This window comes from Cupriavidus sp. 05N38, from assembly GCF_056397345.1.
The window spans coordinates 290,643-402,848 of sequence record NZ_JBFTNF010000002.1 but is presented as its reverse complement, the minus strand read 5'-3'; the positions used below and the strand labels follow the sequence as shown (position 1 = coordinate 402,848).

The window sequence follows — 112,206 nt, the reverse complement described above, 5'->3', positions numbered from 1 at the left end:
AGCGCAGATGAACGCCTTGCAAGATTCGTCGCCGGACCCCGAACCGCCAGCAAGCCCGCGGCGCACTACCAGAACGCCACGGCATGGGGCAACCTGCTGTTTCTTTCCGGCAAATCCGCCGCGCCTGTAGACAGCAAGGCGCCGCGCGGGAAGCTCGGGCGGGAATTCTCCGTCGAAGAGGGAAAGCACTTCGCACATCTCGCCGCGATCGAACTCTTGCTCGTCCTCAAGGACGAACTCGGATCGTTGGACAAGGTTGCGCAGGTGCTCGAACTGCAGGGATTCGTCAATGCCACCGAGGATTTCGAAGAGCATGCCCTGGTGCTCGATGGTGCCTCCGATACCCTCGTCGAAGTGCTCGGCGATGTCGGCATCCACGCGAGGTCCGTGCTCGGCGCCAGTTCGCTGCGCGGCAACAACCCCGTGATCCTGCGGGCAGTGGTGGGCGTGAGGCCCTGACGGCAGGCTTGCCGGTGAAGGCCTGGCGCAGGCCGCAGACCAAGCCGTTTGCAACGGGGATTCCCGCCGGGCGGCGGAGCCGCAGCCCGGCCACCCTGCCGCGAAGATGGTAGCAAGCAAGATCGAAAAGCTTCGTTGCCCGCGCTTCCACGCGGTTGCAATATCCAGGACTGCTCTGTCTCACGGGGCGCCTTGCCGGTGCTGCTCGTATCCTCCATGTCTATCAAGAAATCTCGCTTGCGCGCCGTCTGCATACTGTTTTCCCTCGCCCTGGGCGGCACCTTCGGCGCGCACGCATTGGCCCAGCCGGGCGGCGCGGATCCGGCGGTCCCGGCGGGAACGAAGCTGGTTGTAGCGGACCAGAACGAAGCCCTCCAGACGCTGCTGCGCAGCGCCGGCGAGCAGGCTAGGGTGGGCGCCAGCATCACCTATGCCAACTTCCTCGGTGGCCCCGCGATCCTGGAGGCCTTCCGCGCAGGCGCCCTCGACCTGGCAGTGGTTGGCAATACGCCGCCGATTCAGGCCCATGCCGCAGGCGAGACGCTGCCGGTTGTCGCAGCCAGGAAGAATTCGGCGCCGGACTACCAGTTCGCCGTGCGGCCAGGGTTGACGATCAACACGCTCAAGGAACTGAAAGGCAAGAAGATCGCCTATGCCGAAGGAACCGGCCGCCAGCCTTTCGTGCTGGCCGCGCTGAAGCTGGCGGGCCTGTCCCGGCGCGATGTCAGGCTGGTGCCGCTGCGCGCGGGCGAGTTCCCCACCGCGATCCACAGCGGGCAGGTCGATGTGGCGGCCCTGAATGAGCCGCACTTCAGCCGCTACCTGCGCGACTACGCGGACCAGAAGGCCAGCACGATACCCGCGGCCGAGCATGCCGCGCTGCCCACCGGCACGGCCTACCTGTATGCCAGCCCGAAGGCGCTCAAGGACCCGGCCAAGGCCGCCGCGATCCGCCAGTTCGTGAAGGGCTGGATCCGGGCCAGCGACTGGGCCGTCAAGCATCCGCAGCAATGGGTGCAGGCCTACTACGTGAAGAACCAGGGCCTGAAGCCGGAGGACGGATTCGCCATCGTCAGGTCGGAGGGGAAAGTCTACTATCCGCTGCTGTCGGCGCTGATCCCGTCACAGCAGCAACTGGTTGACCTGATACACGATGCCGGCGACATACCGAAGCGCCTGGACGCCCGCGAGGAGTTCGACCTTGGTTTCGATCCCGTGATCAAGGCTGCCGTCGATTCGCTGCCGCCGGCAGCCAACTAGGAGGACGGCATGAACCAGCAGGCTTCCACTGCAGGCAAGGGCGCTGGCGCCTGGCTACGCGCCGCGGCTTCGGGCCAGCGGCCTTCCGCGCGCGGCGCCGGACCCCGGCCGGCCTTGCTGCCGCGCAAGCTCGGTGCCTGGGGCTTGCTGTTCGGGCCGGCGGTCGTGCTGCTTGCCTGGGAGCTGGCCTCGCGGCTCGGATATCTTCCGCCCAAGCTGCTGGCTGCGCCGTCGAGCGCCGTCGTCACCGGCCTGGACCTGGCGCTCGACGGGACCCTCGGCCCGCATCTGTGGGCCTCGGCCCAGCGCGCCTACATCGGTTTGTTCTGGGGCGTGCTGATTGGGGTCACGCTCGCGCTTGCGGCTGGCCTGAGCCGTTGGGGAGAGGCGTCGATCGACAGCCTGGTGCAGATCAAGCGTGCGATTCCCACGCTTGCGTTGATTCCGCTGGCGATCCTGTGGCTGGGCAACGGCGAGTCGATGAAGATCGTCCTGATCGCCACCAGCGTGCTGGTGCCGGTCTATATCAATACCCATGCCGGGCTGCGCAGCATCGACATGCGCTACGTCGAACTGGCACAGAGCCTGGGGCTGTCGCGGGCCGAGTTCGTCCGCCGGGTGGCGCTACCCGGGGCGCTGCCCGGCTTCTTCACCGGTCTGCGGCTCGCGGTGACAACTTGCTGGACGGCGCTGGTGGTGCTGGAGCAGATCAATACCACGGAGGGCATCGGCTATCTGATGAACCGCGCCCGTGACTACGGCCAGACCGATGTCATCGTCGTCGGCCTGTGCATCTACGCCCTGCTGGGGCTGGGCTCGGATGCCCTGGTGCGTGCCTGCGAGCGCAAGGCGCTGTCCTATCGGAAGGTGATCGGGTCATGAGCGTCGCCATCGAAGCGCGCGCCCTCAGCCGGCGCTTCGGCCAGCGCACGGTGCTGGACAACCTCTCCTTTAGCATCGCCCCCGGCGAGTTCGTCGCGCTGATAGGCAAGAGCGGTTCCGGCAAGAGCACCTTGCTCAGGGCCTTGGCGGAACTCGATGCCGACGCGGGCCGCAGTGGGGAGCTCTCCGTGCCGCAGAGCCGATCGGTGCTGTTCCAGGATTCGCGTCTGTTGCCGTGGGAGAGCGTGCTCGGCAACGTGAAGCTTGGCCTGCACCAGGCAGATGCGGAGGCCAGCGCGAAGGCGGCGCTTGCCATGGTCGGGCTGGCCGGCCGCGAGCAGGCCTGGCCCAATGCGCTCTCCGGTGGCGAGCAGCAACGGGTTGCGCTGGCGCGATCCCTGGTGCGCCGGCCGGCCCTTCTGCTGGCCGACGAGCCCTTTGGCGCCCTCGATGCGCTGACCCGTCTCAGGATGCAGGGCCTGCTGCACGATGTGGTCCGCAAGCACCGGCCAGCGGTCTTGCTGGTCACGCATGACGTGGAGGAGGCGTTGGTGCTGGCCGACCGCGTCATGGTCATGGATGCGGGGCGCATTGTGCTCGACCGGCCAGTCGGGCTGTCCCACCCGCGCAGAAGGAGCGGAGCGGGCTTTGATCAGCTACGCGACCAGTTGCTTTCCGCCCTCGGCATGGACACCTGCGTGTAGGCGCCTCGTTCCACCTCCCCGATCCATCGACCCCTTGACCCCATGGCGAAGAAGCAACTCCACCTGAATCTGTTCGTCCACGGCCGCGGCCACCACGAGGCGGGCTGGCGCCATGCGCGCGCCACGCGCCTGCCGCTGACCGATATCGGCTACTACGAGGCGCTCGCCCGCACGGCGGAGGCAGGCTGCTTCGACTCCGTGTTCCTTGCCGATGCGCTGGCACTGGGGGAGGGCATCCGGCACGTCGCCGGCGCCGGGCTGGAGCCGATCACCGCGGTAGCGGCGCTGGCACGGGCCACCAGCCGGATCGGCTTTATCGCCACTGCCTCCACCACTTACTCAGAGCCTTTCAACCTGGCTCGCCAGTTCGCTTCGCTCGACCACATCACGAACGGCCGCGTGGGCTGGAATATCGTAACGTCGTGGGTCCAGGGCGCCAACCAGAACTTCGGGCTGGACCAGCAGCCGCCGCATGCGGAGCGTTACGCGCGTGCCCACGACTTCCTGGAGGCGGCCACCAAGCTATGGGACAGCTGGGCCGACGATGCCATTGTCGATGATGCGCAAACGGGGCGCTTTGCCGACCCCGGCCGTATCAGGCCGATCGGGCATGCCGGCGCGTTCTACAAGGTGGCCGGCCCGCTCAATATCCCCCGGGGGCCGCAAGGTCGCCCCGTGCTCGTCCAGGCAGGCTCGTCCCCCGCGGGGAAGGCGTTTGCGGCACGCTATGCGGAGGCGGTCTTCACCGCGCATCTGGACAAGGAAACCGCCGTGGCCTTCTACGACGAGCTGAAAGCCGGGGCCGAGAAGAGCGGCAGGCGCGCCGACCAGATCGTGGTCCTGCCCGGCATCAGTCCGGTGATCGGTTCGAGCGATGAAGAGGCGCAGCGCAACTGGCGCGAGCTCAATGCGCTGACCGATCCCGAGGTCGGCCGTGCCAGGTTGTCCAACCGTTTCGGCGGGTTCGACTTCTCGCACCTGGATCTCGACACGCCGCTGTCGCCCGATGATTTTCCCGATCCCGCCACGGTGCAGGCGGCACAGAGCCGGGCCGTGGTGATCACCGGCCTGGTCTCCCGCGAGCGCCCGACGCTGCGCGAACTGCTGCACAAGCTTGCCGGCGCGCGCGGGCACTTCGCCCTGGCAGGCTCTCCCGAGCGCATCGCCGACACTATCGAGGATTGGTTTGTCAGTGGCGCCGCCGACGGCTTCAACGTGATGCCGCCGGTGCTGCCCGCACACCTCGACGATTTCGTCGAGCACGTGGTGCCGCTGCTGCAGCGCAAGGGCCTGTTCCGCCGTGACTACGAGACCCATACGCTGCGGGCGCACTACGGGCTGGATCGCCCGTGAGTACGCCGGCGCGCCGTGTCCTGGCAGCGGGGGGGCGGAAGGCGCCGGAAGCCGCCAGGCCGCCAAGCCGCTAGCCGTCAGCCGTTAGCCGCTAACGCACCGAGAGTCCTCACCGGAGAACAACCATGAGCCACCCCCTGCACGAGCGCCTGCAGCCCTATCCCACCGAGAAACTTGTGGCGCTGGCGGCGCAGACGCCGTTGCGCACCAAGCTGGAGCCCATCAGTTTCAGCTGGGGCGAGCCGCAACATCCCACGCCGCGCTTTATCGTGGAGGCGCTTGGCGAGCACGCCGCGGGCATTGGCCAGTATCCAAAAGTGGCCGGCAGCGATGCGCTGCGCGAAGCCATTGCCGCGTGGATCGCACGCCGACACGGCGTGACCGACCTGGACGCGGCACGCGAGATCGTGCCGGTCAATGGCTCCAAGGATGCGTTGTTCAGCGTGGCGCAGGTGGTGCTGCGGGCCAATCTTCCACTACAGGGTACGCCAGTGGTGCTGGTCAGCAACCCCGGCTACCAGGTCTATGAAGGTGCCGCGCTGCTGGCCGGGGCGGAGCCGTATTACCTGGACATCGACCCCGCGCGCGGGCTGGCCGCAGCCTTCGACGCGGTGCCGCCCGACATCTGGCCGCGCGTGCGGCTGGCCTACCTGTGCTCGCCCGACAACCCGTCGGGGCGCGTGTACTCGCTGTCCGATTGGGCGCATGTCCTGGAACTGGCCGAGCGCCACGGCTTCCATATCGTGGCGGACGAGTGCTACTCGGAGCTCTACTTCGACGAGGATGCGCCGCCGCTGGGCGTGCTGGCCGCCGCACGCGCGCTGGGCCGCGACCGCCAGCGCATCCTGGCCGTGGCCAGCCTTTCCAAGCGTTCCAACGCGCCCGGCCTGCGCTCCGGGTTTGTCGCCGGCGACGCGGAGGTGCTGGCGCGGCTGCGCCAGTACCGCAGCTATTCCGGCGGGGTACTGAGTCCGGCCGTGCAGGGCGCCAGCATCGCGGCTTGGCAGGACGAGGCGCATGTGGTGGAGAACCGGCGCCTGTACCGCGAGAAATTTGCCTTCGCCATCCCGCGCCTGCAGCAGGTGGCGAGCCTGCACACGCCGCAGGCGGGCTTCTTTGTCTGGCTGGACATCCGTGCCAGCGGGCTGGATGACGTGGCGTTCACGCGCGAATTGCTGGCCGAACAGAACCTTGCCGTGGTCCCAGGCACCTACCTGGCGCGCACGGTGCGCGGCCATAACCCTGGCGCGGGCCACATCCGCATTGCGTTGGTGGCCAGCCCGGAGGAATGCGCGCAGGGCGTGGAACGGCTGATCCGCTTTGTCCGCGCGCTGCAGCCGGCGACCGTGGCGGCCTAGTCTGCTCCGGCATCAACCCTGCGCCAGCCGCGCTTCGGCAGCGTGGCTTGATCGGACCAGGCCAAGCGCCTGCGTACCTCTGCGCCGCTCCCGCGTCAAGGAACGACTCCAACTTATCTACTGCGGAATGCTTCCTTTTGCCGGGCTGTGCGCTCGTGTGAGACTTGGCCCTCGCTTATCTGCAGGCCTTTGCCATGTCCAACATTGCCGTTCGCCTCGCGACAACCATCATCCTGGCGGTCGCCGCCACATCCTCCCATGCACAGGCTGGCCCGGCGTATCCGTCAAAGCCGATCAGCTATATCGTGCCCTATGCACCCGGCGGTACCAACGATAATGTGGCGCGCATCATCAGCAAACGGCTCGCGGAGAAGACCGGGCAGAGCGTGCTGGTCGAGTACAAGCCGGGCGCCGGCGGCACCCTGGGTGCGGGCTATGTTGCCCATGCGCCAGCCGACGGCTACACGTTGCTCAACACGTCGATCGGCAATCTCGCGATTGCGCCGCAACTGGTCAAGACGACCTTCGACCCGTTTGCGGATTTCGTTCCGGTGGCATACATCGGCAACTCACGCGCGACGGTGGCAGTCAATCCAGGCGTGCCTGCCCGGAGCCTGAAGGAACTCATCGCTTATGCCAAGGCCAATCCTGGCAAGCTGACCTACGCCACCTCGGGCAATGGTACCCCTGGGCATATCGCCGGCGAGTTGCTCAAATCGCTCGCAGGCATCGACATGCGCCATGTGCCGTACAAAGGCAGCGCGCCCGCCGTGGCGGATGTGATCGCCGGCCATGTGGACGTAGTGTTCGATCCCCTCAGTACGGCATCCATCAAGGCAGGAAAGCTGCGTGCGCTTGCCTTCTTCGGTAGCGAGACCTCGCCCGAACTGCCAGGGGTGCCGTCGATTGCGCAGGCCGGAATCACCGGCTGGGAGAATGCGTTGGGAGGGTCGTTCTTCGTCTCCGCACCGAAGGACACGCCTGCGAGCGTACTCGCGGCGTTGCGGGGATTGCTCACCGAAATCCTGCGGGAGCCCGCGACTATCCAGGCGCTCGCCCGTGTCGAGGTGGAGGCCCGCTCGCTCACACCGGAGCAGACCAAGGCAGCGATACGCTCGGTCCATGACCTGTCGCATCGCATCATACAAAGCAGCGGTACCCAGCTCTAGCTCCAGGCGCCTTTGGCGCCAGTGCCACACCAATTTGAAGTCTCTGACATGCCCATCACTTCGCCAAAGCCGATCAAACTAGGCCTGTTTCTCCTGGCCGCCGGTCATCACGCCGCCGGCTGGCGTCATCCCGACGCCGAGTCAGGTACGGAGAACATCGATCTGATTATCCGGACCGCCCAGGCAGCAGAGCGAGCCCGGTTCGACATGGTGTTCTTTGGCGACCGCTTGCTGACCACGCCCGAGTCGCACCCGTCGATGATCACGCGGCCGGAGCCGCTGACACTGCTTGCCGCATTGGCGATGGTGACGCGTCACATCGGGCTGGCGGCAACGGCATCCACGACCTATAGCGAGCCATTCAACCTCGCGCGCATGTTTGCCACAGTGGACAAGATATCCAAGGGGCGGGCCGCATGGAATATCGTGACGACCTTCGCCGATGGCTCGGTGAACTTCAGCAGGGAACGGCATCCCGACCATGCCGAGCGGTATGCGATCGCCGACGAGTTCGTCGAGGTGGTAAAGGGATTGTGGCGCTCGTGGGAGCCTGATCCTTATGTGCGCGACAAGCAGGCCGGCGTCTATGTCGACACGGGCAAGATGCACGCGCTGAATCACCGCGGCAGGTTCTTCGAGGTAGCAGGTCCGCTAAACGTGACGCCGAGCCCGCAGGGACATCCGGTGCTGATCCAGGCGGGATCTTCCGGGCCAGGCCAGGCACTCGCCGCTCGCCATGCAGAGGTTGTCTTCACGGCGCAACAGGACCTGGCGGCGGCCCGGCAGTTCTATCGGGAGATAAAGGAGCAGGTGGCGAAACAGGGGCGCGATCCGGCGCACTGCCTGGTGATGCCCGGGTTGATGCCCATTGTCGGACGTACCGAGCAAGATGCTTATGAGAAGCTTGCGGTATTGCAGAATGGCACCGATCAATCCAACGCGACCGCCTTGCTATCGGAGCAACTGGGCCACGATATTTCAGGCTACCCGCTCGATGGACCTTTGCCCGAGCTGCCATCCACCGAATCCATCCAGAGCCGCAGTCAGCTGCTGAAGAAGCTTGCGCGCGACCGTAACCTGACGCTACGGCAGCTCTATCACGTGGTTGCCAGTGCCCGAGGCCACCAGGTCGTCGTGGGCACCGCGGCGCAGATCGCGGAACATATCACCACTTGGGTGGACGAAGGCGCCGCCGATGGGTTCAACATCATGCCCGCGTATTTTCCTGGCGGCCTGGACGACTTTGCCAATGAGGTAATTCCGCTGCTGCAGGCGCAAGGGCGGGCCCGTACCGAATATCAAGGTGGAACCCTGCGGGAGAACCTCGGCTTGCCGCTGCCCTATTGACCGGATGCGCTGCAAACCTCGCCCTTCAGGGAGGGTCGGCGTTGCATGCCACGCTTCTTTGGCCCGGACAGCAACCAGTCGGATATCGTGTCTGCATTGGCGTGCATGGCTTCGGCGCACGGCGGTGCGAGGAGTCGGGCGAACTTGAAACGGTAGGCGTTTGGTGCGGGAATGGAACGATTCTTTTCGCCGAAGCTTATGCGGCGGGCCGGCGAGGGCAGCCGCGCCTGCGCCGCACGCATGGCGGGCACGGGCTCGAGGGGGGCGCCCGGCGCCTGTGCTAGCATGCGCGCTCAGGCATTGACGACCTGCCCGGCCCGGCCGATGTCGGGCACAGCCGCCATCAGCTGTCGCGTATAGGGGTGGGCGGGTGCGGAGAGCACTTCGTCGGCCGCGCCACACTCGACCAGCCGCCCTTGCCGCATCACGCCGACCTGATCGCACATCTGGCGAATCACGGCCAGGTTGTGGCTGATCAGCAGATAGGTCAGCCCGAACTCATCCTGCAGATCGCGCATCAGGTTCAACACCTGGGCTTGCACCGATACATCGAGCGAGGAGGTCGGCTCATCGCAAATCAGAAAGCCCGGCCGGCTGACCAGCGCCCGGGCGATGGCAATCCGTTGCCGCTGCCCGCCGGAGAACTGGTGCGGATAGCGACGTCCATCGTCGGGCGACATCCGTACCAGCCGCAGGGCCTGTGCCACGCGCTCGTCGCGCTCGTCGGCATCCTGGGTAAGGCTCTTTACCTCCAGCGGCTCGGCAATGATCCGGTCGATGCGCCAGCGCGGGTTCAGGCTGGCATACGGGTCCTGGAAAATCATCTGGAAACGACCCGTCAGCGCGATCTCCTTTTCGCGATCCGTGCCACGTTCGATGCCGTCCAGCACGATGGTGCCGGCATCGGGTTGCACGAGGCCGGCAATCATTCGCGCGACCGTCGATTTGCCCGAGCCGGATTCGCCCACCAGGCCGAAGGTCGAGCCACGCGGGATCTCGAAGCCGATCTCGCGCACCGCATGCAGAACGCGGCGCGGCTCGCGTGCCAGGGTGCGCAGCAGCCACCCGGGGGAAAGGTCGTAGGATCGCGACAGCCCCTGGACCGATAGCAGCGGCGCGGCCGCCGGACTGGCGATTGGCGGCATGTCGGAGGGGACCGGTGCCGGCACGTCGGCCACGCCCGCTGCCTGCACCGGGAGCCGCTTCAGCCGCTGGTGCACCGAGGGAATCGCCGCCATCAGCGCCTGCGTATAGGGCGCCTGCGGGCGGGCAAGGATCTCCCGCACCGGACCGGTTTCGAGCACGCGGCCCCGGTACATCACCATTACCCGGTCCGCAGCCTCCGCAATCACACCCATGTCGTGGGTGATCAGCATGGCCGCCGTATTGCGCTCGCGGCATACGCGCCGGAGCATGCCGATCACCTGGTCTTGCACCACCACGTCCAGCGCCGTGGTGGGCTCGTCGGCGATCAGCAGTTCGGGCTCGCCACTCAGCGCCAGGGCAATCGCCACCCGCTGCCGCATGCCGCCGGACAGCCGGTGCGGATACTGGTTGAAGCGGGCGGCGGGGTCCGGTATTTCCACGTCGGCCAGCAGCGCCAGCGCGCGCTGGCGCGCCTGCGCCGCATTCAGCGGCAGATGGGTGCGGATGGTCTCGGTGAGGTGGCGGCCGATCGTGTAGACCGGATTCAGGCTGGTCAGCGGATCCTGGAACACCATCGCTATGTGCTTGCCGCGCAGCCGGCGCATATCCTCGCCGCGCAGCGTGTCGATGCGCTCGCCATGCAGTTCGACCTGGCCTGCCGCCAGCCGGCCGGGTGCTTCGATCAGGCCGGCAACGGCATTGCCGGTCATCGACTTGCCGGCGCCGGACTCGCCGACCACGCCGAGGATTTCTCCGGGCGCGATGTCGAAGGACACGCCGTCAAGCACGCGTACGGTGCCGCGATGGGTGTCGAATTCCACCGAGAGATCGCGAACGCGCAGCAGGGGCGGCCCGGGTTGGGTGGAGGACAGGGGGGTCACCATGCGGGTCATTGCAGTTTCGGGTTGAGTGCGTCGCGAAGCCAATCCCCCACCAGATTGACCGAGAGCGCCAGCGCCAGCAGCACCAGCGCGGGGAAAAACAGGATCCACCACTCTCCGGAGAACAGGAAGCCCTGGCCTACGCGGATCAGCGTGCCGAGAGACGGCTGCGTCGGCGGCAGGCCCACGCCGAGGTAGGACAGCGTGGATTCCGCTACCACGGCCAGTGCAAAGCTGATGGTGCCGATCACCAGTACGGGGGCCAGCAGGTTGGGCAGGATGTGGCGCAACAGGATGCTGCCGCGCGAGCGCCCGCAGACGCGCGCCGCGAGCACGTAGTCCTTGTGCTTCTCCAGCATGACGGCGCCTCGCAGCGTGCGCGCGTATTGCACCCATTCCGAGAGGCCGATGGCCACGATGATCACGTACAAAGCCATCTCGTCGCGGTAGCCGGCCGGAAGAATCCCGCGTGCGATGCCGAAGATCAGCAGCGCCACCAGCAGCACCGGAAACGTCAGCTGCACGTCGGCCAGGCGCATCACCAAGGCATCGAACCAGCCGCCGGCATAGCCGGCCACCAAGCCGAGCACGATCCCGATGACCAGCGACAGCGCCACCGCCGCCGCGCCGACCAGCAGCGACATGCGCAGCCCGTAGAGCAGCGCGGAAAAGATGTCGCGGCCCTGGTCGTCGGTGCCCAGCGGATAGAACGCACCCGAGGCGCCCTGCTGCCAGGGCGGGGTGAAGGCATCGAGCAATTCCAGCGCGGCCGGATCGAACGGATCCTGGCGTGCAAGCCACGGTGCCAGCAGCGCGGCCAGTACCAACAGTGCCAGCAGGGTCACGGCCAGTTGCACGAGGCGCGAGCGCGCGAACGATCGCAGCACCGGGGAATCGGCGTTCCGCCAGCGTCGGCGCGGGGTGGGGGACAGCGTTGAGGTGGAGCGGTTTCTCATCATGTCACGCCCGCCGCAAGCGAGGGTCGACCAACAGGTAGATCAGGTCGACCGTCAGGTTGATGAACACGTAGAGCAACGCGACAGACAGCAGGTAGGCAGCGATCACGGGCACATCCACCGCCTGGATCGACGAGATGAACAGCAGCCCCACGCCCGGCCACTGGAACACCGTTTCGGTGACGATGGCGAAGGCGATCAGCGAACCGACCTGCAGGCCGGTGATGGTGACGACCGGGATCAGCGTATTGCGCAGCGCATGGCCATAGCGGATGCGCCGCTCGGGGAGGCCGCGGGCGCGGGCAAAGCGCACGTAATCCGTGCGCAGCGCCTCCATCATCTCCGCACGCACCAGCCGCATGATCAGCGTCAGCTTGAACAAGCCGAGCGTGGCCACCGGCAGCACCAGCGATGCCCATCCCGAGCGGGTCAGCAGCCCCGTGCTCCAGCCGCCTACGGCTACGGTGTCGCCGCGCCCGAACGCGGGCAGCCAGCGCAGTTCCACCGCGAACAGGTAGATCAGCAGGATGCCGATGAGGAACGTGGGCAGCGATACGCCGACCAGCGAGACCGTCATCCAGGCCCGGCTGAGCCAGCTGTCCCGGTGGATCGCCGTATGCACGCCCAATGCCACACCGCCCAGCACGGCCACGAACGCGGCCACCAGCGCCAGCTCCAGCGTGGCGGGCGCACGTTCCAGGATGACGTCCGCCACCGGCTGCTTGACCCGGTAGGAGATGCCCAGGTCGCCGCGCAGCACATGGCCGAGGTATCGCGCGTACTGGACCGGTACCGGGCGGTCGAAGCCCAGCTCGGCGATCAGCGCCTGCCGGTCTTCCAGCGAGGCATCCTCACCGAGCAGGCTGACAGTGGGATCGCCGATGTGGCGAAACACCAGGAACGCGATGAACGATACGGCCAGCAGCACCAGCAACGATTGCCCGAGCCTGCGCAGAAGGTGGACTAGCATCGGCGTGGACCGGTAAAGGTAGCGGCCTTCATCTGGCGAGCTTGAACAGCTTGAAGTAGGGCGTGTTCGACGGGTTCACCGGGATATCGAGCTTGCGCACCATGGCATAGGTCTGGATCTGGTCGTGCAGCGGCAGGTAGATCAATTCCTTCTGCACCGTGGTCCAGATGCTCTTGATGGTGGCGTCGCGCGTTTTCCGGTCGCCTTCCGCCGCCAGGGACACGATCTTGCTGTCCAGGTCCGGATCGCTGAACCGCGTGGCATTGGTGGCGCCGCGCGCGTTCTTGCCGCGCGTGTGCACCAGGTAGTCGAAGATGTAGGCCGCGTCATAGGTGGGAACGCCCCAGCCATACAGGTAGAAATCGGTGTCCAGGTTGTTGATCGCGGCACTCTGGATGGCCAGCGGGCGCGACACCACATTGGTCTTCACGCCGATGCGGCCCAGGAAGCCGGCCGTGGCCTGGCAGATCGCCTCGTCGTTCAGGTAGCGGTCGTTGGTGCAGTGGAGCGTGATGGAGAACCCGTTCGGGTAGCCCGCCTCCGCCAGCAGCGCCTTGGCGCGCGCCAGGTCTGGCTTGCCCACGACGTCGAAGGCCTTGTCATAGCCGTGGACGAACGGCGGGGAAATGATGTTGGTCGGCACGGACAGGCCGCGCATGACCGCGGTCTTGATGGCGTTGCGGTCGATGGCGAGCTGGAACGCCTCGCGCACGCGGCGATCCGCCAGCGGGTTGCGGTCCTTGACGTCCGAGTACTTCAGGGGCGCGCTGCCGACGTTCATGCCCAGGAAAATCACGCGGTTTTCTGCCGCCTGGTTGACGCGCAGCTTGGGGTCCGCACGCAGGCGCACGGTGTCCTGGATGGGCAGGTCCTGCACGAAATCGACCTCGCCAGACAGCAATGCGGCCACGCGCGTGGCGGGCGACTTGATCGGCAGGTAGACCAGTTCGTCGATCTCCAGCGGGAACTGGCCGCGGCCCCAGTATTGCGGGAACAGCTTGAGCACGGTGCGCACATCCTGCTCGCGCGAAACCAGCGTGTAGGGGCCCGTGCCATTGACGTGGCGCGTGGCGTAGGTCTCGTCCTTGGCGGAAGCCACCTGCGGTTGTTCCACGTTATGCGCCTTGGCCCATGCGGCGCTGAGGATCTGGATGTTGGTCAGGTTGTCCGGCAACAGCGGGTTGGGGCCGGCGGTCCTGATGCGGATCACGAAGGGCGAGACCTTGGTGACCTCGGTAACGGACACCAGCAGCGACTTCATGTCGGACGTTGCGGACTTGGCGCGCAGGAGCGAGAACACGGCGTCGTCGGCGGTGAACACGCTGCCGTCATGGAACTTCACGCCTTTGCGCAACTGGAATTCCCAAACCGTGGGGTCTTCGGTGCGCTGCCATGAGGTGGCGAGCGTGGGCAGCAGCTTGCCGTCCGCGGTACGGATGATGAGCGGCTCGTAGACCTGATGCAGCAGGTTGTGATTGGGGCCGTTGTTCAGTGCGTGCGGGTCCAGCGTGGAGGCGTCGACGGAGCGTGCCCAACGCACCGTCTCGGCGTGAAGCGCGGGCGCCGCAAGCAGCGTCATGGCAATGCCCGAGGCCAGCAGGGTGGCCAGGGTGACTCGTTTGATCATCGTTTCTCTTCCGTTGTTTATTGTTGTGTTGTGCTGGCGCGCGGGCCTCGCCCCGGCGCGGCGCTCAGGCCGGGGGAAAGCGCGTTGCCAGCAGCGAGAACAGCGCCCGCAATCCCTGCGCTTCGCCGCCGCGCGGACGGCCTGGCCGTTCTTCCTGGTTCCAGGCAAACAGATCTAGGTGTACCCAGGGCGTGCCGTTCGGCACGAAGGCCTCCAGGAACAACGCTGCCGTCAGCGCTCCCGCGAGCGGCGCGGCGCCAGCATTGGCGGTGTCGGCAAAGGTGGACTTCAACATGCCGCGATACGGCTGCCAGAGCGGCAGGCGCCACAGCGGATCCGCCTGCTTGCCGGCTGCGGCCAGCAGTTCCGCGGCAAGCCCGTCGTCGTTACTGAACAGGGCCGGCAGGTCGGGGCCCAGTGCCACCCGGGCGGCGCCGGTCAGCGTGGCGAGGTCGATGGCCAGCGCGGCAGGCTTGTTCCTGTCATGCCGCAACGCATGGTGCAAGGCATCGGCGAGCACCAGGCGGCCTTCGGCGTCGGTGTTCTCGATTTCCACCGTGCTGCCATTGCCGGCCCGCAGGATGTCGCCGGGGCGCAGTGCGCCGGCGCCCACGGCGTTCTCCACCGCCGGCACCACCAGCGTCAGCCGCACCGGCAGCCTGGCCTGCATCACCAGGCGCGCGAGGGCAATGGCATGGGCTGCACCGCCCATGTCCTTCTTCATCCAGCGCATGCCTTGCGCGGGCTTGATGTCCAGGCCGCCCGAATCGAAGCAGACACCCTTGCCGACCAGAACCACGCGCGGCGCGGCAGGGTCGCCCCAGTGCAGCGCGCTCACGCGCGGTGCCTGTTCAGGCGCCGCGGCGCGCCCCACGGCGTGCACCAGCGGAAAGCCGGCGTCCGGAAGCTCGTCACCCACCCATTCCGCGTAGTCCGCATCGTGTTCCAGGGCCAGGGCGCGCACCACGGCCGCCAGTTCGGCCGGGCCGAGCTGGTTGGCTGGCGCATTGACCAGGTTGCGAACCACGCGCACGGCTTCGGCCAGCGGCAGCAGCGCGTCCTGTGCACCTCGTGGCAGCACCAATTGCGCGCCATCGGCCTGCTGTACCGGCTGTTTGTCCCACCCGGGCAGCGCGCCGATGGCCCAGCCCAGCGCTGCCAGCGTGAAGTCGGTGCTGTTCTCTTCGTTCGCGAGGGCATAGCGGCCGGCAGGAAGCTGCCGTGGCAGCGCGGCCAGTTGCCATAGCGGCTGCCCGGCATCGATGCCGACGATGGCGCCGGCCAGGTCGCCGTTCGCATCAGGCAACAGCAGCGTGGTGCCTGGCTCGGCGCCGAAGCGTGTGGCGCGGGCCCAGCGGGCCTGGGCAGGCGGCAGGGAATCGAGCAGTGGTTCGATCTGTTCCGATGTGCACGCGTATAGCGGCAGGGCACCGGCGGCGTCTTCGACAAAAGGGGAAGCGGGCATATCGGATTGGGGCACGCTGGTGCAGTCGGGCACGGCTTGGCGAGATGCCGGAGCCTGCGCAACGATGCATTGGTAGCGGCCGGGAGCGACGAAAAGAGATCTGCTAGGCTACCGCGCCGGCCATGCGCCGCCAACGAAGCTAAACGTGCATCCATATACGCTTCTGCACGTTCGGCGGGATGGCACGGATCGTCGATGCCGATACATAAAGCCGCCCCCATGTATAAAAACCAGTGCAGGGAGGGGCGCTGCCGACATGGGTCCTGGAGCGAAGAGATCGAGGCGCCGACCGTCTGCCGATCCGTAGCCAAGATCTCGCGTCACCCTGACTCCGGCACAGGGCCGCGTCGCCGGGGAGGGCGCGGACAACGCCGCCGTGGCACGGGGCTCCGTAACTCTCCCCGGCGACCGGAGCCCTGGGTCGGCGGGGGACGGCGTCATGGCAATCGCAAACTAAGGCAGATGCTTGCCCGGCAAGGTCGGCTTCACGTAACGCGCGTGCGTTTCGGGCATTCCGGCATCGCGTGCGCGCCTGGCCTTTGCCGATGGCTTCTCCGGCGGATTGCGCCGCGTAAGCCGGCTCTCCGCGCGCGCGTCAAACGCGCCGATATGTACCTGCTCGCCCATGCCCCCTGCCACCTGCTGGGCGGTCGCATTGCTCCCGCCGCTCAATAGCGCCAAAACAGACGCCAGTAGACCCAGTGCCCGGATCTTGCCCATCGATTCTCTCCTCGTGACGCGTCGGCCCCAGCGGCCGCCTGCGCCCGAGAGCATATTGCCAGCACGCGTACGAGGTTGTAATCGTTTGTGAGCACGGGCGGGGACCACGGCGGGCGGCTTTCGACTGCGGCTTCAGCCGGCCGATGCAACACAGCCTGCCTGCAATCCACCCGTGTCCGCTATCGCCGCCGGTAGGTTCCGGGCGTGCTCCGCGTCCATACCTTGAACGCACGATTGAACGCCGTGGCGTCCGCGAAGCCGAGCTGCACGGCAAGCTGGGATACCGGTGTGACAGTGGTGATCAACCGCTCAATGGCGCGCAGGGCCTCTTCGTCGCGCCGCACGGGCGCCTGCAGCGCAGTGGCGTCGAACCATGCGGCGGTGCGCGGCTGGCCAAAGCGGATCGGCGCCGGAAACACCATGGGGTAGATGGCAGCGTAGGCTGGTTCCGGAAAGCTGAAATCGATGCGACGCAGCGGCAGCCGCGACGCGTTCAGCCAGGCCAGCATCTGCCAGAACACCCGGACGAGCATCTCATGCAGAAAGTTCTGCGCACCGATCGCCTTGCGCGCGAAGGACATGCCGAATCCGCAGAGCTCACCATCCTGCACGGCTTCCATGGTCACGTCATGCTGCAGCAGTGTGAACGTGTGCGCGGCACGCCGCAAGGCAACCTGCAAAGAGGGGCACCCCCAGCGTGCTCCGGCCAATCAGCAGGAAGCTGCCGCGCCGGACGGGCAGTGACAGGAAGCCTATGCATTCATCGCCGAGTTTCTCGATCAGCAGCGCGAAGGCCGCAGCGTAGCTGCCTACCGGTATGCGTGGCGCCCCTCCATAATGGAGGGATGCCCGGTGAAGGCGGCTTGCGCACCATACGACGTGGCGCGACGGTCCGACCCGGGACGGTTGCCCGCTTTTTTCCACGTTGGAGCCGCTGCGGCGGTCGCCGGCAAGGTCGGCCCGCCATGCGTTGCACGCCGCCCCGCTCTTGATAAAAGGTACTGCCATGACTGCTCGCCTGCGCGCTTGGATTCCAGTGCTGTCGCTCGCGCTTGCCGCGAATGCATCCGTGGGGGCCGAGCCCGCCACGGATGCGCTCAGCGACACCGAGATCAGCGATGCCTACATCTATCTGCTGGGCCGCCTGCTGGTGACGCGTCAGCAGCAACTCGACTTCCGGGAGGGCTTCCAATGGAACCAGTTCATGCACCGGAAGCCCGGCGCGGTGGACTGGCCCAATCCCAATCTCGACGTGGCCTATTCCGAAGCGTGGCTTGCCGTCGACGACGCGAGCTGCACGGTGGTCGGTGTGCCGCCGGTGAAGAATCGCTACTACACGGTGCAGATCCTGAACGGCTGGGGCGAGACGCTGGCCAATATCAATGAGCGGCTGTTTCCGGCGCGCCCGGCCGGGGATTTCGCAGTGTGCCTGAGGGGCGCGAAGGCGCCGGTTCCGCCCGGCGCGATCCGGATCGATCTGCCGGTCAAGTCCGCGCGCGTGCTGGCGCGCGTGGCGCTGGGCAACGACCCCGATGCCGCGATCGCGCTGCAACGGCAGTTCACGCTGACGCAGACCGGCAAGCCCGCCGTGCCGGCGATTCCTGCCACGCTGATGTTCGAACCGGAGAAACTGCCCGGTGTGGAGGCGTTCGATGCGGCGGCCCTGGCGCTGGACAGCGGCCCCGACTTGAACGCGGGGCTGGAGCCGATGCAGGCGCTCACGCGCCGCGTAGCGGCGGCAGCCGCCGACCCGTCGTCGCGTGCCCGGATCGATCAGGTGATACGGACGCAGGCGCTGCCGGCGTTTGGAAAGGCCGGTACGATCATCGGTCACGGCTCGGTGCATAACGGGTGGGCACGCCCGGGCGTCGTGGGGGAGTACGGCATCGACTACGTGACCCGCGCACTGGTGAACTACGGCGGCATCTGGGCGAATATCAAACCGGAGGTGCTGTACTACCGCGGCGGCAACGATGCCAGCGGCGCGGTTCTGAATGGCGACCACGTCTACACGCTGACCTTCCCCAAGGACGCCCTGCCGTCGCGCTTCGCGAAGTATTTCTGGTCCGTGATCGCGGTGGACAGCGCCCGCTTCCGCGTCTTGCCGAATCCGCAGCAGAAGTACCTGGTCAATGAGCAGTCCGGGCTGAGCTATGGCGCCGATGGCTCGCTGACGCTGTTCTTCGCCGCGGAGAAGCCGGCCAATGCGCCGGCAGGCAACTGGCTGCCGACGCCGCGCGGCACGCAATACCGCCTGACCTTCCGCTACTACGGCCCGCTCGACGGTGTTGCCAACGGCACCTACTATCCGCCGGCGCTCGTCAAGGTCAAATAGCGCACGTGCGAAGCGCGCATCCCACACATCCAGACTGAACACGCGTAAGGACAACCGAGGCGCGTGAAGGGGGACATATGGAAAAGGGAATCGAGCTCGATGGCGCGCTGACCAGGAGGCTCGCGGGCTGGCGTGAGCCCGTTGCTTTCATCGCGATATCCCATGCCTGATTCGCTGTCGAAAATGGCCTGGCGACAAATCGTGTCAGATTTTTCTCTATTTCTCCCGGCAACTCTCTTTTGGACACCGCATCGCTATAGTCGGGCCTGGTGAGCGCTTTGGCGGCGCCAACGACAAGGCAGGAGGAAGAGATGGATGTCACGCCGATTGGTTCACGAGCTGCAACGTCGCGGATAGCACAGCAAGGACGGGCACGACACGAAGCCATCCGCCACCGGGGTATTGCGGAGCTGTTGCTAGGTGTCGTGATGGAATCAACATGCGGTGCAGCGAGCCCGCTCATGCTGACCGTGCATGTCGGCGGGCCATTGCTTGATGGCCGGTTCGACCTCGATGCACGCCTGGTGCATGCGGATGCCCGGCAGCAGCGCTGGCTGGCCGAGCTCAGGCAGGCGGGGATGCTTGTGGGTCGCGCGCACGTTGTGCTGGAGGGCGAGCTACCTTCATCGAGCTATGTGCCATGGCGTAGCGGGATCGGGCCCGCCGCGATAAGGAGTGGCGATGACATTGCGCTGTGCTTGCGGGTAGCGCGACTGGGTGACAGGGATTCACAGTTGCGTGCCGACGGAGAAGCCTTGATTCCACTATGGTCCACCATCCGCTATTTCGGCGACATGGGACAGCCTGCACGGGAGCGGGGATCTCTGACTGTATCGCCAATGTGCGAGCGCCGGCTTGGCGCGCTTGCCCAGTACGAATTCGAAGTGTTCGAGGCCGGGACGCGGGTCGCTACGCTAACCGCCGTCTACGGCCACGAGCATGCCTAGACGCGAGAATCGGTCGGCGCGACCTGCGGTCCTGGCCGCAGCCATTGGTCTTGCCCGGCGCGGGGGGCTTCATGGCTTTTCCATCAGCGATCTCGGTGAAGCGCTCGGGGTGTCCAAGAGTTGCGTCTACCGGCATTTCGAGTCCCGCAACGACATCGTGGCGCAAGCTGTGTTGGCCTATGGGGGGGCGCTTGCAAGCCACGCGACCAGCGCTGCCGCCCGGGCGCCCGCAGGGGTGCGTCGACTGTTAAGCATGCTGGACGTCTGGCTTGGCGAATACGTGCTGCGGGGTGGCTGTCTTATCCTGCGTGCGGGGAGCGAATGCACCAATCGGGCCGAGGACGAAGTCAGCCGCAGCACTGCGCGGGCGGTGACCACGTGGCGTGGTTTGCTTGTGTCGCAACTGAAGGATGCCAGGCGGATTGGCGAGATCGCTCCGGAAGTCGACCCTCAGCGCGTCGTGTTCGAGATCTTCAGTTTTGCCCTGGGTATCCAGCATGACCACCTGTTCCTTGGTGATCCGGTGGCATTCCGGCATGCGGTGCTCAGCAGCATGCTTGGCCGTCATGGCATCCGGATGCCCGGCGAAGCGACATTGCGCATGACCGGTCCGCGTGCCATTGTGCTCAGCTGACCCGCCGGGCTGCCTTGGCGACGGCGGTTCTGCTCATTCCCGCTCGCGCAACGCCAGCAGTTCGCGCTTGGCCGCGGCCAGCACCGCGTCGGATCGCTTCTCGTCGGCCATCACGCGGGACACCACCAGGGCGCCGATCAGCGCGCTGACCGCGAACATTGCCTTGTCGGGATCTTCACCGCCCAGTGCTTCGTCCATCCGGCCGATAAACCGTTCGATGTGGGCCGACATGGCCTCGCGCGCCGGTTCGTCAGCCCGAGCCACATCGCCGGCGAGCGCGGCGATCGCGCAGCCGGTCGTGCGCGAGTCCCGGTGCGTGCGGCTCAGGTAGCTGCGTACCGTCGAGCCGAAGTCTGGCGCCGCCTTGGTGCTCTTCGCTTCGAATGCGGCTTTGCCATCATCCAGCGCGCGCTCCAGCGCTTGTGTCAGCAACGCCGAGCGCGACGCGAAGTGACCATAAAAGCCTCCGTGGGTCAGCTCGGCGCTGCGCATCAGTTTCCCGACGCTGACGGACTCCAGTCCGGCATTCCGGATCTGCTCTGCTGCCTGGCTCAGGATGCGCTCCCTGCTGCGCGCCTTATCCGCCTGGGAGTGGCCCATGATTCATATCCCCGGTTTGTTGTCTTGACATTCTGCATTGTGATGGTCATCCTCCAGAATGACAACCATCATGCAGATTGCGAGCCGCCGCCATGGCAGAATTCGACGCACTCAACGCGGACCTGGACGATTACGAGGTTCCCTTCAAGGGCATCGTCGAGCAGTCGGTCGCCGGCATCTACATCCTGCAGGACGGCCGCTTCCGCTATGTCAACGAGACCTTCGCGCGTATGTGCGGGCTGAGGCGCGAGCGACTGGTCGGCGCCAGGTTGCGCGACGTCGCCCATCCCTCGCAGCGCGTGGCACTGCTGAACCAGTACCAGCGGAGGATCAGGGGATACGCTGCCCCCGAGATGTTCGTCATTCGAAGGACATCGTCGCGAAACCCCGGCTGCTTCGAAATCCACGGCACGCGCGTGATGTTCCACGGGCGCCCGGCCATCGTCGGCGTCGGCATCGACATCACCGAGCGAGAGCGGCAGCGCGCCGAGCTGATCGAGGCCAGCGAGCGCCTGCAGGAACTGGTGGCCAGCGCCAACAGCGTGCGCGAGAACGAGCGCAACCGCGTCGCGCGAGAACTGCACGATGTCATCGGCGGCATGCTGACGGCGATCAAATTCGACCTGTCGCGGCTGTCGCGCGGCATCGAGGCGCTGGACCGCTCGCGCGCGCCGCGCGCAAGGCAGGGCGGGGCGGCGGCGCCAGCGCTAGCCTCGCTGGCGCTCACAGCGGCGCAGACCCTTCAGCTCACGCAGGAAACGATTGAAGCCGTGCGCACGATATCCGAAGGGCTGCGGCCTGGCGCCCTCGACCATCTCGGACTGTGCGACACCCTGTGCCTCGATCTCGGACGCTTTGACAGGCGCTACGGCATTGCCACCCGCTTGCTGACTTCCGGTGCGCCGCGCGCACTGGACCGCTCCCGTGAGATGGGCATCTACCGGATTTTCCAGGAAGCGCTGACCAATGTCGCGCGCCATTCCATGGCCACCGAAGTGACGGTCCGCCTCGACTGGGCGGCGGACCGGCTGGAACTGGAGATTTCGGACAACGGCCTCGGCTTCGACTCCGACCGCACCGCGTCCTGTGGGCATCTTGGCCTGCTGGGCATGCAGGAACGCGCGCGCGAGCTGGACGGCACGCTGGTGCTGGACACCGGCCCCCGCTCCGGCGCGCGCGTGCGGTTGAGCGTGCCGGTTCCGCCTTGCACTGACGAACAAACCAACGAACAAACCGACGAACAAACCAACGAACAAGCAAACGAATACGCCACCAACCCGGCGCATATCGACGGAGAGAGACATGATTCGCCTGCTGCTGATCGACGATCACACCATTTTCCGCCAGGGGCTCAAGCGGCTGCTGGCCGAGCACGATGAGTTTGACGTTGTCGCCGAAGCCGGCGACGCGTCCGAGGCACTTGGCCGCCTGCGCGAGCAGTCGTTCGACGTGGCGCTGCTCGACGTCAACCTGCCGGGGCGCAGCGGCCTGGAGATGCTGCCCTCGCTGCGCGCCGAGCGACCCGCGATGCCGGTGGTGGTGCTGAGCATGTACCCGGCCGAGCAGTACGCGCTGCGTGCCTTCCAGGCCGGGGCGTCGGGCTATGTCACCAAGGACATGGACGCGATGGAGCTGGTCGATTCGATCCGCAACGTGGCCAAGGGCAAGCGCTACATGACGCCCGCCGTGGCCAACTGCCTGCTCGACGGTTTTGGGCGTGTCGCCGACAGCGCGCCGCACCAGCAACTGTCGTCGCGCGAGTACGAGATCATGCTGCTGATCGTGCGCGGCATCCGGCTGACGGAGATCGGGCGTCAGATGTTCCTGAGCGTGAAGACCGTCAGCACCTATCGCTCGCGCGTCCTGAAGAAGCTCGGCGTTGCCAGCAACGCCGAGCTGGCGCGCTATGCCGTCGAGCATCGCCTGATCGACTGATTCCCGAAACCTCCACCACCTTCAGAAAACGCTGACAGCGCGCAGAGCCAGTTCCGACAGCGGGATTCGCGCCTGGCATCCACACTCTCCTTAACGACATGACTCCACCGGAGTCGGAACCGAAGGAGAGAAAGATGGCCACGGACGTGCTGCTGCACCTGGACGACGGCGTGCTGGTCGTGACGATCAGCCGGCCGGCGAAGAAGAACGCGATCACCGCGCAGATGTACCGCGCGCTGGCCGACGCCATCATCGAGGCCGATCGCCGCGATGACGTGCGTGCCGTGCTGCTCCAGGGCGAGGGCGGCAACTTCAGCAGCGGCAATGACATCGGCCTGTTCGTGAACGCACAGGCGTCCGAACACAAGGCGTCGCCCGCTGTCCCTTTCCTGCAGGCGGTCATCGCGCTGCGCAAGCCGATGGTGGCTTGCGTGTGCGGTCACGCGGTCGGCATCGGCGCCACCGTCCTGCTGCATTGCGACTACGTCGTCGCCTCCGACGATGCGCGCATCCGCTTCCCGTTTGTCGATCTCGGCCTGTGCCCGGAATTCGCCTCCACGCTGCTGCTCCAGCAGGTGGTGGGCCGCAACAAGGCCGCCGAATGGCTGCTGCTCGGCGCCACCATCCCCGCCGCCGAAGCGCATCGCGCGGGACTGGTCAATCGCGTCATGCCGCAGCAAGCGGCCGGCGAAGAGGCGCTGCTCGTCGCCAAATGCCTCGCCGCCAAGCCGCGCCAGGCCTTGATGGCGACGCGCGGCCTGGTGCGCGAGGCGACCGAGGCCCTGGTGCAGGACAGCCTCCGGCGGGAGACGGTCACCTTCGACACCCTGCGCCAGTCCCCGGAGGCGCAGGAAATCTTCCGGCGCTTCCTGCAGCGCACGCCGGCCCCGACGCCTGTCCGCGCCTGAGCGGGGCATCCGGACCATTTCCACTTCCAAAAGCCAGTGCCGGGCAAAGCCGCCCGTCAGCAAAGGACCTTCCATGAGCACCCAATACGAAGTCTTCGACGACATCGCGGTCATCACGATCGCCAATCCGCCGGTCAATGGCCTGGGCTACGCCGTGCGCGTGGGCATCATCGCAGGCATCGACCGCGCCGCGGCCGATACCAGCGTCAGGGCCATCGTGCTGACCGGCGCCGGCAAGGCCTTCTCCGGCGGCGCCGACATGCGCGAATTCAATGCGCCGAAGACTGGCGGCGAGCCGGGCCTGAACACGGTGCTGGCGGCGATCGAAAACAGCGCCAAGCCGGTAGTTGCCGCCGTGCACTCGGTGGCAATGGGCGGCGGCCTCGAACTGGCGCTTGCGTGCCACTACCGCGTGGCCGTGCCGAAGGCGCGCATCGCGCTGTCGGAGGTGACCATGGGATTGTTGCCTGGCGCCGGCGGCACGCAGCGGCTGCCGCGGCTGATCGGCCTGGAGGCGGCCACCAACATGATCGTGCACGGCACGTCGATCCCGTCCGAGGCGCTGGCCGACTCCGGGCTGTTCGACCGGTTTGCGCAAGGCGACGTGGTTGCTGCCGCGCTCGCTTTCGCGCGGGAGGTCTCCGCGCGTCCGGGGCCGCATCCGCGCGTGCGCGACCTCGCGGTCCGCCATCCCAATCCCGAGGGCTACCTGGCGGTGGCGCGTGCTGCCATTGCCGCCCGCTACAAGAACCTGCCGGCGCCGTTGCGCTGCCTCGACGCCATCGAGGCAAGCTTCACGCTGCCCTTCGACGAAGGCCTGGCGCTCGAACGCCGCTTCTTTCTCGAACTGATGAATGGCGCCGTGTCGAAGTCGCTGCGCCACGCCTTCTTCTCGGAACGCGCGGCGGCCAAGCTGGCGGACGTGCCGGACTCGGTGGCCGAGCGGACGATCGGCAAGGTGGCCGTCGTCGGCGCCGGGCTGATGGGTAGCGGCATCGCGATGAACTTCCTCGGCGCCGGCCTGCGGGTCGTGCTGCTGGATGTGTCGGAAGAGGCGGTGCAGAAGGGCGCCGCCACCATCCGCCGCAACTACGAGGCGAGCGTAAAGAAGGGCAAGCTGGCCGCGGAGGCCGTCGAAGCGCGCATGGCGCTGCTGCAGCCGACCGTCGACCTGGGCCGGGTCGGCGATTGCGACCTCGTGATCGAGGCGGTCTACGAAGACATGGACGTCAAGCTGCGCACCTTCCGCGCGCTCGATGAAGTGGCCCGCCCCGGCGCGATCCTGGCCACCAATACCTCGACGCTCGACGTCGACCGCATCGCCGCCGAAACCGCTCGCCCGCAGGACGTGGTGGGCCTGCACTTCTTCAGCCCCGCCAACGTGATGCGCCTGCTGGAAGTGGTGCGCGGCGCGCAGACCGCGCCTGATGTGCTGCAGACCGCGATGCGCCTGGCCCGCCGGATCGGCAAGGTGGCGGTGGTGTCCGGCGTGTGCGACGGCTTTATCGGCAACCGCATGCTGGCGAAATACACGCGGCGCGCCGGCGAGCTGCTGGAGCAGGGTGCGCTGCCCGAACAGGTCGACCGCGCCATCGAGGAATTCGGGCTCGCCATGGGGCCGTTCCGGATGGCCGACCTTGCCGGCAACGACATCGGCTGGGCTATCCGCAAGCGCCGCTATGCCGAAGCCCCGTCGCTGCCGCGCTTCGCGCTGGGCGACCAGCTGTGCGAGGCGGGCCATTTTGGCCAGAAGACCGGGGCAGGCTGGTACGACTACGAGGCCGGCCAGCGCAAGGCACTGCCGTCGGCGCGCACGCGCGCCATGCTGGAGGCGTACTGGCAGCAGCACGGCGTGACGCCGAAGCGCTTTAGCAACGAGGAGATCGTCGACCGGCTGATCTACGCGCTGGTGAATGAAGGTGCCGCGATCCTTGAGGAAGGCATCGCCGCGCGCGCATCCGATATCGACGCCGTCTACCTGCACGGCTATGGCTTCCCGGCCTGGCGCGGCGGCCCGATGTTCTACGCCGATACGGTCGGCGTGACCAATGTCCGCCGCACGCTGCGCGCGCTGTCTGCGCAAGACACGAGCTGGACGCCGGCCGCGCTGGTCGATCAGATCGCTGACGAAGGCGGCGCCTTCAACGCCTGAATTCCCCAACCCAACGGAAAACCATCATGAATGAGGCTGTCATCGTTTCGACCGCCCGCACCGGCCTGGCAAAGAGCTGGAAGGGCGCCTTCAACATGACCCATGGCGCCACGCTCGGCGCGCATGCGGTGCGCCATGCGGTGGCTCGCTCGGGCCTGGACCCGGCCGAGTTCGAGGACTGCGTGATCGGCGGGACCTTCGGCGAAGGCACCACCGGCGGCAATATCGCCCGCGCCATTGCCCTGCGAGCGGGCCTGCCGGTGACGACGGGCGGGGTCAGCGTCAACCGTTTCTGTTCGTCCGGCCTGCAGACCATTGCGATGGCCGCGCAGCGCGTGATCCTGGAAGGCGCGCCGGCCATCGTGGCGGGCGGCGTCGAATCGATCTCGTGCGTGCAGAACCAGGCCAACACGCACATGCGGCGCGATCCGTGGCTGGTCGAGCACAAGCCGGAGTTGTACTGGAACATGCTGCAGACCGCCGAGCAGGTCGCCAAGCGCTACGGCATCAGCAAGGAGGCGCAGGACGCCTACGGCGCGCGCAGCCAGCAGCGCGCCGCGGCGGCGCAGGCCGCCGGCAGGTTCGACCACGAGATCGTGCCGATGACGACCACCATGGGCGTGGTCGACGCAGGCGGCCGTGTCACCACCCGCGAAGTCACGATCTCGCACGATGAAGGCATCCGCGCCGATACCACGCTGGAGGCGGTGTCGCGCATCCGTCCCGCGCTGCCGGGTGGCGTCGTCACGGCGGGCAATGCGAGCCAGTTCTCCGACGGCGCGTCGGCCTGCGTGGTGATGAACGCAAGGCTGGCGCAGCAGCGGGGCATCGAGCCGCTGGGCCTGTTCCGCGGCTTCGCGGTCGCCGGCTGCGAGCCGGACGAGATGGGCATCGGTCCTGTCTTTGCCGTACCGCGCCTGCTGGAGCGCGCCGGCGTGAAACTGGAAGACATCGACCTGTGGGAGCTGAACGAGGCGTTCGCCTGCCAGGTGCTCTATTGCCGCGACAAGCTCGGCATTCCTGATGAGCGTCTCAATGTCAACGGCGGCGCGATCGCGGTCGGCCATCCCTATGGCGTCAGCGGTTCACGGCTGACGGGCCATGCGCTGATCGAGGGCAAGCGCCGCGGCGCGAAGTATGTCGTGGTGACCATGTGTATTGGCGGCGGGCAGGGTGCCGCCGGTTTGTTCGAAGTGCTCTGACGAAATCCATCCATCAACAAGGAGACGGCAATGACTGCTGTGGCAAATCTTTTCGACCTGAAGGGCCGCACCGCCCTCGTCACCGGCGGGTCCAGCGGCCTGGGCCTGCAGATCGCCGAGGCGCTCGGCACGCAGGGCGCGCGCGTGGTGATCTCGGCGCGCAAGGCGGATGCGCTGGAGTCTGCCCAGGCACACCTGGCCAGCCTGGGCGTGGACGCAAGCTGGATCGCCGCGGACAACGCCGCCGAGGACGATATCGAGCGCCTCGCCGTTGAGGCGATGGCACGCCTGGGCAAGGTCGACATCCTGGTCAACAACGCCGGCGCCACGTGGGGCGCGACCACCGCCGACCATCCGCTGGCCGCCTGGGACAAGGTCATGAACCTGAATGTGCGGGCGATCTTCCTGCTGACGCAGAAGATCGGCAAGCTGTCGATGATCCCGAACCGCTACGGCCGCGTGATCAACCTGGCCTCGATTGCCGGACTCAAGGGTAACGGCCCCAAGGGCCAGCCGACCATCGCCTACAACACCAGCAAGGGCGCCGTCGTCAATTTCACGCGCGCGCTCGCCGGCGAATGGGGCCCGCACGGCATCACCGTCAATGCGCTCGCACCGGGATTCTTCCCGTCGAAGATGACAAAGGGAACGATCGAGAAGCTCGGCGTCGAGAAGCTGTCGGAGCGCGCGCCCCTGCAGCGCATCGGTGATGACGACGACCTCAAGGGCGCAGCCCTGCTGTTTGCCAGCGACGCCGGCAAGCACATTACCGGCCAGATTCTCGCCGTCGACGGCGGCCTGACCGCCGTCTGAAGCTGTCCAGCCGCAATCCAATCCAACGCAAGCGAAGGAAACCATCATGAGCAACGCAGCAGCGACGCCCGAAGTCCGCATGACGATCGAGGACCATATCGCCATCATCTCGCTCGACAACGCCGGCAAGAAGAACGCCATCACCCCGGAACTGATGCAGCAGCTCTCGCAGCGGCTGACCGAGTTCGACAATGACGACAACCTGTGGGTGGCGGTGCTCGACCCGGCGGGCGAGCACACCACGGCCGGCCTCGACATGCCGAAGTTCTTCGGCCCGACCGCCACGGCCAAGCCGATTCCCGACGACCAGGTCGATCCCTTCGGCCTCAGGAAGCGCTGCCGCAAGCCGGTGATCTCGGTGGTCCACGGCATCACCTACACCATCGGCATCGAGCAGATGCTGGCTTCGGACATCGTGATCGCCGCCGATACGGCACGTTTCTGCCAGATGGAATCGAAGCGCGGCATCGCCCCGCTCGGTGGCGCGCACTACCGTTACCTCACGCGCACGGGCTGGGGCAATGCGATGTACCACCTGTTCCTCTGCGATGAATTCTCTGCCGAAGAGGCTTACCGCTGCGGTTTTGTCCAGGAAGTCCATCCGTACGGACGGCACCGCGAGCGCGCCATGGAAATCGCGCGGGCAATCAGCAAGGTCGCGCCGATCGGCCTGCGCGCGACCAAGGCGGCCGCGCTGACCTATATCGAACACGGCGAGCAGGCAGCCATCGCGGTCATCCCGCAGGTGCGCGAGGAGGTCTTCGCATCGGAAGACTTCAGGGAAGGGATCCAGTCCTTCGTCGAGCGTCGCGAGGCCCGCTTCACGGGGCGCTGAGAGGCGGCCGAATCTCCTTCACCACGGACACGGAAACCACCATGCAAACCTTCACGTCGATCGAAGCCCTGAAAGCGTTCCAGGGCAAGGAGGCCGGGCCAGGAAACTGGCACCAGGTCACGCAGCACGAGGTGAACCTGTTCGCCGAGGCCACCGGCGACCACCAGTGGATCCATGTCGATCCAGAGCGGGCCAGGCGTGAGTCGCCGTTTGGTGGCCCCGTTGCCCACGGATTGCTGACGCTGTCGTTGCTGCCGATGCTGATGGCGCAGGTGACGGGCTTCGAGGGCGTGCGGGCGCGGGTCAACTACGGCCTGAACCGCGTCCGCTTTACCGCGCCCGTGCCGGTCGGCGCGAAGGTGCGCGTCCGCGCGGTCCTGCAAGCGGTGGATGACGAAGGCGACGGTGGCGTGAAGGTGACGTGGAACGTCACGTTCGAGATGGAAGGATCGGCCAGGCCGGTCTGCATCGCGGAATCGCTGGCCAAGCTTTACTTCTAGGCAACTCCCGCACCGACGCGCCATGCCACCCGGCGCCGCGCGACGCATGCCGTCGCGCGGCGTGGCTTCCTTCGCCCTGGCGATGGCGGCCCCCCCAAGAAAGAAAAAGACTGGAGACAACAAGATGATCACTACTGCATGCGGCGGCGGCCGCGCGCGGATTGCGGCCGTGGCGCTGCTGATGCTCGGCGCGGCGCCCGCAGGCGGCGCGCTTGCGCAAGGCCGCACGCCCGCCTCGCTGATCGTTCCCTACCCGGCGGGCAGTTCGTTCGACATTGTCGCGCGGCGGATTCAGCCGGACCTCGGCACGCGCCTGGGCCGTACGGTGGTTGTCGAGAATTTCGGCGGTGCGTCAGGGTCGCTTGGCGCACAGCGCTTACTTAAGGCCGACAGCGAAACACTGACCATGGTCGTGGCGTCGCCGAACGAACTGACGCTGCCGCCGCTGGCGATGACGAGCGTGCGCTACAAGCCGGAAGACTTCCGCATGGTCGCGCTGCTGACGTCGGGCGTGCTGGCCGTGATGGCGAGGCCCAACTACCCGGCGAACAGCCTGGGAGAACTGGCCGGGAAGGCCCGCCTGCCCGGGGCGCAGCCGCTGTCGTTTGCCAGCACGGGCGTGGGTTCGATCTTTCACATGGTTGGCGTCGATTTCGGCAGGCGCCTCGGTATCCCGGTCAACCACGTGCCTTACAAGGGCGGTGCGCCAGCGGTGCAGGACGTGATGAGCGGGCAGGTGGACATCACCTTCATGCCGTTGATTCCTGCCTACATCCAGGCCGCCAAAGCGGGAAAGATCAAGGTGCTGGGCGTCCTGTCCGCGGACCGGCACGCCGCGCTGCCGGAGGTTCCGTCCGTCGACGACATCGCGGCATTGCGCGGCTTCCACTATTCGATGTGGACCGGGCTCTTCGTGTCCGCCAGGCTGCCACGGACCACCGCCGATGCCATCGGAAAGGCGGCCAACGACATCGTGGGCCAGGCGGCATTCCGCGATTGGGTGGCGGAGCGAGGCAATTTGCCAGGGACCGCGATGGATCTCGACCAGGCCGCCTCGTACTACCGCCAGGAGTCCGGCCGCTTCGCGCGCCTGGCACGCGACATCAACCTTGAACGCGAATGAGCACTGCAACGGAGTCATCCATGACCGCCCCCATGCCTGAGTACTGGACCGACGAGGTCCTGTTTAGCGAAGCCGACGTGGCCTGCTTCGAGCGCGTCCCGCTCGCCGAGCGCAAGCTGCCGGCCTCTACCTACGAGATGCTGATGGACGGCTGCGCCGTCGAGCCGTCGAAGGTCGCCATCCACTATTTCACCGACGGCGCGCGTCCTCTTGAGAGCGCGCGGCAGGTCACCTATGCCGAGCTGCGCGACAAGGTGCACCAGACGGCCAACCTGCTGGGCGACCTCGGCGTGGGCAAGGACGATGTCGTATCGGTGCTGTTGCCGGCCATCCCCGAATCGCAGTTCGTGCTGTGGGGCGCGCAGGCCGCCGGCATCGTCAACCCGGCCAACTGGATGCTGGAGCCCGACATCCTGGTGCAGATGTTCCGCTCGGCCGGGACCAAGGTACTGGTCGCCTACGGCGGCGAGGACAACGCCGAGATCTGGGCCAAGGCCGAGGCGGTTGCCCATGGCTTGCCGTCGCTGGCGGCGGTGATCCGCGTGGGCGGGACCGGGACTGCCCCGGCGGCGGTCGCAGGCATACCCGTGATCGACTTCGCCCTGGCCGTGGAGCGCTATCCCGCCGACCGGCTGCTGTCGGGGCGCGTCTTCTCGCCCGACGACACCGCCTCCCTCTTTCACACCGGCGGCACCACGGGCGCGCCCAAGCTGGCGCGCCACCTGCACCGCAACCAGGTGTTCTGGGTGTGGGCGTCGAAATACCTGACGGGGTTCGATTCGGCCGAGGTGCGGCTGGTCGGCGTGCCGATCTTTCACGTCGCCGGCGCCGTGGTCGGCTGCTTCGGCCCGCTGGCCAAGGGCGCGACCGTGATCCTGATGACCGCGGCGGGCTTCCGTCATCCGTCGGTGCTGCCCAATATCTGGCACATCGTCGAGGTCATGCGGGCCAACATGCTGACGCTGGTGCCGACGCTGGTCAACCAGGTGCTGTCGATCCCGCTCAACGGCGCGGACATCTCGACGCTCACCTACGTCGCCTCCTCGACGGCGCCGCTGTCGACGACTGTCGCGCAAGCCTTCTACCGGATGACCGGCCTGCGCATCCGTGAGAGCTGGGGCATGACCGAGACCACCGCGGTCACCTGCGTCACGCCGCCGGGCGAGCAGGTCAAGGTCGGCAGCTCGGGGGTGCGGCTGCCGTACCAGCAGGTGCGCATCGTGCAGCCGGACGGCGACGTGGCGCGCGACTGCGCGCCGGGCGAGTGCGGGCTGGTCATCGCGCGCGGGCCCTCGGTCTTTCCCGGCTACCTCGGGCAAGAGCAGGCGGCACGCTGGTTCGACGGCGACTGGCTCGACACCGGCGACCTGGGCTACCTCGACGCCGACGGCTGGCTGTGGATCACCGGCCGCGCCAAGGACCTGATCATTCGCGGCGGCCACAATATCGATCCGAAGATGGTCGAAGAAGTCCTGTTCGGCCATCCGGCGATCCAGGACGCCGCCGTGGTCGGTGCGCCGGACGCGCATGCCGGCGAGGTGCCGGTCGCCTACGTAGTGCTGAAGCCGCAGGCAAGCGCTTCGGCCCAGACCGTGCTGCAGTACGCCACCGAGCACATGCCCGAGCGTGCGGCGGTGCCCCGGCACTGCTTCGTGCTGCCGGAAATGCCGAAGACATCGGTCGGGAAGATCCAGAAGAACCTGCTGCGGGTCGACGCCATCGAGCGGATGTTCCGGGCCGCGCTCGACGGCATCGGCCGCGGTGCGGACGCCTCGGTGCAAGCTACCGACCGCGGCAGCCGCGGCTTCTTTGTCGAGATCCGCGTGCCGGCGCGCGAGGCGGACGATGCCGTGCTGGCCGACGCATTGCGTAGTTTCACCATCCCCTATGCGGTCCGAGCCGCCGAAGGAGCCTGACCATGAGCCGATCCATTGACCGAAGGACGGCGGGCAAGTGGCTGCTTGCCGGCGCCGCCACGGCCGCCGCGACGAGCCTGCCGCGCGCGCTGCTGGCCCAGTCGGCCTTTCCATCGAAGACGCTGCAGTTGGTGGTGCCGTATCCGGCCGGCGGCACCACCGATGTGGTGGCGCGCACGCTGGCGCATGGCATGTCGGGCCAGAAGACGCCCCCGGTGATCGTCGAGAACCGCCCCGGCGGCTCCAGCTCGATCGGCACCGGCTTCGTGGCGCGCGCGCAGGCGGACGGCCACACGCTGCTGGTGACGACGGGCAGCACCGTGACGTTGCTGCCGCACACGCAGGGACTGCCGTTCGACCCGCTGAAGGCGCTGATCCCGGTTGCGGAACTGGGCCGCACGCCGCTGTTCCTCTACGCCAATCCCGGCATCCCGGCGAAGGACCTGAAGGGGCTGGTCGCGTGGATGAAGGCCAATCCCGGGAAGATCACCTACGGCTCGTACGGGCAAGGCACGCAAGGGCATTTCGGCGGCGTGATCCTCGGCAAGTCCGCGGGGGTCGACATGCTGCACGTGCCGTTCCAGGGCGGCGCGCCGGCGATGCAGGCCCTGATCGGCGGCCATGTCCAACTCATGATCGACGCCTACCAGCCGGCAATGGAGCAGGTAAAGGCGGGCAAGGTGCTGGCCCTCGCGGTGTCCAGCCCCGAACGCAGCCCGTATGCGCCGGAGGTTCCGACCTTCCGCGAGCTGGGCCTGCCCCAGGTCGAGGCCATCAGCGGGTTCTTCGGCATGTTCGCGCCGGCGGGGACGAAGCCGGAGACGGTCACGGCGCTGAGCCGGCTCGTCTCCGGCATCACGGCTTCCGAGGCCTATCGCCAGAGTCTGGCGAAGCTGGGCGTGCTGCCGCCGCAAGCCCTGACCCCGGCGCAGATGGACCGGTCGGTCCAGCAGACCAACGCGGAGTGGGCGAAGTTTGTCCGGGATATCGGCTATCGCCGGGGCGACGCCTGAGCGCCGGCAATCGCCATCCATCGCCATCCATCGCCATCCATTGCATTCACGAACAAGGAATTGCTGTGTCCACAACATACAAAGCTCCCGTCGACGACTATGTCTTCCTGCTGCATGACGTGATCGCGCCGGTCGCGCCGCATGCACTGGGCGACCTCGCGCGCGACGATACACGCGAGGTGCTCGGGCAGGCCGCCCGCTTCTTCGAGGAAGTCTGGGCGCCGCTGGACGGCCCGGCCGACGAGCAGGGCTGCCGTTTCGAAAACGGCGCGGTACGGACGCCGGACGGCTATCCGGCCGGATACGCCGCGCTGTGCGAGGCGGGCTGGAACCGGGTGTCGGCGCCCGAGGCACTCGGCGGTGCCGGACTGCCGGAGACCATCGGACAGGCGGTGCGCGAGTTCTCCGCGTCGGCCTGTAATTCGCTGGGCCTCTATGCGGGCCTGACGGCCGGCGCGCATGCCACGATCCGCCGCACCGGCGAGCCCTGGATGCTGCAGCACGTCGTGCCTGCGATGGTCGAGGGACGCTGGGCGGGCACGATGTGCCTGACCGAGCCGCATTGCGGCACTGACCTGCGCCTGATGAAGACGCGCGCGGTGCCGCAGCCGGACGGCAGCTGGCGGCTGAGTGGCACCAAGATCTTTATCTCGGGCGGCGACCAGGACCTGACCGAGAATGTCATCCACCTGGTGCTGGCGAAGGTGCCGGACGAGAGCGGCCATATCCGTGACGACCTTTCGACGGTCCGGCTGTTCCTTGTTCCCAAGCGCGTGGTGGACCCCGACACCGGCACGCTGGGCGGCCCCAACGGCGTCGTCGTGGCCGGCATCGAACACAAGATGGGCCTGAAGGGCAGCGCCACCTGCACGATGTCGTTCGAGCACGCGCTGGCGTATCCGCTGCAGGAGTCGAGCCAGCCTGCGGGGACGCAGCGCAAGTCGTCCGCCGGCATGAGCGGCATGTTCGACATGATGAACTCGGCGCGCCTCGGCACCGGGCTGCAGGCATTGTCGTCGGCGACCCGCGCCTATGGCCATGCCGCCGACTACGCCCGCGAGCGGCTGGCCGGCCGGGCGGCCAAGGCCGAAGACCGCAGCGGCGGCGCCGCCGACCCGATCGTGGTCCATCCGGACGTGCGCCGGCTGCTGCTGAAGCAGGCAGCTTTCCTCGAATCCGCCCGCGCCCTGGGATTGCTCGTCAGGACGCTGCTCGACGAGCCGGACGAAGCGCTGCGCGGCAGCCGCAACGCGATCGGCAGCCTGCTGACGCCGGTGGTCAAGGCGTTCTTCAGTGACCGTTCCTTCGAGTCGGCCAACGACGCCATGCAACTGATGGGCGGGCACGGCTATATCCGCGACAACGGGGTCGAACAACTGGTGCGCGACTGCCGCATCTTCCAGCTCTACGAAGGCGCCAACGGCGTGCAGGCCCTGGACCTGGTGCTGCGCAAGCTGCCCGCCGGCGGTGGCCGCGCGCTCGCTGACTTCCTCGAACTGGTCGAGGGCACGGCGTCGGAAGCGGGGCAGCGCGAGCCGCTTCGCCCGCATGCCGATGCGCTGCGGCAAGCCGTGCAGGACATCCGCGCCTGCGCCACTTGGTTCGCTGACCCGGCGCGCGACCCGTACGACGCCGGCGCGTCCTCCAGCGATTTCCTCACGATGATGGGCATCGTCGCCTGCGCCTGGACGTGGCTGCGGATAGCGGATGTGGCGCTCGGCCTCATGCCCGCGGCGGCAAACAAGCCATTCCTCACGCGCAAGCTGGAACTCGCCCGCTACTGGTTCGCGCGCGAACTGCCGCTGGTTCCGGCCTTGCGGCAGCGCGTGGAAACCGGCGCGGCCTGCCTGATGGCGTTGCCGGCCGACCAGTTCTGACCAGCATTCGCTCTCACCCATTCATTCAAAGGAGATTCGCCAATGAAAACGCAGATCACCGAATTGTTCGGCATCGCGCATCCGATCATCCAGGGCGGCATGCACTACGTCGGGTTCGCGGAGCTGGCTGCCGCGGTGTCCAATGCGGGCGGGCTGGGCATCATCACCGCGCTGACGCAGCCGAGTCCGCAGGCCCTGGCGCAAGAGATCCGGCGTTGCCGGGAACTGACCGACAAGCCGTTCGGCGTCAACCTGACCTTCCTGCCCGCGCGCAATCCGCCCGATTACCCCGGCTACGTGCGCGCGATCATCGATGGCGGCGTCAAGGTCGTCGAGACCGCCGGCAACAACCCGCAGAAATGGCTGCCGATGCTGCACGAAGCCGGGATCAAGGTGATCCACAAATGCACGTCGGTGCGGCATGCATTGAAGGCCGAGAGCATCGGCTGCGACGCGGTCAGCGTGGACGGCTTTGAATGTGGCGGCCATCCCGGCGAGGACGACGTTCCCAACTTCATCCTGCTGCCCCGCGCCGCGGACGAGCTCAAGGTGCCGTTCGTTGCCTCGGGCGGCATGGCCGATGGCCGCTCGCTGGTGGCGGCGCTGGCAATGGGTGCCGGCGGCATCAATATGGGCACGCGCTTCGTCGCAACCCACGAGGCGCCGGTACACCAGAAAGTGAAGCAGGCCATCGTCGCGGCGACCGAACTCGATACGCGGCTCGTGATGCGGCCGCTGCGCAATACCGAGCGCGTGCTGAACAACGCCGGGGTCGAGCGCCTGCTGGAGAAGGAAAGGCGGCTCGGGGCCGACATCGCCTTCTCGGACATCGCCGAGGAGGTGGGTGGCGTCTATCCGCGTGTCATGAAAGACGGCGACCTCGACGCGGGCGCCTGGTCGTGCGGCATGGTCGCCGGCTTGATTCATGACATACCCACGGTCGGAGAACTGATCGACCGAATCATGCGCCAGGCGGAAGACATCGTTGCAAAGCGACTGCAGGGGATGCTGTCGCTTGCATGAATACTGAACATACCAGCAGGGGGAAAGGCAATGCGTGGAATTGTTGCGAAGATCAAAGTCCAGGAAGGCCGGGAGGCCGAGTTCGAAGCGCTGGCGGCCGACCTGGTCGCCGCATCGCGCGGTGAAGCAGGCTGCCTGTCATATGAGCTGTGGCGCTCGGATGAAGACCGCGTCTATGTCTTTATCGAGCGCTATGCCGACGAGGCTGCGGCCCAGGCCCACGTCAAGGCCGATCACTATCGCCGCATCGGTCGGCAGATGGGCGCGTTCATGGATGGTGCGCCGACTGTGTTCAGGCTCGCGGCGGTGGAATCCGGTGCCGGCACATCCTGACGGCGGCGCACCACGCCTCTGACGAGATGGCCTCGTTGCGCGCATGGCAGGGTCGAGGTCTCCAGGCGACCTCATGTGATGTGACGGGTCCGGGGTCAGGCGCTGACGGCAGCGGGGGAATGCGCGATGGGCTCTTGTGAGCGCGGTCCGCCATCGGCCATCCGTCCCGCGCCGAGGATCAGGTCGCGCGAGATCGCCTCGGTGCGCGTCACACCGCACAGTTGCATCGTTCGCATGTACTCGTCCTGCAGGATCGCCAATGCGCGGTGCGCACCCTCCTCGCCCGCCGCGGCCACGCCGTAGAGCGTGGCGCGGCCCACGAGCACGGCTTGCGCACCAAGCGCGCGCGCCTTGAGGACGTCGCTGCCGCGCCTGACGCCACCGTCCAGCAGCACCGGCACGCGGCCCTTCAGTGCCTGGACCACCGGAGGCAATGCATCGATCGATGCCTGCACGCCGTCTAGCTGGCGCCCGCCATGATTGGACACGACGATCGCATCGGCGCCCAGCGCCGCCGCGCGCAATGCATCGTCGGGACGAAGAATGCCTTTGACGATCAGCTTGCGCGGCCAGCGGTCCCGCAGCGCGGCCAGCGCATCCCAGTCGAATGCGGGATCGTAGTTTCGGCCGACCGACGATGCCACGGCGCTGGCGCTCCGGGCTTCCGCCTCCAGGCCCTGCAGGTTTTCCATCACGGGCATGCCGTGGGTCAGCAGACGCATTGCCCAGCGTGGGCGCGTCGCGAAGTCCAGGAGGTTTCGCGGCGTGAAACGGAACGGCACGCGGAAGTCGTTGCGGAAGTCCCGCTCGCGCTTGCCGCCCACGGGCAGGTCCACCGTAATGACCAGCGCCTCGTAGCCGGCCGCATGGGCGCGGTCCATCCAGGCATGCAGGAACGGCTTGTTGCGCAGGATGTAGGCCTGGAACCAGAGCCGTCCCGGCGCCGCGTCGGCAATCCGTTCGATCGAGGCCGTGGCAGTGCTCGACAAGGTATATGGCACACCGGCCGCCGCGGCCGCACGGGCGATGGCCACGTCGCCGCCGTGCCGGCCAAAGCCGACCGCACCCGTAGGTGCGATGGCCAGTGGCATCGCCGCCGGGGCGCCCAGCACCGTGGCGCCGGTGTCGACCGAAGACACGTCGACCAGCGTGTGCGGGGCCAGGCGAATGCGCCGGAACGCGGCCACGTTGTCATCGAGGGTGATTTCGTCTTCGGCGCCGCCATCGAAGAAATCGAAGATGGCGCGCGGCAGATACCTGCGCGCCGCCGCCCGCAGGTCCGCAATCGAATGGGCGTTCATCGTGGTGCTCACTCTGCCTTGATGCCGGCCGACTGGATCACGCGCTGCCACCTCTGCTGGTCCTGTTTCAGGAATGCGGCGAACTGGGCCGGCGTGTCGCCAACGGGGATCGCGCCAAGGCTGCGCAGGCGCTCCTTCACCGCGGGCTTGGCCAGCGCCTTGACCATCGCATCATGAAGCTTGTCGACGGCCTCCTTGGGCGTGCCGGCCGGCGCGAGCAGTCCCACCCACGGTGCCGTCTCCTCGAAGCCCGGAAAGCCGGATTCGGCCATCGTCGGCGCATCGGGGAACTCGGGCAGCCGCCTGGCGGTGCCGACAGCCAGTACGCGCAGGCGCTTCTGGTTCACGTATTCGGCAATGCCGATGATCGGGTAGAAGGTGAACGATACGCGACCGGCCATGACTTCGGTCAGCGCGGGACCATTGCCACGGAACGGTACATGGGTCATATGCACTTTCGCCGTCGTCCCCAGCAGTTCCGCGGCCAGGTGTCCCGAGCCGCCGTTTCCGGCCGAACCGAAACTCACGGCGCCGTCGCCGGACTTGGCTGCCTTGATCAGCTCGGGCAGCGTGTGATACGGGGAATTCGCCGCCGTGACGGCCACCAGCGGCAGCATCGCCGCGTTCGATACGGGCACGAAGTCCTTGAGCGGGTCGTAGCCGGCGCGCTCCTTCATCAGCAGCGCGTTGACGTTGTGCGATAGCGAGGCGAACAGCACCGTGTAGCCGTCGGCGTCGGCGGCCTTGACTTCCTTGGTGGCGATCAGCGAGTTGGCGCCGGTCTTGTTATCGACCAATACCGATGTCCCAAGCGTGGTGCTCATGTCCTGCGCCAGCACGCGCGCAATGACGTCGGTCGGGCCGCCGGCCGCGAAGCCCACGACCATGCGGATCGGCTTTGACGGATAGGTGGCGGTGGCTGCGGCGACTGCGGGCGCGGTGCCGAGCAGTGCGCCGGCTGCCACGAGCGTGGCGGCCATTCGTTGCCAGGCAGTGATGTGCGGGGGGCATTTCATGGTTGTCTCCTTGAGTGTCGTGCGGGCGGCGTCTGGTGCGCCGGCTTGCTGCTGTTCTGCTGTTGCTATTGCTGTTGCTGCGTCAGGCGATGCCGTGCTCCAGCACGCCCACGCCCGATACCGACAGGCGCAGCCTGTCGCCGGCGCGCAGGTAGCGCGGAGGATCTCGGAAGGCACCGCTGCCGGCCGGCGTGCCGGTGGCCACCACGTCGCCTGGCTCCAGCGTCATGAAGCGCGACAGGTAGGCAATCAGCGTGTTGACGGGAAACAGCATGTCGGCGGTATGGCCATGTTGCATGCGCTCGCCGTTGATCCAGGCTTCTACCGTGAGCGCCTGGGGATCGGGTACCTCGTCGCGTGTGACCAGCCACGGGCCCATCGGCGCGAAGCCGTCGTGGCTCTTGGCAAACGTGGTCTGCGGCGGCGACACATCGAACTGGAACTCGCGCGCGCTCATGTCGTTGAGCACGGTGTAGCCGGCGATGACCGACGGCGCCTCATGCGCCTCGATATGCCTTGCATGCACGCCGATGACGACGGCCAGCTCGGCTTCGAAATCGAGCTTGGTCACGTCTGGCGGGCACGGAATTGCCGTGCCCGGTGCCGCAACGCTCGAGGGCAGCTTGGCGATGATGCGCGGCTTCTCGAACGGCGCCACGCCCGTTTCCTTCGCGTGGTCGGCATAGTTGCGACCGATGGCGACGATCTTGCCGGGACGCGGAACCGGCGCCAGCAGCGTCACGGCATCCAGGGGAATCATCGCGGCGTGGCCGGCTTCGCGCATGGCTTGCACATGCAGGGCCAGCGCGGCCAGCGCCGGGGGACCGGCCTGCAGGAGCCGCAGCATGCCGCCGGCCGCCGGTTCGATGCCAGCGGCGGCGCAGCGTAGCGTGACGGCTTGCGTGACAGGCGTCTGCCTGACCCAGTCGGCCACCGGGAGCAGGCGGTCGTCCCCGGTCACGACGCCGATGCCAGGCCTGCCGTCTTGCAGGTATGTCGCGAGCTTCATGCCGTGGCCTCCGGGAAAAAGCGGTTCGCCATGACCTGGCAACGCTTGATCAGCCGGCGCTCGTCGGAGCGGTAGTCGGCCACGGCATTGTGGATCGTGCCCATGTTGTCCCACATCAGCACATCGCCGACGGTCCAGCGGTGGCGGTAGCGGTACTTGTCCTGCAACTGGTGCGCGAACAGGTAAGCCAGCATCTCGTCGCTTTGCTGCGGCGGCAGCTCATTGATACGTACCGAATAGCCCGGGTTGGCATAGAGCACCTTGCGCCCCGTGATCGGGTGGGTCAAGAACACCGGATGCGACACCGGTGGCTTCGCGGCGCGTTGCGCCTCGGTCAGCGGCGGGCGCTGGCTGCCTTTCTCGCGCCGCATCATTTCCCAGAACTTGTTGAAATCATGCAGCACGGTCATGCCATCGAGCCGCGTCTTGATGTCGGCCGGCAGATCGTCGTATGCGGCGTGCATGTTGCAGAACTCGGTGCAGCCGAGTGGCTCGCCATCGCGGTGCGGAATCTCGATGCCATAGAGGATGTTGCAGAACGCGATCATGCGGCTGTACGACATGTCGGTATGCCAGTCCTGTCCCGCATCGGCGAGCCCGATCGGCGTGTCGTCCTCGACAATGTTCGACAGGATCATGACCTCGGGGATGCCGGGTTCCTGGTACTTGCCGGCCACGTTGATCTCGAGCTTGCCGAAGCGGTCGCTGAAGGCCTTCAGGCTGGCGGCATCGAGCGACTGGTTCGGGAAGCTGACCACGCCGTAGCGTCCGAGCACCTGTTCGACCTGCGTCTGGCCGGCGTCGGTCAGCGGCAGGGACAGGTCCAGGCCTTCGATGCGGGCGCCGAAGCCGTCGGCGTTGGGCACGATATTCATGAGGTGTGTCTCCGTGTTGGGGCTGATGCGGGGGCTTGTGCGGGGGCCTGTGTGGCAAGACGCCTTACCAGGCGGCCATCAGGATCGAAAGAACGTCGTCGGGGCGTGCCACCGGACGCGGGTTGAAGGCCAGCCCGCGCTCGCCCATCACGTGATGCGCGACGGCGGGCAGGGCGTCGCGGGCGATGCCGAGGTCACGCAGGCGCGAGGGCACGCCGGTGTCTGCCTGCAGGGCCGTCAGGCAAGCCGGCAGGTCGATGCCGCCGAGCGCTTGCGCGGCGGCATCGGTTTCGGCCTGCGCTGCCGGCGCATTGAAGCGCACCGCGTGGGGCAGGATCACCGCATTCGCCGCGCCATGCGGCACGCCGAACGTGGCGCCGAGCACATGGCAGATTGCGTGATGGAGACAGCTTCGCGCACTGGCGAGCACCATGCCGGACATATGTGCGGCCAGCAGCAGTTCCGCGCGCGCCGCTTCGCTCTGCGCGTCGCGTGCCAGTTCTCGCATCGCGCTGCCGAAGCGGCGTGTGGCGTCGAGCGCCAGCACGGAAGCGATCGGTGAACGTGCCGTCGAGTAGAGACCTTCGATGCAATGGGCCAGCCCGTTCATCGCCGTGCTCAGCAGCAGCGCTGCCGGGATATCACGCGTAGCCGCCGGGTCGGCCAGCACGACGCGGCTGGCGATCTGCGCGTCCCAGAACAGCAGCTTGGTGCCGGCATCGGTGCGGATGCCGAAGGACGGTGTCACTTCGGCGCCCGAGGCGGTGACCGGTATCGAGACGATCGGCAGCTTCGGCGCCAGCAGCGCGGGCATGATCACCTGGCGCGGCGGTATGAAACGGCTGGCGTGCCGGGCCAGCTCGCCGCCCTCGGCCAGCAGCAGCGTCACTGCCTTGGCCGTGTCGCTGACGCTGCCGCCCCCGACGGCCACGACACCATCGATCTGTGCGCTGCGGGCGGCAACGGCAATACGGGTCGCCGTCTGAACCGACGAATGCGCCGGGATGTCGCTGACCGAAAGCGCGGCCCCATCCTGCAACAGATCCTGCACGGTGGCATACAGCGCCGATGTGGCGGTGCGCGGGCTGGTCAGCAACAGGGGCCGCTTTACGCCGAGGCGGTCAAGCTCTTCACGTAGCGCATGGACGGCGCCGGCGCGCAGCACCAGGCGCGTGCGCAGGGACTGATGGGCGAATTCGTGCGCGTTCATGGCGTCAGGCCGCCGCAACGAAGCGGAATTCGGGGGTGATGGTCAGCGCCACCAGCGTGGCATCGTCCGCGCCGAGCCGGATCGTGGCCTGCACCGCGTACAGCTGTGACGGGCCGTCGATCGTCACCAGGCCGTCCTGCGGATGGCCGTTGTCGAAGCGATAGACCGCCATGTACCCGCCCACCTCGGCGACGTGGTCGTCATGCTTGTGCACGAAAACGTTGCTCAGTACATGGCGGATGCGTTGCGTCGTCGAGCGGGTTTGCATCGCTTCGGCCATCGCCATGTGGCCGCGCAGCGCCACCCCTTGCCGGTGCCAGACGCCGTCCGGATCGAACAGGGCGAGCAGGCCGTCATAGTCCGACTGGTCGAGACAGTGGAAGAAACGGTGCAGCAGTTGCTGGCAAAGGGGCAGCAGGGCGTGGGAGGGCGCCATTGATTGTTTTCGCGTTGGAAGCAAGCGAAAGTGCCTGCATCTGTGCCAAGACTACCGACCCTGCTTGCGCCCGGGAAGCACATGGACGAGAATTTGTTGTTTCCGGACTGGAAACAACGAGGCAATATGGACCGGTTGCGCTGTATCGAGGTCTTTCTGGAAGTGGCCAGGGGCCGAAGTTTCTCGGCGGCCGCCGAGCGGCTGGGCATGTCCAAGGGGAATGTGACCAAGCATGTGGCCTGGCTGGAAACGTCGCTGGGCGCAAGGCTGCTGACGCGCACCACCAAGAGCGTGGCGCTGACCGATGCCGGACTGTCCCTGCTCGAAGCAGGGGCGGACCTGCTCGAGCGATACGACCAGGCACAGGCCGCGATCGAGGGATCGATCACATCGCCGCGCGGTGCCTTGCGGGTGGGGACGCCGCCTTCGTTCGGCGCGTTCCACCTGGTGCCACTGCTGACGGAGTTCTCGGTGCTGCACCCCGACGTGCAGGTGATCCTGCACCTGGACGATGGACGGGCCGACCTGGTCAAGGATGGACTCGACCTCTCCGTTCGCATCGCGCCATCGCTACGCGACACGAGCTATGTCGCGCAAAAGCTCGCCGTGGTGCCGCAGATCCTGGTGGCGTCGGACCGCTATCTCGCCGCGCGCGGCTATCCCGCCACGCCGCAGGACCTCCTCGCGCACGATTGCCTGGTGCATGCGCTGAAATCGCCGACCAATACCTGGGCGTTCAATGGGCCGGAGGGCAATACGTCAGTGCGCGTAACCGGCACGATCCGCGCGAACTTTGGCGAAGCGCTGCGGCATGCGGCCATCCTCGGGCACGGCATCGCCATGCACCCGACCTATATGGTCAACGACGACCTGCGCGAAGGGCGGCTGCGACATGTCATGCCGGCCTACCAGCCCACCGTGCTGGACATCTTCGCGGTGTTTCCAAGCCGCCAGCACATGCCGACCCGCGTGAGGGTGTTCATCGATTTCCTGAAGGCGCGCTTCAGCGATGTGTCGGGGTGGCGCTGAACCTGCGCGCCTGGGCGTGCCGCCGTCTTGAAGCAACCACGGTTCGCGAGGCCAGCACGCTTCAGGCGGCCGCGCCTGGCGGGGCATGGCCTGCCAGGAATCGGTCCAGTTGGCCAGCGAACGCCTTGCTATCCTGTTGGGCGTACGGTGCCGGACCGCCGGTATCGACACCCGAGCCGCGGAGCTGGTCCATCACCTCGCGCATGGTCAGGCGTTCCTGGATATTCTCACGGGTAAACCAGCTTCCGCGCGGGTCGAGCACATAGGCACCCTTGTCGAGGGCGGCGGCGGCAAGCGGTATATCCGCCGTAATCACGAGGTCACCATGGCCGGCCAGCTCGACGATGCGCTCATCGGCGGCGTCGATGCCCGCCGGCACTTGCAGTGCCTTGATAAAGCGCGAAGGCGGCGTGCGCAAATACCGGTTCGCCACCAGCGTGACGCACACTTCGACACGCTGCGCGGCCCGATACAGCATTTCCTTGACGACAAGCGGGCAGGCGTCGGCGTCAACCAGTACTTGCATCGCGGGATTCCAATTGAGGGAGGGAACGCTCATATTACTGCCTGCGCGCGTCATATCGAGGACGCCGACAAGATGGAGTTCCAATGGAACAGAACGGCGCAGCGCTCGCGGGCACGATAGACCTCGGTGACCTGACAGTCAATCGGCTGGGCTTCGGCGCAATGCGTCTGTGTGGCGATTCGGCCTGGGGAAGACCAAGGGATCGGGATCAGGCCCATCGAGTCCTGCGTCGAGCGATCGAGCTTGGCGTGAACTTCATTGACACTGCGGATAGCTACGGTCCGGAGGCCAATGAGTCATTGATCGCGCAGGCCTTGTATCCCTATCCTCCGGACCTGGTCATCGGTACGAAAGGTGGCTTGGTGCGACCGGCTCGTCGAACCTGGGTCCGGGACGGACGCCCCGACCATTTGCGGACTGCGGTTGACGGCAGCTTGCAGCGCTTGCGGCTGGAGCGCATCGATTTGTATCAGCTCCACGCCCCCGATCCGAACGTGCCATTTGCCGAGTCGGTAGGCGCCCTGGCCGATCTGCAGCGCACAGGAAAAATCCGCCATATCGGTATTTCGAACGTTACCGTCGCGCAGCTCAGTCTGGCACGCAGCATCACGCCCATCGTGTCGGTCCAGAACGCGTACAACCTGAGAGACCAGACCAGCGAGGACGTCCTCACCGCATGCGAGCGCCTCGGGATTGCCTTTCTGCCCTGGTATCCGCTGGGTGGCAAGCGAGGGCTACGGGCGCTCAAGGTGAAGCAGGTCGCCACGCGTCGCGGGCTCACGCACGCCGCATTGTCTATTGCGTGGCTGCTCGCCAAGTCACCCGTCATGCTGCCCATCCCCGGCACGCAATCCATCAGTCACCTTGAGGAAAATGTGAACGCAGCAGGCCTCAGGCTGGCGCCAGAAGACTGCGACGATTTGAGATGAAGTGGCGCTGAAGGTTGCGAGTGGTCGCGCGTGGCGTCATGCCGAAGGGGCCCGGGCTAACCTGCGCCCGTATGTGAGGCCCATATGTGCGGCCTAAGGGGGGCTGTAGTGGCCGAATCCTTGCGTGCCGCTACGTGGAGGCGCACGCTGGCGATGCGCGGATTGCCGGCGGCACGCCACACCTTCGCCCGGGCGCCAGGCCCGGCGACAATGTCCGGCAGCTGGCGCCGCGGCGAGTTTTCTACCGCGGCTTGTAAAGCCTGCCGGCGCTGCCGGGCCCCCGGCAGGGGGCAAGGGCTTGCCGCCCGCCCGCGATCCCATTGCCGCAGACCATGACGGGAGCCAGCCATGATAGCCACACTCCGACATACCCTGTGCCGCCTGCTCGGCGCCTGCAGCCTTTTCCTTGCCGCATGCGGCGGTGGCGGCGACGGTGCGGTGAGTGTCAGCGGCGGCGGAACCGGCACGCTCTCGGTCGTCATATCGGGGCTGCCGGCCGGGATTCCCGCCAATGTGACGGTCACCGGCCCCGGCGGCTACCGGCAGACGCTGGGCGTATCGACGACCCTGGCGAACCTGGTGGCGGGCACCTATACCGTGACCGCAGCCAACGTCCTGACGAGTTCCGCGTCGTACCGGCCACAATTGCCCGTCCAGACGATTGCGGTGGCGCCAGGCACCGCGCCGGTGGCCGGCGTGATCTACGGTCCGCCCGTGGATCTCCGGCTGGCCCTGAACGAAGTGGCAGGCGGCCTCCAGTCGCCGGTATTCCTGACGGCGCCGGGCGGCGACGCGCGGGTCTTCGTGGTCGAACGTCCCGGACGCATCCGTATCGTGCGCAACGGCGCGCTGTCCGCCACGCCATTCCTGGATATCGGCGCGCTGACCACCAACGATGGCGAGCGCGGCCTGCTTTCCATGGCATTCGATCCGGGCTATGCCACCAATGGGCGTTTCTATGTCTACTACACTGATCTGAACGGTGCCATCACCATCGCCCGCTACGGCGTCTCCGCCGGCAACCCGGACCTCGCCGATGCGGCCGGTACTGTGGTGCTGGCGATCCCGCACAGCGCTTTCAACAATCACAATGGCGGCCAGCTCGCGTTCGGGCCGGACGGCATGCTCTATATCGGCACCGGGGACGGTGGTGGGACGGGCGATCCATCGGGCAATGCCCAGAACCCGAATGTGCTGCTCGGCAAGATGCTGCGCATCGATGTCAGTGGCGCGGGCGGGCAGCCGTACACCATGCCGTCGACCAATCCGTTCGCCGGTGGGGCCGGCGGTCGCGGCGAGATCTGGGCGCTGGGGCTGCGCAACCCCTGGCGGTTCTCGTTCGATACGACGGGGCTGATCTATATCGCCGATGTGGGACAGGACCAGCGCGAAGAGATCGACGTGGCCCCTGCCTCCAGCGCCGGGCTGAACTACGGCTGGAATCGTACCGAGGGCGTCCTGTGCGAGGGAGCGAAGCCCTGCAACACGGCGGGCCTGACGCTGCCGGTGTCCGACTACGCGCACAGCGCCGGCGACTGTGCGATCGTCGGCGGCTATGTGTATCGCGGCAGCGCGATTCCGGAGTTGCAGGGACGCTATTTCTATTCCGACCTCTGCGCCGGCAAATTGCTCAGCCTCATGTACCGCGACGGCGCTGTGACCGAGCAAGTCGACTGGCAGGTCACGGCCGGCGGCAGCGTGCTCTCGTTCGGCCAGGATGCCGCGCAGGAGTTGTATGTGCTGGCCGATCCGGCCACCTCGGCCACCAGTGGCAAGGTGTATCGGGTCGAGCGGGCCGCGGCGACGCCGTGACCGCCGCGCCGCCGGTGTCGTCGCGACCAAAGCGAAGCGGACCACGCGCCGCCCCGCGCGCGCAAGGCGGCCCGGCGCCCGGCCGGCTCCCCGGGGCGCATCCGGCATTTCCTGCATTGCATAGTTCAGGCCACGATGAACCATCGTGATGCGCGCGGGTAGCACACTAGGCCAAAGCTGCCGTGACACCGGCGCTTGCCGCGCGACGCGTGCAAGCACGTCCGCGGCATGCGCCCGACGCCAACTTCGCTCCCTTGCCCCCATGCATCCATCCATGCCGTCCGATCCCCTCGCCGCCGTGACCGCTCCTGATCCCGCGGCCTACTATCGCGCCCTCGCCGCGCAGCGACCGTTCTATCGCGACGAAGCGCTCGGGCTGTGGGTCGCGGCTGGCGCGGCGGAGGTCGCGGCGGTGCTGGCGCATCCCGCCTGCCGTGTACGTCCGCCAGCGCAGCCGGTGCCGCCGGCGCTGGTGGGCAGCGCTGCCGGCGTGCTGTTCGGTGGCCTCGTGCGCATGAACGATGCCGCATGGCAGGCGCCGCTCAAGGATGTGCTGCGCAAGCATCTGGCTGGCCTGGATCCGGGCGGCATGCGCGCCCGCGTGGCGGCGCTCGCGCAGGCGCTGCCGTTCGATGCCGCGCAGGCAGGAGCCGCGGTCAACCACTGGATGTTCGCGCTGCCGGTGCTGGCGGTGGCCGATGCGCTGGGCATGGCGGTGGCCGGCGCGCCCGGCGAGGGCGCAGCGGTCGCCGGACAGGTGGCGGCCTTCGCGCGCGCGCTGTCGCCGCTGGCGACGCCGCAGGAGATTGCCGGCGGCAGCGATGCCGCGCAATCGCTGCAGGCCTGGATGCGCACGCAGTTGCCGGGCGCCGGTCGCCCGCTCGATGCGCTGGTGCGAGACGCGCAGGCCGCCGGCATTGCCCGGGATGTCATCGCGGCCAACGCCATCGGCCTGCTGATCCAGTCGTGCGAGGCCACTGCCGGGCTGGTCGGCAATATGCTGCTGTGGCTGGGACGCCGGCATGCCGGCGAGGCGGCGCAAGCCGCGGACCTGCGCGAGCTCGCCGCGCGCGTCTTGCGCGAAGATCCGCCGGTGCAGAACACGCGCCGCTTTCTCGCCGCCGATGCACGCCTGTGCGGCGCGGACCTCAAGGCCGGCGACGCCGTGCTGGTGGTGCTGGCCGCCGCATCGCTGGACGACAGCGTGGATGCGGGCTCGCCGCCCTGGACCTTCGGCCGCGGCCGCCACGCCTGCCCCGGCGACGCGCTCGCCACGGCGGTGGCGCAGGCCGTGGTGGAAGTGCTGCTGGCACGCGGCGCGCGCCCGGCGGCGCTGGCGCGCGCATCGCGCTACCGGCCTTCGCTCAACGCGCGCATTCCGCAATTCCTCTGACCCGGCCGCGCCGGGCCCGAACAACCCCCAAGCACACGCCACGCCATGATCGCAGTCATCTTCGAAGTCATACCGGCCGAAGGCCGGATGGACACCTACCTGAGCATCGCCGCGCAATTGCGCCCCACGCTGGAGGCCATCGACGGCTTCATTTCGGTGGAGCGCTTCCAGAGCCTGAGCGACCCCGGCAAGTTGCTGTCCTTGTCGTTCTTCCGCGACGAAGCCGCGGTCAAGGCCTGGCGCAATACCGAGGAGCACCGCCACGCGCAGTCGGCCGGGCGTGGCGGGGTGTTCGCGGGTTACCGCCTGCGCGTGGCGCAGGTGCTGCGCGACTACGGGCTCGACGAGCGCGACCAGGCGCCGGCGGACAGCCGCGCCGTGCATGCGCCCCTGCCGCGATGAGGCGCCCGGCTTGCATCGCGACCCGGCTCAGGACTGCGCCCAGCTCCGCAGGTTGTCGACGGTGGCCGTGACGCCGCCGCAGACCACCACCAGCACGTTCCTGAACGGCTCCAGTTCCGGCGCGCGCTCATAGGCCAGGGCCAGGCTGGCGCCGCACGCAGGTTCGACCAGGATGCGGTGGTCATCGAGAAAACGCTCGCACGCCGCGAGCGCCGAGCGGTCAGACACGACGGCACTGCGCACAGGATAGGCTTGCGTCAGCGAGAACGCCCGCTCGCAGACCTGCTTGGCGCCAAGCGAGGTGGCGATGCTGGTGATCGCTTCCAGCGTGACGCGCTTGCCGGCCTGCATCGATTGCGCCAGGGAGTCGGCGCCCCGGGTTTCCACCGCAATGACCGGCACGTCGCCCCACTGGTTGCGCTGCAGGCCTTCGATCACGCCGGACATGAGCCCGCCGCCGCCCACGGACAACACCACCGCGTCCGGCTTGAACGCCGTGCGCGCGATCTCGTCGACCAGGGTCGCGTGGCCGGCCCAGAGCAGGGGATCGTCGAAGGGGTGCAGGAATGCCTCCGTTTCGCCGATCATCGACAGCGCCAGCGTATTGGCCTCGTTCCAGCTGGCACCATGGACGATCACCTCGGCATTCTGCTGGCGGATCAGGTCCTTCGCGCGCGCCGTGGTGGATTCCGGAACCACCACCGTGACCGGGATCGAGAGGCAGCGCCCGGCGTAGGCAACGGCGATCCCGGCATTGCCGCCGGACGAGGAAATGAAGCGGCGCTTGCCGCGGCGCGCGTGTTCCTCGCAGGCGGCACCGATGCCGCGCAGCTTGAACGAGCCGGCAGGTTGCAAGGACTCGAGCTTGAGCCAGACGGAACGGCCCGCGGCCTGGCTCAAGGGAAAGGATTCGAGTAACGGGGTTTCGATATGCAGGGGCATCAGGAACGGTCCTGTGAAATCGGGGAATCGGGTCGGGTAGCGCCCGGCCCGGCTCGATATGGTATCGAAACGCGGCCGGCCACACACGAGATGCAGGTCAGATGCGGGTCACAGATGGGCCGTGGCCAGGCGCGCGGCGAGTCCGAGGAATACGATGCCGGCGAACCAGTTCAGCGCGCGTTGCGCGCGTGGCGAACGCAGCAGCAGGGCACCGAACATCGCCGAGAAGTAGGCGATCACCGAAAACACCAGCAGCGTGGCGACGATGAAGACCAGCCCCAGCAGCAGGATCTGCAGCGCGATGTGTCCATGGGCCGGCGCGACGAACTGCGGCAGGAACGCAAGGAAGAAGATGACCACCTTGGGGTTGGTGAGGTTCATCACCACCCCGCGCCGGTACATATGCCCGGCTCCCGTGCTGTCCGCGCCGCCGTCGGCCATGGCGCCGACCGGCGCGCGGAACGCTTGCCACGCGAGGTAAGCCAGGTACAGGGCGCCGACGATCTTCAGCGCCGCGAACGCGACCTCGGAAGCCGCGAACAGCGCGGCCAGGCCAAACGCCACCGCGGCGGTGTGCACCAGGAGCCCGGTGCACAGGCCAAGCACCACGACCATGCCCGCGCGCGGACCGCGCATCGCCGATTGCAGCAGCACGAAGACGTTATCCGGGCCGGGCGTGAGTCCAAGTATCACCGAGATGCCGAAGAACGGCAGCAGCGTTTCGATCGGGGGCATGTCTGGGACTCCTTTCGTTTCGTGTGTGAGGATTGCGCGTGAGCAACGCATATGTGGCCGGCATCAGCAAGCATGCGGCCGGGGCGTCGCGCCGGTGCCGAAGAACGACACGGGAATCGGACCACGGCTTTCGCGCATCATGAAGCTCCTCGAAACTGGCGGCGGCACTTGCGGGCTGGCGGGCCTTGGGTGCCGTCATCGATACGGGTACTGTAGGAGTCCGCACCCGCACCGCAAATGACCGCCGGTTTCATTAGCTTGCTCCATCGTCTCGATCGGAGGAGCACGCCGTGGCCGGGGCGCCCGGACGGGTGCGCATGCGGCCCGTGATGCACCCGTGCGCCTACTTCCCGGCGCCGCGCAGCAGCCTGCCTACCCGCGACAGGAGCCGGCTACCCACGGTGGTCGCCTCGGCGGCATGGCGCGCCGGCGTGGCGGGCGAGGCCTGCGCCTGTGTTTCCATGGCCTGCAGCGTCCAGCATGCGACCGCCGTGAATGCGCCCTGCTCGAGGGCGCGGCGGTCCGGGCGCGGTGTCTTCATTTCTGTTGCTCCTTGTTCGCCGCGGAAGCGGCCGGATAGTAATGGTGAAGCGCGTTCTCGAACGTCGCGCGGCTGAAGCCGCCCAGGTGCGTGCCCAGCAGATGCCCGCGCGCGTCATAGAAGAGCGTGGTCGGGTACCCGGTCACGCCCACGGCCTTGGCGACCTCGAGGTTGGCGTCGAACAGCAGGTTCCCGATCCGGACCTGGCTGTCCTCCAGGTAGCCCTGCACGAGCGGGCGCGGCTCGCCCTGGTTCACGAACACGATGTGCACCCAGGCATTGTCCGCCTGCGCCCTGGCCAGCACTGGCATCTCGGCACGGCATGGCGGGCACCAGGTCGCCCACAGGTTCACCACCATCGGCTTGCCGTCCGATCTTGCCAGCGGCTGGAACTGGCCCGCACTGTTGGCGAGCGAAACGGCGGGGACCATCTGCGGCGGGGCCGACAGGCTTGCCGCCGCGGTGGCGGCGCTCCAGGCGACCGTGCCCGCGGCCGCCGCGGCCAGCAGCGCCAGGCGCTGCGGCCTGCGCCGCAGGAGATACCAGGCGAGCATGCCCGCGCCGGCGAGTGCACCCGCGGGCAGGTCGAAGCCCAGGTCGCGGATGTCGAGCATGTCGGGAAGCTTGCCGCCATAGGCGGGCAGGTAGCGCATGACGAAGACCAGCCGCGCTGCCGCCAGCCCGACCAGCACGATGCGCAATATCGCGCCTTCGATGCTGTCCCGGTCCTTGGCGAGGCGGCGCCCGACCATCACTGCGGTGGCGACGCCAAGCGCCAGGATCAACGGTGCGACAGGGAGCACCAGGGGGCCGATCTTCATATTGCCTTCAAAGTCATGAGTGGAATGTCGGGTCGCCCGCCGCCTCGCGGCACACCGGTGCGGCAAGGCGCGCAGCGACACGCACGCAGTGTAGGGCGGCGGCAGTCGCGGGTGAACGCCCGCAAGGCTCACGAGTTTGCCCGATCGTCTCAGGTGCCGGTCGCCGGTGCCTGGCAAATGTGGACGACCCGCCGTGCGGGTGGCGCCGACATGGTCGGCGTGCGCGCAAAGGACCTGACAGGAACCGCTGGCGGGCCGCATACTACGGCGCATCTCCGCAACCCGTGGAAGAGAGGTCTCATGGCAGATCGCCGATGACACGCCGCCGGGCAAGCAGCGGCGCCACGCTCTGGAATACGCTGAGCAAGATCGCCACGCGCAATGTGCGGCGCGCGCAGCGCACCGTCACGCGCAGCGCCATCAAGTCGGCGGTCAGGCAGGGCGAAGCCATGAGCCAGGCCGCGCAGCGCGTGCTGAGCGGCGTCGCCTCGCCGGCGCCGGCGCCGGTCAGCCGCGGTGGCGGGCGCTGGGAGGAGGGCAGCGGGGGGCTGGGGCCGCTGGTGCAGCGCCGCTACCGCTTGTTCATCCCGTCCGGCGTGAGCGCGTCGCGGCCGGCACCCTTGCTGGTGTTGCTGCACGGCTGCGGCCAGGACTCGTCCAGCTTTGCCGCCTGCACGCGCGCCGCCGTGCTGGCGCGCAGCGCCCGCTGCGTGGTGCTGATGCCGGAGCAATCCTCCCACGCCAATGCGCAGCGCTGCTGGAACTGGTTCCGTTCGGCTGCGCGCGTGGCGGCGGAAGCCAGCCTGCTGATGGCCATCGTCGACCAGGTCTGCCAGCGGCGCCTGGTGCGCGCCGACCAGGTCTTCGCGCTGGGTTTGTCGGCGGGCGGCGCCATGGCGCAGACGCTGGGGTTGCGCTATCCGGACCGCTTCGCCGCGGTGGGCTCGCATTCCGGCGCGGTCGCGCTCAGCGCGGGCAATGCCGCGCAGGCGGCGCGGGTCATGCATGGCAAGGGCCATCCCGACATGCACGCCGCACGGTCGTCGCTGGCCGGCCGCCGCCCGCCACCCCTGCTGCTGCTGCACGGCGATGCCGATCACGTGGTGCATTTCGACAATGCGCTCGCGGCGGCCGCGCTATGGCAGCAACTGCTGCCGAAGGCGCCGGCGCTGGCCGCGCCGCGGCGCATCCAGCGCGGCCAGCGCCGGCCCTTCACCGTGTTCGCGTGGTCGGACGAGGGGCGGCCCTATCTCCGGCTGGTACGTATCGAGGGACTCGGGCACGCGTGGAGCGGCGGCGCGTCCGGCCAGGCCTTCAGCGATCCGTCCGGGCCCGACGCCTTGCGTATCGCCTGGCAGTTCTTCATGCAGTGCCTGGCGGCGCGGGGGCGGGTTCGTCCGGCTGCTGCCGGGCGAGCGGCGCTTGCATGACGACATCGCTTTCCGGGTAAGCCACGCAAGGCAGGATATAGCCCTCGTCGCGCTCGTCGAAGCTGACGCCGGGCCATTCGATGCGGTAGGCCACGTGTCCCGCGGAAAGCTGGCACAGGCAGGCGCGGCAGGTTCCGTTGCGGCAGGAACTGGGCAGCCGCAAGCCGGCCTGCAACGCGGACTGCAGCAGGGTTTGCGTGCCCGGCGCGGCGAACTCGTGGCCGAGCGGCTCCACGCGCGCCCGGAACACCGGTGCCTGCGTCATCGGCGGGCCTTCGCTCACGGCTGGTCCTCGCCGTGGCCGGCGTCGGGAAAGCGCGCGCGTCCGTGGGTGGCGTCGCGCAGCGCGACGCGCGCTGCGTCCACCTCGCTGGCCGGCAGGCGAATGGTGAGCCGGGCGGCGGCACCATGCTCGCCGTGCGCGAGCACGTGGCCGGCCTGTTCGATCCAGCGGCGCACGCGCGCCTCGTCGGCGTAGTCCACTTCCACCACCAGCGCGGCATAGGCAATGCGCTCGATGCGCTGCGCGTCCCTGAGCGCCACCGCGATGGCATCCGTATAGGCCCGCACCAGGCCGCCCGCCCCGAGCTTGATGCCGCCGTAGTAGCGCACCACGGCCGCCAGCACGCCTTCGAGTTCATGGTGGCGCAGGACCTCCAGGATGGGCCTGCCCGCGGTGCCGGACGGCTCGCCGTCATCGGACATTCCAGAATGTCCGCCGGCCAGCAGGGCCCAGCAGACATGGGTGGCGGTGGCATGCTCGGTGCGCAGGCGCTGCAGTTCGGCCATGGCCGCTTCGCGGTCGGCCACGGGGATGGCGTAGCCGATGAAGCGGCTCTTGCGGATTTCCAGTTCGGCCTGGAGGGGCGAGGCGAGGGTGTAGGTCGGCACGGATAAGGCCGCGCCATGCGGCGCGACGGCGGGCGGAAAGCTAAGGGACTGGGCTGCGGACTGCGAGCGTGCGTCAGTGTACCGCAGCGCGCGGGCCGGCCCTGTGCGCTGCCCGGTCGCGCCGCGGCAACGCGGGGCGGCGCCTGGATGTCTGCAAAGTAAGGCACTTTCAACATGCTGTCACAAATGGTTCATAGCATGCGACTCGGCCTGATCGCTGCGTGACGGTCCTCACCAATGCGCGGCATGGTGGCGCCACCGGCGCCGCCCATTCACTCACATAACAAACGGGAAAGAAGAATGCTCGACAAACCGGATGCTTCCCGCCGCAAGGCGCTCAAACTCCTGGCTGGCGCACCGATGTTGCCGCTGGGCATCGGCGCGACTGCCCTGCTGGTAGGTTGCGGCGGCGAGAGCGACGCAGTCGCCGCTCCGGCACCGGCACCCACGCCGGCCACGCCCGCGAGCTTCACCACCGCCGAGTTCACCGGCATGGCCGCGCCGAACCTGGCCAATCCGGCCGCGATGGCGACCACCACGGTCGGCTCAAGCCTGAAGGTGTCGTTCAGCGACGGCAGCAGCCAGGTCTACAAGCTGGCCTACCAGCCGTTCTTCATCACCGGAGACCAGGTGCCCGACGGCAACGGCGGCAAGATCCTGGCGGGCGGCTACTTCGACATCAACAACCAGCCGATCATCGACAAGTCGGTGGCCGGCAAGGAGCGCCAGTTCTTCTCCGACGCGCCCGACGGCACCTCGCTGCTGAAGATCGACGGCGCCAAGGTGGCGGGCGTAAAGGGCAACACGGTATTTGCCGTGGTCCAGTTCGAATACACCACGCGCAACCAGCTCGGCACCGATACCTACGGCCAACTGCCTTCGCCGATCGGCGTGCTGACGCTGGACCAGGACCCGGCCACCGGCAAGCTCACGCTGGTGAAGTACCACAACGTGGACACGTCGCCGGCCAACGGGCTGTGGATCACCTGCGGCGCCAGCCTGTCGCCGTGGAACACCCACCTTTCGAGCGAAGAGTACGAGCCGGATGCGTTCACCGCGGCCGCCAGCGCGCAGTTCCAGAAGTACAGCGAAAACCTGCTCGGCTACGCCGGCGCGCTGGCCAATCCGTACTTCTATGGCCACCTGCCCGAAGTCACGGTCAACCCGGACGGCACCGCCAGCATCAAGAAGCACTATTGCCTGGGCCGCATCTCGCACGAGCTGGTGCAGGTGATGCCGGACAACCGCACCGTGCTGATGGGCGACGACGCCACCAACAGCGGCCTGTTCATGTTCGTGGCGGACAAGGAGAAGGACCTCTCCGCCGGCACGTTGTACGTGGCCAAGGTAGGCACCGGCTTCTCCATCGATCCCGCCCAGCCGGGCGCCGACCTGACCTGGGTCAAGCTCGGCCATGCCACCAGCGCCGAAATCGAGGCCCTGGCCAAGTCGCACCGCCCGACGGACATCATGGACGTCAGCCTGACCGATCCGCTCCTGGCCGATCCGCTGAACACCGGCTACACCAAGATCTTCACGGGCGGCACCGCCAACTGGATCAAGATCAAGCCGGGCAAGGAAAAGGTCGCCGCGTTCCTGGAAACCCACCGCTATGCCTACCTGGCCGGCGGCAGCATGGGCTTTACCAAGATGGAAGGCACCACCGTCAACATCAAGGACAAGGTCGCCTACTCCGCGCTGCAGAACATCCAGGACTCGATGGTCAAGAACAACACGGCCAAGGGATGGAATGCGCAGAGCAATATCTCGGTCGATGTGGCGCTCAAGGCCGGCGGCGTGATGCAGCACAAGCTGGCCGGCGGCCAGAAGGACCTGGACGGCGCCGCGATCAACAGCGAATGGGTGCCGGTGCATACCCAGGCGCTGATCGTGGGCAAGGATATCGCCGCGGACGCGCTGGGCAATACGGCAGATCCGGAGACGATCGCCAACCCGGATAACCTGAAGTTCTCGGAAAAGCTGCGCACGCTGTTCATCGGCGAGGACAGCGGCCAGCACGTCAACAACTTCCTTTGGGCCTACAACGTAGACACCAAGAAGCTGAACCGCGTGCTGTCCACCCCGTCGGGTGCCGAGTCGACCGGCCTGCATGCGGTCGACGAGATCAACGGCTGGACCTATGTCATGAACAACTTCCAGCACGCCGGCGACTGGGGCGGCCTGCACGCCAAGGTGCAGGCCACGCTGGATCCGCTGGTGCGCGCCAACTACAAGGACCGCTTCGGCGCGGCCGTCGGTTACCTGACGGCAGACGCTACCAGCGTCAAGACCGCCAAGGCCTGAGCGCACTGACGCCGCGGCCGCCGGGCCGCGGCTTGCGGGTTGCCCGAAACGCCCCTGGCGAGAGATCGCCGGGGGCGTTTTGTCTTGTGCCGCGGCGCCTGCCTGCTACGCTTGCGGCAAACCGCCATGGGAAGCCCGCGCCCGGCCTTCCTGTGCGGACCCCGCAAAACAGGAGAAACAGCATGCCCAAGCAAGACGAGCCACTGCACGCACGCCGCATGGCGCCGGCCACCGACCGCAACCGCGACGCCATCCTGGATGTGCTGCGCCGCGTCCTGCCGTCCGGCGGCCTGGTGCTGGAGATCGCCAGCGGCACCGGCCAGCACGCCGCTTACTTCGCGGCTGCGCTGCCGGCGCTGACCTGGCAGCCGAGCGACCCGGAGCCGGCCGCGCGCGCCTCGATCGAGGGCTGGACCGCGCATGCCGGACTGGCCAACGTGTTGCCGCCGCTGGCACTGGACGTGCGCCGGCAGCCCTGGGGCATCGAAGCCGCGCAGGCGCTGGTCTGCATCAACATGGTCCATATCGCGCCGTGGGCGGCGGCCGAAGCGCTGTTCGCCGGCGCCGCGCGCCTGCTGCCGGCGGGCGGCGTGCTTTACCTCTATGGCCCCTATCGCCGCAATGGCGAACACACGGCCCCGAGCAATGCCGCCTTCGACGCGCAATTGCGCAGCGCGGACGCGCAATGGGGCGTGCGCGATATGGAAGATATAGTCGTGCTCGGGGAGGCGGCGGGCCTGCGCATGGACGATCCAATCCCGATGCCGGCGAACAATTTCAGCCTGGTATTTCGCAAATAAGGGATTGCCGGGAATGCGCTGCCGTGACCGCGGCTACGGCGAAAGGACTTCGCAAGCGGAAAAGGCGCGATAAGAAAGCCGGCAATGCCAGCGAAGACGCCGTGCGCCAATCAGGTGGCGGAAAGCGGAAGTCGGCGGGGAAAGCAGGGAGTAAGCGGCAGGGAGTAAACCGCGGGGAATTCAACTGAGGATTTCCGGCTGGCCGTGCAAGGCACCAGCCGGTTTGCACAAACGTGGTGCGGCGGAACGAAACGCGGCGCATGGCGCGGGACGCGGCACGGATACGCCGTGCGCATCACCGGGCCGCCTGCCGCGCCGGCCCTTGCGCGATTTACTTCGCTGCGACGGGTGCTGCTTCTGCTTCGGTCTTCACGGGAGCGGCCTTCTTGGGCGCTGCCGGCTTCTTTGCGACGGGCTTCTTTGCTGCCTTCGGCGCTGCTGCGGCCTTCGGTGCTGCTGCTGCCTTCGGTGCTGCGGCTGCCTTCGGCGCTGCCGGCTTCTTGGCGGCTGCCGGCTTGGCGGCGGCCTTCACCACCGGCTTCTTCGCTGCCGGCTTGGCCTTGGCCTTTGCCTTTTGCGCAGCCAGCTTTTCCTTGGCGGCTTGCTTCTCGGCCAGCACAGCGCTCTTGGCTGCTGCGGCGGCTTGCACGATTTCACGCTTGGCGGTTTCGATGGCCTTCTTCGAATCTGCGCGCAGCTTCAGCAGGGCCTTCTTGGCGGCTGCCAGTTCGCGGGCCAGGACGCTGGCTTTCTTCGCGGGCACAGCTGCCTTCTTTGCGGCGGCCGGCTTTGCCTTGGCTGCTGCGTTGGTCTTTACGATTTTCTTGGTGGTCACGGCCATGATTATTTACCCGTTAGTTTGTAGAGCGCGGAGTATAACCTTTCGCGCGACACGACTAGCACACGATCCATTAAGTGCGTGTGTTTTCTGTCGGAAAAGTGTGCGCGAATACAACATCTCTATCCGGCATTGGCGCATGGCGCGCGCTGCGAATATGGCCGACGTATTGGCTTTTTCGATGTTCCGCGTGTTTCAGCGGGTATTGATTTTTACCTGAATGCCGTCGGGCAGCACCGTGATCGCGCCGGGCTCGATGTCCTTGCCGGCAATGTGCAATTGTTCCGGCGTGAAGGTGTAAAGCGGGTAGTCGCGCAGCACTTGCTGCGCCACCACGGCGCCGATCGCGTTCAATTGTTCGCCGTATTGCGCCGGCATGCCGCTGACCTGGACGCGCTCGACGGCGGGATTGTCGAGCAGCACCGCGCGCCTGGCCGGATCGTAGCGCAGGCCGCTGCTGACCGACAAAGTGCCATTGATCGGCGGCGCGGGCAGCAGCGTGTTGCTGACCTGGGCGTCCATCTGCGTGCTCACGCGGTTGTTGGCATCGTCGAGCACCAGGCGCGGATTGGTCAGTTGCACGTCGACCACCTGGCCGTAGCGCAGCCGCGCGGGAAAGCGCTTGTCCACGGCGTCCTGCAGTTCCTGCCGCGAGAATGTGTAGTCGCCCGTCCAGACGTTGTAGCCGGCCCAGGCGCTGGCGCCGCCGAGCAGGGCGAGTGCGCCGCAGAGGGCGATGCGGCCGGCGGCGCGGGCGGCGCCGGTGGCGCGCATGGTTCGGATGGCGGTCGGCTTGGTCGGCATGCTGCGGTTTCTCCGGGTTTGGCCTGCGGCGCTGGCGCTCGCATCGGCCATCAGGCTCAGCTTTCAGACGCGGTGGCGGCGGCATCGTTCCACCGCGCGGCGCTCAATAGTGCGGCGGGATCTCGTGCTGCGATCCGTTGTCCGGCCCGCCGGGGCCGCTCGCGCGCATCTGCTGGTAGAGCGCCTGGAGCTGCTCCTGGAGCAGGTCGATCTGGCGCTGCTGGCGTGCCACGGCGAGGTTCAGCGTTTCGAGCAGGTCGTCCTGGAAGGCGACCTTGATCTCGAGTTCGGTCAGGCGGGATTCCATGGCGTGTTCTCCATTGTTCAGATTTCGTCGCGGGCTTGCGGCCGCGCATTGTAAGACAGCCCAGGCGGCGTTTCGCGCCGCTTGCCGGGCCGCGCGGCCCGGTGTAACGTTAGGCCTTCCGCCGGCCCGCACGGGTCGCATGCACTGATCCATCATGATTTCAGCCACGCACCACACGCTTGCCGTCGACGCCACCCTGGCGGGCGCTGAGCTGCCGTGCGCGGCTCTCGCCGCTTCTCCTCCGCCCGTCACCTCCCCGCCGCGCGCGCGGGCCGGCGTTGCACCGCCGCCCCCGTTCACGCCGGGCTGATCCGCAGCCCGTCTTTTTCCATCTTCGGCTTTTTTCCGGCGGCGTGCCACGGCGCGCGCATGTCTTCCTGCGCCCGCGCACGTGAGCCTGGCGCCGGCTGGCCGAAGTTTCAGGATGAACTCCGGATGCTTTCCGGCGTTTTCGTGACAGGTGAATTTCATGGCTTTGAACAAAACCGCGCTGGCCGCGCATGGCTCGACCGCGCTCTTCGTGCTGCTCTGGAGCAGCGGTGCAATCTTCGCGCGGCTCGGGCTCGAGTACGCAACCGCCTTTGCCCTGCTGGCCGCGCGCTTCGCGCTCGCGCTGCTGGTGCTGCTGGCGCTGGCCGCATGGCGGCGGCGCTGGCTGCCCGAGCCGGGCACGCGCATGCGCGTGATGGCCGCCGGCCTGCTGCTGACCGGCGCCTATTCGATCTGCTATCTGCTCGCGCTGGCGCGCGGCGTGACGCCAGGCGTGCTGGCCACCGTGCTGGGCGCGCAGCCGATCCTGACCCTGTTGCTGGTGGAGCGACGTTTTTCCCTGCGCCGGCTGGCCGGCCTGGCGGCGGCGCTGTGCGGGCTGGTGACGGTGGTGTCGGAAAGCATCGGGCAGGCGCGCCTCTCACCGCTGGGCATGGGCTTCGCGCTGGCGGCGCTGGCGTGCATGACGATCGGCGCGATCCTGCAGAAGTCCATCCGCCAGGCGCCGCTGGATGTGCTGCCGCTGCAATACGGCGCCGGTCTCGCGCTATGCCTGCTGTTCGTACCGTTCCAGCCGCTGGCGGTGACGCCGGCGGCGGGCTTCATCGTTTCGCTGGCGTGGCTTGCGCTGGTGATCTCGGTGGGCGCCACGCTGCTGCTGTACCGGCTGATCCAGGCTGGCAACCTGGTCAGCGTGACCAGCCTCTTCTACCTGGTGCCCGGCGTGACGGCATGGATGGACTACCTGTTCCTGGGCAACCGGCTCGCGGCGTCGAGCATCGCCGGCATGGCTGCCATCGTGATCGGACTGGTGCTGGTCTTCGGGCGGGCGGGCACGCGCTAGCTCCGCGGTGCGGCGCGCCGGGCCGGCGCGCCGGCACCGGTCAAGCGTGGGCCAGTGCCGCGGCTGCGTGCTGCGCCGGCAGCACCAGCTCGGGCACGCCCTGCAGCAGCGGCGCGGTGGTCGCGCCGGCCTCGAAGCGCGAGGGCGCTTCGCGGGCCAGGCGACGCAGGCGTTGCAGGCGGGCTTCGAGACCGGCATCGGGCTGGGTGTCCAGGCACAGCGTGGACGGGCAGGCCACGCCGAGCAGGTTCAGCGCCTGCTTGAAATTGGCCGGCGTCAGGCCATCGGCGGGATTCACCGCCACTGCGTGCGCGCGCAGGTGCGCGAACCGTTCGTCCTGCAGCGAAGCCGTGTCGCAGGTCAGGATGGCGAAGGCCTGCGGCGCCGGCCGGCTGGCGAAGTAGGCCGCGATGCGCGCGGCGTGGCCGCCAGGCACGTCGGGGGTCATGCCTTCGACCTGCAGGTCGAGCTGCTGCAGGATCGCCGCGGGCACGCCGCGGCGCCATGCCTCCGATACCACCACGCGGGCGCCGGCCAGGCCGAACAGGCGGCGCACGAAGCCAAGTGCGACCGGGTCGAAGAAGCGGACGTCGCGCAGGGTGCCAGTATCGGGAATCCCGCCCAGCCGGGCCTCGGAGCGGCCCGAATAAAGGACACCGGGGACGTCAAGCATGATGAGGCGTTCAGACATGATTTCCTGTTTTGGTTGCAGCGCCGTCGTTGGCACGTTTGAAGATTACGACGCAACCAAAAAAATCTGCAGTGCCGTATGCGGCCTAAGTTGCAACATATCTGTAACTTGAGATGCGACTTCGTAAATTTCATCCGTTCGCCCAGGCGAGTTGTTTCGCGGCGAAACAGATTTGGCCGGGGCGACGGGGAAAAAGGCGCCGCAAGATGGAGCGGGACGCCGGCCCGGACGACGCGGGCGGCGTCCCGCGCGCTCAGAGATTGATCAGCAGGTAGGCCACTGCGACAGCGCCGATGGCGCAAAGGGTCTTGCGATAGATCGATGACATGGGCTGTTTTTTCCTGGTTGCACGTCGTGACTGCACGTTGGACAAGGCGCGCGCGCGCCCGCTGGCAAAGTGCCGTGCGGGGAGGTCAGGACAGCGTGGGCGAATCCTGCATTCCCCGCACGGCGAGGAAAAGCACGGCGGCATGACCCTTGCTGTTGTCCGCGCACGCGAACGCCGGCGCGGCTTGCGCGGCAGGCCGGCAGGCAGCGCGATGGCGCGGGACGGTGGTGGCGACGGGCATGGGGCTTGGGATCGGGGCGGCGGCCGGGCAGCCACGATGGCTGGCGCCGGACCGGTCCTTATGCCATGGCGGGTGCGCAAAGTCCAGCCGGGCCGGTGCCTGCAGGGCGTCTCGCGCGCCTGGGTTGCCGGCTGGCTTGCCTAGAATGAACAGCGCCCTGCCACCTAACGGGAGATCCCATGCATCTCGAAGGTTCCTGTCATTGCGGCGCGGTCGGTTTCAGCCTGGAGTCCGACTCGCCCTATCCCTTCATGCATTGCCACTGCTCGATCTGCCGCAAGACGGCGGGCGGCGGAGGCTATGCCATCAACCTCGGCGGCGACGCCGCCACGCTGAAGGTCCGGGGCAGGAAGCATGTCGGGATCTATCACGCCGTGATGCGCGAGCCCGGCAAGCGCGCCCGCCGCTCCCGCGCGCAGCGGCATTTCTGCCTCAAGTGCGGCAGCGCGCTGTGGCTGTGGGATCCGGGGTGGCCGGAACTGGTGCACCCGCATGCGTCGGCCATCGATACGCCCCTGCCAAGGCCGCCGGAGGTGGTGGAAGCCGCGCTGGATTTCGCGGCGCCCTGGGTGGACGTACCCAGGGGGCGCGCCCACGTGCACTGCGGCACCTGGCCGTCGGAGTCGCTGGCCGAGTGGCACCGGCGCAAAGGCTTGCAGCGCTAGGGGTCCCGGTGTCCCGGTGCCCCGGCGGCGCGCGCCACCCTCAGCCGCGGACCAGCATGATGGCGGCGGTGGCGATCAGGCACAGCGAGAACAGCGCGCGCAGGCGCCGCTCGGGCATGCGGTGGGCGAGCGCCACGCCCCAGGAGATGGTCAGCATGCCGCCCAGCGAAAGCGGGATACCGCTGGCCCAGTCCACATGGCCGGCATTGGCATAGGCGGCCAGCGCCACCACGGCACCCGGCGTGACCAGGGCCAGCGCCAGTCCTTGCGCCGCCGCTTGCCGGAAGCCGAACAGGCCGACCAGCGCGGGTGCGGCCACCACGCCGCCGCCCACGCTGAAAAAGCCCGAGAACGCGCCGCCCACCGCGCCCAGCGCCGGAATCCAGCGTGGCGACAGGCGCGCCCGCTGCGCGGTGGCCGCGCGCCCGGGCTGCAGGCGCCAGAGGAAATACAGCGCCAGCGCGATCATGAAGCAGGCAAAGACGCGCCGCAGCAGCACCGCGTCCATGGCGGTGGCGAGCCGGGCCGAGGCATAGGTGGCAAGTACCGCCGACAGCCCGAGCACCGCCGCCGTGCGCAGTGCGATATCGGCGCGGCGGCGGTATTGCCAGAAGCCGATCATCACGTTGGGGGCGATCATCACCAGCGCGGTGCCTTGGGCGAGTTGCTGGTCCATGCCGTACAGCAGGCCCAGCGCCGGAATGGCGATCAGCCCGCCGCCGATGCCGAACAGCCCGCCCACCGCGCCCAGCACTCCGCCCAGGCCGAAAATGATCAGGGAGGACAGCAACAAATGGTCAGGCATGGAAGAAGGCGGAGAAAAGAGATGGGGCGCAAGGCTGGCAATGCGGGAACAAGGGCGGGAACAAGGCCGGGAACAAGGCCGGGAACAACCGCGGCAACAAGGGCGCGCGGCGCGCCTGGCCGGGGAAGCCGGCTGTCCCGGCCTAACGTGCCCGGGATAGCGTGTGCAGCGCAGCAGGCGAAGCGCCCGGATGCGGTGTGGCAACAGGTCGCGTGGCGTCCCTCGTCGCAAAAGCTGCCTGCCGTCACGGAAGTGCGTAATGATACGGGCGTTTGACCAGGGCCGCCGCGCCCGCGCAGTTTGTCGGGAAAGCGCCTTCTTCGTCAGGGTTTTCCCTTGAAACTGGACCGTTCGTACGTTTACACGGTTTTTTGTTGCATTTATGAAAGCCGTTTGTAATGCGTTTCGGTTTGAATGCGCACGGGACGTTGCGGCCGCTCCGGATGCGGCACGTACACTACGCGTTCCGTGGAGATACATGAAAGTTCGCCGTCCCGGTGCACCGAATAGTCGCCATGGTCGTTTACCGCACACTGAGTCGAACCGAGCCTGATTTATCGTGTCTTTTTCTTTTCCTCGTTTCTTGCTGGCCAGCCTGCTGAGTGCCGTCGCCGGTGCCGCCGTGGCCGGCACGAATGTGCCCCCGAGTGCACCGCTGCCGGCCGACGGCCCCTGCGTGGCGCCACTCGCGAAGGCGCCGCTCACCATCGCGCAAGTGCGCCTCGATACCGTGCGCTGCAACCGCGACATCATCGCCGCGCGCCGTGGCGAGGAGGCCAGCCAGGCCGATATCCAGATCGCCTCGCAACGGCCCAACCCGGTGCTGAGCCTGGGCGTGGCCAATATCAACCCGCACCAGGGCTTCAATTCCGGCGGCCCGCGCAACAAGACCGTGGATTCCACGCTGCGCGTGGACCAGGTGATCGAGACCGCCAACAAGGGCAACCTGCGCGTGGAAGGCGCGCGTGCTTCGAGCCGCGCCGCCGGCGAGGTGCTGCAGGCCGTCGTCACCCAGCAGTCGAGCGCCGCCGAGCAGGCGTTCTACGAGGCACTGGTCAGCCAGGAGCGCGTGGCGGTGCTCAACGAGACCCTGTCGCTCTACGGCCGCACCCAGCAGGCCAACGAGACGCGCCTGAAGGCCGGCGACGTGTCCCGCGCCGATGTGACCAAGCTGCAACTCGACGTGCTGCGCTCCCAGGCCGACCTGCGCGCCGCCATGGCCGACCACGCCAGCGACAAGGCCGCGCTGGCCCAGGCCATCGGTGTGCCCGGCACGCTGGTCGACAACCGCCTGGTGGCGGACTGGCCCGCGCTCGACGTGCCGGTGCCCGAGCCCGATGCCGATACCGTCCAGCGCCGTCCCGACGTGACCGCGGCCGAAGCCCGCCTGGCGGCCGCGGCCAGCGCGCGTGACCTGGCGCGCGCCGGGCGCGTGCCGGACGTCACGGTGGGCGCGCAGGCCGAGCATTATCCGGTTTCGGAAGCCAACCAGACCGGCAGCGGCAACAGCTTCGGTGTGTTCCTGTCGATCCCGCTGTTCGTGCGCCACAGCTTCGGCGGCGAGGCGCGCCGCGCCGAGGTGGACTATTACGCCGCGCTGGACGACCGCAACCGCGTGCTGCTCGAGGCGCAGAACGAACTGGAGCGCTCGCGCAACCAGCTTGAGGCCGCGCGCCTGTCGCTCAAGCAGATGGTCCAGAGCGTGGTGCCCGCCGCCGAAAGCGTGGCCGGCAGCGCCGAGTTCGCCTATGCCAAGGGTGCCACCAGCGTGCTGGACCTGCTCGACTCGCGCCGCGCGCTGCGCCAGACGCGCCTGGACGCAGTCAACGCGCAAGGCGATTACGCCAAATCCCTGTCGGCCTATCGTGCCGCCCTGCAGTCCTCATCCAATGCCCAGGCTCGTACCGATGTGCCGCGCCCCTAATCAAGTGTCCGCTCCGATGTCTGCTTTGATGTCCGCTTCGATGTCTCCGATGACTGCTACGCCTGCTTCGACTACCCCCGCGCGCCACGGCCTGCGCGCGCGCCTCGCGGCGCTTTCGCTGGTGACGCTGGCGCTGGCCGCCTGCGGCAAGCAGGAAGCCCCTGCGCCCAGCGACGAGCCCAAGGTCGCCGGCAACACCGTCGAATTCCCGGCCTCCGTGAAGGCCCTGCCGGGCATCGCCGGCGAAAGCGTCAAGCGCGGCGGCGAACGCATGCTGAGCCTGCCCGGCCGCCTGGTGTGGAACGAGGACCGCACCGTGCGCGTGTCGACGCCGTTCGCCGGCCGCGTGACCGAAGTGATGGCTCAGGCGGGCACCAGCGTGAAGGCGGGCCAGGCGCTGGCCATGCTGACCTCCACCGATTTCGGCGTGGCCCAGTCCGACGCGCGCAAGGCCGCCGTCGACGCCGCCTACGCCGGCAAGGCGCTGGCGCGCCAGCGCGAGCTGTACGACGCCGGCGTGGTAGCGCAGAAGGACCTCGAGCAGACCCAGGCCGACGCCGCGCGCGCCAGCGCCGACCTTGCCCGCACCCAGGCCACGCTGCGCCAGTACGGCTCGCCCGCGGCAGGCGGCGGCATGGCGCGCTTTGCCCTGCGCACGCCGATCGACGGCCTGCTGGTGGAGCGCAATATCAATGTCGGCATGGAGCTGCGTCCCGACCAGCCGCCCAGCGCGCCGCTGTTCCTGGTCACCGACCCGAGCGAGCTGTGGGCGCAGGTGGACGCGACCGAGGCCGATCTCGCGCTGTTCAAGCCCGGCGTGAGCGTGCGCCTGGTGTCCAGCGCTTATCCCGGCGAGACCTTCACCGGCAAGGTGATCAAGGTCGCCGACTACGTCGACCCCGCCGCGCGCAGCGTCAAGGTGCGCCTGACCGTGCCCAACCAGGACCGTCGCCTGAAGGCGGAAATGTTCGTGACCGCCAAGCTGCAAGCCGCTTCGTTCGAGGGCATCGGCGTGCCGTCCAAGGCAGTGTTCCTGGCCGACAACCGCAACTACGTGTTCGTGCGCACGGCGCAGAACCGCTTCGAGCGCCGCCAGATCAAGCTGGGCGTGACGCTGCCCGGTACCGCCGAGGTGGTGGACGGACTCAAGGAAGGCGATGTGGTGGTGACCGAGGGCAATCTTTACCTGCAGGACATCCTGCGCGACGCCACCGCGGTCAACGCGGCCCTGGGCGGCGCGGCCAGCAACGCCGGCGCGAAGCAGTAAGGAAGACCGCCACATGATTTCGCGTATCGTCCATTTCGCGCTGCACCAGAAGCTGTTCGTCTGGCTCGGCCTTGCCATCTTCATCGGGGGTGGCCTGGCGGCCTTCAAGAACCTGCCGATCGAAGCCTTCCCGGATGTCTCCGACATCCAGGTCAACGTCATCACGCTGTACCCGGGCCGCGCCGCCGAGGAAATCGAGCGCCAGGTCACCATCCCGATCGAGACCGCGCTGGCCGGCACGCCGAATTCCGTGCGGGTGTTTTCGCACACCCAGTTCGGCCTGTCCTTCCTGATGGTCACCTTCAATGACAAGGCCACCGACGTGGTGGCCCGCCAGCAGGTGATCGAGCGCCTGCGCGGCGTGGACCTGCCCGACGGCGTGCACCCGGAACTGGCGCCACTGTCCACCGCGATCGGCGAAATCTTCCGCTTTCGCCTGACCGGCAAGGGCTATAGCGCGCAGGAGCTGCGCACGCTGCAGGACTGGGTGGTGGAGAAGAACCTGCGCCAGGTGCCTGGCGTGGCGGACCTGGTCACCATCGGCGGCACCATCAAGCAGTACGAGGTGAACCCCAACCTGGCGAAGATGCGCGATTCCAAGATCTCGCTGTCGCAACTCTTCGCCGCCCTGCAGCGCGCCAACGCCAACGCCGGCGGCGGCGCCGTGGCGCACGGCCGCCAGCAGTACCTGCTGCGCTCGCTCGGCAGCTTCTATACCTCGGCCGACATCGCCAACGTGGTGGTGGCCGAGAACAACGGCACGCCGATCCTGGTCAAGGACATCGCCGAGGTGAGGATCGGCGCCGCGCCGCCCCAGGGCCTGATGGGCCAGGACGACGAGGACGACATCGTCTCGGGCATCGTGGTGATGCGCAAGGGCGAGAATCCCTCGCTGGTGCTGGAAGGGCTCAAGAAAAGGATCGACCTGCTGGACAGCACGATCCTGCCCAAGGGCGTGAAGATCGTGCCCTACTACGACCGCTCCACGCTGATCGACAAGACGCTGCACACCGTGTTCGGCAACCTGGTCGAGGGCGCGCTGCTGGTGATGGCCGTGCTCTACCTGTTCCTGGCCAATGTGCGCGCCGCGGCCATCGTGGCGCTGGTGATCCCGCTGGCGCTGCTGTCCACCTTCATCGGCCTGACCTGGGTGGGCATCCCCGCCAACCTGCTGTCGCTCGGCGCAATGGACTTCGGTATCATCGTCGACGGCGCGGTGATCGTGGTGGAGAACATCTTCAAGCGCCTCGGCGAGCTCAAGGAAGCGCAGATCAAGGACAGCCGCGCGCGCATGCACGCCATCCTGCAGGCCACTACCGAGGTGGGCCGCCCGACCGTGTTCTCGATGATCATCATCATCGCCGCGCACATCCCCATCTTCACGCTGCAGCGCCACGAGGGCAAGATCTTCGCGCCGATGGCCTACACCGTGACGGGCGCGCTGATCGGTTCGCTGATCATCTCGCTGACGCTGGTGCCGCTGCTGTGCCACCTGCTGCTGACCAAGAACATCGCGCACGACGACAACTTCGTGGTCCGCCACAGCAAGCGCATCTATGAACCGATGCTGGCCTGGGCGCTGGACCACAAGCGCACCGTGGTGGGCATCGCGCTGGGCCTGCTGGTGGCCACCGTCGGCGTGGGCAAATTCCTCGGCAGCGAGTTCCTTCCCGAGCTGGACGAAGGCTCGATGTGGGTCAGCTTCGACCTGCCGGCCTCGGTCTCGCTCGACGAGGCACGCGACCAGGCCCGCCGCCTGCGCACCGTGATCCGCAAGACGCCCGAGGTCAACACCACCATCTCCAAGGTGGGCCGCCCCGACGACGGCACCGATCCCAAGCTGATCAACACCGTCGAGATCCTGGTCGACCTGAAGAACGACAAGCAGTGGCGCGCCGGCTACGACAAGCGCAAGATCATCAACGAGATCAACGCCAACCTGCGCCAGCTGCCCGGCATCGAGCCCAACTTCTCGCAGCCGGTGCGCGACAACATCCTCGAGAGCATCTCCCAGATCAAGGGCCAGATCGTGATCAAGGTGCAGAGCGACAGCCTCGAGCACAACAAGCGCGTGGCCGACCAGATCCTCGCCAACGTGCAGTCGGTCAAGGGCGTGATGCGCGCCTTCATCGACCGCGACGGCGAACTGCCGCAGTACGTGCTGGACTTCGACCGTGCCCAGGCCGCCCGCTACGGCATCAACGTGGCCGACGTGCAGGACCTGATGGAGACCGCGCTGGCCGGCAAGGCCGCCACCGAACTGTGGGAAGGCGAGAAGCACTTCAGCGTGGCCGTGCGCCTGAAGCCGGGCGAGCGCGAGCTGCCCAACCTGCCGAACATCTTCATGCAGACCGCCGACGGCGCGCAGGTGCCGCTGTCGCAACTGGTGCACTTCCGCGCCGCTTCGGGCGCGATGAACATCAGCCGCGAGAACGGCCAGCGCACCACGTCGATCGGCATCTTCATCCACGACCGCGACATGGGCAGCGTGGTGAAGGACATGCAGGCGCTGGTGGCCAAGAACGTCAAGGCCGACGACGTCAAGATCAGCTGGTCCGGCGAGTTCGAGAATCAGGAACGCGCCATGGCACGCCTGTCGATCGTGGTGCCGCTGTCGGTGCTGGTGATCTTCCTGCTGCTGTTCAACGCCTTCAAGTCGTTCAAGAGCGCCACGCTGATCATCTCGAACATTCCGTTCGCGCTGATCGGCGGCGTGTTCGCGCTGTTCCTCACCGGCATTCCGCTGTCGGTGTCGGCGGCCATCGGCTTTATCGCGCTGTTCGGCCAGGCCGTGCTCAACGGCGTGGTGATGGTGACCTACTTCAACCAGCTGCGCGACGAGGGCATGCCGGTGCGACAGGCCGTGCTGACCGGTTCGATGGACCGCCTGCGCACGGTGCTGATGACCGCGCTGCTGGCCATGCTGGGCCTGTTCCCGATGGCCATCTCGCGCGCCATCGGCTCGGAGACCCAGCGGCCGCTGGCGATCGTCATCATCGGCGGCCTGATCACGGCCACCATGCTGACGCTGATCGTGCTGCCCACGCTGTACGAATGGATGGTCGGGCGCAGCTGGCCCGACGAAGAAAACGGCAACGCGGACAATAACCGCTTGCCGGATTCGACGCCGGCCTGAAAGATGCCCGCCACTTCTGGTGGCGGGCTCTCCTCACATCTCGATGTCCGGATCGCTCCGGAAATCCGTGAAAATTCCCGCGAACGTCCGTGAACGCCCGCGGAAATTCTATTCCGTGCCAGGCAGCCCTGCCTGGACGCGCTGGCTCAGGCGCTCGCCGCTGGCCAGCAGGACCGTGACTTCCACACCCGCCGCAAGGTCTTGGCAGGCCGGGCGGCTGGTGCCGGAGAGCGACAGGCTGACGCCGCGCGGGCACACGGAAACAGCGCTCGCCGCCCCATCGGTATCGACGGTGACGGCGCCATAGCCGGCCCGCATCGACAGGCCGGAAGCCTGGCGCCAGGTCCAGGCCGCGGGCGGCTGGCTTGCGGTGACATCGGTGCCGTCCGCGCGCAGCAGCGCGGCGGTGGCGGTGAGGCGCGGCGCGCCAGGCGTGAGCGGGGTGTCGTCGTAGCTGAGCTGCAGGCGCCAGGCGCCGTGCCGGACCTGCCCGGCCGCTCGTGCCGGCCGGGTCTCGACGGTGAGCGCTACCTCACCTTGCATGTCGCGCCAGCTCTCGCGCAAGGTGTGCGCGCAGGCATGGAACAGCGTGATGAGCGGATGACGGCCACGTCGTCGGCCAGCGACATGGCCCATGAGCGGCCCCGAGTGCAGCGGCATGATTTCCCCGTATCTTTTTTGCGCGACCACTCTACAAAGCGGCCCGCCGGGGCGCATCACCCATTCATGGGATAGACCCCGCTTTTTTGCGTCCCCGGAGCGTGCCGGTCAGCCCTGGCGCGGCGCCTGCGCCAGCTCGCCCACGCGCGCGATCACCTCGGCCAGCAGTGCCGAGCGGTCGTCGGCACGGTAACTCATCATCACCGGCGAGGTGAAGCCGGGGGCATTGATCGGCACATAGGCCACGTCGTCGCGATGCAGCCGCTGCACCGAGGCCGGCACCAGGCAGATGCCCAGCCCGGCAGCGACCAGGCCGATGGCGGTCTGCAGCTCGTTGGCTTCCTGCACCACGCGCAATTGCAGGCCGCGCGTGCGGAACAGCGCCAGCACATGGTCGGCGTAACTCGGCCGTGGCCGCGCGGGGTAGAGCACGAACGGATAGGTGGCGAGCTGGTCCGGCGTCATCGGCGCGCGGCCCAGCGCGGGGTGGCCGCCCGGCACCGCCACCATCAGCGGCTCGGCCATCACCACGCTGCGGGTGATGGCGGGATCATCCAGCACGATGCGGCCAAAGCCGATATCGATGCGCCCGGCCTTGAGCGCTTCTACCTGCTGCACCGTGGTGAGTTCGGACAGGCTCACTTCCAGCGACGTGTCGGAGCCGCGCACCTGGCGGATCAGCTCGGGCAGGAAGCCGTATAGCACCGACGGCACGAAGCCGATGCCGAACCAGTGTTTTTCGTTGCGGCCGATGCGCCGCGTGCCTTCCATGATCTCGTCGATGCGCTGGTTGAGCTGGAGCGACTGCTCCAGCAGGAAGCGGCCCGCTTCGGTCAGGCGCACCGTGCGCGAGGAGCGGTCCAGCAGCACCGTGCCGAGCTCATCCTCCAGCTGGCGGATCTGGCGCGACAGCGGCGGCTGGGCGATATGCAGGCGCTCGGCGGCGCGGGTGAAGTTGAGCTCGGCCGCGACGGCCTGGAAATAGCGCAGGTGGCGAAGCTCCATGGCCATGTCCTTTCATACTTTCAAGGTATTGATCGGGACATACTCGGTCTTGGACACCCGCAATGTCAAGCCACATACTGCATGGGAGCGTATTGCCGGCGCACCGCCAGCGATTTCATACCCCGGTAGACATAAAGGTAGTCACTCAGCATGAAAGCAACCGTCGCCTCCGTCGAAGCCATCCTGGTGGACCTGCCCACCATTCGCGCGCACCAGCTGGCCATGACCACCATGCAGCGCCAGACCCTGGTCATCGTGCGGCTGCGCTGCAGCGACGGCATCGAGGGGATCGGCGAAGCCACCACCATCGGCGGCCTGAGCTACGGCGACGAAAGTCCCGAAGGCATCAAGCTGACCATCGATACCTACCTGGCGCCCGCGCTTGCCGGCATCGACGCGTGCAATATCCACGCCGCCATGCAGCGCCTGGGCTCGGTGGCGCGCGGCAACCGCTTTGCCAAGTCGGCGCTGGAAAGCGCGCTGCTCGACGCCCAGGGCAAACGCCTGGGCCTGCCGCTGTCCGAACTGCTGGGCGGCGCCGTGCGTCCCAACCTGGCCTGCCTGTGGACCCTCGCCAGCGGCGATACCGGCCGCGACATCGAAGAGGCCGAGTCCCTGCTGGCGGCGCGCCGGCACAACACCTTCAAGCTCAAGATCGGCCGCCGTTCCGTGCGTGACGACGTGGCGCACGTCTCGGCCATCAAGCGCGCGCTGGGCGACCGCGCCCGCGTCACGGTGGACGTCAACCAGGCCTGGAACGAGGCCGACGCCGCCACCGGCATCGCCATGCTGGAAGCCGCCGGCATCGATCTGGTGGAGCAGCCGGTGCCGCGCGAGCAGCGCGGCGCGCTGGCCCGCCTGGCGGCCCGTTTCGTGGTGCCGGTGATGGCCGACGAAGCGGTGTGCGGACCCGAGGATGCCATGGAGCTGGCGCGCCTGGCCGCCGCCGACGTGTTCGCGCTGAAGATCTCCAAGTCGGGCGGCATCTTCGAGATGCTGCGCACCGCGGCGGTGGGCGATGCCGCCGGCATCGCGCTGTACGGCGGCACCATGCTCGAAGGCAGCGTGGGCACCATCGCCGCCGCGCATGGCTTCTGCACCTTGCCGCGCCTGGCCTGGGGCACCGAGTTGTTCGGCCCGCTGCTGCTCAAGGACGACGTGGTGACGGCACGCCCCGAATACCGCGACTTCGCGCTGCACCTGCCGGAGGGCCCGGGGCTGGGCCTGACGCTGGATGAAGACAAGCTGACGCACTACCGCCGCGCCTGATTGGCCGCGGCGATCGATTAACGCAAAGAACGCAACAAGGACGAGAACATGCTGTTCCTGGTGAGAATGGACGTAAAGCTGCCGGCCGACATGCCGGCGGCGCAGGCAGACGAGATCAAGGCGCGCGAGAAGGCGTATTCGCAGGACCTGCAGCGCCAGGGCAAGTGGCCGCATATCTGGCGCGTGGTGGGCGAGTACGCCAACTACAGCGTCTTCGATGCCGAGACCAACGACGAACTGCACGCCATGCTGTCCGGCCTGCCGCTGTTCTCGTACATGGAGATCCACGTCACGCCGCTGGCCAAGCATCCCTCGTCGATCAAGTAGCACGGCGGCGCCGCGCAACGCCTGGATGCCTGCATTGCCTGCGCGCCGCTTTCCATTCTGGCCCCCGATCCCGATTCCATAAATCCAAGAGGAGACTTTGATGCGCCTGCCATTCCTGCGCGCCTTTGCCATGGGCGCCGCCTGCGCACTGGCCACCCTGGCCGCGACGCCCGCGGCCCACGCCGGCACCTGGCCCGAGAAGCCGATCCGCTGGGTCGTGCCATTCCCCGCCGGCGGCGCCATGGACAATATCGCCCGCACGCTGGGCGAGGAAATGTCGGCCTCGCTCGGCCAGGCCATCGTGGTGGAAAACCGCCCCGGCGCGGGCGGCAATATCGGCGCCGAGATGGTGGCGCGCTCGCCCGCGGATGGCTACACGCTGATCATCGTGGCCAACGGCATGGCGGTGAATCCGGCTCTGTACGGCCGCCTGAACTATGACCCGGTGAAGGACTTCGCCCCGGTCTCGCTGCTGGCGGTGGTGCCCAATGTGCTGGTCACGAGCAAGGTCAAGAAGTTGCCGGCCACGGTGCCCGACCTGATCGCCGCGGCGCGCGCCAACCCGGACAAGTACACCTACGCGTCGGCCGGCAACGGCACCTCGATCCACCTGGCCGGCGAGCTCTTCACCTCGCTGGCCGAGGTCAAGATGCTGCACGTGCCGTACAAGGGCAGCGGCCCCGCCATGACCGACCTGCTCGGCGGCCAGGTCGACTACATGTTCGACAGCATCACCTCGGCCAAGCCGCATATCGATGCCGGCAAGCTCACGGCGATCGCGGTCACCACCAGCAAGCGCTCCAGCGCGCTGCCGAACGTGCCCACCATGGCCGAAGCCGGCGTCAAGGGATATGACCTGTCGCCGTGGTTCGCCGCCTTCGTGCCGGCCAGGACGCCGCCCGCCGTGGTCACGCGCCTGAACCAGGCCATGGTGGCCGCGCTGGCCAAGCCTTCGGTGCGCACCCGCCTGGCCGGCATCGGCGCCGAGCCGATCGGCAGCACGCCGGCGCAACTGGGCAAGCACCTGGCCGACGAGACCCAGAAGTGGGGCAAGCTGATCCGCGAGCGGGGAATCCACGCGGATTGAGGAAGTACAGGCCGGCCATCCGCCCGCTGTCCCCGTCCGGCGTCATTTCCCCGCCGAAAAGCGGAGATCGCCGTACCATGCGCGCGCGGTCGCGCCGGTGTTGTCGGTGTCGGTGAGCAGGCCGTAGGCGGTGAGCTTGCCGGGCGCTTCGTTGAAGGCGCGTTTGTAATCCTGCGCCACGTTGCGGCTCAGCGACAGCCATTTGCCTGCGCCGTCCGGGCTGCCCGACACCACGATCATCTTGACCCGCGAGGTATGCGGGTTGTCGATGATGGTGCCGGCCGGCGCGCTGTCGGACCAGACGTACATCAGCGTGGCATAGGGCAATTCCTCGCCGGCCAGCGTCTTGGCCAGCCGCATGGCGGTACGGTCGCCCAGCGAGAGTTTTCCCTTGTCGCCGTCGAACATGAAGACCAGCCGTGCCGGCGCGTCCTCCTGGGCGGCCACGCGGTTGTCGGCGTTGGCGATGGGCTGATCGATCTTCCAGCGCCAGCTCAGCTGGGGCGTGGCGACGAGGTCGATGTCGCCCTCATGCATCAGCGCCGAGGCCGAGGCGGTGGCGTCCGCCTGCAGCACGGTGGTGCGGCCGTCGGCCACCAGGCTGTAGCGGGTCGATGCCTTGCCTTGCGCAACCGGCAGGTTCTTCCAGCCCGCCGGCAGCGTACCGCCGGGCTGGCCCGCGGAGAATGCCACGCCAGGCTGCGCGGACTGTGCATGCGCCGGCGCGGCTGCCCACAGCGGGACGCTGCAGGCCAGCAGGCCCGCCAGTCGCTTGATCCAGGAAGGCCGCCTTGAAGCCCGATGCATGGTCATGTGTGGGTGATTGTCGGTCGTGGAGGGTAACTCCCATTGTAGGCAGGGGCCACCGCGTTTGCCCGCGCGGCGGCCTGGTGCGCTACGGCGCGGCCTGCGCGCCGGGGCTGCCGGCGGCCTGCGCCGCGGCGCCGAAGATCGCGCGGTAGTGGCGCATCCCTGCATCCAGGTGCCGGCCGAAGGCAAAGCCCCGCGCCACCATGTCGTCGAACTCTGCCCGTGCGATGCGCATGACGTAGCTGTGCCCGGTGGCGACCAGGCGGCAGTCGCCCGTGGCCTGGCGCGCGCTGAACCAGTTGCCCGGGTCGGCATGGCCGGCGGGATAGGCCTTGCCTGCGTGCTCGAGTTGCCAGCCCCCGTCGAGCAGGATCCAGACGTCGGCATTGTCCGCGCCGCCGGCCGCGCCGGTGCGCTCGCACTGTGCGATCACGGTGCCGGCTTGCGCCTCCCATTCGCGCGAATGGTCGATGGTCCAGCGCAACTGCTCGCTGTCCAGGCTGGTGAAGAACGGCGTCTTGCGCAGCAGGTACAGATAGGTCTTCGAGGCTTTCATGGGTTTGCCCTGGGTGAGAGCGGCATCGGCGTGCGCCGCGGGACCGGCTTCGCACGAGGCGAGCAGGGCCGGCAGCAGCAGGTTGAATGCGAGTCGGATCCATCGGTTCATGGCCCCTCCGGGGGTGTGCCGGCGGGCCATGCGCGGCCCGCCTGATGGTTGGCGCGCGGGGCTCAGCGCGAGATCCGGGCCTCGAGCAGGTCGCCCATGCCGATGCGTTGCGCGAAGCTGATCCGCACGCGTTCCGACACTTCCAGCACTTCGCGCGCGCCGTCGCCGACGAAATCGATCACCGAGCGCATCGGGCGCGTGCCGGCGGCCAGGCCCACGATGCGCACGATCTCGTCGGCCACGGCCTGGGGATCGGCGTCCTCGGGCGTGAGCGCGCCGAGGCGTTCGCCGATCTGGTCCATCACGCCGTCGTAGCGGCTGTAGGCGGCGGCCGTGGCGGCATCGGCCGGCTTGCCTGCGCTGGGGAAGTGCGCGGTGCCCCGGGTGAAGGCGCCCGGCACCACGATGGAAGTCTCGATGCCGAAGCGCGCCAGCTCGTAGGCCAGCGTCACCGCCAGCGAATCCATGGCCGCCTTGGCCGCGCCATAGGGGCCCATGAACGGCGGGAAACCGCCCTTGGTCGTGGTGCTGCTGATCCACAGCATCAGCCCGGCTTCCTGCCGGCGCAGGTAAGGCAGCACCGCGCGGTTCACGCGCTGCGCACCGAACAGGTTGGTGTCGAACACGCGCATCATTTCCTCGGGCGTGAACGCCTCGGTGGGACCGACTACCAGATGCCCGGCGTTCTGCATCACCACGTCGAGGCGGCCCTGCTCGCGCACGATGGCCGCGGCGGCGGCATCGGCCGATTCCTGCGACAGCACATCGAGTTCAAGCGGATGGAGCGCGAGCTTCCTGGACGTGGCGAGCGCGCGCAGTGCCTGGGCGTGCTCGCGGTTGCGGCCGTCCGTGTCGCGCATGGTGGCGTAGACGATATGCCCCGCTTCGGCCAGCGCCCGGGCGCTGAGCTTGCCGATGCCGGTGCCCGCACCGGTGACGAGGATGACTTGCCGGCTGGCGTTCTGCATGGTGGTTCTCCCTGGATATGGTGAGCGTCGGCGTGGTGGCCTGTCGTGGCGCGGCAGGGATCAGGCAATGCCGCCGTTGGCGCGCAGGATCTGGCCGTTCACCCAGCCGGCATCCGGGCCGGCGAGGAAGGCGACGACCGAGGCGATGTCTTCCGGCTGGCCGAGGCGTTGCAGCGGCGCCATCCCGGCGAAGGCCCGGATTTGCTCGTCGGTCTTGCCGTCGAGGAACAACGCGGTGGCGATCGGGCCGGGGGCGACGGCGTTCACGGTGATATTGCGGCCGCGCAGTTCCTTGGCGAACACGTGCGTGAACGCTTCCACCGCTGCCTTGGTGGCGTTGTAGACCGCATAGCCGGGCATGTTCAGCGCCAGCGTGGTGCTGGAGAAGTTGACGATGCGCCCGCCTTCGCCCATGCGGGCGGCGGCCTCGCGCAGGGTGTTGAAGGTGCCGCGCACATTGATGTCGAAGGTCTGGTCGTAGAGCGCGTCGCTGGTGTCGGCGAGCGGAACGGTCTTGAGCACGCCGGCGTTGTTGACCAGCACGTCGACCTTGCCCAGCTGCTGCTCGGTGATCTCGAACATGCGGCGCACCTCCCCGGCATCCGACACATCCGCCCGCACGGCGATGGCGGTGGCGCCCGCAGCCTTGAGTTCGGCCACGAGCGCTTCGGCCGGCGCCGCGCCGGAGGCGTAGTTGACGGCTACTGCGAAGCCGTCGCGGGCAAGCCGTCGCGCGATGGCGGCGCCGATGCCACGCGAGGCGCCGGTGACGATGGCGACCTTGCCGTTGGTGGTGGCGGTGGTCGCGGTGCTTGCAGTGGTGTTCATGATGCATTTCCTTGCAGTGGTGGGTTGGTGAAATGAATCATGGACTATTCCGGTCTGCAGATAATCGGCGTTAAATTGATATCATTGCTCCGTTTGCTTTAACAATGAGGCCGTATGGACCGCTTTCAGGAAATGCAGGCCTTCGTACGCATCGCCGAGCGCCAGAGCTTCACCCAGGCCGCGGAAGATCTGCGCATCCCGCGCGCCACCATCACCAACCTGATCAAGCGCATGGAACTGCGCCTGGGCGCGCGCCTGCTGGAGCGCACCACGCGCACGGTACGCCTCACGCACGACGGTGACGCCTACTACCGCCGCTGCGTGCGCCTGATAGCGGACCTGGAGGAAGCCGAAGGTTCGTTCCGCAACACGGCGCCGAAGGGGCTGCTGCGGGTCAACCTCCAGGGCACGCTGGCGCGGCACTTCGTGGTGCCGGCGCTGCCGGGCTTCCTGGCGCAGTTCCCGGACCTCGAGGTGCATATCGGCGAGGACGATCGCCTGGTCGACCTGGTGCGCGAAGGCGTGGACTGCGTGCTGCGCGCAGGCAACCTGCAGGACTCGTCGATGGTGGGCAGGCGCGTGGCGCTGCTCGAGCAGGTCACCGTGGCCAGCCCCGCCTACCTGGCCGGGCACGGCGAACCGCACCACCCGGAGGCGCTCGCGGCGCATCGCGCGGTCAATTACATTTCCAGCGGCACGGGCAAGGCGGTACCGCTGGAGTTCACCGTGGATGGCCGCGTGACGGCGGTGCAACTGGCGGCCACCGTTTCGGTCACCGGCGCCGATCTCTACACAGGTGCCTCGGTGGCCGGGCTCGGGCTGGTGCAGGTGCCGCGCTACCGCGTGGCCGAAGAACTGCGGCTGGGCCGCCTGCAGGTGGTGCTGGGTGCATTTCCGCCCCCGCCGATGCCGGTCTCGGTGCTGTATTCGCAGAACCGCCAGCTCTCCTCCCGCGTGCGCGTGTTCGTGCAATGGCTGCGGGAAGTGTTCGAGCGCGCCGGCGGCTGAGGCACCGCGCGCAAAGCGGCCTGAAGGGGCCCGCCGCGCCGCCCGGCGAGACATATACTTTTCCAGGCATCCGCGCGACACCGACCGGTGCATGCGCCGGCCCTGCCGGCAAGACCTCTGCCCTTACCCGCCGCAGTGAGGTGACGCGATGGACCGCATCGTGATTCGAGCGCTGGGCGCAGTCGCCGTGGCCGGCGCGCTCGCCGGCTGCATGCCGGCGGCACCGCCCGCGCCGGAAGGCGACTACAAGAGCCGCGCCCTGACGCGCAGCGAGAATGGCCTGCAGGTATCGGCGGCGGTGCTCTCCGATGCGGAGAGCGCGGAGGTGTATGGCGTTCCGCTGGCGCAAAAAGGCGTGCAGCCGGTCTGGGTCGAGGTACGCAACAGCGGTTCCCAGAGCTACTACTTGCTGTCGCCGGGCCTCGATCCGGCATTCTTCCCCGCCTCCGAGGCGGCCGAAGCGTTTGCCCCGGCCGACGCCCAGACCACGCGCGCCGACCTCGCCCGGCGCTTTGACCAGCTCGCCTTCCACAATCCGGTGGCGCCTGGCCAGTCCGTGACGGGGTTCGTGCTGACCAACGCCAGCGAGGGGGCACGGCTCGTGCAGCTTGACCTGGTCGCGAGCGGGCGCGCAACGACTTTCTCGATCCTTATGGTGGTACCGGGCTTTCGCGCCGACTACAAGGCCAGCGATGTCTTCCGGCGCCAGATCTATGCGCCGGACCAGATCGTGGACTACACGGACGACGACGCCTTTCGTGCCGCGCTCGAGGCCCTGCCTTGCTGCGCAGGCAACAAGGACGGCACGAAACTGGGCGATCCGCTGAACCTGGTGGTCGTGGGCGGTCTCGACGATGCCTTCCCGGCGTTGGTGCGCCGCGGCTGGCGCCCGACCGAGGCCAGGTGGGCGGGCGCGATCACGCGGATGGTGACTTCCGCGCTGTCCGGCGAGCGCTACCTCAATGCGCCGGTGAGCGACCTCTTCCTGTACGGGCGGGCCCAGGACCTGGCATTGCAGAAGGGCCGCGGCACCATTCACCAGCGCAATCACCTGCGGCTCTGGCTGAGTCCCATGCGCTACCACGGCAAGCCGGTGTGGGTGGGCCAGATCAGCCGCGATATCGGCAGCCGCCTCACCATCCACTCGCCCACGCTGACGACGCACAAGATCGACCCGGACGTCGACGAGGCGCGCACGGCGCTGACCGAAGACATGGCCTACTCGCAGAATCTCGCAAAGCTCGGCTTCGTGGGGGGCGTGGGTGCCGCCCCGCAAGACAAGCCGCGGGAAAACCTGACCACTGATCCTTACTACACCAACGGGTACCGTACCTTGCTGATATTCGATCGCAAGCCCACGTCGCTGTCCGATATCGAGTACTTCCCGTGGCGCGTGGGAGACACGTCCGCAACCGCAACCGCGAGCGGCGGCGCGCGGCCATGAGCGGGCCGGGGCGGTGGTATCGCACGGCGCGCATGGCGAGCCTCTTGCTCGGCCTGGCCGGCTGTGCCACCTGGCAGGCGCCGCAGGACGTGGACGATGCCCCGCTGCGCGCGCGCGCCGTCAGCGCCGACAGGCAGGACGTACGCGTGAGCGCGGCGGTGCTGGGCACCGACGACAGCAAGCGCATGTTCGGCGCCGACGTCAACAAGACCAATGTGCAGCCGATCTGGGTCGAAGTGCACAACGGTGGCCCGCAGGTGCTGTGGCTGCTGCGCTCGGGCACCGACCCGGATTACTTCTCGCCGCTCGAAGTGGCGTGGTCCATGCACTCGCCGCTCGGCGGGGCCACCAATGCACGCATCGACGCCCACTTCAACGGGCTCGGTTTCAAGAACCCGATTCCGCCGGGAGGGACCCGCTCGGGCATCGTCTTCACCAATCCGGACCGCGGCACCAAGCTCGTGAACATCGACCTGCTCGGGGCCAGGACGCTCGTGCCGTTCTCCCTGTTCCTCATCGTGCCGGACGACGCGGCCAGCCCGCGCTTCTCGCAGACCATGTTCCAATACCCGGCTGGCGGGGTCACGGACTACAGCGATCTCGCCGCGCTGCGCGGCGCGCTCGAGCGGCAGCCGTCCTGCGCCACGGATGCGAGCAGGAACACCCGGGGTGACCCGATCAATGTCGTGATCATCGGCGCGCTGGCCGACCTCGGCACGGCGGCGGTGCGGCGCAACTATCGGCGCGACCCGCGCGAAGCCGATTCCGCGCAGTACGTCTTCGGCCGCGCGCCGGACACGGTGCTGCGCAAGCAGGCGCAGGAGGGCGCGCCGGCAACGTGGATGCGCGTGTGGCTCGCGCCGGTCAGCTTCCAGGGCCAGCCGGTCTATCTCGTGCAGGTCGGTCGGCCGCTCGGCGGACGCTTCGCGCCCCCGGACCAGGCAAGCCTCGTCCTGCACCCGGACGTGGACGAAGCGCGCAACCTGCTGGTGCAGGACATGATCTACTCGGGCGGCCTCGACAAGCTGGGCTTCGTCGAGGGCGTGGGCCAGGCACCCAGGGCACAGCCCAGGGCGACGCTGGCCGGCGCCGCCTACCATACCGATGGCCTGCGGGCGGTGATGTTCTTCGCCACGCGCCCGCTGAGCCTCTCCGACGTGGAATTGCTGGACTGGGTGCCGTACCTGGAGCGGCGCGACGCCGCCGCTGCCGCCGGCGGGGAGAAGGGCAATGCGCACAAGTAACGCGGTCATCGCCGCCTGTCTCGCGCTTGGCGCATGCGCCGGCCAGCCGCTCACGCCCTACTCGGCGGATACGCCGCCGCTTGCGCTCGTGCCCGCGGCACAGGCCGGCGTGCGCGACGGGCGGGCCCGTTTTCGCGAGATCTACTGCGCGGTGCTGCAGGCGCGCGGCGCTGCCGTGCCCGATGCGCGGCCCTGCGACGACGCCCTGACCCGCGTGGGCGACGAGCCCGCCGGCACCGGCCGGCCCGTGGACCTGGGCCAGTCCAGGCGGGGCCTGGTCGCGCTGCTGGTGCCCGGCATCGGCTACCAGTGCTTCGCGCCGTGGCTCAAGACGCCCGGCACGGTCGCCACGCACGTGCAGCAGTTCGGCTATGACGCCAGGCTGCTCGAGGTCGACGCCCTGTCCGGCATCGAAACCAATGCGCGCGAGGTGCGCGATGCAATCATGGCCATGCCGCAGACCGAGGGCGCGCCGCGCCTGGTGCTGGTTGGCTACTCGAAAGGGGCGCCCGACATCCTCGAAGCGGTGGTCGCGTATCCGGAGATCCGCAGCCGGCTGGCGGCGGTGGTCAGCGTGGCCGGGGCGGTCGGCGGCTCGCCGCTGGCCAACGACGCCGAGCAATACCAGGCGGACCTGTTGCGCCATTTCCCGGGCGCGACCTGCCAGTCCGGCGACGGCGGCGCGGTGCAAAGCCTGCGGCCCGCCGTGCGCAAGGCCTGGCTGGCACGCAATCCGCTGCCACGCGAGCTGCACTACTACTCGCTGGTCACGTTCCCCCGGCCGGAGCGCATTTCGTCGATCCTGTCATCGAGCTACGACAAGCTCGCGCGGGTGGATCCGCGCAACGACAGCCAGGTCATCTTCTATGACCAGGTGGTGCCCGCGAGCACCTTGATGGGGTATGTGAATGCCGATCACTGGGCCATGGCGGTGCCGGTCGCCCGCACGCATCCCACGGTCGGCTCGCTGTTCGTCACCCAGAATGCCTACCCGCGCGAAGCCCTGGCGGAAGCGCTGCTGCGCTTCGTGGAGGAGGACCTCGCCACGCCCGCGCCGTGACTGCCGGGGCAATGCCGCAGGGACGGCGTCCCGCCGCAGCGGGGTGCGGCCTCGTGCGGAGCTAGTGCGCCTTCAGCTCGCAGACAGGGCACACCCGCACCAGCAGGGGCGGGTTTTCGATTTCGGCGAGCGCATCGCTATCGTCGGATGCCACGGCGCAGCGGCACTCGCGCGTGGCGGCCAGCGTCTTCACCTGGCCGCCTTCCGGCAGCACCGCGTAGCGCACGCCCAGCAGCATGCGTCGCTCCCAGTCGCCTTTCGGATCGAGCGACAGCAGCCACAGGCGGGTCTGCAGCGACCAGTGCCTGACGGTCTCGCTCTTGATCAGGAGCCGCCGCGCGGCTTCCGCCACGGTGATCTGGCGCGACGCCAGGCCAAAGAATGCCTCGGCCTTGTCGCCCAGCCGCAGGCGTCCCACCGGCGTGCCGGTCAGGCGGGTAAACGGCTGGCGGCAACCGGTGCACTGGAACTGGGGCAGGCCGCCCTCGTCCGTGCTGTGGAAGGCCGCGCGCTCGCCGCAGCGCGGGCAGCGCGGCGGACGGCGGCTCGCCGTGTGCAGGCGGCGCCAGGCGGACAGCAGGAAGGTGGCAAGGTCGGCGTCGCCGCCCGCACCCGTCGCGCGCGCGCCGATATGGATCAGCGTGGTCGCGCGGCGCGGCTCCTGGACAAGGGCATGCGCGCTGACGAGGTCGTGGCCTGTCGCCGTAGGTTGGGACGGGTGGAATCTGCTCATTACGTCGGCACGGGCGAACCGGCCCATGCTCCGGGAGCGGTGAAAGTGCGCAGATTCTATTTGGGATGGGGAGCGGTCGAAACTGTGATTGATCACAGTGGGCGGCCGCCCGGGAGCGGGTCCGTGCCGCCCGGTGTGACGCGCGCGTGGCTTGCGCGCACCTTACGGCTTGATGATCCCGGCCGAAGCCGCCTTCACCACCGCTTCGATGCGCGTGGCCACGCCCAGCTTCTGGCGGGCATTGTCGATGTGAAAGTCCACGGTGCGCTTGGACAAGCCCAGGATGCTGGCGATCTCCCCGGAGGTCTTGCCCCGCGCGGACCATACCAGCGTCTCCACCTCGCGCTCGCTCAACTGCACCGCGTGCAGCCCCGGGCGCGTGCGCGCCGCGCGGGCCAGCCTGGCATCGACGATGCTGGTGAGGATGTCGAAATCCACGGGTTTGGTCACGTAGTCGTCGGCGCCGAGCCTGCGGCCCTTGAGTTCGGCTTCGCGCTGGGCCAGCGCGGTGAGAAAGACAAACGGCATGTCGGCGAAGCGCGGGGCCAGCGAGACGATTTTCTCCAGCAGTTCGAAGCCGGTCATCACTGGCATACTCACGTCGCACAGGACCAGGTCCGGCGTATCGCGCAGGATGGCGGCAAATCCCTGTTCGCCGTCATGCGCGATGCTGACGGCAAAGCCGCGCTCGACCAGCTCCTCGGCAATCAGGGCGGCCGTTTCCGCATCGTCCTCGATGCAGAGTATCTTGCGGCTGGCGTCTGGCATGGCGATCCTTGATTGACTGGGGTGGACGCGCAGAGCGTAGCGAATTTCAGGATAAAAGTCTCATGAATCACTCGCTTCATCCGGCATCTGGCCGCCGCCGCGTGCGCCGCGGGCTCGGGCGGCGGCTTGCCCGGCTGCCCGATTCGGTGCCGATGCTCAGGCCGATACGCGTGCGGCTTTCGCTTGTCTTCGTGCTGTTCCTGCTGCTGGTGGTAGGCGTGGGGCTGTTCGGCATCAATCGCCTGAGCAGCTTCCACAGCGTATCGGCGCAGATCAGCGGGCGCTGGCTGCAGAGCAACCGCATCCTCGGCGACCTCAATAATTATATTTCCGACTACCGCGCGTTCGAGGGCGACGCGCTGATCGCCACCACGCGCGCCGACCTGCGCGCCGCGCAGGAGCAGATCGGCAAGCTCGACGACGTAATCAAGGAAGTGGAGGGGCGCTACGGCAAGATCGCGCACGACCCGGCCGAACGGGCGCTCTACGAGCAGTTCATCGCGCAGTGGTCGGCCTACCGCCAGCGCGTGGACGAGGTGGTGTCGCTGGCCCACCAGAAAGACACCACGCAGGCGGTGGCGCTGTACCGCGGCGAGTCGCGGCGCGCATTCGAGCGGGCCAACGGCACGCTCGGCGTGCTGACCGAGCGCAACGTGGCGGGCGCGGCCGATGCGACCGCGCGCGAGGCCGATGCCTATCAGGAGGCGCGGCGGCTGATCGCCGGCGCCATCCTGGTGTCCTGTTGCCTGGTGATCGCCGCGGTGGCCTACCTGGTCATGGCGGTATCCAACCCGATCGCGGCGCTGGTCGAGCGCATGCACCGCATCACCGACAACGATCCGCATGTGGACATACCGGGCGCCGGCCGCAAGGACGAGATCGGCGAGATCGCGCGCGCGGTGGTGCGCTTTCGCGACAACACGCTGGAGCTGGAGGGCAGCAAGGCCGCGCTGGCCGCGCAGACCACCATGCTGCAGGACACGCTGGAGAACGAGCGGCGCATGGCCATGCTCCAGCGCAATTTCGTCTCGATGGCCTCGCACGAATTCCGCACGCCGCTCAACGTCATCGACGGCCATGCCCAGCGTCTCATGCGCATGAAGGAAGCACCTTCGGCCGAGGTGCTGGCCGAGCGCTGCGGGCGCATCCGCGGCGCCGTGCGCCGCATGACCTCCCTCATCGACCATCTGCTCGACTCTTCGCAACTGCTGGACGGCGGGCGCCTGGCCACGCTGCGCAGCGTCGATTTTTCGCTGGGCCTGCTGGTGCATGAAGTCTGCGACATGCACCGCGAGAGCTCGCCGGCGGCGAGCATCGAGGAGATCGTCGACCCGGGCGTCAGCGAGGTAATCCATGGCGATGCCAGGCTGCTGTTCCAGGCCTTCAGCAACCTGATCGGCAATGCCATCAAGTACTCGCCCGCGGGCACGCCGGTCGTCGTGTATGTGCGAGGCGACGCCGATGCGCTCAGCGTGTCGGTGTCGGACCGCGGCATGGGCATCCCCGACAAGGACCGCGACCATATCTTCGAGCGCTTCGTGCGCGGCGGCAACGTGGCCGGCACGGCGGGCGCGGGGGTCGGGCTCTATCTGGTCAGGCTGGTGGTCGACCTGCACGGAGGCGAGGTCCGCGTGACCAGCGAGGAAGGGCGGGGCTCGTGTTTCCAGGTCCGGCTGCCGCGCGCGGCGGCACAGCCCTGAAGGGCGGGGCGCGCGAAGCCGCGCGAGACGCAAAAGCCGAAAGCTGAAGACTGAAAACTGAAGACGAAAAAAACCCGCCTGACGGCGGGCTGTTTTCTGTGGCGGAGCGGACGGGGCTCGAACCCGCGACCCCCGGCGTGACAGGCCGGTATTCTAACCAACTGAACTACCGCTCCACACTGGCTTGTGGAAACCGGCGAAACCGGTCTCCGACGCGCTTGTCGGGGCATGCCATGCCGGCATGCCTTCGAAACTGGCGTCCCCTAGGGGATTCGAACCCCTGTACTCACCGTGAAAGGGTGATGTCCTAGGCCTCTAGACGAAGGGGACATAAACCTGCTTGCAACACCTTGCTGTTTCATGTCGCGAGGGGCGCAATTGTAGCGCCCTTCATCGCCGCTGTGAAGTATTTATTTATCGGAATGCAGAAGAGCGGGTTTGCCGGCCACCTTGCGCCGCGATCGTGCGGCGGCGTCAGCGTCCGCCGCGGCGTTCGCGCATGGGCCCGTCCGCCTCGATTCCGCCCGACGCGGAAATCGGCCCGTCCACATTGAGCGGGCCGTTGACCAGCACATTGCCCTGCACCACCAGCGGGCCGTGCACGGTGAGCGGGCCATGGAAGACCCGCTGCGGGCGCGCGCCCGGCGGCAAGGCATAGACGGGCGGCCGCGTGGCGAACCACGCCGCGCTGAGCGGGCCATGCGCCAGCACGCCGCCATCGGCGGTGAGCGACCCGTGCACGGTGAGCGGGCCTTCCACCACCAGCGATCCGCCGACCGTCATCGGGCCGGATTCCACCGGCTGGGCCTGGGGCGGCGGCGCGAGCCACAGGGCCGCGGCGAAGCCCATGGCCACCCGCGTGGCGCGCAGTTGCCTGGCCTGCTGTTTCATGTGAACTCCTGCAAAAGCAATCGCAAGCATTCGCAAGCGTTCGCGAGCATTTGCTGCGGCGCTGCCGCCAGCGCTTTCAACTTAGCGCGCAGGCGGGCCGCAGGCAAGGCGCGCTGGTCTTTTGCGTGACGATCTGCCACCATTGCGCCCCTTCGTTTTCATGGCTTCACAAAGCGCCCCACGCAATGGCTTCGAGCAAAGCACACCATGCCACCGGATGGGCGGCGGGCCTGATCGCCGCCGCGGTCGTCGCCAAGTCCGGCGCCGGCGGCGCCTATCAACTGGGCGCCGCGCTGGCCTTCATGGCGGGCGTGGCCGGCGGCGGCGCGCCGGACTGGCTCGAGGTGGCGTGGTGGTCGAGGTCGCGCCGCCTGTGGATCACGCATCGCACGTGGACGCACTGGGGCATTGCCTGGATCGCGTTGCTGGTGTTCGCGCACCGCGCGCTCGGCAGCCACGTGCTGGCCGCGCCGGCATTCGGCTTTGCCTGCGGCGGGATCATGCATTTGCTCGCTGACTGGCCCAACCCGCTGGGCGTGCCCTGGATCTACGGGCGGCATTCGCTGAACTGGTGGAAGAGCGGACGCTGCGACCTGCTGGTGGTGGCGGCTTCGTGGGCCGGCGCGTTGTCGCTGTCGCGCCATGTGTGGTTCCATGGCACGCATGGCCTGGACCTGCTCCACTACCTGCGGGTCTGGCACCTGCGCGCCTGAGGCTTGTGGCGCAAGAAAAGGCGCAAGAAAGGGCCAAGAAAAGGCGCAAGAAAAAAAGAGGCGGCCACAAGGGGCCGCCGATCGGGAATACGAGGGAGGCAATTCCCTCCCGGAAGACTAACGGCCGCCAAAAGTGCCATATGCACCCCACCGAGGTGGGGTGACTTGTCCGGCATACGGGCCGATTTCAGGCCTCCAGGCAGATCACCGTCGCGTGCTGCGAACCCGCGCCGGCTTCGGCCGTGCGCTGGCGCTGCCGGCGCACGGCCAGGGTCATTTCGGCATGCGCCGTGTCGAGCCAGGCGGTGCGGTGGCGCACCGGGTCGCGCGGCGAAAGCGAGGCCGCGCTGACCTGCCGCAGGAAATACTTCACCATGCTGCCGGCGCGCGCTGGCACCGGCATCATGCCGAGCAACTGCCGCCGCTGCAGCAGGCCCTGGTCGACGGCATGCCCCAGCGCGGACCACGCCGTGCGCCCCAGCGCCACATACAGGACTTCGTGATCTGCCTGGCCGATCCGTCCGAGGAAGAGCGCCTCGAACACGCCGCGCAGCATCGGCACCGCCATCAGTTCTTCCAGGTCGCCATCGAAGGCCAGGCCACGCCGCGTGGTGGCGTAGGGCAGCAAGGCCAGCGGCTGCAGCTGCGCGAAGCCGTCGCCCCAAAGCGCCGCGGCGCCCGGCAGGCCGACCAGCTGCGCAATGCCGAAATGGTCCAGCATGCGTATCAGGTTGGGCCGTACCAGCCGACCGCCGAGCTCCACCTGTCGCTTGTTCTCGCGCTGGATGGTGCGTCCGGGCGCGTGCCTTTGCAGCAGGCGCTCGGTCAGCTCCGCGGCGAGCTGTACATGGGTATGTCCGGGCGTGGTGCTTACCAGCACCAGCCGTGCGTCCGCATGCGTGTGCTCGAACGGCACGTAGGTCATTGAATAAATGCGATCGCGATCAACCAGTACAGGCTTGTCGATCACGGACGCAGCCGCCCCGCGCCGGATGCGCGAGCAGTACTCTTCCAGATAGTTGGCCAAAATGTCCCCGCCTCACCACGATTTCTCTCTGTGCATCCGCCCTGTAGTCGGGCTGTTTCTGCATGGTAAGCCCCGCATCCGCGCCAGGCAAAGCCGGTAGTGGCGATTACTGCCTGTAGCCATGCAGGGTATGTGGGCCAGCGAACCAAGCGGGCTCATATTTGATGCCGAAGGCGCACAGATGCGCAGCGGCCCTCCGCGCAACGGCAGGGCGAGCCGCGCGGCGGCCCCGGGATCCGGCAAGGGGGGCGGGGACGGGGCGGCGGCGGCGGCGGGCTCAGATTTTCGTCGGGTCGCGGCCCGCGTGCGGGCATGCGGTCACGATGTCGTTTTCGAGGCGATGGCGCTGGCGGTGGTGTGGGCGCCAGAGTACCGCGCCGAAGCGGCCAGCAGCGCGATGGTGGCGACGAAGGCCGGCAGCGAGAGCAGCCCGAAGATCTTGCCGAAGCTCCATCCCATGCTCAGGATCTGCGCGCCCAGCAGCGCGCCGGCGATGCCGCCGAAGCGGCCGATGCCCAGCATCCACGCCACGCCGGTGGCGCGGCACTGGGTGGGATAGAAGCCCGCGGCCAGCGTCGGCATCGACGATTGCGCGCCGTTCATGCAGGTGCCCGCGGCAAACACCAGCAGGCTCAGCAGGAACAGGTCGCCGGCGCCGTGGCCCACCGCGTAGACCAGCGCGCCGGTCAGCGCATAGGTGCCCGCCACGATGCGCCACGGATGCCCGCGGTCCATCAGCCACCCCACCGCCAGCGTGCCGATACCGCCGCCGAGCGGGAACAGCGCGGTTACCAGCGCGGCCTTCTCGATGGGGAAGCCAGCATCCGAGATCAGCGTCGGCAGCCAGCTCGTCAGCAGGTAGAAGATCAGCAGGCCCATGAAGTAGGTGGTCCAGAGCAGCACCGTGCCGATGGCGAAGCGCGGCATCAGGATGGCCCGCAGCGACGAGGTCGCCGCCGCACCGTCGCCGGGCGCCTGCTCCTGGATGTGGAAGCGCTCGTCGCCGCGCAGTGCGCCGGGGCGGATGCGCGACAGCGCGGCGGCAATGCGCGCCGCGTCCGCCCGGCGCGCCACCATGAAGCGGACCGATTCCGGCAGGCACAGCATCAGCAGCACGGCCAGCATCAGCGGTGCGACGCCGCCCACCAGCAGCACCGAATGCCAGCCGTGATGCGGAATCAGCCAGGCCGCGATAAAGCCGCCCGCCGACGAGCCCAGCGTGAAGCCGCAGAACATGGCGTTGACCGCCAGCGAGCGGCGCCGCGCGGGCGCGTACTCCGACATCAGGGTGACCGCGTTGGGCATGGCCGCGCCGAGCCCGAGCCCGGTGAGAAAGCGCAGCGCGGTCAGTGCCTCGATGGAGCCCGCGAAGGCCGAGGCCGCGCTCCATGCGCCGAAGCACAGCACCGATCCCACCAGCACGCGCTTGCGGCCGAAGCGGTCGGCCAGCGGCCCCGCCACCAGCGCGCCCGCGGCCAGCCCGAACAGGGCCGCGCTCAGCACCGGTCCGAGATGGGCGCGCGCGATGCCCCACTCCTTGGCCAGCACCGGCGCGATAAAGCCGATCGCGGCCGTATCGAAGCCATCGGCCGCGACGATCAGGAAGCACAGCACCAGGATCATCCACTGGAAGCGCGAAAACGGCTGGCTGTCGATGAACTGCTGGACGTCGACGGATGCGCCGGGCCGGCGCGCGGAATCATGGGTTGCGGCCGGGCGGCCGCTGTCTGGGGGCGTCATGCTTTGTCTCCACGGGGGCCGCTCGTTGGCGGCGGATTCTGTGTATCTGTCTGCTGGCTGTGCGAAGGCGCGCGGCAGGCCCGCGCGGACCTCGCCCTGCCTTCGTCCTGCTTCGGTTTGCTTCGACTAGCTTCGATTTGCTTGGTCCAGCCTCTGGACTGCTGTCAGAACGGCAGGCCGACGTAGTTCTCGGCCAGCGACATGCAGGCCGCGCGCGAACCGGTCAGGTAGTCCAGTTCGGCCTGCTGGATGCGCACGGCGAAGTCGTCCGCGTCGGGGAAGCGGTGCAGCAGCGAGGTCATCCACCATGAGAAGCGCTCGGCCTTCCAGACGCGGCGCAGGCATTTCTGCGAGTACGCATCGAGCTCGCCGGCGTCGTCGTGCAGGTAGCGGGCGATCAGGCCGTCGGCCAGGCAGAGCACGTCGCTGGCGGCCAGGTTCAGGCCCTTGGCGCCGGTGGGCGGCACGATATGCGCGGCGTCGCCGGCCAGGAACAGGTTGCCGAAGCGCATCGGCTCGCACACGAAGCTGCGCAGCGGCGCGATGCTCTTCTCGATGCTGTCGCCGGTGACCAGGGCCTCGGCGGCGCTCGCGTCGAGGCGGCCGCGCAGCTCGTCCCAGAAGCGCTGGTCGGACCAGTCTTCGACGCGCTCGGCGGCGCCCACCTGCACGTAGTAGCGGCTGCGCGTGAGCGAGCGCATGCTGCACAGGGCAAAGCCGCGTTCATGGCTGGCGTAGATCAGCTCGTCTGCCACCGGCGGGGTATCGGTGAGGACGCCGAGCCAGCCGAACGGATAGACCCGCTCGAAGATGCGCCTGGAAGAATCGGGTACGCTGCGCCGCGTGACGCCGTGGAAGCCGTCGCAGCCGGCGATGAAATCGCAGCGCAGTTCGTGCAGCTGGCCGTCCTTGCGGTAGCGCACCACGGGCGTGGCCGTATCGAAGTCGTGCACGCTCACGTCTTCGGCGTCGTAGATGGTGCGCGCGCCGCAGGCTTCGCGCGAAGCCATCAGGTCGCGCGTCACTTCGGTCTGGCCGTACACGGTGACGGAGCGCCCGATCAGCTCGTGGAAGTCGATCCGGTGGCGCTGCCCGCCGAAGGACAGTTCGATGCCGTGGTGGACCAGGCCGTCATGATGCAGGCGCCCGGCCACGCCCGCGCGTTCCAGCGCATCGGCGGTCACGCTCTCGAGGATGCCGGCGCGGATGCGGCCGAGGATGTAGTCGGGGCTGCGCTGTTCGACGATGACAGCTTCGATACCGGCCTTGGCCAGCAATTGCCCGAGCAGCAGGCCCGCAGGGCCCGCGCCGATGATGGCGACTTGTGTGCGCATCGTGTTGTCTCCTGTGCGGGGGGCTGGTTGTTGTTGGGCACAACGATAGCGGCGCCGCGACGCACAGGGAATAGACAGAACGAACCATTAAAAGGACAAAACGAACATCGTGCTCCGGTGGCATTTTTGCGTTATTGCCCGGGAAAACCCTAGGGTAAGGCTGAAAAACGCAGTCATAACAAGGGGATATAAGGCCGCTCTCGGTGCCATCCAGTCGCGTGCAGGCCGGGTCCTGGCTGTCTGCGGCCTTCAGTTTTCATACATGCACGAGGGCGCATACATGCACAAGGGCGGCGCCCCTTAGCGCGCAATGCGTTGTTCCTTGCGGCAGGCCTTGCACACATGCTCCAGGCCATCGCGGCGCCGCGCGTCGCGCGAAAAGAACTCGCCGTCGGCGGGCCAGTATTCGTCGCAGTTGCGGCAAAGCTTGAGGGGGCCGATATCGGACATCAGCAACTCGCCCGCGGCACGGGCGGCGTGCGCGGCGTGGCTTGCATGGGCAGCGGCGGGGGGGCGCCGGAGGGCGGCGGTGCGATCGTACATGTTCTCTCCTTGCCTGGCGCAAACGGGCCGGCGGTGGTCAGGTACGGAGGGGATCTCCGGGGACGATCCCGGGAGACGATCCCGGGCGGTCCACGCGTATCGGCTGAAATACGCGGTTACGAAATGGCGGGCGGAAATGGCGGGCGGAAACGGTGTAATGGTGCTGGCAGGGCGCGCGCGGTGGCATGCGCGGCAGGCTTGCGTCACGAATTCATCGCGCCAACAGCCCGGAGAACGCCATCACCAGCCATCCCGCCGCGGCGCAGGTCCCAAGCCAGCCCAGCAGGACCAGCACGATGGTGGACCACTTCATTGCAGTTGCCGTCGCCGCGCTGCAAAGGCCGTGCGCGGCGCGGCGGGACCGATGCGGCAGCGGGCGCACGCCGGCGCGCGGTGCCACGCGGGCGGCTTCGAACGGGTGTGGTTCATGCGGACTTTCCTTCTGACAGGCAAGGCAGCGCTTGCACAACGGTGCAGCTTAGCCATGGTGCGGCGCGGGCGTGTGTCCGGGTTGTAAGGAAATGTGCACGAGCCGATGCGAAGCGGAGGCTCCCCGGCGCGTTCGCGCCGCCTTTTCTATAATGTGACCCGTTCCTGCTTCCAGCCGGCCGTGCGGCGCGTGACGAGGTCTCATCCCCGCCGCGGCCCGGTCGCATTCCAACCGCACACCAATCGCCCTCGGGCCCCGGTCACGCCATGACTATCCTCCTGCTCAACACTTCCTTCGCGCGCACTCTCGATGCGCTGGTCGAACGCTTCGCGGCCACGCCGGGCGCGCGCGTGCAGGCCTGGGTGTTCGAGGACGCCCCCGCGCGTCTCGAGGCCGTGCGGCAACTTGCCGCCGCCGGCGTGGTGGCGGAGATCCGCAGCGCGTACAAGCCGCTGCTGCATTTCTTTCTCGACGAACAGGACCTGGACGCACTGGCGGGCGCCGCGCGCACGGTGACGGTGCGGCTGCCCGCGGCCGCCACGCCGAAGGACGCGCAGCGCTTGCGTCTCGAAGCCTATCCGCTGGCCGGCCTGCTGCCCGAAGACAAGCTGCGCCTGGTCGATGGCGATGACGAAGGACACTATGTGGTCGAATCCGGCGGCGGGCGGCACCGCGTGTTCGTGCCGCGCGCGACCTCGGGCGCGCCGTGCGGATGGCTGCGCGTGTGGCGGGGCGACGAGCTGGTCGAGGACACGCCGCTGGCGACGGAATACGAGCTCGCATTCGCCGCGGCCATGGATGCGATCCGCGCGCACGGCTGGCGCGCGCAGGCGCCGTACTTCGACGTGCTGCACGTCGCCATCGCCACCGGCGGCATCGAACGCCGCCTGGCATACCAGGACGAATGCATCAGCACGCGCGAGGCGCTGCATGAGGATCTCTATTTCTCGGTGCTGGAGTATTTCCAGGACTGCGCCGGCCTGCCGCGTGGCGACCGTACCCTGCAGCCGGGCCAGATCGTCCCCGATGTGCACGCGGGCGAGGGCGCCACGCGCGTGCGCGTGGAAGTGCTGCCGCACCAGCTGCCCCTGCCCGGGCCTGGCCGCAAGCCGATGTCCGCCGAAGCGCTGGCCGCGCTCGCCCGCCCGCTCGCACCGGACGAGGTTGCCGTCGAGATGCATGCGCTGGGCGGCCATCGCTTCAGCGTGGAATCCGCGCAGGGGCGCGCGGTCCACGGCACGCATATCGAAGGTACGCTGCCCGGGCTGGTGATCTCCGGGGGCCAGCACGCCAACGAGAGCTCCGGCGTGGTCGGCGCGCTGCGCGCGGCGCATGTGCTCAGGCGGCGCGAGCAGGCGAACTTCGCCGTGATCGGGCTGGAGAACCCGGATGGCGCGGCCCTGCATATGCAATTGCGCGAGGACAATCCGCGCCATATGTCGCACGCCGCCCGCTACACCGCGCTGGGCGACGACCTCGAGGCGCGCACGGCGGAGCCGTTCGGCGAGAAGGCGGTCCGGCTGGAGGCGGCCGAGCGCACCGGCGCCGGGCTGCACATGAGCCTGCACGGCTATCCTGCCCACGAGTGGACGCGCCCGCTGACCGGCTACGTCCCTCCGGGGTTCGAAACCTGGACCATTCCCAAGGGATTCTTCCTGATCCTGCGCCACCATGGCGGATGCGAGGACAAGGCGCTGGCGTTCATGCAGGCGCTCACCGCGCAGCTGGCGACGTCGCCCGAGCTGGCCGCGTTCAACGCGCGGCAGCTCGCCACCTGGGCCGCGCACGCGGGCGCGGTGCCGTTCCCGGTGCTCAACGGCATTCCCTGCATGATCGTCGAGGACCATCGCTCCACGGTGCCGTTCATGCTGGTCACGGAGTTCCCGGACCAGACCGTCTACGACGACGCCTTCCGCCTGGCTCACACCACGCAGATGCACGCAGTGCTGGCGGCGGCCGAACTCTACTGGGCGGGAGCGCTGGCTTGAGTGAGGGGGCCTGCCGGCGCAAGCCTTCAGTGGATCGTGCGCGTCACCTTGGCATGCATGGCCTTGGCCGCCGCGCTGTCGTCGGGGGTGGCGTCTTCGTCCTGCTCGATCATCGTGGCAGCGAGGCTGAGTGCGGCCTGCATCTCCTCGTGCGACAGCCCCGATGACAAGGCCAGCCGTACCGCAAGGGACGCCAGGCGGGCAACGTCATAACTAGGTATGGTCATTTCTGCTCCTTGTGCCGGCGGCGGCACCGGCCTGCACTGGCAAGCCGGCGTTGCCGCCTGTATTGGATCGTCGGCGAATCAGTCAGGCCGATGAAGTGGCAGCGCATGCCTGCGCGCGGCTGCCGGTCCGTCTTAGTATGGTTCACCGGGCGCGATGCCGCCGGCGGAAGATTCCGCTCAGGCCGGCAGAAATCCCTCTACCGTCAGGTAGCGCTCGCCGGTGTCGTAGTTGAAGCCAAGCACGGTGGCACCGGCCGGCAACCCGGGCAGCTTTTGTGCGATGGCGGCCAGGGTGGCGCCGGAGGAGATGCCCACCAGCATGCCCTCCTCGCGCGCGGCGCGGCGCGCCATCTCGCGTGCCGGCTCGGCGTCCACCTGGATCACGCCATCGAGCAGCGCGGTATCGAGATTGCGCGGGATAAAGCCGGCGCCGATGCCCTGGATCGGGTGCGGGGCGGGCGCGCCGCCGGAAATGACCGGCGAAGCCACCGGTTCAACCGCATATACCTTCAGTTGGGGCCACTTTTGCTTGAGCACGCGCGCGCAGCCGGTGATGTGGCCGCCCGTGCCCACGCCGGTGATGAGCGCGTCGATGCCCTGCGGGAAATCCGCCAGGATCTCCTGCGCGGTGGTCCTGGCGTGGACCTCGATATTGGCGGGATTCTCGAACTGCTGCGGCATCCACGCGCCCGGCGTGGCTGCCACCAGCTCCTCGGCGCGGGCGATCGAGCCCTTCATGCCTTTTTCGCGCGGGGTCAGCTCGAAGGTGGCGCCGTAGGCCAGCATCAGCCGGCGGCGTTCCACCGACATGCTGTCGGGCATCACCAGCACCAGCTTGTAGCCCTTGACCGCGGCGACCATGGCCAGGCCGATGCCGGTGTTGCCCGAGGTCGGCTCGACGATGGTGCCGCCGGGCTTGAGCAGGCCCGCCTGTTCGGCCGCCTCGACCATGGACAGCGCGATACGGTCCTTGATCGACCCGCCCGGATTGGCGCGCTCGGACTTGATCCAGACCTGATGCGTATCGCCGAACAGCCGCTGGACGCGGATATGCGGTGTGTTGCCAATCGTCTGCAGGATGTTGTCAGCCTTCATTCGGGATCTCCTTGGATGGTTTCGATACGGACCGCGGGCGGGTCCGTACGCGCATGCAGGGAAGGATTCTAGCCGGCGGACCGGCAGTCTTGCGATTTCCGCAAGTGCCGGTGGCCACGCATGGCAAGGCTCAATGACAGGCTTCGGCGCGCCGGCAGGCGCAGTTCGGGCCCGCAGCCCGATGGAGGGGCTTCCAGCGACGACGCGCTCAGCACGCGGCCCCGGCCGCGCCGCTTGGCCTCGTACAAGGCGCGGTCGGCGCAGCCGAACAGGCAGTCCCACGCCGCCGCGCCGCCGCCCTGGCCGTCGTGGATCTGGGCGATGCCGATGCTGGCGCTGGCGAAGCCCCCGATTTCCGGCGGCAGGGCAATGGCGCGGATGCCGCGCAGGATGCGGTTGGCCAGCAGCACGGCGTCGGCTTCGGTGGTATGCGGGCACAGCACGCAGAATTCCTCGCCACCGTAGCGGCCGGCCAGGTCGGTGGCGCGAGGGGTCTCGGCCAGGACCCTGGCGATCTGCTGGAGGACCAAGTCGCCGGCGCGGTGGCCGCTGCTGTCGTTGATGCGCTTGAAGCGGTCGATGTCGATCACCAGGCAGCTCAGCGGATGGCCGTGGCGGGCGTATTCGGCCGACAGCACCATGGCCGCGGCGTCGATGGCGCCGCGGTTGAGCAGGCCGGTAAGGGCGTCGAGCCGGGATTGTTTCTCCTGTGCCGCCAGCATGCCTTCCATGGTCATCAGGGTGAAGGCGGCCAGACCCGCGAGGATGGCCACGAACGCGGGCAACAGGCGCAGCAGCAGCAATGCCTCGGCGTTCGGGTCCGCCACCGGGCTGCCCGGCGCGGCCGCCGCATAGAGGCCGCAGCACTGCGCCACCACTTGCAGGCCGCTGGCGGCCAGGACCAGCGGGCGGCTGCGGCGGGTCGGCGCCTGCGGCCGCTGCAGCAGCCAGGCTAGCGTGCAGGCCGCGGCGACGGCCGCGGCGATGTAGCCGGCGACTTCGGCCTGGCGGCTGCCCGCGCCCAGCGCGGCAGCGGCCAGCACCGCCAGCGTGGCGGCCGCCCCGGCCGTCAGCGACCCCGGCGCGGCCGGCGTGCGGCCATCGGTCAGGGTGATGCCGCGCTGGATCAGCAACTGGGCTACCAGCCCCAGCGCCGGCGCCACCAGCAGGAACCACGCGGGCCCGCTGCGCGCGTCGATCACCAGCAGGCCAGCGGCGCAAGCCAGTACCAGTCCTGCGCCCCAGGCGCGGCCCGCCGCGCTGCGGCGCAGGGCCAGCATCAGGGCCGAGAGAATGCATTGCATGGCGGTGAACAGGACCAGCAGTGCCATCACGGCAGTGCTCTCATCTGACAGCATGCGTTCCCCATGGGGTGCGGCGCGTCGGCGACGCGCCGTTGTTTGCCTTCGAAGGTAGCCATGCGCATGCGCGCGGCCCGTCTGCGCCACGAGCTGGCTTTCGACATTTCCGAATGCGGCGCGCGGCCGGAGCGTGGTCCGGTGCGAGGTGGCCGCCGAGCAGATGTCTTCTTGTTTGGGAAAATTCTACACAGCGGCAGCCTGCAAAAACCGCGTCGTCGCCCGGCGTGACAATTGTTGACATTAGGTTTGAAACGAGTGACCTACCATTCGCTTCGCTGTCGTGCCGGCCAAGGCAGCACTGCGCGTTCCGGCGCGCAGCCCGTTTCTGTTGTTTATGCGGCTACCCGGCGATTTGCCTGAACCACGCCGTGCTATGGTCGTCAGTGCGCAAAACAATAAAAATGCAGAAAACGGTGATCCGGCATTTTGCATTTCCGTATCGGAAGACTGCCGCGCGGGGTCGGACGGACAGCAAGCCCGTTCGCCTGCGTGCTCAGGGTCATCAACGCATTGCAGCCGCGGAGCGCGGGTTTGCCTGGCGTCCTTCCGTGCCGGCGGCTTTCGCAGGACCGGGCATGCTGCCCGGGTGCGACAGGAGATTGCATGCGTCATTGCGTCATTACGTCATTACGCATCTCCCTAGTCCTAAATACTTATAGGCATGACCATCCACATGCTTCAGAATCTGCCGATTTAGTGCTTAAATAAGCACATAAAAATGAACCGCAGGGGACTGCCCGGGACTCGGGCAGCGCGGGTGCAACGGAACATTCACGCCTGGAACGCATCGCTTGCCGGGCACCGCAAGGACGGTGCCGCAAGTCAGACAGGCGGGTTCTTCCGGGAGGGGCATAAGAATGAAGAACAACAGGGGTCAGTAGGTGAAATTGTTGCGATTGGACGGCCTCATGCGTCGCATGGCCGGCTTGTGCGGCGCGAGTGCGGGCACGACGATGACGTGGGCCTGGCTTGCTGCGTTGCTGACCGTATTCACAGCCTGGCTTGGCCCGGCGCAGGCGCAGGTGGCCGGACAGGTGGCCGGACAAGCGGGCGGACAAGCGGCCGCACGAGCGGTTGCAGTCCCCGGCGCGCGCGCGCCCAATATCGCCTTCCATTACGGCAGCAAGCCGCCGGTGGATGCCCTGCAGGCCTTCGATATCGCGGTGGTCGAGCCCGACAGCGGTTTCGACCCGCGCCGCGCCGCTACCCCCGGTACCGATTGGTTCGCCTACGTCAGCGTGGGCGAGGTCGAGCCGTCGCGCTCCTACCTCAAGGACCTTCCCAAGGCCTGGCTGACCGGCAACAACGATGCCTGGGGCGCCCGCGTGGTGGACCAGGCCGCGCCGGGCTGGCCCCCGTTCTACGTGGACAAGGTCATTGCGCCGCTGTGGGAGCGCGGTTACCGCGGCTTCTTCCTCGACACGCTCGACTCCTACCAGCTGGTGGCCAAGACCGACGCGGCGCGCGCCAGCCAGGAAGCCGGCATGGTCGCCGTGATCCGCGCCATCAAGGCGCGCTACCCCGACGCCCGCCTGATCTTCAACCGCGGCTTCGAGATCCTGCCGCAGGTCCACCAGCTCGCCTACGCGGTCGCGTTCGAGTCGCTGTACCGCGGCTGGGACCAGGGCAACAAGCGCTACACCGAAGTGAGCGAAGCCGACCGCAACTGGCTGCTCGGCCAGGCCCGCATCATCCGCGAGCAATACCGCCTGCCGGTGATTTCCATCGACTACTGCCCGCCAGCCGACCGCAAGTGCGCGCGCGACACCGCCGCACGCATCCGCGCGCTGGACATCATTCCCTACGTGGCCGACCCGGGCTTGCAGGCCGTCGGCATCGGCGCCATCGAGGTCATGCCGCGCCGCGTGCTGGTGGTGCAGGACCGCGAGGCCGGCGTCTCGATCGACGACTCCGCCGGCGTGCGCTTCGTCGCGATGCCGCTGAACTACCTGGGCTATCGCGTGGACTTCGCCGAAGCCAGCCAGCCGTTGCCGGAGATCGGCCCGGACCGCTACGCCGGCGTCGTGGTCTGGATGGGCGGCAATGTGCGCGACCAGCCCGGCCGTTTCTCCGGCTGGATCCAGCGCATGGTCGGCCAGGGCATCCCCGTCGTGTTCCTGAACGATTTCGGCGCGCGCATCGGCGGCTCGCTGGCTTCGTCGCTGCAGCTCAATGCGGTCAAGGGCAAGGTCGGCAAGACCGCCGAGGTCGTATCGAAGGATCCCATGATGGGCTTCGAGATGCCGGTGGCGCCGGACCGCACCCAGGCCGCTGCCGTGCAGGTGGGCGACGGCCCGGGCTTTCGCTCGCTACTGCGCCTGCGTTCGGGCACGCTGACCTACGACGCCGCCGCCATCACGCCCTGGGGCGGCTACGTGCTCGGCCCCTACGCCGTGCGCCGCAGCGCCAACGACCAGAACCGCTGGGTCGTGCAGCCGCTGGATTTCTTGCGCGAGGCGCTGCGCCTGCCGGCCATGCCGGTGCCGGACGTCACCACCGAGAACGCTCGCCGCCTGCTGACCATCCACGTCGACGGCGACGGCTTTGCCTCGCGTGCCGAGATCCCCGGCGGCGGCTTCTCCGGCGAAGTGCTGTTCCGCGAGATCTGGGACCGCTATCGCCTGCCGATGACGATGTCCATCATCCAGGGCGAAGTCGCCAGCGACGGCATGTACCCCAAGCTGACCGCGCAGCTCGAGCCGATCGCGCGCAAGATCTTCGCGCAGCCGTACGTCGAGGTGGCCAGCCACACCTACTCGCACCCGTTCGAATGGGGCCGCACCGTGCCCGACGGCACCCACGCGCAGAACCCCACCGAGGGCGACGACGACTACCACCTCGCGATCCCCGGTTACCAGATGGACCTGCGGCGCGAGATCGGCGGCTCGATCGACTATATCAACCGCACGCTCGCGCCCGCCAGCAAGCCGGTCAGCATGCTGCTGTGGTCGGGCGACTGCCAGCCCCCGCCCGAGGCCATCAAGCTGGCCGACCAGGCTGGCGTGCTCAACATGAACGGCGGCGACACGCTGATCACGCGCAGCAACCCTAGCTGGACGGCGATCTCGCCGATCGGCGTGAACAAGGCCGACGGCACCTTCCAGGTCTTTGCGCCCAACCAGAACGAAAACGTCTACACCAACCTGTGGCACGGCCCGTTCTATGGCTTCGAGCGCGTGATCGAGACCTATGAGCTGACCGACCGGCCGTACCGCTTCAAGTCGGTCAACATCTACTATCACAGCTACTCGGGTACCAAGGCGGCTTCCCTCAAGGCGCTGCGCAAGGTCTACGACTACGCGCTGAACCAGCCGCTGATGCCGGTGCACGCCAGCGACTACGCGCGCAAGGTGATCGACTGGCAGGGCATGGCGGTGGCGCGCGAGATCGGCGCCGGCGGCGACGGCAGGCAGCCCGCCGCGTGGATCGTGCGCGGCGACGGCAACCTGCGCAATGTGCGCTGGACCGGCGCCGGCGTACCCGACGTGGCCGGCTCGCACAATGTGACCGGCACCTCGCCGGCGCCCGGCGGCGGCGTCTACGTGCACCTCGTCGACGGCGCTTCGCGCATCGTGATGCGCGACGACGCGGCCAGGATGCCGGCGGTGCCGGAGATCGTCGAGGCCAGCGGCTTCGTGCGCGGCTGGCGGCGCGGTGGCCAGGGCAGCGCGCAACAGATCCGTTTTGACTTCAGCGGCTACACCAGGCCATTTTTCCGCCTCGCCGGCGCAGACCGTTGCCGGGTTGCCATCGACGGCAAGGCGGTAGCGGGCGTGCGGGAGCGTGGCACGCTGCGTTTCGACACCACGCCCGTCTCCAATCCCGGCAATGCCAAGCAAAGCGTTGAAATCACCTGCGGCGCCTGAGCGCGAGCGGCTGCTGCCGCCTGCGTTCGTGCTGACCTTCACCGCCATGGTGGGGATCGGCCTGGCGCTGATGTTCCCGCGCGAGACCTTGCGCGAACGCCTGCTGGGCGAAGGCCGCGCGGTCGATGGCCTGAGCATGGCCTACCTGGAGGCCTGGTGGCGTGCCACGCCGGACGACAACGGCTTCATGGCGGTGCTGGCCGAGCAATACGCGCGCACCGGCCGGCTGGACGAGGCCGAACGCATGCTCAGTCACCTCGAAGCGCGCTACAACGCCGCGCGCCAGGGCCCTGTGCGCAATCCCGCCGACGCCGACCTGCCCGGCCAGATCCTGCGCACCCGCATCGAGATCACGCAGCAGCGCGCCTTTGCCGCGCCGCCGGACACGCCCGAGCGCAACCAGCACGTGGAGCACCTTGCCGGCCTGCTCGGCCAGGCCGCGCTGATGACATGGACGCGCGCCGACCTCGAAGACCTGGCGACCACCGCCCGCGCGATCAATGCGCTCAAGTCCGCCCAGGTGTTCTACCGCGCGCTGGCCAGGAGCGATCCCGCCCGCGCCGACCTGTGGAACGCGCAGGCCGCCTCGGCGGCGCTTGCCGGCGGCGACTACCAGCAGGCGGCCGAAGCGCTGTTCAGCGCGCAGGCGCGCGCCACCGATCCGGCCGAGCAGCGCAGGCTGTTCCTGGCCGGGCTGAAGACGCTGCAATCCGGCAACCTGCTGGACCAGGCGCTGGCCCAGGCCGAACAACGCGGCGGCAAGCTGCTCGACAACGCGGAAGTCCTGCGCTACCTGACCAGGCTGGCGCTGGCCGCCAACCGCCCCGAGCAGGCCGCGCGCTACGTCGAGCGGCTGCTGCGCCAGCCGCCGAGCGTGCAAGGCATGCCCGCGGGCGCCGCCGCGCAGCGGGCGGGGATTCGGGGCATCGCCGGCAGCCAGCCGTGGGCCGCGCAAGGCGTGGTATTCCTCGACGGACCGCGCGGGCTGGCGTTGCGCCGCGCCATGGGCGAAGCCGGCATGCCACGCCTGCGGCGCGTGGCCGATGTACAGGGCAGGCCGGCCGCCCCGGCCGCCGTCGCGGCGCCCGCCGCCGCAGACCCGGACACGGCCGACCGCGCCTTCAACGCGGACGACTACGAACTCGCCTTCCAGGTCTTCCTGGCGGCCGGCAAGCTGAACGACGCGCAGCGCGTGGCCGAGACCGCGGTCAAGCACCTGCCCGGCTCGGCGCGCTGGCGCGAGCGCCTGGCCCAGGTGGCCGAGTGGAACCGCCAGCCCACGGTCGCGCTCAAGAGCTGGCTCGAGTATGCGCAGGCCAGCAACGACGAGACCGCCTGGAAGGCGGTGCTGCGCTTGGCCCCGGCCCTGAACGACGACCGCGCCTATCTGGCCGCGCTGCGCCATCGAGCCGGCACCGGCGACCTCGCCACCGTGGACGAGGTGGTCGCTACCTACGAGCGGCTGGGCGAGCCGGAGGAAGGCATGGCCTTCCTGGAGAGCCTCAGCCGCGGCCCCAACGCGCGCCAGGTGACGGAGCGGCAGGCGGAGCTGGCCGAGCGCGCCGGCAAGGACGCCCGCGCCTTCGCGCTGTACACGTCCCTGCAGGAACGCTTCGGCCCGCGCCCGGGATACGCGCTCAAGCGGGCCAACCTGCTCTACGTGCGCGGCGCGCTGCGCCAGGCGCTGGAGGCGATGGTGCCGTCCATGCCCGCCGCCGGCCCCACCGACATCGACTTCTGGCGCACGCTCACGGAACTGGCGCGCCTGAACCAGCGCGAGGACCTGCTCGAGCAGGGCTACCGGCAACTGACGCTGGCCATGGCCGGGACACATGACGACCACTGCCTGAAGATGCCGCCCGGCGCCGGGCGCAACCACTGCCTGGAGGACGTGCGCGACAGCGAGGAATCGGATTTCTCCAACCTGATCGATTTCTACGACAGCTCGCCCATCGATGCCGGGCGCATCGCCGAAGCCGGCTGGCGCAAGGGCGGCAAGCTCGAGTCGCTCGAGCTTGCCATCAATTACTACACCCGCGCGCGCGCCTACGACCGCATCGCCAGCCTGCTGCAGGCCATGACGCCCGCGCAGCTCAGGCAGGCCGAGCAGGCCAGCCGCTTCCTCGCCATGCGCGCCGAATACCTGCGCGCGCGCGGCGAACGCGACCAGGCCCTGGCCGACCTGCGCCGCGCCGCCAGCCTGCCCGACGCCGGCAGCGAGACGCTGGCCGCGCTGATGTGGTCGCTGGTGGACCTGGGCCCGGATACCGAGGTGCGCGCCATGATGCTGCGCCTCAGGGGCGAGGCCGAAGACAACCCGGACCTGTGGGGCGCCTTCGCCGCCGGCAGCATGCGCTTCCATGACGGCCGCGGCGCGCTGCACTACCTGCGCAAGATGGCCAGCGGCAAGAGCGCCGACCCGCTCTGGCTGGGACTCGCCGCCGATGCCTGCGACGCCATCGGCCAGACCGACACCGGCTGGCGCCTGCGCCGGCAGGCCTGGATCGACCTGCACAGCGACAAGAGCCCGCAGGGCCGCCGCGCCTCCGACCCGCGCGCGCTCGGCCCCGCCTCCGAGGAAGCGGACGCGCAAGGCGGCCCGGCCCCGGCCGAGCTGCGGCGCCAGACCGTGGCGCTGGGCCAGATCTTCGCCTCGGGCGACGTCTCGCGGCGGCTGGTGATGGAGATGCTGGGCGCCGACCGCAGCGTGATGGCCGGCGCCCGCGCCGCCGACTGGACCGGCCCGGCCGCGCCGAAGTCGCGCCTGGGCGAGATCCCGGGCCTGCCGCCGCTGGAACTCAGGTTGCCGCAGGACATGGCGCAGCGCGAGGCGCGCCAGCAGGCGGTGGTCTCCGCCGCGGCCAGGGAAGTGGCGCTGGCGTGGGCGCTGTCGAACGAGTCCAACGCGCTCGCGCGTGCCTGGCTGGCCCGCCAGTACGCACGCCAGCTGCTGCGCCCGGCCTATGCCGAAGTCACGCTGGCGCTGGCCGGCGGCGACCTGGACGCGCTCGACCGCGTGCTGGAGCGCCAGGCCGGCCGGGTGCCGGTGGACAACCAGATCGAGGCCAACGTGCAGCTCGGCCGCCTCGGCGCCGCGCAGACCCAGGCCTTCGATGCGCAGGACATCGCCCGCGCCGACGACAAGCTGCAGGAAACCCTGCAGGACACGCTGCTGTTCAATGCGCAGGCCATCGAGCCGCGCGTGACCTACCAGCGCCAGAGCCCGCTCGCCTACTTCGACTACAGCCTGGCCGGCGGCGTGCGCCTGTGGGATGGCTATGACCTCAACCTGCGCGGCGTCTGGCGCAGCCAGCGCAGCGTCGACCAGGCCCAGCTCACCGGCGTGCCCGGCTCCGACCAGCGTGGCGAGCTCTCGCTGGGCTACCGCGATCTGCACAAGCGCTGGCGGCTCGCCGTGGGACGGCGCGACGGCCTCGACAGCATGACCACCGCGCGCTTCACCGGCGCGTGGCGCGAGGAAAACCGCGTGAGCTTTACCACCGTGGCCGGCCTGAACCAGAACGCGGACGAATCGGCCGCGCTGCGCGTCGGCGGCGCCAAGGACGTGCTGGGGCTGGGCGCAAGCTATAACTTCGGCCTGCGCGAGTTCGCCGGCGCGCGCGTCGAGTACAACCGCTTCCGCGGGCAGGATGGCTCGTCGCTGGGCAACGGCGTGGTGTACGACGTCGAGCTGGGCTACCGCATCCGCACCGCCTACCCGGACTACACCGTGCGGATGGTCGGCACCCATGCCAGCTACAACACGCGCGGCGGCACGCTGAGCGGCAAGCTGGCCACGCTGGTGCCCGCCGGCGACGCCGCCACGCCGGCGTTCTACATGCCCGGAGGCTTCACGCAGGCCGGCGTCACGGTCGGCTTCGGCACCGAGCTGCTCGACGACTACACGCACAAATGGCGGCCGTTCGCCGAGCTCGGGCTGCTGCACGACACCCGCGCGGGGCAGAACTTCCGCGCGCAGCTGGGCATCGCGGGCACGGTCTTCGGCAACGATCACCTGTCCATGTATGTGCAGCACGAAACCGCCGCGCGCAATGGCGGCACGCCGCTGACCGAAGTCGGCGTGCGCTACAGATGGCTGTTCTAGTCCGGGCGGGCACCACGCCGCGCCGGTTCACCGCATGCAATCGGGATTCAATCGTTTAGGGGAAAAGCGTCATGGAAACAACTAGCAAGAAGCAGCATCGCGTGGCACGCCTGCTGGGCTGGTGCGGCGCAATGGGCGCGGCCCTGTGCCTGGCCGGCTGCGCGGTGACCGATGTGGGCCGCGCACCTGCGCTGAGCGCCGGCGAAGCACTGGCGGTCCTGCCTATCGTCAACTACACCGAGACGCCGCAGGCCGGCCTGCGCGCCGAGGCCATCGCCGAGAGCCTGCTCAAGACCGGCGGCATCGCCAGCGTGCGCCGCTACCCGGCCAGCCTGAACCCGGAAACGCTGTTCGAGCCGGCCGAGCGCGAAGCGGTGGGCAAGGCACTGGAATGGGCGCGTACGCAGAAGGTGCGCTACGCCCTGACCGGCGCCGTGCAGGAATGGCGCTACAAGGTCGGCGTGGACGGCGAGCCGGCGGTGGGCATCTCGCTGCAACTGCTCGACGTGAGCACGGGCGAAGTGGTGTGGTCCGCCACCGGCAGCGACAGCGGCTGGAGCCGCGAATCGCTGTCCGGCACCGCGCAGAAGCTGCTGCGCCGCTTGCTGGCGCCGCTGCGCCAGGGTTGAGACGCGGGAGAGCGCGATCGTGGCCAATACAGCCGACAAGATACGGGAAGGACAGGGCATTGGCGCGGGCGGCCGTTATCTGCGGCTGATCGCGCCTGCCACGAGCGGACCGGTCGCGCTGGTCGAGCTGGTGGTGACGATGGTCCTGGCGCTGGGCGCGGGCTACCTGGTGCTGCCGGGCAACCCCCTGCTGCTGGGGCTCGGCTTTCCCTGGGCCTGGCTGCTGCCGTTGATCCTGGCGCTGCGCTATGGCACGCTCATCGGCGTGGGCAGCGTGCTGATGATGCTGGGTGGCTGGTTCTTCTTCCACCAGATGGGGGCGCAGCCGGGCGAGTTCCCGCGCCTGTTCTTCCTCGGCGGCCTGCTGACGGTGCTGGTGGCCGGGCAGTTCGGCGATGTCTGGGGCACGCGGCTGGCACGCGCACGCGCCCTCAACCGCTACCTGGAGGAGCGCCTGGCCGCGCTCACCAAGAACCACTACCTGCTGCGCGTGTCCCATGCGCGCCTGGAGAACGACCTGCTGGCCAAGCCGACCACGCTGCGCGACACGCTGTCGCAGATGCGCGCGGTATCGCTCGAGGACAGTGGCGGCGGTGGCGGCCTCCTGGTGGGCGCGCGCCCGATGCTGCAGGTGGTGGCGCAGGCCTGCCAGCTCGAGGCGGCCGCGCTCTACGCGGTGCGTGGCGATACGGTTGACGCCGAGGCATCGGCGCGGATCGGCCCGGACTTCGAGTTCGATCGCGACGACGTGCTGGTGCGCCATTGCCTGGAGACGCGGCAGCTCGCGCACCTCCAGAGCGGCGGCGTGGCGCGCCAGCCGGCCGATCACCCGCAGACCCGCTACGTGGCGGTGGCGCCGGTACTGTCCGGCGCCGACAAGCTGGTCGGCCTGCTGGTAGTCGAGCGCATGCCGTTCCTGTCGCTCAGCTACGAGAACCTGCAATTGCTCATGGTGCTGATGGGCTACTACGCCGATGGCGTCGAGCATGCGGTCTCCACGCGCGCCATCGCGGCGGCGATTCCCGGCTGCCCGTACGACTTCGCGCTGGACTACGCGCGCTTGTCGCGCCTGCGCCGCGACAGCGGCATCGAAAGCACGATCGTGGCGCTGGTGTTCGACCTGGACGAATCGCGCGATGCCTTGTTCGAACAGGTGATCCGCAGCCGCCGCGCGCTCGACGTGGCATGGCCGCTGAGCAGCGCGCACCAGCGCGCGCTGCTCACGCTGATGCCGCTGTCCGGCAGCGAGGCCGCCTCGGCCTACCTGGTGCGCATCGAGGACATGCTGCGCGCCCAGTTCGGCACCGATTTCGAGGCCGCGCGCATCGGCGTGCACACGCTGGCCGTGCCCGCCAGCGCGCCGGTCGAGCCACTGGTGCGGTTGCTGCACCGCTGCCAGGTGGATGTACAGCCGGCGCCGGTGCCGGTGCCGGTGGCACTGGGCGAGGCTGGCCGTGGGTAAGCTCGGCATCGGCGGCGTCGCCGCGCAAATCGCCGCCCTGGCGTTGCTGGCGCGCGCCGGCAACAGCACCGCGCTGCTGCTGACCTTCCTGGGCATGCAAGCCCTGTCCGCCGCGATGATCGCCATGGTGTTGTGGCGCCTGCTGCCGCGCCGCTTTCGCGTGCCGTTCGCATGGAGCTACGGCTACCTGTTCGCGTTCTGCCTGCTGGTGCCGCTGGCGGGTTCCGTCGTCTGCGTGGGCAGCCTGTTGATCGCGCGGCTGTTCCCCGGGCGCAACGAAGCGGGCGGCATCGGCCTGGTCGGGCTGCCGGTGTTCGTCACCCACCTGATCTCGCGCGTCACGCACGGCGGCGGCGCCCGCCTGCGCGCCCAGCTGGGCAACACGCGCGCACCGCTGCCCGAGCGCATGACCGCGCTGGTGGCCATGCAGTCGATGCCGGCGCGCACCTCCAGCCCGGTGCTGCGCGACCTGCTGGCCGACAGCGCCGACGACGTGCGCCTGCTGGCCTATGGCATGCTCGACGGCGCCGAGAAGCACCTCACGCAGCGGATCCTGGCCGAGCTGCCGCGTCTCGAAGACGCCGGCGACGACGCCGGGCGCGCCGAGATACACAAGCGCGTGGCCGACCTGTACTGGGAACTGATCTACCAGAACCTGGTGCAGGGCGACGTCTATCGCTACACCGCCGACCAGGTCGAGCGCCACGCCCGCGCCGCGCTGGAGGTGGACGGCAGCCAGGCGGGCCTGTGGTACATGCGCGGGCGCCTGGCGCTGACCCGCAACGAACCCGCGCAGGCGCGCGAGTGGCTGCAGCGCGCCGAGCGGCTGGGCTTCTCGCGCGAGCGCACGCTGCCGCTGCTGGCCGAAGCCGCCTACCTCGAACGCGACTATGCCGCGGTGCGCGCCCTCCTGCTGTCGTTCGACAGCCCATCGCCGCTGCCCCTGGTGCGGCCCATGCTGCGTTACTGGCAATCATGAGCGATACCCCTTTGCCCCGCGCCGACTCGGCCGACGTCTGCCTGCTGCTCGAAGGCACTTTCCCGTATGTCAGCGGCGGGGTGTCGAGCTGGGTCAACCAGATGATCCGGGCCTTCCCGGAAATCCGCTTCGCCATCGTCTTCATCGGCAGCCGCCGCGAAGACTACGGCAACATGGTCTACGCGCTGCCCGAGAACGTGGTGCACCTGGAAACCCACTTCCTGTACGACTTCGCGCCGCCGCCGCTGGTGCACGGCAGCGCTGGCGACGCCACCGCCTTTGCCGCCTCGGCGCGCCTGCACGAGGTGTTGCGCAAGCCGGGGCAGGAGGCCGCGGCCGGAGAACTGATCCGCGCGCTGATGCCTGAACTCAGCGACGGCGGCAGGCTGTCGGAGGACGCCTTCCTGTACAGCCGCAACGCCTGGCAGACCATCACGGAACAGTACCGGCGGTACTGCACGGACCCGTCCTTCACGGACTACTTCTGGACCGTGCGCATCATGCACAAGCCGCTGTGGCAGCTTGCCCGCGTCGCCACGAACCTGCTGCCGGCCAAGGTCTACCATACCGTGTCGACCGGCTATGCCGGCTTCCTCGGCGCCATGCTGCATTACCGCACGGGCCGCCCGCTGCTGGTGTCCGAGCACGGTATCTACACCAAGGAACGCAAGATCGACCTGTTCCAGAGCCAGTGGATCCGCGACAACCGCAATGTGTTCGAGCGCGACATCTCGCAGATCAGCTATTTCCGCGAGCTGTGGGTGCGCTTTTTCGAAACGCTTGGCCGCGTGTGCTACGACGCCGGCGACACCATCGTGGCGCTCTACGAAGGCAACCGCCAGCGCCAGGTCACCGACGGGGCCAGCGCCGCGCGCACGCGCAATATTCCCAATGGCATCAACCTGCCGCGGCTGGCGGCGCTGCGCGCGCAGCGCGCGCCCGGCGTGCCGCCGGTGCTGTGCCTGATCGGGCGGGTGGTGCCGATCAAGGACATCAAGACCTTTATCCGCGCCATGCTCACGGTGGTTCGCCAGTACCCGGATGCCGAAGGCTGGATTGCCGGCCCGGAGGACGAGGATCCGGAGTACGCGCGCGAGTGCCGCAGCCTGGCCGAGAGCCTGGGGCTGGGCGATCGCGTCAGGTTCCTCGGCTTCCAGCGCATCGACGACCTGCTGCCCAAGGTGGGCGTGCTGGTGCTGAGCTCGATCTCCGAGGCGCTGCCGCTGGTGGTGCTCGAAGGCTTCGCCGCCGGCGTGCCGTGCGTGACCACCGATGTGGGCTCGTGCCGGCAACTGATCTTCGGCCAGCCCGGCGAGGACGCCGGGCTGGGCGCCGCGGGCGCGGTGGTGCGCATTGCCGATCCGGCCGCGCTGGCGCAGAAGGCCATCGACCTGCTGGGCTCGCCCGAGGCCTGGCACGCCGCCCAGCAGGCCGGTATCCAGCGCGTGGAGCGCTACTACACGCAGGAGATGATGGTTGGCAGCTACCGCGAGCTGTACACGCGCCTGATGGCGCAGCCGCCCGGGGCGCCCGCGGGCGTCCCGGGCGCAACGGCCGGCTCGCCCATGACGGCGGCCCAGGCCGCGGGCTGCCCCATGAAGGGAGGTCGCTGAGATGGCGGGGATTGGTTTCGAACTGCGCAAGATGCTGCGGCGGGACAGCCTGTCGGGCATGCTCGGCGCCTATGCCTACGCCGGCATCATCAGTTCCGGCCCGTGGGTGCTGTCGATCGTCGGCATCCTGCTGATCGGCGTGCTGAGCCTGCCCTTCGTGGTGCCGGGCAGCCTGGTGACGCAATTCCAGGTGTCGGTGACCTACCTGATCGCGGTCAGCCTGATACTCACCGGGCCGATGCAGCTGGCCTTCACGCGCTTCACGTCGGACCGGCTGTTCGAGAAGCGGTCCCACCTCGTGCTGTCGAATTTCCACGCGGTGGCCTTGCTGGTGACGGTGCTGGCCGGCGCGATCGGCCTGGCGTGCGCGCTGTTTGCGTTCCGGCAGCAATCGGTGCTGTACCGGCTGCTGATGATCGCGGGCTTCGTGGTCATGAGCAATATCTGGATCGCGGTGATCTTCCTGTCGGGCATGAAGCAGTACAAGGCCATCGTATGGACCTTCCTGCTCGGCTACACGCTGACCGTGGCGGCTGCGCTGGCGCTGCGCAACTACGGGCTCGAAGGCCTGCTGTCCGGTTTCGTCGCCGGCCAGCTGAGCCTGCTCACGGCGATGGTGGTGCTGATCTATCGCAACTACACCAGCCAGCGCTTCATGTCGTTCGAGGTGTTCCAGCGCCGCAACGCCTATCCGAGCCTGATGGCCATCGGCCTGCTCTACAACCTCGGCATCTGGCTCGACAAGTTCATGTTCTGGTACGCGCCATCCACCGGACAGCAGGTGATCGGGCCGCTGCACGCATCGATCATCTACGACATCCCGGTGTTCCTGGCCTACCTGGCGATCATCCCCGGCATGGCGGTGTTCCTGGTGCGCATCGAGACCGACTTCGTCGAATACTACGACGCGTTCTACAACGCCGTGCGCGGCGGCAGTTCGCTCGAGCATATCGAGGACATGCGCAACACCATGGTGCAGACGATCCGCCTGGGCTTGTACGAGATCGTGAAGGTGCAGGCCATCGCCGCGCTGCTGCTGTTCGTGGTGGGCCGCTACGTGCTGGCGCTGCTGGGCATCTCCGAGCTGTACCTGCCGCTGCTGTACGTGGACGTGATCGGCGCCAGCCTGCAGGTGGTGCTGCTCGGCGTGCTGAACATCTACTTCTACCTCGACCGCCGCCGCGAGGTACTGCTGCTGTCGGGACTGTTCGTGGTGCTCAATCTCGCACTGACTTCGCTGACGTTGCAGTTCGGGCCGGCGTGGTACGGCTACGGCTTCGCGGTCTCGCTGCTGGTGGTGGTGGCGCTGGCGATCTACCTGCTCGACCGCAAGCTGGACCGGCTCGAGTACGAGACCTACATGCTGCAATGACCAGAGGGCCCCGGCAGCCCGCCGCGCCTTGGCTGGCGCGGCTTCCCCCGAAGCTGTACCCTTCAAGCACGTGCCTGGCCGGTCTTGGCCCGGGCGCGCAGGGGGACGCCGGTTCGTATGTTTGCCGCTGCGGCGCCGGGCGCACGCGGCGCGTATAGAGGTAGGTATGAAAATAGCTTCGGTGGAAGACGACAAGAGCCAGGCCGAGCTGATCCAGCAGATCCTGAACTCGGCCGGCCATCAGTGCGAATGCTTCGCCAGTGGCGGCAGTTTCCTGCGGGCGCTGCGCGAGAAGTCGTTCGACCTGCTGGTGGTGGACTGGCAACTGCCCGATACCAGCGGCTTCGAGGTGGTCACCTGGGTGCGGCAGAACTCCGGGCGCAATCCGCCCATCCTGTTTCTCACCAGCCGCTCGCTGGAGGAGGACATCGTCGCGGGACTGGGCGCGGGTGCCGACGACTACATGATCAAGCCGATCCGCCGCGCCGAACTGGTGGCGCGCGTATCCGCGCTGCTGCGCCGCACCTATCCGCAGGCAGAGCAGGACAACGCGGTGCTCCACGTGGGCAGCTACCGGGTCGACACGCAGGCGCGCACGGTGGAAGTGGGCGGCGCCAAGGCCGAGGTCTCGCCGCGCGAGTTCGACCTGGCCCTGTTCCTGTTCCGCAACCTGGGGCGCCTGGTATCGCGCGAGGTGGCGGAGCAGGCCGTGTGGGGCCGCGCCATCGGCGCGGGCTCGCGCACGCTCGACACGCATATCTCGCGCCTGCGCATCAAGCTGGCGCTGCGGCCGGAGAACGGCGTGCGCCTGACCTCGGTGTATTCGCATGGCTATCGCTTCGAGGCCACGGCAGATGGCGACAAGCAGGAAGACTGAGTCTATGAAGTGGTCAGACATGGTAGCCGGCGGCATGCCGGGCGGTGCGCGGCGCAGTATCGGGCGCGGCATGGAAGGCCATCGCATGCCGCGCGTGGGCAAGGCGCTCGGGGCGACGGGCGCGGCCGGGCTGGCCGGCTTGCTTGCGATTGTCGCCGCGGGCTGGCCGGGCGGCGTGGCGGCGCAGGCCGCGGGCGCGGACGGCGCGGATTTCATCTACCTGGTGCGCCCGGGCGACACCCTGATCGGCGTGGCCGGGCAGTTCATGGACAGTCCCGGCGGCTGGCATGAGCTGCAGGCGCTGAACCGGGTGGCGGACCCGTACCGCTTGCCGCCCGGCATGCGCCTGCGCATTCCGCTGGCGCGCATTCCGGTTGCCGCCGGCAGCGCGCGCGTGGTGTTCGTCACCGGCGCGGCGCGCGCCGATGGCCGCGCGCTGCAGGCCGGCATGACGCTGGCCGAGGGCGCGCGCCTGGAAACCGATGCCGGCGCCGCGCTCACCATCGAACTGGCCGATGGCTCGCGTATCAGCGTGCCGCCGGGCTCCGCGGTGGAGGTCCGGCGCCTGCGCGTGTTCGCACGCAGCGGGCTGACCGACACCGTGATCGGCGTCGGGCGGGGCGAGGTGGATTCCCGCGTGGCGCCGCGCGGCACCGGCGTGGGACGCTACGAGATCCGCACGCCGTCGCTGGTGACCGGCGTGCGTGGCACGCGCTTTCGCGTCGGCACGGCGGACGGCGCCAGCCAGGGCGCGGTGCTGGAGGGCCGCGTGCAGGCCCGCTCGCGGCGCGGCCAGCAGGCCGCCGTGGTGGCCGGCTACGGCGTCAGCGTATCGGCCGCCGGCGTGCTGGCGCGGCCGGCCGCGCTGTTGCCCGCGCCGGCGCTGTCGCCATTGCCGTCGCCGTTGCTGGCGAGCCGCGTCACGGTTGGCTGGACGCCGGTGGACAAGGCAGCTGCCTATCGGGTGGTGGTCTCGCGCGATGCCGAGCAAACGGAACTGCTGTCCTCGCAGCTGGTGCGTCGCGCCGAGGCCGGGCTGCAGGACCTGCCCGAAGGCACGCTCTACCTGGGCGTCAGCGCGCTGGACGCGCGCCAGCTCGGCGGTGCCGCCACGGTGGCGCCGCTGGTGGTGCGGCTCAGTCCGCCGGCGCCGTTCACGCTCGCGCCCGAGCGCGACGGCACGGCCTACGGC

At 68.2% G+C, this 112,206-nt stretch carries 99 protein-coding genes and 2 tRNA genes (1 of these 101 cut by a window edge); 57 read left to right on the top strand and 44 right to left on the bottom strand.

Annotated elements, in window-relative coordinates; translation table 11 throughout:
• The 8 genes from AC1DK4_RS02795 to AC1DK4_RS02760 form a co-directional block, all read left to right on the top strand.
• Window positions 1–459: the 3' portion of a RidA family protein gene (locus AC1DK4_RS02795; protein WP_441611889.1), read on the top strand. The gene continues 3 nt to the left of window position 1, outside the view; 459 of the gene's 462 nt are visible here — the last part of the coding sequence; the start codon falls outside the window, past its left edge; the stop codon is at window positions 457–459.
• A 216-nt stretch (window positions 460–675) separates the two neighbouring features.
• A complete protein-coding gene (locus AC1DK4_RS02790; RefSeq protein WP_441611890.1) occupies window positions 676–1,719 on the top strand; it encodes an ABC transporter substrate-binding protein in 1,044 nt (347 codons plus the stop codon).
• Between the two features lie 9 nt (window positions 1,720–1,728).
• A complete protein-coding gene (locus tag AC1DK4_RS02785) occupies window positions 1,729–2,601 on the top strand; it encodes an ABC transporter permease (RefSeq protein ID WP_441611891.1) in 873 nt (290 codons plus the stop codon).
• On the top strand, window positions 2,598–3,305 hold the full coding sequence (locus tag AC1DK4_RS02780) for an ABC transporter ATP-binding protein (RefSeq protein WP_441649664.1): 708 nt from the start codon (window positions 2,598–2,600) through the stop codon (window positions 3,303–3,305). The genes AC1DK4_RS02785 and AC1DK4_RS02780 overlap by 4 nt, the downstream gene beginning before the upstream one ends.
• A gap of 42 nt (window positions 3,306–3,347) precedes the next feature.
• A complete protein-coding gene (locus AC1DK4_RS02775) occupies window positions 3,348–4,658 on the top strand; it encodes an LLM class flavin-dependent oxidoreductase (RefSeq protein ID WP_441611893.1) in 1,311 nt (436 codons plus the stop codon).
• Window positions 4,659–4,783: 125 nt separating this feature from the next.
• Window positions 4,784–6,016 carry a succinyldiaminopimelate transaminase gene (dapC, locus tag AC1DK4_RS02770; RefSeq protein WP_441611894.1) on the top strand — a complete coding sequence of 411 codons (1,233 nt, stop codon included), beginning with the start codon at window positions 4,784–4,786 and terminating at the stop codon, window positions 6,014–6,016.
• Window positions 6,017–6,210: 194 nt separating this feature from the next.
• The gene (locus tag AC1DK4_RS02765) at window positions 6,211–7,185 is read left to right on the top strand and encodes a Bug family tripartite tricarboxylate transporter substrate binding protein (RefSeq protein ID WP_441611895.1); all 975 of its coding nucleotides are present in this window, start codon (window positions 6,211–6,213) and stop codon (window positions 7,183–7,185) included.
• Between the two features lie 48 nt (window positions 7,186–7,233).
• Window positions 7,234–8,532, top strand: coding sequence for an LLM class flavin-dependent oxidoreductase (locus AC1DK4_RS02760; protein WP_441611896.1), 1,299 nt, complete (start codon window positions 7,234–7,236; stop codon window positions 8,530–8,532).
• Between the two features lie 293 nt (window positions 8,533–8,825).
• Here the strand turns inward: AC1DK4_RS02760 and AC1DK4_RS02755 are convergent, their stop codons facing one another.
• From AC1DK4_RS02755 to AC1DK4_RS02725, 7 genes are all read right to left on the bottom strand, one after another.
• Window positions 8,826–10,562, bottom strand: coding sequence for a dipeptide ABC transporter ATP-binding protein (locus AC1DK4_RS02755; RefSeq protein WP_441612261.1), 1,737 nt, complete (start codon window positions 10,560–10,562; stop codon window positions 8,826–8,828).
• A 5-nt stretch (window positions 10,563–10,567) separates the two neighbouring features.
• Window positions 10,568–11,515 (bottom strand): ABC transporter permease, encoded by a 948-nt coding sequence (locus AC1DK4_RS02750; RefSeq protein ID WP_441612262.1) that lies wholly within the window; start codon window positions 11,513–11,515, stop codon window positions 10,568–10,570.
• Window positions 11,516–11,519: 4 nt separating this feature from the next.
• Window positions 11,520–12,485, bottom strand: coding sequence for an ABC transporter permease (locus AC1DK4_RS02745; protein ID WP_441643115.1), 966 nt, complete (start codon window positions 12,483–12,485; stop codon window positions 11,520–11,522).
• A 28-nt stretch (window positions 12,486–12,513) separates the two neighbouring features.
• Complete coding sequence (locus AC1DK4_RS02740; protein WP_441611898.1) at window positions 12,514–14,112, bottom strand: ABC transporter substrate-binding protein; 1,599 nt, start codon at window positions 14,110–14,112, stop codon at window positions 12,514–12,516.
• A 64-nt stretch (window positions 14,113–14,176) separates the two neighbouring features.
• Window positions 14,177–15,577: a leucyl aminopeptidase family protein gene (locus AC1DK4_RS02735; protein ID WP_441611899.1), complete on the bottom strand. Its 1,401-nt coding sequence runs from the start codon at window positions 15,575–15,577 to the stop codon at window positions 14,177–14,179.
• Between the two features lie 453 nt (window positions 15,578–16,030).
• Complete coding sequence (locus tag AC1DK4_RS02730) at window positions 16,031–16,297, bottom strand: hypothetical protein (protein WP_441611900.1); 267 nt, start codon at window positions 16,295–16,297, stop codon at window positions 16,031–16,033.
• Window positions 16,298–16,476: 179 nt separating this feature from the next.
• Window positions 16,477–16,977 (bottom strand): AraC family transcriptional regulator, encoded by a 501-nt coding sequence (locus AC1DK4_RS02725; RefSeq protein ID WP_477131378.1) that lies wholly within the window; start codon window positions 16,975–16,977, stop codon window positions 16,477–16,479.
• Between the two features lie 290 nt (window positions 16,978–17,267).
• On the opposite strand from AC1DK4_RS02725, the gene AC1DK4_RS02720 reads away from it, so the two are divergent.
• The 3 genes from AC1DK4_RS02720 to AC1DK4_RS02710 all read left to right on the top strand — a co-directional run bounded on the left by AC1DK4_RS02720 (window position 17,268) and on the right by AC1DK4_RS02710 (window position 20,213).
• Window positions 17,268–18,632 (top strand): DUF1214 domain-containing protein, encoded by a 1,365-nt coding sequence (locus AC1DK4_RS02720; RefSeq protein ID WP_441611902.1) that lies wholly within the window; start codon window positions 17,268–17,270, stop codon window positions 18,630–18,632.
• 311 nt (window positions 18,633–18,943) lie between these two features.
• The gene (locus AC1DK4_RS02715; protein ID WP_441643117.1) at window positions 18,944–19,579 is read left to right on the top strand and encodes a hypothetical protein; all 636 of its coding nucleotides are present in this window, start codon (window positions 18,944–18,946) and stop codon (window positions 19,577–19,579) included.
• The gene (locus tag AC1DK4_RS02710) at window positions 19,572–20,213 is read left to right on the top strand and encodes a TetR/AcrR family transcriptional regulator (RefSeq protein WP_441611904.1); all 642 of its coding nucleotides are present in this window, start codon (window positions 19,572–19,574) and stop codon (window positions 20,211–20,213) included. Before AC1DK4_RS02715 ends, AC1DK4_RS02710 begins: the two co-directional genes overlap by 8 nt.
• Before the next feature lie 33 nt (window positions 20,214–20,246).
• Here AC1DK4_RS02710 and AC1DK4_RS02705 read toward each other — a convergent pair whose 3' ends face one another.
• Window positions 20,247–20,813 carry a TetR/AcrR family transcriptional regulator gene (locus AC1DK4_RS02705; protein ID WP_441611905.1) on the bottom strand — a complete coding sequence of 189 codons (567 nt, stop codon included), beginning with the start codon at window positions 20,811–20,813 and terminating at the stop codon, window positions 20,247–20,249.
• Window positions 20,814–20,905: 92 nt separating this feature from the next.
• Here AC1DK4_RS02705 and AC1DK4_RS02700 point away from each other — a divergent pair, with 92 nt between their 5' ends.
• The 14 genes from AC1DK4_RS02700 to AC1DK4_RS02635 all read left to right on the top strand — a co-directional run bounded on the left by AC1DK4_RS02700 (window position 20,906) and on the right by AC1DK4_RS02635 (window position 36,443).
• Complete coding sequence (locus tag AC1DK4_RS02700) at window positions 20,906–22,192, top strand: PAS domain-containing sensor histidine kinase (protein ID WP_441611906.1); 1,287 nt, start codon at window positions 20,906–20,908, stop codon at window positions 22,190–22,192.
• On the top strand, window positions 22,116–22,748 hold the full coding sequence (locus AC1DK4_RS02695) for a response regulator (protein WP_441611907.1): 633 nt from the start codon (window positions 22,116–22,118) through the stop codon (window positions 22,746–22,748). Before AC1DK4_RS02700 ends, AC1DK4_RS02695 begins: the two co-directional genes overlap by 77 nt.
• Before the next feature lie 146 nt (window positions 22,749–22,894).
• The gene (locus tag AC1DK4_RS02690) at window positions 22,895–23,656 is read left to right on the top strand and encodes an enoyl-CoA hydratase-related protein (RefSeq protein WP_441611908.1); all 762 of its coding nucleotides are present in this window, start codon (window positions 22,895–22,897) and stop codon (window positions 23,654–23,656) included.
• A 73-nt stretch (window positions 23,657–23,729) separates the two neighbouring features.
• Complete coding sequence (locus AC1DK4_RS02685) at window positions 23,730–25,808, top strand: 3-hydroxyacyl-CoA dehydrogenase NAD-binding domain-containing protein (protein ID WP_441611909.1); 2,079 nt, start codon at window positions 23,730–23,732, stop codon at window positions 25,806–25,808.
• Between the two features lie 26 nt (window positions 25,809–25,834).
• Entirely contained in the window at window positions 25,835–27,010 is a 1,176-nt protein-coding gene (locus tag AC1DK4_RS02680) for an acetyl-CoA C-acyltransferase (protein WP_441611910.1), read from the top strand.
• A gap of 30 nt (window positions 27,011–27,040) precedes the next feature.
• Complete coding sequence (locus AC1DK4_RS02675; RefSeq protein ID WP_441611911.1) at window positions 27,041–27,823, top strand: SDR family oxidoreductase; 783 nt, start codon at window positions 27,041–27,043, stop codon at window positions 27,821–27,823.
• Window positions 27,824–27,869: 46 nt separating this feature from the next.
• Window positions 27,870–28,658 carry a crotonase/enoyl-CoA hydratase family protein gene (locus AC1DK4_RS02670; protein ID WP_441611912.1) on the top strand — a complete coding sequence of 263 codons (789 nt, stop codon included), beginning with the start codon at window positions 27,870–27,872 and terminating at the stop codon, window positions 28,656–28,658.
• A gap of 41 nt (window positions 28,659–28,699) precedes the next feature.
• Window positions 28,700–29,158 carry a MaoC family dehydratase gene (locus AC1DK4_RS02665; protein WP_441611913.1) on the top strand — a complete coding sequence of 153 codons (459 nt, stop codon included), beginning with the start codon at window positions 28,700–28,702 and terminating at the stop codon, window positions 29,156–29,158.
• 124 nt (window positions 29,159–29,282) lie between these two features.
• The gene (locus tag AC1DK4_RS02660) at window positions 29,283–30,281 is read left to right on the top strand and encodes a tripartite tricarboxylate transporter substrate binding protein (protein ID WP_441611914.1); all 999 of its coding nucleotides are present in this window, start codon (window positions 29,283–29,285) and stop codon (window positions 30,279–30,281) included.
• 20 nt (window positions 30,282–30,301) lie between these two features.
• The gene (locus AC1DK4_RS02655; protein WP_441611915.1) at window positions 30,302–32,197 is read left to right on the top strand and encodes an acyl-CoA synthetase; all 1,896 of its coding nucleotides are present in this window, start codon (window positions 30,302–30,304) and stop codon (window positions 32,195–32,197) included.
• Window positions 32,198–32,199: 2 nt separating this feature from the next.
• Window positions 32,200–33,210, top strand: coding sequence for a Bug family tripartite tricarboxylate transporter substrate binding protein (locus AC1DK4_RS02650; protein WP_441611916.1), 1,011 nt, complete (start codon window positions 32,200–32,202; stop codon window positions 33,208–33,210).
• Window positions 33,211–33,275: 65 nt separating this feature from the next.
• On the top strand, window positions 33,276–35,087 hold the full coding sequence (locus tag AC1DK4_RS02645; RefSeq protein ID WP_441611917.1) for an acyl-CoA dehydrogenase C-terminal domain-containing protein: 1,812 nt from the start codon (window positions 33,276–33,278) through the stop codon (window positions 35,085–35,087).
• A 42-nt stretch (window positions 35,088–35,129) separates the two neighbouring features.
• Window positions 35,130–36,110, top strand: coding sequence for an NAD(P)H-dependent flavin oxidoreductase (locus AC1DK4_RS02640; protein WP_441611918.1), 981 nt, complete (start codon window positions 35,130–35,132; stop codon window positions 36,108–36,110).
• Window positions 36,111–36,140: 30 nt separating this feature from the next.
• Window positions 36,141–36,443 carry a putative quinol monooxygenase gene (locus tag AC1DK4_RS02635; protein ID WP_441611919.1) on the top strand — a complete coding sequence of 101 codons (303 nt, stop codon included), beginning with the start codon at window positions 36,141–36,143 and terminating at the stop codon, window positions 36,441–36,443.
• A gap of 95 nt (window positions 36,444–36,538) precedes the next feature.
• On the opposite strand, the gene AC1DK4_RS02630 is transcribed toward AC1DK4_RS02635, so the two are convergent.
• The 6 genes from AC1DK4_RS02630 to AC1DK4_RS02605 form a co-directional block, all read right to left on the bottom strand.
• Complete coding sequence (locus AC1DK4_RS02630) at window positions 36,539–37,744, bottom strand: alpha-hydroxy acid oxidase (RefSeq protein ID WP_441611920.1); 1,206 nt, start codon at window positions 37,742–37,744, stop codon at window positions 36,539–36,541.
• Between the two features lie 8 nt (window positions 37,745–37,752).
• Window positions 37,753–38,760 carry a tripartite tricarboxylate transporter substrate binding protein gene (locus AC1DK4_RS02625; protein ID WP_441611921.1) on the bottom strand — a complete coding sequence of 336 codons (1,008 nt, stop codon included), beginning with the start codon at window positions 38,758–38,760 and terminating at the stop codon, window positions 37,753–37,755.
• Window positions 38,761–38,842: 82 nt separating this feature from the next.
• Window positions 38,843–39,769 (bottom strand): fumarylacetoacetate hydrolase family protein, encoded by a 927-nt coding sequence (locus AC1DK4_RS02620; RefSeq protein ID WP_441611922.1) that lies wholly within the window; start codon window positions 39,767–39,769, stop codon window positions 38,843–38,845.
• A complete protein-coding gene (locus AC1DK4_RS02615) occupies window positions 39,766–40,644 on the bottom strand; it encodes a TauD/TfdA dioxygenase family protein (protein ID WP_441611923.1) in 879 nt (292 codons plus the stop codon). Before AC1DK4_RS02615 ends, AC1DK4_RS02620 begins: the two co-directional genes overlap by 4 nt.
• A 64-nt stretch (window positions 40,645–40,708) precedes the next feature.
• Window positions 40,709–41,854 carry an iron-containing alcohol dehydrogenase family protein gene (locus tag AC1DK4_RS02610; RefSeq protein ID WP_441611924.1) on the bottom strand — a complete coding sequence of 382 codons (1,146 nt, stop codon included), beginning with the start codon at window positions 41,852–41,854 and terminating at the stop codon, window positions 40,709–40,711.
• A gap of 4 nt (window positions 41,855–41,858) precedes the next feature.
• Window positions 41,859–42,290: a nuclear transport factor 2 family protein gene (locus AC1DK4_RS02605; RefSeq protein ID WP_441611925.1), complete on the bottom strand. Its 432-nt coding sequence runs from the start codon at window positions 42,288–42,290 to the stop codon at window positions 41,859–41,861.
• Window positions 42,291–42,371: 81 nt separating this feature from the next.
• Here AC1DK4_RS02605 and AC1DK4_RS02600 point away from each other — a divergent pair, with 81 nt between their 5' ends.
• A complete protein-coding gene (locus AC1DK4_RS02600; protein WP_441611926.1) occupies window positions 42,372–43,319 on the top strand; it encodes a LysR family transcriptional regulator in 948 nt (315 codons plus the stop codon).
• Window positions 43,320–43,380: 61 nt separating this feature from the next.
• Here the strand turns inward: AC1DK4_RS02600 and AC1DK4_RS02595 are convergent, their stop codons facing one another.
• Window positions 43,381–43,845: a YaiI/YqxD family protein gene (locus tag AC1DK4_RS02595; RefSeq protein WP_441612263.1), complete on the bottom strand. Its 465-nt coding sequence runs from the start codon at window positions 43,843–43,845 to the stop codon at window positions 43,381–43,383.
• 83 nt (window positions 43,846–43,928) lie between these two features.
• Here AC1DK4_RS02595 and AC1DK4_RS02590 point away from each other — a divergent pair, with 83 nt between their 5' ends.
• The 4 genes from AC1DK4_RS02590 (at window position 43,929) to AC1DK4_RS02575 (ending at window position 48,381) form a co-directional block, all read left to right on the top strand.
• Window positions 43,929–44,774 carry an aldo/keto reductase gene (locus tag AC1DK4_RS02590; protein WP_441611927.1) on the top strand — a complete coding sequence of 282 codons (846 nt, stop codon included), beginning with the start codon at window positions 43,929–43,931 and terminating at the stop codon, window positions 44,772–44,774.
• A gap of 348 nt (window positions 44,775–45,122) precedes the next feature.
• Complete coding sequence (locus AC1DK4_RS02585; protein ID WP_441611928.1) at window positions 45,123–46,586, top strand: PQQ-dependent sugar dehydrogenase; 1,464 nt, start codon at window positions 45,123–45,125, stop codon at window positions 46,584–46,586.
• 274 nt (window positions 46,587–46,860) lie between these two features.
• Window positions 46,861–47,979, top strand: coding sequence for a cytochrome P450 family protein (locus AC1DK4_RS02580; RefSeq protein ID WP_441611929.1), 1,119 nt, complete (start codon window positions 46,861–46,863; stop codon window positions 47,977–47,979).
• A 45-nt stretch (window positions 47,980–48,024) separates the two neighbouring features.
• Entirely contained in the window at window positions 48,025–48,381 is a 357-nt protein-coding gene (locus AC1DK4_RS02575) for an antibiotic biosynthesis monooxygenase family protein (RefSeq protein WP_441611930.1), read from the top strand.
• 27 nt (window positions 48,382–48,408) lie between these two features.
• Here the strand turns inward: AC1DK4_RS02575 and AC1DK4_RS02570 are convergent, their stop codons facing one another.
• The 4 genes from AC1DK4_RS02570 to AC1DK4_RS02555 all read right to left on the bottom strand — a co-directional run bounded on the left by AC1DK4_RS02570 (window position 48,409) and on the right by AC1DK4_RS02555 (window position 51,420).
• Window positions 48,409–49,323, bottom strand: coding sequence for a serine/threonine dehydratase family protein (locus AC1DK4_RS02570; protein WP_441611931.1), 915 nt, complete (start codon window positions 49,321–49,323; stop codon window positions 48,409–48,411).
• 108 nt (window positions 49,324–49,431) lie between these two features.
• Complete coding sequence (locus tag AC1DK4_RS02565; protein WP_441611932.1) at window positions 49,432–50,058, bottom strand: LysE family translocator; 627 nt, start codon at window positions 50,056–50,058, stop codon at window positions 49,432–49,434.
• Window positions 50,059–50,401: 343 nt separating this feature from the next.
• Window positions 50,402–50,599 carry a hypothetical protein gene (locus AC1DK4_RS02560; RefSeq protein WP_441611933.1) on the bottom strand — a complete coding sequence of 66 codons (198 nt, stop codon included), beginning with the start codon at window positions 50,597–50,599 and terminating at the stop codon, window positions 50,402–50,404.
• A complete protein-coding gene (locus AC1DK4_RS02555; protein ID WP_441611934.1) occupies window positions 50,596–51,420 on the bottom strand; it encodes a prolipoprotein diacylglyceryl transferase family protein in 825 nt (274 codons plus the stop codon). The genes AC1DK4_RS02560 and AC1DK4_RS02555 overlap by 4 nt, the downstream gene beginning before the upstream one ends.
• 314 nt (window positions 51,421–51,734) lie before the next feature.
• Between AC1DK4_RS02555 and AC1DK4_RS02550 the strand changes: the two genes are divergently transcribed.
• Window positions 51,735–52,850, top strand: a complete 1,116-nt coding sequence (locus AC1DK4_RS02550; RefSeq protein ID WP_441611935.1) for an extracellular catalytic domain type 1 short-chain-length polyhydroxyalkanoate depolymerase — start codon at window positions 51,735–51,737, stop codon at window positions 52,848–52,850.
• On the opposite strand, the gene AC1DK4_RS02545 is transcribed toward AC1DK4_RS02550, so the two are convergent.
• A complete protein-coding gene (locus AC1DK4_RS02545) occupies window positions 52,783–53,133 on the bottom strand; it encodes a 2Fe-2S iron-sulfur cluster-binding protein (RefSeq protein WP_441611936.1) in 351 nt (116 codons plus the stop codon). The two genes, AC1DK4_RS02550 and AC1DK4_RS02545, sit on opposite strands and share 68 nt — an antisense overlap.
• Window positions 53,130–53,741: an IMPACT family protein gene (locus tag AC1DK4_RS02540; RefSeq protein WP_441611937.1), complete on the bottom strand. Its 612-nt coding sequence runs from the start codon at window positions 53,739–53,741 to the stop codon at window positions 53,130–53,132. The genes AC1DK4_RS02545 and AC1DK4_RS02540 overlap by 4 nt, the downstream gene beginning before the upstream one ends.
• Before the next feature lie 300 nt (window positions 53,742–54,041).
• Between AC1DK4_RS02540 and AC1DK4_RS02535 the strand changes: the two genes are divergently transcribed.
• Both AC1DK4_RS02535 and AC1DK4_RS02530 read left to right on the top strand, forming a co-directional pair.
• Window positions 54,042–56,045: a PhoX family protein gene (locus AC1DK4_RS02535; protein ID WP_441611938.1), complete on the top strand. Its 2,004-nt coding sequence runs from the start codon at window positions 54,042–54,044 to the stop codon at window positions 56,043–56,045.
• 182 nt (window positions 56,046–56,227) lie between these two features.
• The gene (locus tag AC1DK4_RS02530; RefSeq protein WP_441611939.1) at window positions 56,228–56,845 is read left to right on the top strand and encodes a DUF938 domain-containing protein; all 618 of its coding nucleotides are present in this window, start codon (window positions 56,228–56,230) and stop codon (window positions 56,843–56,845) included.
• Window positions 56,846–57,176: 331 nt separating this feature from the next.
• Here the strand turns inward: AC1DK4_RS02530 and AC1DK4_RS02525 are convergent, their stop codons facing one another.
• The 3 genes from AC1DK4_RS02525 to AC1DK4_RS02515 all read right to left on the bottom strand — a co-directional run bounded on the left by AC1DK4_RS02525 (window position 57,177) and on the right by AC1DK4_RS02515 (window position 58,794).
• On the bottom strand, window positions 57,177–57,686 hold the full coding sequence (locus AC1DK4_RS02525) for a fumarate hydratase (RefSeq protein WP_441611940.1): 510 nt from the start codon (window positions 57,684–57,686) through the stop codon (window positions 57,177–57,179).
• A gap of 192 nt (window positions 57,687–57,878) precedes the next feature.
• A complete protein-coding gene (locus tag AC1DK4_RS02520; protein ID WP_441612264.1) occupies window positions 57,879–58,457 on the bottom strand; it encodes a DUF1439 domain-containing protein in 579 nt (192 codons plus the stop codon).
• A gap of 133 nt (window positions 58,458–58,590) precedes the next feature.
• Window positions 58,591–58,794 carry a SlyX family protein gene (locus AC1DK4_RS02515; protein WP_441611941.1) on the bottom strand — a complete coding sequence of 68 codons (204 nt, stop codon included), beginning with the start codon at window positions 58,792–58,794 and terminating at the stop codon, window positions 58,591–58,593.
• 469 nt (window positions 58,795–59,263) lie between these two features.
• Here AC1DK4_RS02515 and AC1DK4_RS02510 point away from each other — a divergent pair, with 469 nt between their 5' ends.
• The gene (locus tag AC1DK4_RS02510) at window positions 59,264–60,127 is read left to right on the top strand and encodes a DMT family transporter (RefSeq protein ID WP_441611942.1); all 864 of its coding nucleotides are present in this window, start codon (window positions 59,264–59,266) and stop codon (window positions 60,125–60,127) included.
• A gap of 40 nt (window positions 60,128–60,167) precedes the next feature.
• On the opposite strand, the gene AC1DK4_RS02505 is transcribed toward AC1DK4_RS02510, so the two are convergent.
• Window positions 60,168–60,818 carry an HAD domain-containing protein gene (locus AC1DK4_RS02505; protein WP_441611943.1) on the bottom strand — a complete coding sequence of 217 codons (651 nt, stop codon included), beginning with the start codon at window positions 60,816–60,818 and terminating at the stop codon, window positions 60,168–60,170.
• Window positions 60,819–61,566: 748 nt separating this feature from the next.
• Between AC1DK4_RS02505 and AC1DK4_RS02500 the strand changes: the two genes are divergently transcribed.
• The gene (locus tag AC1DK4_RS02500) at window positions 61,567–62,052 is read left to right on the top strand and encodes a GFA family protein (protein ID WP_441611945.1); all 486 of its coding nucleotides are present in this window, start codon (window positions 61,567–61,569) and stop codon (window positions 62,050–62,052) included.
• Between the two features lie 40 nt (window positions 62,053–62,092).
• Here AC1DK4_RS02500 and AC1DK4_RS02495 read toward each other — a convergent pair whose 3' ends face one another.
• Complete coding sequence (locus AC1DK4_RS02495) at window positions 62,093–62,857, bottom strand: sulfite exporter TauE/SafE family protein (RefSeq protein WP_441611946.1); 765 nt, start codon at window positions 62,855–62,857, stop codon at window positions 62,093–62,095.
• 559 nt (window positions 62,858–63,416) lie between these two features.
• Between AC1DK4_RS02495 and AC1DK4_RS02490 the strand changes: the two genes are divergently transcribed.
• From AC1DK4_RS02490 to AC1DK4_RS02480, 3 genes are read left to right on the top strand one after another with little or no spacing between them, the layout of a single operon-like run.
• Window positions 63,417–64,781 carry a TolC family protein gene (locus tag AC1DK4_RS02490; protein ID WP_441611947.1) on the top strand — a complete coding sequence of 455 codons (1,365 nt, stop codon included), beginning with the start codon at window positions 63,417–63,419 and terminating at the stop codon, window positions 64,779–64,781.
• Window positions 64,782–64,830: 49 nt separating this feature from the next.
• A complete protein-coding gene (locus AC1DK4_RS02485) occupies window positions 64,831–66,048 on the top strand; it encodes an efflux RND transporter periplasmic adaptor subunit (RefSeq protein ID WP_441611948.1) in 1,218 nt (405 codons plus the stop codon).
• A 13-nt stretch (window positions 66,049–66,061) separates the two neighbouring features.
• Window positions 66,062–69,184: an efflux RND transporter permease subunit gene (locus AC1DK4_RS02480; protein ID WP_441611950.1), complete on the top strand. Its 3,123-nt coding sequence runs from the start codon at window positions 66,062–66,064 to the stop codon at window positions 69,182–69,184.
• A 108-nt stretch (window positions 69,185–69,292) separates the two neighbouring features.
• Here the strand turns inward: AC1DK4_RS02480 and AC1DK4_RS02475 are convergent, their stop codons facing one another.
• Complete coding sequence (locus AC1DK4_RS02475; RefSeq protein WP_441611951.1) at window positions 69,293–69,844, bottom strand: hypothetical protein; 552 nt, start codon at window positions 69,842–69,844, stop codon at window positions 69,293–69,295.
• A gap of 108 nt (window positions 69,845–69,952) precedes the next feature.
• A complete protein-coding gene (locus AC1DK4_RS02470) occupies window positions 69,953–70,849 on the bottom strand; it encodes a LysR family transcriptional regulator (RefSeq protein ID WP_441611952.1) in 897 nt (298 codons plus the stop codon).
• A 150-nt stretch (window positions 70,850–70,999) separates the two neighbouring features.
• Between AC1DK4_RS02470 and AC1DK4_RS02465 the strand changes: the two genes are divergently transcribed.
• From AC1DK4_RS02465 to AC1DK4_RS02455, 3 genes are all read left to right on the top strand, one after another.
• The gene (locus tag AC1DK4_RS02465; protein WP_441611953.1) at window positions 71,000–72,118 is read left to right on the top strand and encodes a muconate/chloromuconate family cycloisomerase; all 1,119 of its coding nucleotides are present in this window, start codon (window positions 71,000–71,002) and stop codon (window positions 72,116–72,118) included.
• A gap of 48 nt (window positions 72,119–72,166) precedes the next feature.
• Window positions 72,167–72,445 carry a muconolactone Delta-isomerase gene (gene catC, locus AC1DK4_RS02460; RefSeq protein WP_441611954.1) on the top strand — a complete coding sequence of 93 codons (279 nt, stop codon included), beginning with the start codon at window positions 72,167–72,169 and terminating at the stop codon, window positions 72,443–72,445.
• Between the two features lie 100 nt (window positions 72,446–72,545).
• Entirely contained in the window at window positions 72,546–73,532 is a 987-nt protein-coding gene (locus AC1DK4_RS02455) for a tripartite tricarboxylate transporter substrate binding protein (RefSeq protein WP_441643118.1), read from the top strand.
• A gap of 42 nt (window positions 73,533–73,574) precedes the next feature.
• On the opposite strand, the gene AC1DK4_RS02450 is transcribed toward AC1DK4_RS02455, so the two are convergent.
• The 4 genes from AC1DK4_RS02450 to AC1DK4_RS02435 form a co-directional block, all read right to left on the bottom strand.
• The gene (locus tag AC1DK4_RS02450) at window positions 73,575–74,345 is read right to left on the bottom strand and encodes a DUF3047 domain-containing protein (RefSeq protein ID WP_441611957.1); all 771 of its coding nucleotides are present in this window, start codon (window positions 74,343–74,345) and stop codon (window positions 73,575–73,577) included.
• A gap of 82 nt (window positions 74,346–74,427) precedes the next feature.
• The gene (locus AC1DK4_RS02445) at window positions 74,428–75,009 is read right to left on the bottom strand and encodes a cyclic nucleotide-binding domain-containing protein (RefSeq protein WP_441611958.1); all 582 of its coding nucleotides are present in this window, start codon (window positions 75,007–75,009) and stop codon (window positions 74,428–74,430) included.
• Between the two features lie 62 nt (window positions 75,010–75,071).
• Window positions 75,072–75,977 carry an SDR family oxidoreductase gene (locus AC1DK4_RS02440; protein ID WP_441611959.1) on the bottom strand — a complete coding sequence of 302 codons (906 nt, stop codon included), beginning with the start codon at window positions 75,975–75,977 and terminating at the stop codon, window positions 75,072–75,074.
• 60 nt (window positions 75,978–76,037) lie between these two features.
• Window positions 76,038–76,805 (bottom strand): SDR family oxidoreductase, encoded by a 768-nt coding sequence (locus AC1DK4_RS02435; protein WP_441611960.1) that lies wholly within the window; start codon window positions 76,803–76,805, stop codon window positions 76,038–76,040.
• A gap of 114 nt (window positions 76,806–76,919) precedes the next feature.
• On the opposite strand from AC1DK4_RS02435, the gene AC1DK4_RS02430 reads away from it, so the two are divergent.
• The 4 genes from AC1DK4_RS02430 (at window position 76,920) to AC1DK4_RS02415 (ending at window position 81,561) form a co-directional block, all read left to right on the top strand.
• Window positions 76,920–77,813 carry a LysR family transcriptional regulator gene (locus AC1DK4_RS02430; protein ID WP_441611961.1) on the top strand — a complete coding sequence of 298 codons (894 nt, stop codon included), beginning with the start codon at window positions 76,920–76,922 and terminating at the stop codon, window positions 77,811–77,813.
• Between the two features lie 148 nt (window positions 77,814–77,961).
• The gene (locus AC1DK4_RS02425) at window positions 77,962–79,257 is read left to right on the top strand and encodes an LssY C-terminal domain-containing protein (RefSeq protein ID WP_441611962.1); all 1,296 of its coding nucleotides are present in this window, start codon (window positions 77,962–77,964) and stop codon (window positions 79,255–79,257) included.
• A 32-nt stretch (window positions 79,258–79,289) separates the two neighbouring features.
• Entirely contained in the window at window positions 79,290–80,501 is a 1,212-nt protein-coding gene (locus AC1DK4_RS02420) for an LssY C-terminal domain-containing protein (protein WP_441611963.1), read from the top strand.
• Complete coding sequence (locus AC1DK4_RS02415) at window positions 80,488–81,561, top strand: lipase family protein (RefSeq protein ID WP_441611964.1); 1,074 nt, start codon at window positions 80,488–80,490, stop codon at window positions 81,559–81,561. The genes AC1DK4_RS02420 and AC1DK4_RS02415 overlap by 14 nt, the downstream gene beginning before the upstream one ends.
• 61 nt (window positions 81,562–81,622) lie before the next feature.
• Here the strand turns inward: AC1DK4_RS02415 and AC1DK4_RS02410 are convergent, their stop codons facing one another.
• Complete coding sequence (locus AC1DK4_RS02410; protein ID WP_441611965.1) at window positions 81,623–82,294, bottom strand: DUF746 domain-containing protein; 672 nt, start codon at window positions 82,292–82,294, stop codon at window positions 81,623–81,625.
• Between the two features lie 162 nt (window positions 82,295–82,456).
• Window positions 82,457–83,062 carry a response regulator gene (locus AC1DK4_RS02405; protein ID WP_441611966.1) on the bottom strand — a complete coding sequence of 202 codons (606 nt, stop codon included), beginning with the start codon at window positions 83,060–83,062 and terminating at the stop codon, window positions 82,457–82,459.
• A gap of 62 nt (window positions 83,063–83,124) precedes the next feature.
• On the opposite strand from AC1DK4_RS02405, the gene AC1DK4_RS02400 reads away from it, so the two are divergent.
• Complete coding sequence (locus AC1DK4_RS02400) at window positions 83,125–84,762, top strand: sensor histidine kinase (protein ID WP_441611967.1); 1,638 nt, start codon at window positions 83,125–83,127, stop codon at window positions 84,760–84,762.
• Between the two features lie 99 nt (window positions 84,763–84,861).
• Here AC1DK4_RS02400 and AC1DK4_RS02395 read toward each other — a convergent pair.
• From AC1DK4_RS02395 to AC1DK4_RS02385, 3 genes are all read right to left on the bottom strand, one after another.
• Window positions 84,862–84,938, bottom strand: a tRNA-Asp gene (locus tag AC1DK4_RS02395).
• A 78-nt stretch (window positions 84,939–85,016) separates the two neighbouring features.
• Window positions 85,017–85,092, bottom strand: a tRNA-Glu gene (locus AC1DK4_RS02390).
• Window positions 85,093–85,236: 144 nt separating this feature from the next.
• The gene (locus AC1DK4_RS02385) at window positions 85,237–85,653 is read right to left on the bottom strand and encodes a hypothetical protein (protein ID WP_441611968.1); all 417 of its coding nucleotides are present in this window, start codon (window positions 85,651–85,653) and stop codon (window positions 85,237–85,239) included.
• A gap of 185 nt (window positions 85,654–85,838) precedes the next feature.
• Between AC1DK4_RS02385 and AC1DK4_RS02380 the strand changes: the two genes are divergently transcribed.
• Window positions 85,839–86,366: a metal-dependent hydrolase gene (locus AC1DK4_RS02380; protein ID WP_441611969.1), complete on the top strand. Its 528-nt coding sequence runs from the start codon at window positions 85,839–85,841 to the stop codon at window positions 86,364–86,366.
• 187 nt (window positions 86,367–86,553) lie between these two features.
• On the opposite strand, the gene AC1DK4_RS02375 is transcribed toward AC1DK4_RS02380, so the two are convergent.
• From AC1DK4_RS02375 to AC1DK4_RS02360, 4 genes are all read right to left on the bottom strand, one after another.
• Window positions 86,554–87,393: a hypothetical protein gene (locus tag AC1DK4_RS02375; RefSeq protein WP_441611970.1), complete on the bottom strand. Its 840-nt coding sequence runs from the start codon at window positions 87,391–87,393 to the stop codon at window positions 86,554–86,556.
• 318 nt (window positions 87,394–87,711) lie between these two features.
• The gene (locus AC1DK4_RS02370; RefSeq protein ID WP_441611971.1) at window positions 87,712–89,133 is read right to left on the bottom strand and encodes an MFS transporter; all 1,422 of its coding nucleotides are present in this window, start codon (window positions 89,131–89,133) and stop codon (window positions 87,712–87,714) included.
• Window positions 89,134–89,297: 164 nt separating this feature from the next.
• Window positions 89,298–90,467, bottom strand: coding sequence for a 4-hydroxybenzoate 3-monooxygenase (gene pobA / locus AC1DK4_RS02365; RefSeq protein WP_441611972.1), 1,170 nt, complete (start codon window positions 90,465–90,467; stop codon window positions 89,298–89,300).
• A gap of 300 nt (window positions 90,468–90,767) precedes the next feature.
• Complete coding sequence (locus tag AC1DK4_RS02360; RefSeq protein ID WP_441611973.1) at window positions 90,768–91,010, bottom strand: hypothetical protein; 243 nt, start codon at window positions 91,008–91,010, stop codon at window positions 90,768–90,770.
• Window positions 91,011–91,706: 696 nt separating this feature from the next.
• Here AC1DK4_RS02360 and AC1DK4_RS02355 point away from each other — a divergent pair.
• Window positions 91,707–93,428 (top strand): hypothetical protein, encoded by a 1,722-nt coding sequence (locus tag AC1DK4_RS02355; protein WP_441611974.1) that lies wholly within the window; start codon window positions 91,707–91,709, stop codon window positions 93,426–93,428.
• A gap of 26 nt (window positions 93,429–93,454) precedes the next feature.
• Here AC1DK4_RS02355 and AC1DK4_RS02350 read toward each other — a convergent pair whose 3' ends face one another.
• The 3 genes from AC1DK4_RS02350 to AC1DK4_RS02340 all read right to left on the bottom strand — a co-directional run bounded on the left by AC1DK4_RS02350 (window position 93,455) and on the right by AC1DK4_RS02340 (window position 96,108).
• Window positions 93,455–93,655 carry a hypothetical protein gene (locus AC1DK4_RS02350; RefSeq protein ID WP_441611975.1) on the bottom strand — a complete coding sequence of 67 codons (201 nt, stop codon included), beginning with the start codon at window positions 93,653–93,655 and terminating at the stop codon, window positions 93,455–93,457.
• 177 nt (window positions 93,656–93,832) lie between these two features.
• On the bottom strand, window positions 93,833–94,750 hold the full coding sequence (gene cysK / locus AC1DK4_RS02345; protein WP_441611977.1) for a cysteine synthase A: 918 nt from the start codon (window positions 94,748–94,750) through the stop codon (window positions 93,833–93,835).
• Between the two features lie 68 nt (window positions 94,751–94,818).
• The gene (locus AC1DK4_RS02340; protein ID WP_441611978.1) at window positions 94,819–96,108 is read right to left on the bottom strand and encodes a GGDEF domain-containing protein; all 1,290 of its coding nucleotides are present in this window, start codon (window positions 96,106–96,108) and stop codon (window positions 94,819–94,821) included.
• A 956-nt stretch (window positions 96,109–97,064) separates the two neighbouring features.
• Here AC1DK4_RS02340 and AC1DK4_RS02335 point away from each other — a divergent pair.
• The 9 genes from AC1DK4_RS02335 to AC1DK4_RS02295 form a co-directional block, all read left to right on the top strand.
• On the top strand, window positions 97,065–99,977 hold the full coding sequence (locus AC1DK4_RS02335) for a bifunctional glycoside hydrolase/polysaccharide deacetylase family protein (RefSeq protein WP_441612265.1): 2,913 nt from the start codon (window positions 97,065–97,067) through the stop codon (window positions 99,975–99,977).
• Window positions 99,940–104,082, top strand: coding sequence for a tetratricopeptide repeat protein (locus AC1DK4_RS02330; RefSeq protein ID WP_441643119.1), 4,143 nt, complete (start codon window positions 99,940–99,942; stop codon window positions 104,080–104,082). The genes AC1DK4_RS02335 and AC1DK4_RS02330 overlap by 38 nt, the downstream gene beginning before the upstream one ends.
• 71 nt (window positions 104,083–104,153) lie before the next feature.
• Window positions 104,154–104,711 carry a penicillin-binding protein activator LpoB gene (locus AC1DK4_RS02325; RefSeq protein ID WP_441611980.1) on the top strand — a complete coding sequence of 186 codons (558 nt, stop codon included), beginning with the start codon at window positions 104,154–104,156 and terminating at the stop codon, window positions 104,709–104,711.
• A 19-nt stretch (window positions 104,712–104,730) separates the two neighbouring features.
• The gene (locus AC1DK4_RS02320) at window positions 104,731–106,173 is read left to right on the top strand and encodes a PelD GGDEF domain-containing protein (protein WP_441611981.1); all 1,443 of its coding nucleotides are present in this window, start codon (window positions 104,731–104,733) and stop codon (window positions 106,171–106,173) included.
• Entirely contained in the window at window positions 106,166–107,152 is a 987-nt protein-coding gene (locus tag AC1DK4_RS02315) for a tetratricopeptide repeat protein (protein ID WP_441611982.1), read from the top strand. Before AC1DK4_RS02320 ends, AC1DK4_RS02315 begins: the two co-directional genes overlap by 8 nt.
• Window positions 107,149–108,765, top strand: coding sequence for a GT4 family glycosyltransferase PelF (gene pelF / locus AC1DK4_RS02310; RefSeq protein WP_441611983.1), 1,617 nt, complete (start codon window positions 107,149–107,151; stop codon window positions 108,763–108,765). The genes AC1DK4_RS02315 and pelF overlap by 4 nt, the downstream gene beginning before the upstream one ends.
• A 1-nt stretch (window position 108,766) precedes the next feature.
• Window positions 108,767–110,137 (top strand): exopolysaccharide Pel transporter PelG, encoded by a 1,371-nt coding sequence (gene pelG, locus AC1DK4_RS02305; RefSeq protein ID WP_441611984.1) that lies wholly within the window; start codon window positions 108,767–108,769, stop codon window positions 110,135–110,137.
• 166 nt (window positions 110,138–110,303) lie between these two features.
• Entirely contained in the window at window positions 110,304–111,014 is a 711-nt protein-coding gene (locus AC1DK4_RS02300) for a response regulator transcription factor (protein WP_441611985.1), read from the top strand.
• A 4-nt stretch (window positions 111,015–111,018) separates the two neighbouring features.
• Window positions 111,019–112,206: FecR family protein (locus AC1DK4_RS02295; RefSeq protein WP_477131377.1), on the top strand; the 1,188-nt coding region annotated here is incomplete at its 3' end.

Excerpts from the sequence above, each read along its gene's own strand:
- AC1DK4_RS02465 (WP_441611953.1), top strand. The coding sequence starts at position 71,000 with ATGAAAGCAACCGTCGCCTCCGTCGAAGCCATCCTGGTGGACCTGCCC.
- AC1DK4_RS02760 (WP_441611896.1), top strand. The coding sequence starts at position 7,234 with ATGCCCATCACTTCGCCAAAGCCGATCAAACTAGGCCTGTTTCTCCTG.
- AC1DK4_RS02695 (WP_441611907.1), top strand. The coding sequence starts at position 22,116 with ATGATTCGCCTGCTGCTGATCGACGATCACACCATTTTCCGCCAGGGG.
- pelG (WP_441611984.1), top strand. The coding sequence starts at position 108,767 with ATGGCGGGGATTGGTTTCGAACTGCGCAAGATGCTGCGGCGGGACAGC.
- AC1DK4_RS02670 (WP_441611912.1), top strand. The coding sequence starts at position 27,870 with ATGAGCAACGCAGCAGCGACGCCCGAAGTCCGCATGACGATCGAGGAC.
- AC1DK4_RS02455 (WP_441643118.1), top strand. The coding sequence starts at position 72,546 with ATGCGCCTGCCATTCCTGCGCGCCTTTGCCATGGGCGCCGCCTGCGCA.
- AC1DK4_RS02510 (WP_441611942.1), top strand. The coding sequence starts at position 59,264 with ATGGCTTTGAACAAAACCGCGCTGGCCGCGCATGGCTCGACCGCGCTC.
- AC1DK4_RS02325 (WP_441611980.1), top strand. The coding sequence starts at position 104,154 with ATGGAAACAACTAGCAAGAAGCAGCATCGCGTGGCACGCCTGCTGGGC.
- AC1DK4_RS02735 (WP_441611899.1), bottom strand. The coding sequence starts at position 15,577 with ATGCCCGCTTCCCCTTTTGTCGAAGACGCCGCCGGTGCCCTGCCGCTA.
- AC1DK4_RS02550 (WP_441611935.1), top strand. The coding sequence starts at position 51,735 with ATGACACGCCGCCGGGCAAGCAGCGGCGCCACGCTCTGGAATACGCTG.
- AC1DK4_RS02450 (WP_441611957.1), bottom strand. The coding sequence starts at position 74,345 with ATGACCATGCATCGGGCTTCAAGGCGGCCTTCCTGGATCAAGCGACTG.
- AC1DK4_RS02355 (WP_441611974.1), top strand. The coding sequence starts at position 91,707 with ATGACTATCCTCCTGCTCAACACTTCCTTCGCGCGCACTCTCGATGCG.
- AC1DK4_RS02620 (WP_441611922.1), bottom strand. The coding sequence starts at position 39,769 with ATGAAGCTCGCGACATACCTGCAAGACGGCAGGCCTGGCATCGGCGTC.
- AC1DK4_RS02515 (WP_441611941.1), bottom strand. The coding sequence starts at position 58,794 with ATGGAATCCCGCCTGACCGAACTCGAGATCAAGGTCGCCTTCCAGGAC.
- AC1DK4_RS02380 (WP_441611969.1), top strand. The coding sequence starts at position 85,839 with ATGGCTTCGAGCAAAGCACACCATGCCACCGGATGGGCGGCGGGCCTG.
- AC1DK4_RS02765 (WP_441611895.1), top strand. The coding sequence starts at position 6,211 with ATGTCCAACATTGCCGTTCGCCTCGCGACAACCATCATCCTGGCGGTC.
- AC1DK4_RS02405 (WP_441611966.1), bottom strand. The coding sequence starts at position 83,062 with ATGCCAGACGCCAGCCGCAAGATACTCTGCATCGAGGACGATGCGGAA.
- AC1DK4_RS02655 (WP_441611915.1), top strand. The coding sequence starts at position 30,302 with ATGACCGCCCCCATGCCTGAGTACTGGACCGACGAGGTCCTGTTTAGC.
- AC1DK4_RS02440 (WP_441611959.1), bottom strand. The coding sequence starts at position 75,977 with ATGCAGAACGCCAGCCGGCAAGTCATCCTCGTCACCGGTGCGGGCACC.
- AC1DK4_RS02360 (WP_441611973.1), bottom strand. The coding sequence starts at position 91,010 with ATGTACGATCGCACCGCCGCCCTCCGGCGCCCCCCCGCCGCTGCCCAT.
- AC1DK4_RS02445 (WP_441611958.1), bottom strand. The coding sequence starts at position 75,009 with ATGAACCGATGGATCCGACTCGCATTCAACCTGCTGCTGCCGGCCCTG.
- AC1DK4_RS02575 (WP_441611930.1), top strand. The coding sequence starts at position 48,025 with ATGATCGCAGTCATCTTCGAAGTCATACCGGCCGAAGGCCGGATGGAC.
- AC1DK4_RS02425 (WP_441611962.1), top strand. The coding sequence starts at position 77,962 with ATGGACCGCATCGTGATTCGAGCGCTGGGCGCAGTCGCCGTGGCCGGC.
- AC1DK4_RS02580 (WP_441611929.1), top strand. The coding sequence starts at position 46,861 with ATGCCGTCCGATCCCCTCGCCGCCGTGACCGCTCCTGATCCCGCGGCC.
- AC1DK4_RS02415 (WP_441611964.1), top strand. The coding sequence starts at position 80,488 with ATGCGCACAAGTAACGCGGTCATCGCCGCCTGTCTCGCGCTTGGCGCA.
- AC1DK4_RS02605 (WP_441611925.1), bottom strand. The coding sequence starts at position 42,290 with ATGGCGCCCTCCCACGCCCTGCTGCCCCTTTGCCAGCAACTGCTGCAC.
- AC1DK4_RS02430 (WP_441611961.1), top strand. The coding sequence starts at position 76,920 with ATGGACCGCTTTCAGGAAATGCAGGCCTTCGTACGCATCGCCGAGCGC.
- pelF (WP_441611983.1), top strand. The coding sequence starts at position 107,149 with ATGAGCGATACCCCTTTGCCCCGCGCCGACTCGGCCGACGTCTGCCTG.
- AC1DK4_RS02660 (WP_441611914.1), top strand. The coding sequence starts at position 29,283 with ATGATCACTACTGCATGCGGCGGCGGCCGCGCGCGGATTGCGGCCGTG.
- AC1DK4_RS02610 (WP_441611924.1), bottom strand. The coding sequence starts at position 41,854 with ATGAACGCGCACGAATTCGCCCATCAGTCCCTGCGCACGCGCCTGGTG.
- AC1DK4_RS02300 (WP_441611985.1), top strand. The coding sequence starts at position 110,304 with ATGAAAATAGCTTCGGTGGAAGACGACAAGAGCCAGGCCGAGCTGATC.
- AC1DK4_RS02500 (WP_441611945.1), top strand. The coding sequence starts at position 61,567 with ATGCATCTCGAAGGTTCCTGTCATTGCGGCGCGGTCGGTTTCAGCCTG.
- pobA (WP_441611972.1), bottom strand. The coding sequence starts at position 90,467 with ATGCGCACACAAGTCGCCATCATCGGCGCGGGCCCTGCGGGCCTGCTG.
- AC1DK4_RS02750 (WP_441612262.1), bottom strand. The coding sequence starts at position 11,515 with ATGAGAAACCGCTCCACCTCAACGCTGTCCCCCACCCCGCGCCGACGC.
- AC1DK4_RS02755 (WP_441612261.1), bottom strand. The coding sequence starts at position 10,562 with ATGGTGACCCCCCTGTCCTCCACCCAACCCGGGCCGCCCCTGCTGCGC.
- AC1DK4_RS02635 (WP_441611919.1), top strand. The coding sequence starts at position 36,141 with ATGCGTGGAATTGTTGCGAAGATCAAAGTCCAGGAAGGCCGGGAGGCC.
- AC1DK4_RS02350 (WP_441611975.1), bottom strand. The coding sequence starts at position 93,655 with ATGACCATACCTAGTTATGACGTTGCCCGCCTGGCGTCCCTTGCGGTA.
- AC1DK4_RS02600 (WP_441611926.1), top strand. The coding sequence starts at position 42,372 with ATGGACGAGAATTTGTTGTTTCCGGACTGGAAACAACGAGGCAATATG.
- AC1DK4_RS02530 (WP_441611939.1), top strand. The coding sequence starts at position 56,228 with ATGCCCAAGCAAGACGAGCCACTGCACGCACGCCGCATGGCGCCGGCC.
- AC1DK4_RS02640 (WP_441611918.1), top strand. The coding sequence starts at position 35,130 with ATGAAAACGCAGATCACCGAATTGTTCGGCATCGCGCATCCGATCATC.
- AC1DK4_RS02565 (WP_441611932.1), bottom strand. The coding sequence starts at position 50,058 with ATGCCCCCGATCGAAACGCTGCTGCCGTTCTTCGGCATCTCGGTGATA.
- AC1DK4_RS02400 (WP_441611967.1), top strand. The coding sequence starts at position 83,125 with ATGAATCACTCGCTTCATCCGGCATCTGGCCGCCGCCGCGTGCGCCGC.
- AC1DK4_RS02505 (WP_441611943.1), bottom strand. The coding sequence starts at position 60,818 with ATGTCTGAACGCCTCATCATGCTTGACGTCCCCGGTGTCCTTTATTCG.
- AC1DK4_RS02745 (WP_441643115.1), bottom strand. The coding sequence starts at position 12,485 with ATGCTAGTCCACCTTCTGCGCAGGCTCGGGCAATCGTTGCTGGTGCTG.
- AC1DK4_RS02525 (WP_441611940.1), bottom strand. The coding sequence starts at position 57,686 with ATGGCCGTGACCACCAAGAAAATCGTAAAGACCAACGCAGCAGCCAAG.
- AC1DK4_RS02385 (WP_441611968.1), bottom strand. The coding sequence starts at position 85,653 with ATGAAACAGCAGGCCAGGCAACTGCGCGCCACGCGGGTGGCCATGGGC.
- cysK (WP_441611977.1), bottom strand. The coding sequence starts at position 94,750 with ATGAAGGCTGACAACATCCTGCAGACGATTGGCAACACACCGCATATC.
- AC1DK4_RS02535 (WP_441611938.1), top strand. The coding sequence starts at position 54,042 with ATGCTCGACAAACCGGATGCTTCCCGCCGCAAGGCGCTCAAACTCCTG.
- AC1DK4_RS02370 (WP_441611971.1), bottom strand. The coding sequence starts at position 89,133 with ATGACGCCCCCAGACAGCGGCCGCCCGGCCGCAACCCATGATTCCGCG.
- AC1DK4_RS02730 (WP_441611900.1), bottom strand. The coding sequence starts at position 16,297 with ATGGGCAAGATCCGGGCACTGGGTCTACTGGCGTCTGTTTTGGCGCTA.
- AC1DK4_RS02555 (WP_441611934.1), bottom strand. The coding sequence starts at position 51,420 with ATGAAGATCGGCCCCCTGGTGCTCCCTGTCGCACCGTTGATCCTGGCG.
- AC1DK4_RS02420 (WP_441611963.1), top strand. The coding sequence starts at position 79,290 with ATGGCGAGCCTCTTGCTCGGCCTGGCCGGCTGTGCCACCTGGCAGGCG.
- AC1DK4_RS02710 (WP_441611904.1), top strand. The coding sequence starts at position 19,572 with ATGCCTAGACGCGAGAATCGGTCGGCGCGACCTGCGGTCCTGGCCGCA.
- AC1DK4_RS02630 (WP_441611920.1), bottom strand. The coding sequence starts at position 37,744 with ATGAACGCCCATTCGATTGCGGACCTGCGGGCGGCGGCGCGCAGGTAT.
- AC1DK4_RS02495 (WP_441611946.1), bottom strand. The coding sequence starts at position 62,857 with ATGCCTGACCATTTGTTGCTGTCCTCCCTGATCATTTTCGGCCTGGGC.
- AC1DK4_RS02790 (WP_441611890.1), top strand. The coding sequence starts at position 676 with ATGTCTATCAAGAAATCTCGCTTGCGCGCCGTCTGCATACTGTTTTCC.
- AC1DK4_RS02585 (WP_441611928.1), top strand. The coding sequence starts at position 45,123 with ATGATAGCCACACTCCGACATACCCTGTGCCGCCTGCTCGGCGCCTGC.
- AC1DK4_RS02595 (WP_441612263.1), bottom strand. The coding sequence starts at position 43,845 with ATGCAAGTACTGGTTGACGCCGACGCCTGCCCGCTTGTCGTCAAGGAA.
- AC1DK4_RS02590 (WP_441611927.1), top strand. The coding sequence starts at position 43,929 with ATGGAACAGAACGGCGCAGCGCTCGCGGGCACGATAGACCTCGGTGAC.
- AC1DK4_RS02340 (WP_441611978.1), bottom strand. The coding sequence starts at position 96,108 with ATGCTGTCAGATGAGAGCACTGCCGTGATGGCACTGCTGGTCCTGTTC.
- AC1DK4_RS02475 (WP_441611951.1), bottom strand. The coding sequence starts at position 69,844 with ATGCCGCTGCACTCGGGGCCGCTCATGGGCCATGTCGCTGGCCGACGA.
- AC1DK4_RS02335 (WP_441612265.1), top strand. The coding sequence starts at position 97,065 with ATGACGTGGGCCTGGCTTGCTGCGTTGCTGACCGTATTCACAGCCTGG.
- AC1DK4_RS02775 (WP_441611893.1), top strand. The coding sequence starts at position 3,348 with ATGGCGAAGAAGCAACTCCACCTGAATCTGTTCGTCCACGGCCGCGGC.
- AC1DK4_RS02520 (WP_441612264.1), bottom strand. The coding sequence starts at position 58,457 with ATGCGCGCCACCGGCGCCGCCCGCGCCGCCGGCCGCATCGCCCTCTGC.
- AC1DK4_RS02665 (WP_441611913.1), top strand. The coding sequence starts at position 28,700 with ATGCAAACCTTCACGTCGATCGAAGCCCTGAAAGCGTTCCAGGGCAAG.
- dapC (WP_441611894.1), top strand. The coding sequence starts at position 4,784 with ATGAGCCACCCCCTGCACGAGCGCCTGCAGCCCTATCCCACCGAGAAA.
- AC1DK4_RS02330 (WP_441643119.1), top strand. The coding sequence starts at position 99,940 with ATGCCAAGCAAAGCGTTGAAATCACCTGCGGCGCCTGAGCGCGAGCGG.
- AC1DK4_RS02625 (WP_441611921.1), bottom strand. The coding sequence starts at position 38,760 with ATGAAATGCCCCCCGCACATCACTGCCTGGCAACGAATGGCCGCCACG.
- AC1DK4_RS02615 (WP_441611923.1), bottom strand. The coding sequence starts at position 40,644 with ATGAATATCGTGCCCAACGCCGACGGCTTCGGCGCCCGCATCGAAGGC.
- AC1DK4_RS02685 (WP_441611909.1), top strand. The coding sequence starts at position 23,730 with ATGAGCACCCAATACGAAGTCTTCGACGACATCGCGGTCATCACGATC.
- AC1DK4_RS02700 (WP_441611906.1), top strand. The coding sequence starts at position 20,906 with ATGGCAGAATTCGACGCACTCAACGCGGACCTGGACGATTACGAGGTT.
- AC1DK4_RS02650 (WP_441611916.1), top strand. The coding sequence starts at position 32,200 with ATGAGCCGATCCATTGACCGAAGGACGGCGGGCAAGTGGCTGCTTGCC.
- AC1DK4_RS02560 (WP_441611933.1), bottom strand. The coding sequence starts at position 50,599 with ATGAAGACACCGCGCCCGGACCGCCGCGCCCTCGAGCAGGGCGCATTC.
- AC1DK4_RS02680 (WP_441611910.1), top strand. The coding sequence starts at position 25,835 with ATGAATGAGGCTGTCATCGTTTCGACCGCCCGCACCGGCCTGGCAAAG.
- AC1DK4_RS02715 (WP_441643117.1), top strand. The coding sequence starts at position 18,944 with ATGGATGTCACGCCGATTGGTTCACGAGCTGCAACGTCGCGGATAGCA.
- AC1DK4_RS02675 (WP_441611911.1), top strand. The coding sequence starts at position 27,041 with ATGACTGCTGTGGCAAATCTTTTCGACCTGAAGGGCCGCACCGCCCTC.
- AC1DK4_RS02780 (WP_441649664.1), top strand. The coding sequence starts at position 2,598 with ATGAGCGTCGCCATCGAAGCGCGCGCCCTCAGCCGGCGCTTCGGCCAG.
- AC1DK4_RS02705 (WP_441611905.1), bottom strand. The coding sequence starts at position 20,813 with ATGGGCCACTCCCAGGCGGATAAGGCGCGCAGCAGGGAGCGCATCCTG.
- AC1DK4_RS02410 (WP_441611965.1), bottom strand. The coding sequence starts at position 82,294 with ATGAGCAGATTCCACCCGTCCCAACCTACGGCGACAGGCCACGACCTC.
- AC1DK4_RS02435 (WP_441611960.1), bottom strand. The coding sequence starts at position 76,805 with ATGAACACCACTGCAAGCACCGCGACCACCGCCACCACCAACGGCAAG.
- AC1DK4_RS02740 (WP_441611898.1), bottom strand. The coding sequence starts at position 14,112 with ATGATCAAACGAGTCACCCTGGCCACCCTGCTGGCCTCGGGCATTGCC.
- AC1DK4_RS02485 (WP_441611948.1), top strand. The coding sequence starts at position 64,831 with ATGACTGCTACGCCTGCTTCGACTACCCCCGCGCGCCACGGCCTGCGC.
- AC1DK4_RS02470 (WP_441611952.1), bottom strand. The coding sequence starts at position 70,849 with ATGGAGCTTCGCCACCTGCGCTATTTCCAGGCCGTCGCGGCCGAGCTC.
- AC1DK4_RS02570 (WP_441611931.1), bottom strand. The coding sequence starts at position 49,323 with ATGCCCCTGCATATCGAAACCCCGTTACTCGAATCCTTTCCCTTGAGC.
- AC1DK4_RS02785 (WP_441611891.1), top strand. The coding sequence starts at position 1,729 with ATGAACCAGCAGGCTTCCACTGCAGGCAAGGGCGCTGGCGCCTGGCTA.
- AC1DK4_RS02480 (WP_441611950.1), top strand. The coding sequence starts at position 66,062 with ATGATTTCGCGTATCGTCCATTTCGCGCTGCACCAGAAGCTGTTCGTC.
- catC (WP_441611954.1), top strand. The coding sequence starts at position 72,167 with ATGCTGTTCCTGGTGAGAATGGACGTAAAGCTGCCGGCCGACATGCCG.